Source organism: Maribacter cobaltidurans (assembly GCF_002269385.1).
Lineage (GTDB): Bacteria > Bacteroidota > Bacteroidia > Flavobacteriales > Flavobacteriaceae > Maribacter > Maribacter cobaltidurans.
In genome coordinates this window covers 3,539,386-3,654,728 of the sequence record NZ_CP022957.1, presented here as the reverse complement: position 1 = coordinate 3,654,728, position 115,343 = coordinate 3,539,386, and the positions used below count along the sequence as shown (strand labels likewise).

Below are 115,343 nucleotides of genomic sequence, written 5' to 3'. Positions count from 1 at the left end.
TCTCACCGAGCAGCTTGTCTTGATCGCAGTCGAAGGACAGTCGAGTTTTGTCCGGTCGAGCTGTCACATCGAGCGCAGTCGAGATGCGAGACCTCACTTAGGTCTAAAATCATAATGGCTTGCATTTCTGCATTCCGCCAATATCCTAAGCATCTTTTCATCTCCATTTACTAAGGCATGTTTTTTGGCTTTACTCCATTTTTTTATTTTCTTCTCAAAGAAAATAGCCTGCTCTATATCATTGAACATTTCATGCCATAGTAACTTAACCGGGCGTCGTTTAAAGATGAAACAGGTATTGTTCAGTCCTTTTTGATGTTCATTAACACGACGTGTTATATCGTTGGTGACTCCGGTATACAGCATCCCATCATTGCATTCAAGAATATAGACATAATAGGCTTTCATTTTGTTCTTGAGGTCTCGACTGCGCTCGACCTGACATACATTGAATTTTTATTTTTTTTTGAGGTCTCGACTGCGCTCGACCTGACATTTATTTACCCTAGTTTATTTTTAGGTCTCGACTGCGCTCGACCGGACAATAATTTTACTTTTTATTTAATCCTAACATTTCAATAGCGTTTTCCTTTAAAATCAAGGGTTTAACCTCATCCTTGAATCCTGCTTCCTCAAAGTCCTTCAACCAGCGTTCCGGAGTAATCAGTGGGAAGTCCGTACCAAATAACATTCTCTTTTTGAGCAAGGTATTGGCATATTGCACCAATTGTTTTGGAAAATATTTGGGCGACCATCCGCTTAAATCGATATACACATTGGGTTTGTGCATGGCCACCGATAACGCTTCGTCCTGCCAAGGCCAACTGGGGTGGGCAATAATAATCGGGGCATCGGGAAAATCGATGGCCACCTGATCTAAATGCATGGGGTTGGAATACTCCAAACGCAGTCCGCCACCACCCCGCACCCCGGAACCATAACCGGAATGTCCGGAATGGAACAGCATGGGCAAATTGTATTCCGCAATCACCTCATATAAAGGGTAGGCCATTCTATCATAGGGGTAGAACCCTTGTACGGTCGGATGAAACTTAAATCCTTTTACGCCATAATTTTCGATAAGGTTTCTGGCCTCCCTCGCCCCCATACGCCCTTTATGCGGGTCGATACTGGCAAAGGCAATCATGACATCCGGATTGGCCATGGCACCCTCGGCGACTTCCTCATTGGGAATCCGTTTTTTTCCTACCTCATGCTCCGAATCGATACAGAACATCACAAATGCCATATTGAGGGACCGGTAGTAATCCGCCGTTTCCTGAATGGTGGGACGCTCGTCCGATTTAAAATACTTGGCAAAGGCTTCATCAAACTCCGGCCTATACGCATCATGGGGTTGGGTACAGGAACGCTCCGCATGCGTGTGTACGTCTATGGCCCTTATGTTTTCTATGTCTATCATGTATAGTTTTTAGTGCTTAGTTTTTAGTAATTATAGTTGGAAATTTGCTTTGCGCAAAGAACTTTCCCTTTTTAACTCCTTACGTATTACTATTTGCGGCATACAGTTCGCTTCAATATTCATTTTAAACTTTAATCTTTTAACTCTTAACTCTTAACTACTAACTATGAACTCTCAAGATATCCTTTTGGAAGAAAGATAAAAAGTGACAATACCGGCCAAAAATATCGGCACGGCAAATATCATAAAGGTGGAAGCCATCATAAAACCCATACCGATCAACACTCCACCTACCGCAGGTCCTATTACGCCTCCCAAACGTCCCATACCAATGGCCCAGCCGAGTCCCGTTGTCCTGAAGTTGGTGGGATACATTCTCGCAGCTACCGCATATAGACCTACAAATCCACCTTGCAGGGTAAATCCTAAAAGGCCAAAGACAAAGAGCAGCCAATCCGAACCTATAAACCACCGAAACACCATCATAAGCACCGCTGTCAAAATAAGGTACACCGCAATGGTTTTCTTTAACCCGAATTTGGAGGAAAAGTAGCCTTGAAGGATAATTCCACCCCAGGCCCCGACATTAAATACCGTACCCGCGTAAATGGCCAGAGAGAGGGAAAGCCCGGTAGTCTCCGCCATTTTTGGAATCCAACTCGTCAAAAAATACAAACATCCAAAAGCCAAAAACAGCGCAATCCACAATTGGATGGTCGGTATTCTGAATTCATCGTTCAGCAATTTTTTCACCGGAATACCACTGCTTTTGGTTTCTGGTTGTGGATACGCATCGATAGGTTCAAAACCCATTTTTATAATGGTTTTGTTCGCCTTGGCTAGTCCATTTTTAGGTTGTTTGTTGAAATAAAAATCAATGGATTCCGATAGGAAAATAAGAATTAAGGGAATGGTCACGAAGGAGGCCAGACCCGCCAATTTAAACATGGCCTGCCATCCACTCGCGGGAACTAGCGAAGCCGCCACCAAACCCGATAAAACAGCCCCTACCGGATACCCGGATATGACAAAACTGACCCAAAAATCCCGGGATTTGTTCGGCGTGTATTCGGCCGTAAGTGCCGCCGTACTGGCCAGCATACTTCCAATACCGATACCACTGATAAAACGTAGGGCAATAAGTTGGGTGACGTCGTTGGTCCAAGCCGTTAACATGATACTTGTCCCCATGAGCAGGGCACTTAGGACAATCATTTTTTTACGTCCCATCTGGTCGGCAAAAGGTGCCAAAAACAAAGCCCCCAAGGTCATCCCGGCCAGTCCGGCACTAAAAACGATACCCAAGGCCTCCGGACCCACGTTCCATGATTTGGCAATGGCCGGGGCACAATAGGAAATGACCAGGACATCCATGCCATCCAAAATATTCATTAAGAAGCAGACCAAAATAGTACCGTACTGCAATTTGGACATGGATGATGAATCTATAAGCTGCTGTATATTCTGCTTCATAATCTAGTGTTTGGTTTCGAGTATTCCCGGGTATAAAGTTTGATCATAGATTCTTTCCACAATCTCGTTTCTGTGTTTTAGGAAGGAACGTTGGTTGATGGATCCTTTGTCGGTTATTTCCCCTTTGTCGATGCTCAATTCAAAATCGGCAAACATGGCCCGTTTCACTTTGGTGGAGCTGCCGGTAGCCTTTTTTGCCATGGCATCCAATAGATTTTGAAGAAACTCCTTCAACTCGGCACACTGCATCATTTCAGGTAGTTTCATGGCATTCGTTTTCGCATTTGGTATCAATTCCTTACAGCGGTTGACATCGGGAATCAGTATCGCGCCCAAATAATCACGATCATGCCCAGTGATTACGACATCGCGCACAACCCCATCGGCATGGGCAATCAACTTGGCCCTTAAAACGCCAACACTCACCCAAGTACCGGAACTGAGCTTAAAGTCCTCTGCAATCCGTCCATCGAACACCATTCCGGCGTTGGGATCCTCTTCGTCTATAAATTTTAAGGCATCCCCTGTTTTGTAGAAACCTTCTTCATCAAAGGCAGTTGAAGTTGCTTTTGGATTTTTCCAATAGCCCGGAGTAAGGTTATTGCCCTTGAACCGAGCTTCCAATTTATCGCCATCGGGAATCAACTTGACCTCTAGTCCGGGTACCGGCACCCCCAAAACCCCTGAGGTACTTCCATACCGGGTATTGAACATGGCGGACGGACTTGCCTCGGTCATGCCCAATCCAGAAGCAATTAAAATTTTCTTTCCGATGGTTTCCAAGGCCAGATTCTCCAATCCGTTCCAAACATGTTGCGACATACTGGCCCCTGCATAGAAAAACATCTTTAGGCGCGAGAAAAACAATTCCCGCAGTTCATCGTCCTTTTTTAGAAATGGAATCAATTCCTCGAAGCCTTTGGGCACGTTAAAGTAAACCGTTGGGGCCAAGTCCTTTAGATTTTTAACGGTTTTTAGAATACCGTCTGGGGTGGGATTTCCTTCATCGATATACAGCGTACCGCCATTATATAGGGCTAAACCAAAATTGTGGTTCCCGCCAAAGGTATGGTTCCAGGGCAGCCAATCCATCAATTTTAAACCTCCATCCTTAAAAAAGGGAAAGGTCTGCGTAATCTGTTGCCAGTTGGTGGTCATATTGCAATGCGTGTTGATCACCCCTTTGGGCAATCCCGTAGACCCAGAAGTAAACAATATTTTAGCGATGGTTTTTGAACCGACTTGTTTATTCCGATTTTGAACCGCTTCGGTTACCGGAGTCTTCAACGCATCTTCAAAGGAATAGTCGGAAGTACTACCATTCGTTACTGTCAACACAGGAATATTTGGAGCAGTGACAGCCAAGGCCTTTTGAAAAACCGACTTATCGTCAACAAATACCAAACCCGGTGTCAATAAGGAGATACAATGGATCAGTTTTTCATATTTATCCGACCTTAAGCTATATGCAGGACTGATGGGTGCATAGGGAATTCCCACATGCATGGCGGCCAGCGCCAAAAGCCCATGTTCCAGACCATTTCCTGAAAGTATGGCAATAGGTTTTTCTACGGATGCGTCACTTTCCAGTAAAAACTGAGCCAGGTGCTGTACCTTTTCCCACACTTGGGCGTAGGTCAATTTTATCCATTCGTCCAGTGGACCTCGCTGTGCCAAAAAAACCGTATCGGGCGTATGCTTTGCCCAATACCCTAACCGTTCTGTTATGGTCTCCGGACAGGGTTCCAGGGGGATATTCGATTTTAAGTAGATGACCCCTTGATTATCTACGCTTTTTTGAATGTCTATTGGAAGCGTCGGCACTTCCAGATACGCTATTTCCTCCACTGACGCTGTGTTTTTCGACATATCCCTAGTTAACTTGATAAAAACGTATGATGACCTCGTCCGCCAAACGGGCACCGCTGGCTACGGCGATAATCTTATTGAGCCATTTATATTTTTCATGGGAGGTTTCAAAAGTGGCGGCCGTGCGCATATAATACTCACTTGGGTCCACATCTTCACCGTTTTTCATGCGTTGCAAAACTTCCGGAGAGGCATGTCTTACCCCCTTGTTTACAATATAAATCAGTGCGCCATCATCGGTTTGAAGGGTATATTGTGCTACAAGGTCCGCCGTACCGTCTTCCCTTACGGTTTGCCAATCGGCTCCACCCCTTAAAATCTTTCCTTTTAATTTGGGACCTTCAAAGGTACCTCCCACGATATTGATGATACGTCGGTTACCATAGGTGGTCACACCCAATTCCTGGGCCGGCTCCAAAAGGACATTTTCCTCAAAAAGGAATTCCAAAGTGGGTTCAGGAATTTTGGATTGTGCATTTACTTCAGTAAAAAAGCCTATTACCAAACACACCCAAAAAAACAATATTCTCGTTCTCATCTTTGTATGCTAAATTCTTAGTTTTCTCCTACTTTTTTTGCCCTGCCTTCCAAAAAGTCCCTCAACCGTTGTTTGGCCTCCGGGGCATCTTGGGCTATGGCACCGGCCATAGATTCCATCATCAAACCAACATCATGACCGCCATCCACTATCCGTGGCAGAATATTGGTAAGCGCAAAATTGGTCATGGGAGCGTTTTCACTAATTTTTTCCGCCAGTTCCTCCGCTTTTTCCATGCCTTTTCCTGTTTTTTCAATGTATTGGGACAAACCTATTTGATAGCCTTCATCCGCCTTGTACACGCGACCTGTCAGCATCATATCCGTCATTCTTGAAACACCGATAAGTTTGGGAAGTCGAACAGAGCCCCCTCCCCCAACAAAAATACCGCGCTGGCCTTCTGGAAGGGCGTAGAAGGTGGATTCATCGGCCACCCGAATATGGCAGGCACTTGCAAGTTCCAGACCACCGCCTACACAGGCACCGTGCAACAACGCAACCACCGGAACGGTACTGAATTGAATTTTATCCATGGCACTGTGCCATTTGCGGGAATGCAACATGCCCTCGATGGCGGAACTTTCCTTTAAATCCGATAGGTCAAGCCCCGCACAAAAATGCTTGCCCTCTCCATAGATTAAAATACATTTGGCCTCTTTGGGAACATTGGAAAACACATGTTCAATCTCCACAATCGTATCCGTATTTACGGCATTCCGTTTCTCCGGTCGGTTCAGTCCGACTAGGAAAACCTTACCCTTGAGTTCCGTTTTAATATTTTTATAGTCTGTACCCATATTCCATTTATTTAGCCGTCATGCGTATGGCCCCGTCCAAACGAATTACCTCGCCATTAAGCATTTGATTTTCAATGATATGTTTTGCCAATGCCGCGTATTCCTCCGGCTTACCCAATCGGGAAGGAAAGGGTATTTGTTGCCCCAGGGATATCTTGGCATCCTCTGGCAACCCTTGGAGCATCGGAGTTTCGAATATACCCGGGGCAATCGTCATTACCCGAATCCCAAACCGGGCAAACTCCCTGGCAATGGGCAAGGTCATTGAAACGATACCTCCCTTGGAAGCCGAATAAGCTGCCTGCCCTATTTGACCATCAAAGGCAGCGACGGAAGCCGTATTTATGATAACCCCACGCTCACCGCTTTCACCCACTTCATTCTGTTGGATTACCTCAGCGGCCAACCGCAGCACATTAAAGGTCCCTATTAGATTGACCTGTATCACTTTGGAAAAATCTTCCAGTTCGTGCAGACCCTCCTTGCCCAATACCCTCCAGGCCGGACCAATTCCTGCACAACTGATGGCCCCGTGAAGGACCCCAAACTTCTGAACCCCATCATTTATCGCACTACGGACACTTTCCTCATCCGTAACATCCGCTTTTTTAAACAATGCGGACGTTCCCAAATTTTTGGCCAAACTGCTTCCCTCCGCTTCTTTTAGGTCGATAAGAAGGACATGTCCACCATGGTCTACAATCGTATTGGCAACGGCAGCTCCCAATCCGGAAGCCCCGCCTGTGATTAAAAATGTTTTATCCTTAATGTTCATTCGTTTATTTATTCAATTTCTAACTAAAAAAGCACTTTTTTATATGAACTTAAAAATGCTTATATCCTCAAAATTTTTAAGAGAAATCTATCTATTTCACGAGAATAAAGCCCGATATTTAAATTATTTACAAATTTTTACATCTAAAATTATTGTAAAATAAGGTAAAGTCAGTGATTTATTTTAGCTAAAACTTATGGTTTTTTATGCAAAATCAATCATTTTAAAATACTCCTGTATTCACGGGGCGTCATTCCAGTCTGCGTTTTGAAAAATCGTGTAAAATCGCTCTGATCCACTTTGCCCACGTTGAAGGCAACCTCGGCAATGGATAAATCGGTCTGACGTAATAATACTTTGGATTCCAAAATCCTCATATTGGCCAGCAAGGAATGTGCGGATTTCCCGGTGACCGACTTCACACATTTGTGCAAATGGTTTTTGGAAACGGATAAATAATCGGCATACTCGGCCACAGTTTTCTTCTCCCGAATAAAGCGCTGTAACGCGTCCTTATATTGTTCCGTAATCTTGAGGGCCGCCAAGTGAGGTTTTGATTCCATTGACGAAATATCGACCTGCTTGTTTACTTCCTTTAACAAAGTGGCCAAGTACATGGGAATTAAATCGAATCGATTTGTGTCCCCCTTCCTATATTCATCTTCCAATATTTTTAAGATATCAGGGATAGTCCCCAATTCCTTAATCTTTACCAAAGGACTGGCGTTGAACCTGAAAAAGGCAAAATCCTTTTCCAAATTTATCTTCAGTAGGGTTTCCTGAAATATCTCGGAACTAAAATGACAATAAAACCCAGCAATATCCTTACTGACATATTCCAGGGAGGTAATCTGATCGGCCGGAAGAAAGTAAAAATGGCCCGGCAAAATTTCGTAGCTATTTAAACCTTTGCTCCGTACGGCCTTGCCTTGGGTCAAGAAAATGAAAAAATTCACCGTTCGCCGATGGGGCAAAACGGGTACCTTCAAGTGTTGGGCATATTCCTCTATTCTAGTAATATGAAATTTATGATAGGAAGGATAATTGGGTGGTTTCCACCCCGGAAACAAAAACTCATCGAATTGGGAGGTGGTGAGGCTGGGTATTTTGGAATAGTCCTTTGAATCGGCCATTGTTCTACATCAAAATTTCATCATCATCCGTCTTCACCGTAGTTCGTTCCAAACTTAACAAGCGTTCTTTTAGACCTTTCAAATTGGGAATTTCATAGGTAAAGAAAAACTCCATGGTCTTAACTTTAGATTTCAAGAAAACAGCATCGGGTCTTTCCTGCATTTTTTCATAGGCCACGATAGCTTGTTTTATCCATTGCCAACCTACGTTCAACGTACCGAAAAACTCCATATACAAATTGGCATCGGCAAGGTAGATGTCGGCCGTGTTCTTTTTTGTGAGTTCCGCCAGATGTTGGGTGATCTCGAAAAAATGTTCAATTTCCAAGGACAACCTAGACGCAGATGCCTCAATTTCCTTAATTTCAAGAGCTTGATGGACATCCTTCATCACCTCATCTCGCCAAATAGCCAAAGCCTTGCCTTGATCTCGTAGTACCTGTCTGCCCAATAATCCCAAAGCATGAATACCTGTAGTGCCCTCATATATCGGAAGGATTCGGACATCCCGTGCCAATTGCTCCAAGGGGAAATCAGCCGTATATCCGTATCCGCCAAAAACCTGTAGTGCCTGGTTTACGGAGCTTACCCCATGTTCCGCACCATAGGTCTTGGCCACCGGGGTCAACAAATTCAACAAACGGGTATATTTTTCCACTTCATCCTCATTAGGACTATGTTTTTGAAGGTCCAAGTAACTATAGCATTGTAAAATGAAACCCAAGGTTCCTTCCAAAAATGCCTTTTGCGATAACAACATGCGCCTAACATCCGGATGATTGATAATGGCCACGGATTCCGACGCATCCTTGGATTCATCCAAATGTTTGCCCTGTTTGCGCTCCTTGGCATACCTAAGTGCATGGTAATAGGCGGCCGAAGCGATACCCGCTCCCATGGAACCTACACTTAACCTAGCATTGTCCATCATTAAAAACATGTGCGACAGCCCTTTATGGGCTTCACCCACAAGATATCCCACACACGTATCGTTGGCCCCAAATTCCAAATGCATGGCGGGCGTAGCTTTCTGTCCCATTTTATGATAGATACCGATGGAGCCTACGTCATTATCCTCCCCATTTTCCAAGCGGGTGGGAACCAAGAACAGGGAAATTCCCTTAGTGCCCTGGGGAGCACCCTCTATTCTTGCCAAAACGAGGTGAATTATATTTTCCGTGATATCATGATCCCCCGCCGAGATGAATATTTTTTGCCCTTTTATTTGGTAACTACCGTCGGATTGGGGAATAGCTTTCGTTGTGATGTTCGCCAAGGAACTGCCCGATTCCGTTTCTGTTAGGCACATAGTTCCCAGCCATTTCCCGGATAACAGATTGGGCAAAAAGCGCTGTTTTTGTGCTTCTGTTCCAAAGGTGGCAATGACATTGGCCACTCCTTTTGCCAAATCGGTATACATGATAAAGCTGTTGGACTTTGAACAGAGTATGAAATCGATCGCCGCGACAATCGTTTTGGGAATCTGAAAGCCGCCTAAGGCCTCCGGTAATGCAGCTCCCACAAAACCGGCCTCGGCATAGCTCTTCACAAATTCATGAACGGCGGAATGCACCTGGACCCTGCCATTCTTTAGTTCGGGCTCGTTTCTATCGGATTCTGCAATATGCTCGGGTTTTATTTTATCGGCCAACTCGGAAGCCGTATCCAATATCATTCCTAGGTTTTCCTTATCATACTCCCCAAAAAATGTTAGTTTGTTCAATTCTTGAACGGACAAGACATCGAACAAAATAAAATCCAAGTTTTCCCTTGAGTACAATTTCATGGCCTAAGTGTTGTTTTCAAGTTTTGGATTCGGGTAATTATCCGATTGGTCTTCTGCCCTATTGTCCATACACACAAAATCCTTTTCCAACAAAAGCGACAAGGTGGTGTCCTTTGAGGTCTTTATTTCCGAGTTGAAACCTACCATATCATTGTTTCCCCATGCCACAGCTTTATGCTTGTTCAGGTACATGGTAATGGTATCGTTTACAAAGTCCACATTCAATTCCGGTGTGGCTGGATCCGCCTTAATTGCATATATAAAGGTCTTTCCGCCAAAGGGGGTCTCCTCTTGGTAATATCCCGTTTGCGCCAAAGTTTCGACTTCACTTTTTGTGAGTCGGTATCGCACCGTATTCCCTTTGATTCTAATTTTCATTCCTCTTTTTTCTTACTCACCAATCCTTTGGTGAATTCATTTAAGGTCTCCACTTTTTCTTCAAAATCGCCCTTTATAGTCTTCCTAAATTCATTGAGGTTTTTGACCAAATCGTCAATATTCTCGGGGATGACATCCTCAAAAAACTGTCGTAATCTTTTGGCGGTCGTGGGGGATTTTCCATTGGTGGAAATGGCCACTTTTACATTACCCTTAGTGACGATACCTCCCATGTAAAAATCACAAAATGGAGGGTTGTCCGCCACATTCACTAAAATACTGCGTTCCCTACAATCATGATACACTTGCTCGTTCACGGCAACATTATCCGTTGTGGCCACGACTATGTGTTTCCCATCCAAATAGAAAGTATTATACTTATCCTCATGCATTATGATGTTTGAACTTTTGGCCAATTGAACAGTTTCCTCCCGAAACATTGGGGAAACCATTTCTACCATTGCATTGGGACTCGATTTTAAAAGAAAGGTCAATTTCTCCAAGGCCACGTTACCCCCTCCCACGATTAATATTTTTAGGTTGGAAACTTTTAAAAAAATGGGGTATAGTTCATTTCGCTCCATTTACTCTATGTTGTTCGGTTTTCTATATACATTTTTAATGTTGACTTCAATCCAACTTTTCTGTCTCCTCGAGCTGAGTCAAGAGGTTTTAGAATTGATAAAACAAATTAGGTCTCGCATCTCGACTGCGCTCGATATGACAGCTCGACCTGACATTCTTTTAAACAAAGATTAAAATTCCTTTTTACGATAATGCCCTTTCCACTAGCCTCTTGGATTTTTGGGACAATGGAAGTCTTAAGGCAGCCTCCTGACCTTTTTCGGACATTTTACGCCATGTTTTTTGCAAAATATCCACCACTTTTTCCTCCTGATGTTCCTTGGCGAACGGCTCAAAGTAAAATTCCAGAAAAACCAAACAAATGACATCCTCCAAAATTTGGGTTTCCTCGTTTCGTTTCAGTTGCTTTTTTTCCAGCAGAAATTTTACCTTGTCTATCGTTTCCGAATCATATCCAATATCCTGTAAAATCTTTGAGGCTTTTTCGGCATGAAACTTTTTAAGGTCCTGTCGCCATTTTAAATATCCAACACGATTCATTTCGTATGAATCCCTAGGAATTTCCCATCTACAAATATGTTGTGCCCTGGCCGTTAATTTTAAGGCTTCAGAGGCGTCAGGTTCGAATTCATTGAGCTTTTCGGTCATCCGAATCGCATACAAAACCTCCTTGGGATAATCCTTACCAAGATAGGTTTCCCTATTAGGGTCTTTTTTGTTCGCTTCATCAAAAAGTTCAAAAGCCTTATACATTTTATCCGAAGTAGGCATGGTTCAATTTTTTAAACTAAGATACAATAATGGATACAGCTATGTCTTCGTACCGTTGATTTATTGATTCCTCTTATAGGATTACCTTTATAAAAATACTACCGTAGAATTACCTACAACAGCTAAAAAGGAAAATCAGTACCATCTCATTATGGATTGAAGATACCGATACGGGTTTACCTGCAATGACAAGGTATCAAAGAGTCATTATTACTGTAAATTAATATCCTAAATAAGGAAGACTCGTATTCTAAACAGATCCCTTTTTTATGCTAATAGGCATCTGGGAAAATTGATTTTTATTGAATATGAACCGTTTCAAATGTTAAATTCATTATCCCAATATACTGGAATTGAGTAGTATAAAAATTCCAGAGAAGGAAGCCCGAACAAACAAGGAATGAACTTGTACTAAATTACCCTCAATATCGTTTTTATATATAATTTCCTACAAATCCCCCGGAAGTATGCATATTTCAATTATTGGTAGAAAACCATTGAAGACCATATGTTTTTTTGTCATTGTTCTTATGAATTTCTACTTGACAAACGCACAGAATGTTCAGGAACTTGAATTTTTACTTTCTCAACCGGAGTTAACAAAAAGGGAACGGATAGATATTTTATATACCCTAAGCCGTGAATTGACCTATGTCAACAACCTAAAGTCCCTTGAGTATGCCGAAGAAGCATTACATCTTGCCACGGAGATTCAAGACATTGATGGCATCGCATACAGTTATAGAATACTTTCCAGCATCTATGCCATTAACGATAATTATTTCATGAGCATGGAGTATATCCACAAAGCCCTGGATATTTTTGAAAAACGTAACGATGAGGAAGGAATAGCGAACTGTTACATTTCCTTGGGCCATATTTATCGCGGTTTGAACAATCGTTCACAGGAAATAAATTTTCATAAAAAATCCTTCGAAATCTTTAATCGTCTTGAAAGAACAGAGCGTATTGGGGTTTCGGCACACAATCTTGGCGAAAGCTATTATAATAATAAGGAATTCACAAAAGCCGAAAACCTTACCCGTTTCGCCATTCGCATAAATGATTCAATACTCAATCTACCTGTGCTTTCAAGTTGCTACAAAGTAATAGGTCTAATCAAGGAACATGAAAAACAAATAGATTCGGCGAATTACTATTTTAATAAAGTACTTCAAATTTCCGATGAACTAGGAGATAATGCACAAAAGGTGGCCACGGTTGAAGCTTTAATGCACTTGGCTAAAATCGCAGAAACAAATAAAAACTATAATCTTCAATATCAATATCTTGAGCAAACGGAAGCCTTTTGTGAAAAATTTAATTTAAACCGGTCGCTGCTCAGGGTTTATCACGAGTTACAAAAATTCTATTTAGATAAGAATAATACAGAGAAGGCTTTGTACTATCTCAACGCATACAATGAGCTTTCCAATGCTATACATAGGATTCAATTAGAAGATCGAAATAGACTTACGGAAAGTATGGCTTCCATTCACCAATTAAATACAACAACCGAAGCCCTTGAAAAAGAAAATGCGGCCCAGGCATCAACTATTTTTTATCGCAACATCAGTTTATGCATCACGGCCCTCTTTTTAATAGGACTATTTGTGGTGATGAGAAAACTGAGACGTATTAATAAGGAATTAATCGCCCAAAATAAAACCATAAATCATCAAAAAAATGAATTGCAAGAACTCAACGCTACAAAAAATAAATTCTTTAGTATCGTTGCCCACGATTTGCGAAGTCCTTTAACCTCTTTGAAATCTTTTAGTTCCGTATTGGTTGATCATATCGATTTGTTGAGCAAGGAAGAAATCCTGTCCATGGGAAAAAAACTAGACATATCGGTTGACAACACATTGAAAATGGCCGACAATTTAATTGTTTGGGCCAAAAGTCAAATGAACGTTATCGAGGATAAAAAGGAACTAATACATTTAAAGCAAGTGGTTAACGATGTTGTTCTAATTTTCAAAGAAATTGCGGGCAACAAAGAGGTAAGACTCGTCACTTCCATAATGGGTTCCCCTAAATTTATGGGGGATAAAGATCAGGTGGAGTTTATCATTCGAAATTTGATCAATAATGCCATAAAGTTTACCCCACGAAAGGGAATTGTAAGCGTATCAGTCACACAAACTTCCAAACACATTAAAATAGTTGTTGCCGATACAGGGGTAGGTATGTCTTCCGAGTTTAGGGATAATCTTTTTTCCATTCAAAAATCCAAAGGAATCCTAGGTACCGAAGGTGAAAAAGGGAGTGGTCTTGGACTCGTACTTAGCTCCGAATTTGTTAAACGAAACGATGGAGAAATACAAGTGGAGAGCTTAGAGGAAAAGGGTACTACCATTACTGTAACACTCACGAGAGAAAAAAATGTGGCATGATAAAAAGCACGATATGACTTTCCATATAATAAGATGACCTATATTATAATAAAGGATTTGGGAATATCGCGGAAATTCACTTCTAATTAGTCTCAACTGCTATTATCAATACAAAAAGCCCGAACATATAACAATGTTCGGGCTTTAAAGTCGGGGTGGCAGACTTAGCCGAGCACCCACAATTTACTGTTATTCAGCATTTTATAGTTAATTCTTAAATTTTGCACACCTGATTGCACAACAAAACCATCAAAAGAACTTCAGAGATATAATTTGCTCTCTTTTCGTTCCGTCAAGATACAAAAAATTGCAAAAAAATTAATGAAAGCCCCTCAAAGGTCGAATCTTTCAGTGATGTTATTTAGAATCTCCAAAATTTAGCAAAGCATTCATCCTTCACAAGTTAAGACTCCTTAATTTGAATTGATTTTGTAATTTGAAACATATTATTTACAGTAATTGGCCCAGAATACACTAAAGAATCTAAAAAATTTGGATGAAAACTGTAAAACTGATTCAAGGAAAACAAAATGGGGATGATGTTATTATCATTAGCTTCTATGCCAATGAAACATTGGAAAACCATCTTATCCAACTAAAGGAGTTGAATAGAGATAATTCAAACGGTAAATTCTATATCAAGAACACAGGCCAGAACTTAAGTCTTGTATTCAATCATATGCGCAAGATAAATTGCTATGTGGACTATACCGAATTAAAGCAAAAGCAAACTGTTAAAACTAAAAAGAAAGTAAAACTTTATTTGCCGCCCATTGATTCACCGAACAAACAAGACTTGGATAGGTTCAGGAAGTGGTTGGAGGAGAAAAGATTGAGTCCCAACACTATAAACACCTACGTTGAGGTTACCAATTTTTTTCTCAGGTACAACATCTTGAAAAATTCTAGAAGCCACTCAAAAAGGTTGGTCGAATCCTTTAATTATGAATTCATCGTCCGGGAAGGAAAATCGATATCCTATCAAAATCAATGCATCAACGGCATAAAGAAGTATTTTTTGTTCAAGGGCATAGATATTGGTGCGTTAAACCTAACCAGACCAAAGAAAGAGAGAAAACTTCCCGTTGTCCTGAGCAAGGAAGAGGTAAGGTCCATCATCGATGCCACCCACAATCTAAAACATAAAACACTATTGTCTCTTATCTACTCCGGTGGGCTAAGAATAGGTGAAGCTATCAATCTTCGAATCGACGATATAGACAGTGGAAGAATGTTGATACACATAAAAGGCGCAAAAGGAAAAAAAGATAGATATACATTATTATCAGCCAGTTTTTTAAGAATGCTTCGGGAGTACTATAAACAGTTTAGGCCAAAAGAATATTTATTTGAAGGTCAAAAAGAATTAAAATATAGTGCCGGTAGTGCACAAAGTGTTTTAAAAAAAGCTGTTATGAATTCGGGAATACGGAAAAAGGTTACTCTTCACACGCTAAGGCATAGTTTTGCAACACATTTATTGGAAAGTGGGACCGATATCCGTTATATCCAAGAGCTTTTGGGGCACAATAGTCCAAAGACCACAATGATCTATACACATGTGACCGAGAATAGTATCAAAAACATCAACAACCCATTCGATAACCTTTGATTATCTTTATATTGCATACTGAGTAAATAAATGGAAACTATACAAAACAATAATTTACAAAACATGGGCATAGCCAACCAAATTGGCGGTATATGCCTAACAAAGTTCAGCATATAAACAAGTTGTAGTGCATTTGAGAAAAGCATTTAGGATGATAAGAAACTATTGGAATGAAGAATGGAAAGAGGTCGAATTTGACGATGGAATTGCCGAAAATGAAAAGTTCAAAATCTCAAATTACGGCAGAATTATAAACTGCAAAACCGATAAGGAATTTTTGGTTAAAGAATACTTTATAAACGGATATCAGAATTTATCAGTCAAACAAAAACAGAACGGAAAATCGACCAGCAGATACGTGCACAAACTTGTGGCAGAACATTTTCTTGAACAGAACGACGGAATTTATGTCATTCATCTGAATTATGATAAAACCGACAATCGAGTGGAAAACTTAAAATGGGCAACCAAAAGAGAAAAGGAAATTCATCAATTCAACAATCCGAATTGGGAAAAAGTTGTGCAAAAAAGAGGTAAAAAAATCGGAAAACTAAACGAGGGAAAAGTGAAAATCATTAAACGCCAGTTGAAAAACGAAAAGAACAGAATCAATATGATTGCAAAACGCTTCGGAGTTTCGGACACACAAATCCATAGGATAAAAAAAGGAGAGAATTGGAGTTCTGTAACCGAATATTAACGAAAAAAAACGCACTACAACAATGGCTATAATTCATTGCGGTTGAATTCCTAATCGGAATTCAACGCTTTTTTGCTATCTTTCGGCTACGGCGGAAAGAATCCTGCGGATTTTTCCGCAACGAAATCATAGCCGAGACCGTTGTAGTGCATTTGAGAAAAGCATTTAGGATGATAAGAAACTATTGGAATGAAGAATGGAAAGAGGTCGAATTTGACGATGGAATTGCCGAAAATGAAAAGTTCAAAATCTCAAATTACGGCAGAATTATAAACTGCAAAACCGATAAGGAATTTTTGGTTAAAGAATACTTTATAAACGGATATCAGAATTTATCAGTCAAACAAAAACAGAACGGAAAATCGACCAGCAGATACGTGCACAAACTTGTGGCAGAACATTTTCTTGAACAGAACGACGGAATTTATGTCATTCATCTGAATTATGATAAAACCGACAATCGAGTGGAAAACTTAAAATGGGCAACCAAAAGAGAAAAGGAAATTCATCAATTCAACAATCCGAATTGGGAAAAAGTTGTGCAAAAAAGAGGTAAAAAAATCGGAAAACTAAACGAGGGAAAAGTGAAAATCATTAAACGCCAGTTGAAAAACGAAAAGAACAGAATCAATATGATTGCAAAACGCTTCGGAGTTTCGGACACACAAATCCATAGGATAAAAAAAGGAGAGAATTGGAGTTCTGTAACCGAATATTAACGAAAAAAAACGCACTACAACAATGGCTATAATTCATTGCGGTTGAATTCCTAATCGGAATTCAACGCTTTTTTGCTATCTTTCGGCTACGGCGGAAAGAATCCTGCGGATTTTTCCGCAACGAAATCATAGCCGAGACCGTTGTAGTGCATTTGAACGCAACCAATTGAATGTTAAAGCATCTGAATAGAAAGTTGAATTATGAAAAAATTACTTATTCTTTTTTTAATTGGTATTTTATTTACAAGTTGTTCTAGTGACGATGACAACGGAATTGACTGTTCACTTTTTGACCCAGCATTTCCTGAATTGTATATTAGATTAGTTGATGAAACTGGCACCAATTTAATTGAAAATGGAACAATAGACCCTGAAAATATAACTGTTGAGGGCGACTTTTCAAATCCAGGTTTTCAATATATTCCGCCCAACGAATTTGCAGAACCCGATGCAGATATAAGAAAATATGATAAAACTCTTTATCTATTTATTCCTAATGAATCAAATTTTAAGTACACAATTAATTTGGACGACTCGACATCAATCATTTTGAACTTTGAAGCAAGGTTTGCTGAACTTCCTTGTGAAGTATCTTACTATATACCGACCAAACTGACTTTTAATAATCAAAACGTGGAATCGGAAAATGCAGAAACTGATGAACTGATATTCTTAGCGGAAATTAAAATATAAAAACGCACTACAACAATGGCTATAAGTAATTGCTTGTTCTCGTCTACTTCTGAAAATCCTCGCGGATTTTCAGTTTGGTGTGTACTTGCAAAATTAAGTGCTAACCCACGCAACTACTCATAGCCGGACCGTTGTAGTGCATTTGAGAAAAGCATTTAGGATGATAAGAAACTATTGGAATGAAGAATGGAAAGAGGTCGAATTTGACGATGGAATTGCCGAAAATGAAAAGTTCAAAATCTCAAATTACGGCAGAATTATAAACTGCAAAACCGATAAGGAATTTTTGGTTAAAGAATACTTTATAAACGGATATCAGAATTTATCAGTCAAACAAAAACAGAACGGAAAATCGACCAGCAGATACGTGCACAAACTTGTGGCAGAACATTTTCTTGAACAGAACGACGGAATTTATGTCATTCATCTGAATTATGATAAAACCGACAATCGAGTGGAAAACTTAAAATGGGCAACCAAAAGAGAAAAGGAAATTCATCAATTCAACAATCCGAATTGGGAAAAAGTTGTGCAAAAAAGAGGTAAAAAAATCGGAAAACTAAACGAGGGAAAAGTGAAAATCATTAAACGCCAGTTGAAAAACGAAAAGAACAGAATCAATATGATTGCAAAACGCTTCGGAGTTTCGGACACACAAATCCATAGGATAAAAAAAGGAGAGAATTGGAGTTCTGTAACCGAATATTAACGAAAAAAAACGCACTACAACAATGGTAACCGTTGCGCAAGCCCTTGAACAGCAAAAAAGAGACCTCTTTTAAGCCCTTTTTAGGGGCTTTTTATTTTTAGGACGACCGGGCAATCTAGATTTTTGGGCAACCCTACAAGTGTTCTTTCAAGTTCTTGGCACCCGTTTTTTATAAAAAATAACAAAGCAAGTTTCCCCGCCCCGCTCCCGATAGCTATCGGGATGGAACGTTTTTGGTCGAATTTCAGGTATTTTTTCAGGTTGTACGCGATTGCCGAGAGGTGCATCGCCTTGTTGGCCTGTTTCAATCCTATGGTATTTATCTTCCTGAGCCCCATAAACTGGGTAAGGGTGCCGAAAACGGGCTCGACCGTGCTCTGCCGTTTGCCCTTCATATACCTGCCCTGTGGGCCCTCGACCCGGGCAATGTTCCTTTCGTACTCGGCCCGGTAATAGGTAACGGTGAACTTCTTTTCCTGTGCGCTTTTGCCCAGGCACCGTGCCCGTAAGGGACAGCCAAGGCAGACATGCTTTCTTGCGCGGTACTCCTTCTTCTTTGTCTTGGTGCGGTAATCCAAAAACACTTTGGTAAATGGTATCACCTTGCCCTGTGGACAGATATAATGATCTTCCGTATTGTTATAGGTGAACCCGTCCGGACCACCCTTGTACGTGCCATGGGGCGGGATGAAGCTCTTCAGTCCCCGGGCTTCCAGAAAGGCGTAGTTCTCCCCACTGCTGTAACCGGTGTCCGCTACGCAGTTCTCCCATACCAGGCCTTCTTTCCAGAGCCTGCGTTTTACGCGCTTTACGATGTCCGGGAGGTGTTGGTTGTCCTTCCCGTCCGCATGGTAGGCCCTGATGTCCGTAATGACGTGGTGGGCCGTATCAACGCTCAGTTGGCCCAGGTAGTTCAGCTTTCTCGCCTTGCCCGGTTTTACGCTTATACGCGCATCGGGGTCCGTGGGGCTGTAATGTGTTTTGTTACTGGTATACTTGGCCCCCTTGTTACCGGCCCCCGGCCGTTGGTCCTGGTCCTTCGCCCACTTCTTGTTGCGGCCCTTTATGGCGGAGAGCTCATTGGCGTTGGCGGTAACACTTCGTTGTCCTTTATCGGACCTGTCGCCCTTGCTCTTGCGGTGGGGCACTTCTTTATCCATCGAACTAAGGACCCGCACCTTCCGCAGGTGTTCTTGCAGCTCTTCCTCCGGTACCTTCAGTTCCAAGGTATCCATGCTCGCGTTCGCCTTTACCGGCGCACTGTCGATCGCCTGGGTATGCCCGCTGACCATACCCTTGTCCGCGCACATACTCAAAACCTTGGTGAAGACTTCCTCGAACACACTTTCCGGGAACAGTTGGCGCGTACGGCTTATCGTAGAATGCCATGGCAGCTCCTCGTCGATATCGTAGCCGATAAAGTAAAGGACGTCCAAGCGCATCGAACAATGGTCGATCAGCTTGCGGTCGCTGATAATGTTCTCCAGATAGCCCACAAGGCACAGTTTGAAGAAGACCACCGGGTCGATGCTCTTCTGGCCGCTTTCGCCATAATACCCCTTGGTCAAAGGGTAGAGAAAGTCAAGGTCCAAAGCCCCTTTCAAACGCCTGTAGAAATTGTTCTCGGGTATACGCTCGCTCAACTGGAAATGTGCGAACAGTTTTTCCTGGTAATCCTTTTTTCCCTGCATACCTAAAGTTACGATCGATCTACCGAACGGCAATGATCAAGACCGTTTTTTTCTTAACTTGTGCAACAGGCACAATGGCTATAATTCATTGCGGTTGAATTCCTAATCGGAATTCAACGCTTTTTTGCTATCTTTCGGCTACGGCGGAAAGAATCCTGCGGATTTTTCCGCAACGAAATCATAGCCGAGACCGTTGTGGGTAATACAAAATAAAAATTAAGAAACAATTAATTACATTATGAACTAATAAATACAATAATTATGGACAGACGCGATTTCATTGCAACAGGTGCATTAAGCACAGCAGGGATGATATTTTTCCCGGGTAATCTGCTCGCTAAGGAGAGCAAAGAATTATTAAAGACAAAATTTCCACAACCCTTACCATTCAAACAAGATGGAGAATGGAAAGAGTTTGAACTTTATGTTGATGTCAAAATACAAGAACCGGCACCAGGTTTCTCATTTCACACATTGGCATTTAACGATATGGTGCCTGGGCCAGAAATCAGAGTGAATTATGGTGATAAAGTCAGGGTTAAATTTAAGAATAAGTCAAAATTAAATCACACCATTCATTGGCATGGAATGCATGTGCCTTGGCGTATGGACGGAGTACCAATGGTAACACAACTAAGTGTAATGCCCAATAATGAATTTATTTATGAATTTGAAGCAAAACCTATAGGGACCCATTTTTATCATTGTCATTGGGGAACCGTTTTACATATGCAAGCTGGCATGTTCGGTAGTTTAATAGTTGAAGACCCTAATGATACAATTAAAAAGCAATTCCCTTACGAGAGAGAATATACATTAATTTATTCTGCCCACGATGTAAATTTTATCAGGCAAGAAATGAATAGAATGTTGGAGCGCATGGATGAACGTTCTTATTTAATGAGTAAAGGAAGATTTGACCATGAACGTTGGGCAGTCTTTAATAATCATGACCAATTAAATGAATCTATTAAAAATGGATGGGAACCACCATACGCTTTAAACAGACGTGCACCTGCAGGAATTCCACAGGCTGATTGGTTTACAGTAAATGGAAAATCTTATCCTGATACACCATATCTTTTCATTAAATCTGGTGAAAACATCCGTGTTCGACTCATAAATGCTGGTGCTGAAATACATAATTTACACTTACATGGTCATGATTTTTGGATGGTAGCTGATGATGGTATTCCTATACCACAACCTTGGAAAAGAAACACAGTACCCCTTACACCAGGAAAGACTTACGATATTATAATCGAAGGAAACAATAGAGGTATATGGACATTTCATGACCATGACACCCGTAAAGTGACTAATAATGGTCTGTACCCAGGTGGAAATTTGTTAGCTCTGGTTTATGAAGATTTACCTGAAGATGAATTGATTATCTCTAAGTATTCTGGAAACCCAATGTATAAAAATACAGGGATGAATATGAATTCAAATATGAAGAGTATGCTAATGGGCGATGACAAGCTACCCAAAATTGCTTTAGACGAATAATAACCAATAAATAAAGAAGAAATGAAAAAATATCAATTAACAATAGTATTCCTTGGGTTAATATTTATGCAAGGATATGGTCAAGGAAGAGGTGAAGATTTATTACCTGAAATAGAAATTGGCTTTAAAACCATTACAACAGGCAATTATTATTCAAACAAAGGCATTCCATCCTTAAACATTCCAGTGTTGAATGAAGGAGAGAGAACGATTTCCGATTTTTCGGATAGTTATTTTATGATTGGTGCTAGACAGAAACTATATAAGGGATGGAGAGGTCAAATGGTTTTGGGATTTTCTTTTCCTGATGCCAATACCGGACTGGGTCAGGTTTTCTACAATCAAATAATGGCGAGAGTTGAAAATAAAAAGAATATAATCACAATTGGGCGCACAACTACCCAAACAACATTGGGTTCGTTTACTACTTTTCGTGATGATGATGTAATGCAGTTTAATTATATTTTAAATCCATTCTCAAGTGGCATTAACACAGAAGACAACCAATATGCAAATGTTCTGGAGTACACCCATATATTTAAGGATCGGTTATATGTAACCTTACATGGCGAAAATTATCAATCTTTCAGTAACCCGAATGACTATTCTTTAAATGGAATTGGAGGTTCAATAGTTTACAGAGTACCTGAAAGTCAGGTTTGGAAAAGGGAAATTATAAAAGAAATTGGGGTAAGTTCGGTAAACTTCGATATTGAAAACCCGAATTCACCGGGTTCTAACACTTATTTAAGTAATCTGGCCAGCTATGTCGCTTTAAATATTCATCCGGACCCTGTTCATTTTGTCGATTTCAAAGTATTGAATATCACAAATTTTGGGATTGATGGTATTTCAGATATAACGAGTTATGATGATTATACAAGGAGCAAAAGCCAATCATTTTTTGGAATGGTTCGTTATTTAAACAGGAAACTTGAACGACCTAATTATCAGATATCATTAGGTGGTGGTTACAAGTCATTACCTGAGATCAATGGTGGAGCCAATCAGTATGTTCTTATTTCAAATATGTTTTACAGAATAGGCAACAATTTTGATTTATTGGTTCAATACAGATATCACGAAAACAGAGGTGAGTTAACTCCTTTGTTAGGCAAAAGCCAACATAGATTTCAAGTAGGATTATCCTTCTCTTTCAATAAAATATTCAATAATCAGTTTGATGACAGAAACTCAATTTTGAACTTAGAACATGGGTATATAAAGTAAGTACTACCCACAACATTGTATAAAAGCAATAGCGGGTAAAGTGGTAAATTCAAGGTCTGTACATCTAACAAACTTTTGTGATGTCGGAAAGGTAAATGCCTTGAAATCCGCTACTGCTTTTATACTTGACCGTTGTAGTGCATTTGAGAAAAGCATTTAGGATGATAAGAAACTATTGGAATGAAGAATGGAAAGAGGTCGAATTTGACGATGGAATTGCCGAAAATGAAAAGTTCAAAATCTCAAATTACGGCAGAATTATAAACTGCAAAACCGATAAGGAATTTTTGGTTAAAGAATACTTTATAAACGGATATCAGAATTTATCAGTCAAACAAAAACAGAACGGAAAATCGACCAGCAGATACGTGCACAAACTTGTGGCAGAACATTTTCTTGAACAGAACGACGGAATTTATGTCATTCATCTGAATTATGATAAAACCGACAATCGAGTGGAAAACTTAAAATGGGCAACCAAAAGAGAAAAGGAAATTCATCAATTCAACAATCCGAATTGGGAAAAAGTTGTGCAAAAAAGAGGTAAAAAAATCGGAAAACTAAACGAGGGAAAAGTGAAAATCATTAAACGCCAGTTGAAAAACGAAAAGAACAGAATCAATATGATTGCAAAACGCTTCGGAGTTTCGGACACACAAATCCATAGGATAAAAAAAGGAGAGAATTGGAGTTCTGTAACCGAATATTAACGAAAAAAAACGCACTACAACAATGGTAACCGTTGCGCAAGCCCTTGAACAGCAAAAAAGAGACCTCTTTTAAGCCCTTTTTAGGGGCTTTTTATTTTTAGGACGACCGGGCAATCTAGATTTTTGGGCAACCCTACAAGTGTTCTTTCAAGTTCTTGGCACCCGTTTTTTATAAAAAATAACAAAGCAAGTTTCCCCGCCCCGCTCCCGATAGCTATCGGGATGGAACGTTTTTGGTCGAATTTCAGGTATTTTTTCAGGTTGTACGCGATTGCCGAGAGGTGCATCGCCTTGTTGGCCTGTTTCAATCCTATGGTATTTATCTTCCTGAGCCCCATAAACTGGGTAAGGGTGCCGAAAACGGGCTCGACCGTGCTCTGCCGTTTGCCCTTCATATACCTGCCCTGTGGGCCCTCGACCCGGGCAATGTTCCTTTCGTACTCGGCCCGGTAATAGGTAACGGTGAACTTCTTTTCCTGTGCGCTTTTGCCCAGGCACCGTGCCCGTAAGGGACAGCCAAGGCAGACATGCTTTCTTGCGCGGTACTCCTTCTTCTTTGTCTTGGTGCGGTAATCCAAAAACACTTTGGTAAATGGTATCACCTTGCCCTGTGGACAGATATAATGATCTTCCGTATTGTTATAGGTGAACCCGTCCGGACCACCCTTGTACGTGCCATGGGGCGGGATGAAGCTCTTCAGTCCCCGGGCTTCCAGAAAGGCGTAGTTCTCCCCACTGCTGTAACCGGTGTCCGCTACGCAGTTCTCCCATACCAGGCCTTCTTTCCAGAGCCTGCGTTTTACGCGCTTTACGATGTCCGGGAGGTGTTGGTTGTCCTTCCCGTCCGCATGGTAGGCCCTGATGTCCGTAATGACGTGGTGGGCCGTATCAACGCTCAGTTGGCCCAGGTAGTTCAGCTTTCTCGCCTTGCCCGGTTTTACGCTTATACGCGCATCGGGGTCCGTGGGGCTGTAATGTGTTTTGTTACTGGTATACTTGGCCCCCTTGTTACCGGCCCCCGGCCGTTGGTCCTGGTCCTTCGCCCACTTCTTGTTGCGGCCCTTTATGGCGGAGAGCTCATTGGCGTTGGCGGTAACACTTCGTTGTCCTTTATCGGACCTGTCGCCCTTGCTCTTGCGGTGGGGCACTTCTTTATCCATCGAACTAAGGACCCGCACCTTCCGCAGGTGTTCTTGCAGCTCTTCCTCCGGTACCTTCAGTTCCAAGGTATCCATGCTCGCGTTCGCCTTTACCGGCGCACTGTCGATCGCCTGGGTATGCCCGCTGACCATACCCTTGTCCGCGCACATACTCAAAACCTTGGTGAAGACTTCCTCGAACACACTTTCCGGGAACAGTTGGCGCGTACGGCTTATCGTAGAATGCCATGGCAGCTCCTCGTCGATATCGTAGCCGATAAAGTAAAGGACGTCCAAGCGCATCGAACAATGGTCGATCAGCTTGCGGTCGCTGATAATGTTCTCCAGATAGCCCACAAGGCACAGTTTGAAGAAGACCACCGGGTCGATGCTCTTCTGGCCGCTTTCGCCATAATACCCCTTGGTCAAAGGGTAGAGAAAGTCAAGGTCCAAAGCCCCTTTCAAACGCCTGTAGAAATTGTTCTCGGGTATACGCTCGCTCAACTGGAAATGTGCGAACAGTTTTTCCTGGTAATCCTTTTTTCCCTGCATACCTAAAGTTACGATCGATCTACCGAACGGCAATGATCAAGACCGTTTTTTTCTTAACTTGTGCAACAGGCACAATGGCTATAATTCATTGCGGTTGAATTCCTAATCGGAATTCAACGCTTTTTTGCTATCTTTCGGCTACGGCGGAAAGAATCCTGCGGATTTTTCCGCAACGAAATCATAGCCGAGACCGTTGTGCGTCACCCTAAAAACCCACCGCACATTTAGCACATTTGGTTTTTCCGACACTCAAAGCCAACGCTAAAAAACCAAAAGAGCTAAATCACCCACCGCTGACAAAGAAGAATTGTTAAAAACTATAATTAAGTATTTGCTTAAATAAGAAAACTATTTGTATTTTTGCTGCGTTATTAAATCCTAAACAAGGAAATTATGGAAAACAATCAATCGTGTATCCGTGTGTTTGCCGACAAGGTTCAAATAGACAATTGTAGAGAAATACTTCAAACCAACGACAAGGCATTCAGTCAACTGAGTGGACTTTTAGCATTGGCAGGAAACGAAGTAAGGTTAAAAATCTTATTTCTCTTAGAAGAAGAAAACGAACTTTGTCCTTGCGACCTTTCAGACATTCTCGGAATGAGCATCCCTGCCGTTTCGCAACACCTCAGAAAACTAAAAGACGGAAACGTCATTGAAGGTAGAAGAGAAGGACAAACCATTTTCTACTCTTTGAAACAGGAGCAACTTACTTTACTTCGTCCATTTTTTAAACACATCATAAACAATTCAAAAAAGGAAACAGTATGAACAAGAAAAACAACAGACTTGTCGGAGCGGGTGTGCTTTCGGCAGTAGCAGCATCACTTTGCTGCATTACACCTGTATTGGCTCTTATTTCAGGAGCTTCAGGAGTGGCATCTACCTTTTCATGGATGGAACCAGCAAGACCTTATCTAATCGGTATCACCGTTTTGGTATTGGGCTTTGCTTGGTATCAGAAACTCAAACCACGAACAGCCGAAGAAATCCAATGTGATTGCGAAGAAGACGAAAAAAAACCCTTTATGCAGACCAAAACATTCTTGGGAATTGTAACCGTGTTTGCAGCCTTGATGCTCGCTTTTCCAAACTATGCACACATTTTCTATCCTTCAAACGACAACAAGGAAGTTGTAATCGTCAATGCTTCTGACATCCAAACGGTAACTTTTGATGTAAAAGGAATGACTTGCAATGGTTGTGCTTCACACGTAGAAAATGATGTGAACAAATTGCCAGGCATTGTTAAGGTAGATGCGATTTATGAAGAAGCGACTGCCAAAGTAGAATTTGACCAAACCAAAGTGAGTCTTGCTCAAATTGAAGAAGCCATCAACGGTACAGGTTACAAAGTGGTTGGCAAGAAATAGTATTTTTTTGCCCCTCGTATTTAAGAACTTAATTAAATAATTATACTATGAAAAAGAATTTAATTCTATTGAGTGCTTTGTTCCTAATTGGAATTGCTCAGCTTAATGCTCAATGTTGCAAACCGACTGACAATAAAGCACAAACAGCAAATACAACACAGCAAGAAGGTAAGACCCTGCAACTGAAAATCACGGGAATGACTTGTGCAGGTTGTTCCAACCATATTTCAAATGCCCTCAAAGAAGTGGACGGCATTATTGAACACAAAGTGGAATATCCGGGCGATTTGGCAACTATCCAGTACGACCCAAGCAAAACAAATCCTGAAGCTATCATAAAAGTAATTGAAAAAACAGGTTATAAAGCCGAAATCATTAAAGAAAATTCTAAATAATATGAAAACTGTAAAATTAATTTTAGGCATTGTTACTATCGGGATGATAGTAGCTAGTTGTAATAAAGAAGTACAGGAACCGGAAGTAAAACCAACAAATTCTTCAACTCCCGGTACTAATTCTTCCACCCCAACAGGTACTTCGACCATTTCTTACACAGATTTGAGTGCGGAACAAAGCACCATTGCGATTGGGGCAACCACAAAAGTAACAGCTACAGCAACAGGAGATGGTCTTTCTTATATCTGGAGTGCATCAGATGGCGATATTATAGGAAGTAAAGCATGTTTGCAGTAAAACCCCAAATAGAAAACTTATGAAAAATCAACGAAAATATATTGACGGTCAATTAAACGACATTCTTTTTTCTGAATTTAAGATAAAGAATAGCGATTTTATTTTACGAATATTTCAAGAATTGATGCAAGGCAGTTCTATATCTAAAAACAGATTTTATAAACTAATAAAAGTGTCCAAAGATAAAGCGGACGCTATTTTGAATAAACTGGGCGAAACCGATGTACAAGGAAATATTATTGCATTTTCTGGTCTATCTACAGTTCCTACCAAACATCGCTTTATTGTAAATGGTAAGATGTTATACACATGGTGTGTAGTAGATGCCATTCTGTTTGCTGAATGGTTAGATGTGGAAGTCAATGTTCATTCGTCCGACCCAATTGATAGTTCTCTCATAGAATTACAAATAAACGGAGGTCAGCTATTATGGACAACTCCTTATCCTTTATTTATTTCTTGGGTAGAATCTGTTGACACCTGCAATATTAAAGGGTCGCTATGTAATCACGTTTCATTTTTTGCAAGCGAAAGAACAGCAAAACAATGGTTAAAAAATAATCCTGATGGAAAAATATTGACGCTTGAGGATTTCTTTGAGCCTAAAAACATAGGAATGAAATGTTGTTAAGTATAGTCCTAAATAAATTAAAAAAATAAGATGAAAGAAGAAAAAATAAAATTGGAAATTGCAGGTATGACCTGCGACCATTGTGCCACAGGAATAAAAAAAATGCTTTCACAAAATGAGGGTGTTAAAGAAGCCAATGTGAGCTACCCAAAAGCTACTTGTGAATGTTCTTTTGACCCTACCAAAACAAGTAAAGAAGAAATCATCAATACCATTAACGGCACAAAAAACTATCGTGTAAAAAGTGAAATTTCTGAAAATGGAAATAGTAGGAATAATCAATTTGATTTAATCATTATCGGTGGCGGTTCGGCTGCATTTTCGGCAGCTATAAAAGCCGAAAGTTTAGGTTTAACGACCTTAATGGTAAACGGTGGTTTGGACTTTGGCGGTACTTGTGTCAACGTGGGTTGTGTGCCTTCTAAAAATCTTATTCGTGCAGGCGAGTCGGCTTATCACGCTACACATTCCAACTTTGAAGGCATCCGACCAAAAGGCGTTGATATTGATTTTGCTCAAATCATCAAAGACAAGAAAAAATTAGTAGCCACACTTCAAGAGAAAAAATATATGGATGTGGTAAGCGATTTTGAAAACCTGACTATGCTAAAAGGTTGGGCAAAATTCAAAGACAACAAAACCATTTTGGTTGATGGCAAGGAATACAAAGCCTTCAAATTTTTAATTGCTGCGGGAGCTACGACCAACATTCCGACTATTGAAGGATTGGACAAAATTGACTACTTGACCAACGTTTCCCTTTTCGACTTGGAAGAAAAACCCGAAAGCTTGACCATTATGGGAGCAGGTTACATAGGTTTGGAAATTGCAATGGCGTACAATCGTTTAGGCGTTAAAGTCCGAATCATTGAATTTACCGACCGTGTTCTACGGACACAAACCCCAGACATCAGTGAAGCATTGGAAACCCAAATGCGAAAAGAAGGCATTGAAATCTTACCTAATTTCAGAGCCGTGAAATTCGAGAAACAAGCGAATGAAACCATCATTCACTGTAAATGTCCTGACGGTTCATTTACGCAAATTATAGAAAAAGGTAAGGTAGTAATTGCCACAGGCACAAAAGCCAATACAAGCCAATTAGGGTTAGATAACATTGGTTTGGAACTCACCAAAAGCGGACATATCGCTGTGAATGAAAAAATGGAAACCAATCTACCTAACATTTACGCAGCAGGTGACGTAACCAACACCCCTGCATTTGTTTATACAGCCGCTTTTGAAGGTAAAATTGCCGTTGAAAATGCGTTCTCAGGAACAGATAATAAAGCCGATTATTCTTCTTTACCTTGGGTGGTGTTTACTGACCCACAAATTGCAGGGGCAGGTTTAGATGAAGCACAGGCAGAATCAAAAGGCATTCCGTTTGAAGTGTCAAAATTGGAATTGAAAGACGTACCGAGAGCCATAGCAGCCAACGACACAAGGGGTTTCATCAAACTCATTCGTAACTCGGAAACTGACAAACTTATAGGTGCAAGAGTAGTCGCACCCGAAGGTGGAGAACTCATACAACAATTAAGTATGGCAATCAAATACGGAATAATGGTGAAAGACTTAGCAGACAGTTTCTACCCTTATTTGACTTTGGGAGAAGGTATAAAATTAGCAGCAATAACTTTCGGAAAAGACGTATCAAAATTAAGTTGCTGTGCCAGTTAATCCGCCCCAAAGGCACACACTCTTGCAAGTCGCACCAGCCAACGCTTGACCAAAACTTGCAAGAGAGAGTGCCTTCCCTACCCCAAAAAATCCTACCTTTGAAAATTGACTAAACCGACTGAAAATAAAGGGCGAACGCACAACAAAGAACTGAGCTAAAAAACAACTCTTTTCCGCATTAAATTTGAAACATAGTTATCCTCTACCACAACCCATAGGTAAGGATTATGGTCAAAAAAATCATTTACTTTCATTCTACCTTCTAGTCAGAACAGAGACAAAACCCTCATCATAGGGCAATCCGGATCTGGCGATTGCAAAACTCTGTTTAAGAAGCTTGTTGGCTACAGCTATCAATGCCAGTTTCTTGCTCTTCCCCTTGTTCACGATTCGCTCATATACCTCCTTACATGCCTTGTTGTGCTTGCAGGCGGTAAAGGAACATAGGAACAAAAGATTACGTAGCTTTCTATTGCCCACTTTGCTTATCCGTGCACGACCTCTAACGCTGCTCCCCGATTCTCTGATCGTTGGGGTAATTCCGACATAACTACAGAGCTGTGATGCATTCTCGAACTTGGAAAAACCATCCGTCACAACTATCAAGAACAATGCGGTCTTTTGACCTATTCCCGGTATACTGGTGATTAAGGTCAATTGCTCTTGTTGGTCTTCTTTTACCAAGGAAAGGATTTTTGATTCGATGGCTATCACCTCCTTATCAAGCTGCTTCTTGTTACGCACCAAGGAACGATGGACAAACTTTGAGGGAATACCCAGAACAGCTTCTCCATGTATCTTGTTCTTAGTTGCGGTACGTTGTTTTAAATAGGTGTCCAATAACCGGAACAACTGTAAACATTCACTCTGGGTATCCGTCAAGGAATTGTAGAGTGGAACATCATTGGACAAAGCGTATTCACAAATAGCCTTTGCATCACTTTTGTCCGTCTTTACCTTGGCCAGTTTCATTTGTATGAAACGCTTTATGGACAATGGATTTACAACAGAAACGATTACTCCGTTTTTGTAAAGAAACTGTGCAAGTCTATAATGATAATAACCGGTAGCTTCCATAACCACCAATGAACCTTGGGGCAATTCCTTAAGGTATTTCCTGAATCCCGTTTCATCGTTCTTATACTGGCTGTGACCAATGTTACTACCATGTACATCAAAGACATCCTTACTGATGTCGACTCCAAAAGTTTCTTTATATTTATTCATAACGAATGTTTTATGAAAGAACTGGCTACTTCTGCTCACAACAACTTGAAAACGAGATCTAGGTCTCACAGAACTGAACGTGATTTAAGTAGTAAAAGAGAGAGGATTATCAATGTTGTCGAAGTCTAAAGCTTCACCGTGTATAGTAACCTTAATTCTCTCTTTTGTTCTTTCTGATTTATACAATCAATTTATAGAGAATCAAACTTAAGTTGTGTATAAGCAATAGCGGGTGAAGTGGTAAAATCAAGGTCTGTGCTTTTAATAAGCTTTGTGCTAAACTGAAAGGTTTGTACTTTCAAATCCGCTACTGCTCATACACGAAACCGTTGTAAGCAAGCTGAAACCAGCCGCACAAACAGCACATTTGGTTTTTGCCAACACGAAAGCCAACGCTGAAAAACCAAAAGAGCTGTTTTTTGCCAACGCTCGAAAAAAACAAGTAAAATACGGAAAACCGTAATAAAAGAAAAAGATGAATTGTATTTTTAGGAATTTAAAACCAACCGAAAAAATATGGAGCTAATCCAAAATAACCCTTTTAGAATTGCAGGAATTCTATCTAATGCTACTGAAAGAGAATTGCAAAGAAACAAAAGCAGATTTCTAAAATTTGCTGAAGTTGGAAAAGAAATTGAATCTGATTATGATTTTAATAATTGCCTGCAATTATTAAATCGAAATAAAGATAATTTAACTCAAGCTTTTTCTCACATTCAGCAAAACCAAGACAAAGTAAACTTCGCTCTGTTTTGGTTTTTAAATGGAAGTCCTTTTGACAAAACCGCAATTGAATACCTGAAAAATGGAGACGAAGAAAAAGCGGTTGAAATTTGGGAAAAAGTAACACAAAATAAAGAAGTGAATTCAAAAAACTTCTCGGCTTTCAATAATTTGGGAACTTACAAACTTTTAAGCCAAACCCAAGATGAAATAAAAGAAGGAATTGAAGCCAAAATAAAACTTATAGAATCCGAGTACTTCCAGAATTTCGTTCATTCTGTTGCTGATGAAACCTTTACGATTGACAATGAAAAACAAATAGAAAAATTGGTTGATGAATTGCTGACGCAATTCAAAAACCAATATTCTAGCTCTGAAACATTACAATTGTTCAGTAATTGCAATGGTTCAACACAGAAATATCTTTCAAAAAAGTTTACAGAAGAACCAATACACAATATTGAAAGCCAAATTGAAAGCACAAAAAACAAAAGAAACAAGAACAAAAGTAAAGCCTATCAATTCGGATTAAATTTAGCTACAAAATGTAAAAGCGATTTAGTACTTCTACAATCTTTACTTGGAACAACTGACTTGAAATATAAAACAATAGCAGACCAGCTTGCAAATGAAATAATGCAATGTGGAATTGATTATTTCAATGAAAGTCAAGAAAATGATTCAAGTGATAATTATCTTGAATCTGCACAGAAGCTAACAAAAATTGCAGATAGAATAGCTGTTGGTAAACTAACTAAAGACCGAGCAAAAGATAGTCTTGCTTCGCTCGAAGAAATGAAAGACAAAAGTCTTTTGCAAACAGTTGAATTATTACAATCAGTAAAAGACGCTTATGAAACAAATGAAGCAACTATAAGAAGACAGGTTAAAGAATTAGAAGAAACAGACGTTGAAATAAGATTAGGAATGAAATCTATAAATCAATCTGCTGTTGAGGACAACATTAAGAATTCAATAAATTGGAAAGAGGTAAATAATTTACTAAATGCAGTTTTGGATGACAATAGTTTAGAGAAGATTAAAGACAGTTCTAATCATCAACTTAAAGCAGAATTTATTGAATTGACAAATTGGTTAAAAGAACATTCTTCAAGTAATTCAACAATAAATAACATAATTTCTAAATACAAAAAGATACCACCAAAATTATCTTTTGAGATTTTATCATCCGAGATTACTAATACAGATAACAATCCATTGTACACTAAATTTGTGAGGTATATTGGATTAAACCTCAATATAAAAGTGGAAAGTCCTACTTCTGTAAACTTCTACCTAAAGTATATAAATCCTGATGGTAGTATCAAACGAAACTCAAAAATTTCACCAATTGGATATTCTCAATCAACTACAAAAGAAATAAAGAATGATTCAAAAACAATTGAGTTACCAGGTTGGGGTAATGCAGATAAATGCACATACAAGATAGGAGAACATCGTATTGAAGTATATGTTGATGAATATTTAGTTCACAGCAAAAAATATATTATTGAGTTAGCACCTTCTGAAAGAATAGCAAAGGAAATATCAAGTGCTGAAAAGGAGTTAAGACGAATAAACCAAACGAATTACCTCGAAAATGAAATTAGATTTGCTCGCAATGAAATGAGCGAAATTCAAAAATTCAAACTGTTTAGAGGTAGCTCTGAAAAGCAAGAACAAATTCAATCCCAACAAAAGAAAATTGACCAGCTCACAGAAAAATCAAAAATAGAAAAGAGAAGAAACATCAAATCTCAAGAAGAAAAGATTTATAAATTAAAAATGGAGCTTTCAGCAGCAAAATACTAACAATGAGAAAAACACTACTAATAATTGCTTTTTTAGGAGCAGCCAATCTTTTTGCTCAAGAGCAACCAAATACTGAATTAATTGAGACAATTAAAAATTTACAAACTCAAGTAAACCAACAGCAAAGCGATATTCAAAAACTTTATTCCGAATTGAATAAAGAATACAGAACATATCGCATTGTTAAAGAAGATTTGAACCAAACAATTATTGACAATCAAGTAAAAGTTGTGGATAGCTTGAACACTCTAATTAACAAAAGCAAGCAAGCATTATCTTCTATCAACAAGCAACTAAACACAAAAATTCAGCAAGCAGATGAAAATGCTAACATCAAAATTTCAGAACTAGATAGCAATTTAGATAAAAACCGTTTGTATTGGATTATTGCCACTTTGGCAACTCTTTTATTAGGTGGTTTGGTTTATTGGTTATTGGGCAAACGTATCAAATCAAGCAAGAATGATGTGGAAACCCAAATCAGAAATACCAAAGCTTCATTAGAAGAAGAAAGTGTGAAATTGGATAACAAATTAGTAGAAGTTTTAGAAACACAACTAAAACTAAAGCAAGAAGAAACCAAATCACAACCTAGTATTTCCAATGATAAAGAAGACCATTCTTTGGCTTTAAAAGTAGCTGACGAAATTGTGAGAATGCAAAAGAATATATCAAAGATGGATGAAGGTACAAAAGGACTAAAACCTCTTACAAAGGGCATCGAACGTATTCAAAACAATTTTGCTGCAAATGGTTACGAAATGATTAATCTGTTGAATACTGAATATGATGAAAGAAATAACATTGATGTTATCAATTTTATTACAGATGAAAATTTAGCAGATAACAAACGAATTATATCAGCAGTAATAAAACCACAAGTTAACTATAATGGCGTCCTTATTCAGAGAGCACAAGTTGACGTATCACAAAATTAAAAGTATAAAATGGCAAGAACAAAAATTGACTACGGAATTGATTTAGGAACTACTAATTCCGCAATTTCCAGAATGGAAAATGGAGAACCAACGATAAAAAAACTACCTCAAAAGGACACAATGGCTTCTTGTGTAGCATTCAATAAAAAGGGGATTTTAGTTGGAGATAAAGCATATGCCGCTTATCGAAGTGAAAAGGAAGCAGCATTATCTAAAAAAACCGAAAACAATGCGTTTATTGAGTTTAAACGAACAATGGGTACTGATAAAAAATATTTTAGTCCTCATTTCGGAAGCGAATTAAGTTCAGAGGAATTATCGGCAGAGATTCTAAAGAATTTAAAATCTTTTATTACTGATGAAAACTTCTCTTCCATAGTGATAACTGTTCCAGCTGCTTTTAAGACTAATCAAATTGATGCGACAAGACGAGCAGGAAAATTGGCAGGGTTTGACCACGTTGAAGTTCTGCAAGAACCTGTAGCTGCTTCAATGGCTTATGGATTAGAATCCAACAAAAAAGATGGCTTTTGGTTAGTGTTTGATTTTGGTGGTGGAACTTTTGATGCTGCACTTTTAAAGGTTGAAGAAGGAATAATGAAAGTGCTTGATACAGAGGGAGACAATTATTTAGGCGGTAAAAACTTGGATTTTGCTATCGTTGATGAGATATTATTACCTCATATCAAAGAGAACTTTTCAATTGATAATATTCTGAATAATGAAGATACTAAAACACAATACAGAGAAGCATTAAAATCATTTGCGGAAGAACTAAAAAACGAACTTTCTTTTAAAGATACATACAATTTATATAAAGAAGACAGATGCGGAATAGATGATGATGGTGAAGAAATAGAAATTGATATAACGGTTTCGCAATCTGAAATTGAAAAGGCTCTAGCACCTATTTTTCAAAAATCTATTGATATTAGCCAAAAATTATTAGCTAGAAAAAACATTAATGGTTCAAACCTTGAATCACTAATACTTGTTGGTGGACCAACATTTTCACCAGTATTACGAAAAATGTTAGAAGCACAAATATGCAAACCAGATACAAGTGCTGACCCAATGACAGTAGTTTCAAAAGGTGCTGCATTATATGCGTCAACAGTTGATGTTTCGGAAGAAGTAAAAGAACAAACAAGAGATAAAACGAAGATTCAGCTCGAAATTGCTAATGAATCTTCTACTGTAGAAACTGAAGAATTTGTTCCAATAAAAATTTTAGCTGACAAAACAGAAGGTGAAATCCCTGAAAAAGTGTTTGCAGAAGTTACAAGAAGCGATAAAGCTTGGTCAAGTGGAAAAGTAGAAATAAATACTATTGGTGATGTTGTTGAAATTCAATTGAACGAAGGCAAAACAAATATTTTTGAAGTTGTCCTTTTTGATGATAAAGGAAATACTTTAGAAAGTGAACCTTCAAGTTTTAGTGTAATTCAAGGGATTAGTGGTATAGGTTCAATGCAAACGCTTCCTTATAACTTTGGTATTGAGATAAAACAAAAATCGACAGGAAAAATTGTGTTTTCACAAGTAAAAGGATTGGAAAAAAATAAATCTTTTCCCGTTGTTGGTATTAGAAACGGATTAAAAACTCAAAACCAAATTCGCCCAGGAATGGATTCTGATTTTATCAAAATCCCGCTTTATCAAGGAGAACACGCTTCTGATGGTACAAGGGCAATTTATAATGAACACGTTTATGATGTAATCATTACAGGTAATGATTTACCTGCTCTTTTACCTGAAAATAGTGAAGTTGAATTAACTGTCAATATTAATAAATCCCAAGAAATAGATGTACAAGTTTACTTTCCATATTTAGACCATACATCTGAAATTAAGGTAGATAAAGACAAAGTTCAATCTGTTGAAACAAGTTGGTTAGCAAATGAAATAAGAAAAGCTAAAGGAAGTGTTGTAGAATTAAAACAGGATGGAAATTCTGATAATACAAAACTTCAAAAAATTGAAGTTGAATTAGAACAGCTAGAAAAATCATTTGAAAACAACAAAAATGACGTAGATGGAAAACAAGAGGTTTTAACCAATTTGAGAAAATCTTTAAAATCAATTGACGAATTAAGCGAAACAACCGAATGGCCAAAATTAGAAGAAGCTTTAAAAGAAGAATTTTACCGATTAGAAGAAGCCAATCGTGATTTAGGAAATGGTAAAACCACACAAGTAGTGAATCAATTCCGTTCACAATTAGAAGAAGTTATAAAAACTAAAGATGTGAAAATTGGCAATGTTCTTTTAGAAGAAATTAGTATGTTTTTCTTCAAATTAACAGAGATATATCAGTTTATTGGTATGATAAAAGGTTTTAACGAAAATTTTGAAGATTATAGTTGGAATGATTCCAATAGAGCAAGACAATTGGTAAATAACGGGATTAGAAATATTTCAGAAAATCCAGATAAAGAAGAATTAAGACAAATACTCATTTCACTTTATGATATGATACCAGATACAGAAAGACCTAGTGATGATGGTGGACTTGTAACAGGATAAAAATAATTTGATAACAAATGGCAAAAACAAAACAAATAGAAGTTCAAGGTTCAGTAATAAATCTATCACTTGCAAAAGATTCTTATTATATCTGCATTAGAGATATGGCAAATGAAGTAACTTTTAGAGAATGTATCGTTTAAAAAATTGGACAATTAATGAATAAAACCAATTACATCTTATCCAAAGGTCAAACGATTGGCGAGAATTATAAAGTAACATTCTTTCTCAAAAAAGGAAGTTACGCAGAAACATATCGTGTAAAAGACCAAGAAGGAAAAACAAAATTATTAAAACTGTTTGCCTATTCTAAATTAGACAGAACTCAATTTAATAACAATGGTGACATTTTAGAAATTGAAATACTAAAGCAAATCAAACATCCAAATTTGGTAAAGTATTGTGATAATGGAGAATTGCTCGTAGAAAATCAAAAATATGCTTTTGTAATTCTTGATTTTATTAGTGGTGAAACATTGGCAGATAAATTAAAACGTGAGCAGTCGCTAAATATTTATGAAGCTAAAGACATTATTTTAGGTGTATTAAATGGATTGAAGTATTTACATTCTTTAAACAATCCAATCATCCATAACGATATTACCAACTTAAATGTAATGTTGGATTTGTCAGGTAAAATTTCCATTCCCAAAATTATTGATTTTGGCTATGCTCGTTTTTTAAGTCAATCCAACAAAGACTTTTTGAAAGAAGGATTAAATCCATTTTACCAAGCGAATGAAGCATTTAATAAAATCTTCTCTGTTCAAAGTGATGTGTTTTCTGTTGGTGCTTTGTATTATCATTTGTTAGAAGGTCTACCACCTTGGTTCGTAGAAATTTCTAAATACAAGGCAGATAACGTAAAATTAGAAGATGCTGTTATTGGCAAACGAAAAAAACCTTTAAGATTCTCGAATATTACTGATGAACAAACCCAAAATATCATCAGCAATGCTTTACAACCAAATGCAGATAATCGTTTTAAAAATGTTAGTGATTTTGTCAAAGCTATTAACGGTGAATTGGAAGTACAACAATTGTCTTCGCCACAACAGACCTCAAAACCTAAACTAAAAGAAATCAAGAAAGGAAAAGGTTTTTCAGCTATTGCAGGAATGCAAGAATTGAAAGACACTATCAAACTTGATGTTATTGATGCTTTAAATGAAAAAGAACGTTATGCAGAATACGGTTTAACAATTCCTAACGGAATGTTACTTTATGGACCACCAGGCTGTGGAAAGACATTTTTTGCAGAACGAATGGCTGAAGAAATTGGGTTTAATTTCTATCAATTAAAGCCATCTGATATTCAAAGTAAGTTTGTAAATCAAACACAGGAACAAATCAAAAACATTTTTGATGAAGCTCGTGAAAATGCACCGAGCATAATTTTCATTGATGAATTAGATGCAGTTGTCCCAAATCGTGATAATTCGAGTGTTAATCATATGAACACAAGTGCTGTTAATGAGTTTTTAGCACAAATGAATAATTGCGGTGAAGATGGAATTTTCATTATTGGTGCAACTAATAGACCAAATTCGATTGACCCAGCTATTTTAAGAGCAGGAAGATTAGACAAGGTGATTTATTTGCCACCACCAGACCTCGAAGCTCGTGAGTTAATGTTTAAATTATACTTGGAGAAAAGACCAAGAGAAATAGGTTTGGATTATTCTGAATTTGCAAAAGCAACAAAACACTATGTTTCTAGCGATATTAAATTCCTTTGTGATGAAGCATCAAGAAAAGCATTAAACCTAAAATCAAGAATTTCAAAAGAGATTTTACTTGAAACAATCAAGATAAACAAACCTTCCATTTCTCTAAAAGAATTAAATAATTACATCGCTATCAGAGCAAAAATGGAAGGGTTAGCAGAAAACACTAACGACCGGCCAAGAATCGGTTTTAAAAACAATTAAATATGGAAGCATTACAATTCAATAAACTATTGCTTAAAACAGCTTTTTCGTGTATGGCTTGTGATGGCGATATTGACAAGCGAGAAATTAAACTGATTAAACGATTGCATAAAGAGAAAAAGACTTTTGGAGATTTAGATGTCAATGCAGAAATGGACAATCTTTTAATTACTATCAATAAAGATGGACATCAATTTATGAGAGATTATTTTGATGAACTAACATCTTCTGAATTGTCAGAAGTAAATGAATTAAACTTGATTGAAGTTGCAATTGACACAATAAAAGCAGACGAAAAAGTAGAGTACAGCGAAATTAAATTCTTTAAGGTTATACGCTCAAAATTGAAAATAGGTAATGAACTAATTCTTGACAAGCATCCTGATTTTGAAGACTATTTAGAACAAGATATTATAAGCGAATCTTATTTATCAAGACTTCAAGAAGACTTTTTTGACACGCATATCTCAAATGAATTTGAACTTATTAGTGAAATTGATTCTGCAACACTCGACAGCTTTAAACAAAATAATGAAGAATAGCGAAACAATTATAAAGGTTGGTTTAGCATTATTGTTGTTTTTGTGCTTGTTGGATATGCCTTATGGATTTTATCAATTTGTTCGCTTTGTCGCATTAATTGGATTTGGAATTTTGGCTTATAACACAAACCAACAGGATAAGAATACTGAAATGATTATTTACGGAGGACTTGCACTACTCTTTCAACCTTTTTTTAAAATAGCACTTGGAAGGGAAATGTGGAACATTGTAGACGTAATTGTCGGAATTGGACTTATTGCAAGTTTGTTTATGAATAGAACAAAAAGCCAACGCTAAAAGCCACACACATTTGCAATTCGCATCAGCCAACGCTAGTCCAAAAATTGCAAAAGAGTATGTCTTGCCGAAGCTCACTTCCGAACCAACATTAAAACCTCGGAAAACCAAGCAGGACGTGGAAAGCCAGCTTACAACAATGTATAAAAATAATAGCGGTTTAATCGCTAAAACGAAAGTATGTAAATATAAAAAAGGTCAATGTTTAACCGAAAAGTTAGTGAGTAAAAATCCGCTACTATTCTTATACTAGACCGTTGTAAACAATTATGAAATCGAGATTCGTAATAATAATTTCTCTAATATTTCCAATTTTTGGTATCGCTCAAAATTTTGAGTTGATAAAACCAAATGTTGCGGAACTAAATGCGGAACTGAAAAAAACGAACTACTCACAAGATGTGACTTACTTATATCTAAATCGGAATTACAAAACGGAATCTGAAAAATTGGATGTTAAAAAATATGATTATCCTGATTACAGTATTTGTGCATTTAAACAAAAATTTGAACACGGAATTGTTTACTCGGAAGAACAATGCAGAGAAGCAGGCGGAATAACAACTAAACTGACTTTACCCAAAACGGACAAAAAAAGCATTATCCAATGGGTTGAGCTGATTTTTAAAAGTTCGTCAATGGACATAGAACACGGATGGAACTCGGAGAAAACTAAATTTGGACCGACTGACGATGGTGCTGGATGCTACTTTGAAATTAAGGAAACTGAAAACAATACTGAAATAGATATGTATTGCGGATGTTAAAAATAACTGTTTACAACAATGGTAACCGTTGCGCAAGCCCTTGAACAGCAAAAAAGAGACCTCTTTTAAGCCCTTTTTAGGGGCTTTTTATTTTTAGGACGACCGGGCAATCTAGATTTTTGGGCAACCCTACAAGTGTTCTTTCAAGTTCTTGGCACCCGTTTTTTATAAAAAATAACAAAGCAAGTTTCCCCGCCCCGCTCCCGATAGCTATCGGGATGGAACGTTTTTGGTCGAATTTCAGGTATTTTTTCAGGTTGTACGCGATTGCCGAGAGGTGCATCGCCTTGTTGGCCTGTTTCAATCCTATGGTATTTATCTTCCTGAGCCCCATAAACTGGGTAAGGGTGCCGAAAACGGGCTCGACCGTGCTCTGCCGTTTGCCCTTCATATACCTGCCCTGTGGGCCCTCGACCCGGGCAATGTTCCTTTCGTACTCGGCCCGGTAATAGGTAACGGTGAACTTCTTTTCCTGTGCGCTTTTGCCCAGGCACCGTGCCCGTAAGGGACAGCCAAGGCAGACATGCTTTCTTGCGCGGTACTCCTTCTTCTTTGTCTTGGTGCGGTAATCCAAAAACACTTTGGTAAATGGTATCACCTTGCCCTGTGGACAGATATAATGATCTTCCGTATTGTTATAGGTGAACCCGTCCGGACCACCCTTGTACGTGCCATGGGGCGGGATGAAGCTCTTCAGTCCCCGGGCTTCCAGAAAGGCGTAGTTCTCCCCACTGCTGTAACCGGTGTCCGCTACGCAGTTCTCCCATACCAGGCCTTCTTTCCAGAGCCTGCGTTTTACGCGCTTTACGATGTCCGGGAGGTGTTGGTTGTCCTTCCCGTCCGCATGGTAGGCCCTGATGTCCGTAATGACGTGGTGGGCCGTATCAACGCTCAGTTGGCCCAGGTAGTTCAGCTTTCTCGCCTTGCCCGGTTTTACGCTTATACGCGCATCGGGGTCCGTGGGGCTGTAATGTGTTTTGTTACTGGTATACTTGGCCCCCTTGTTACCGGCCCCCGGCCGTTGGTCCTGGTCCTTCGCCCACTTCTTGTTGCGGCCCTTTATGGCGGAGAGCTCATTGGCGTTGGCGGTAACACTTCGTTGTCCTTTATCGGACCTGTCGCCCTTGCTCTTGCGGTGGGGCACTTCTTTATCCATCGAACTAAGGACCCGCACCTTCCGCAGGTGTTCTTGCAGCTCTTCCTCCGGTACCTTCAGTTCCAAGGTATCCATGCTCGCGTTCGCCTTTACCGGCGCACTGTCGATCGCCTGGGTATGCCCGCTGACCATACCCTTGTCCGCGCACATACTCAAAACCTTGGTGAAGACTTCCTCGAACACACTTTCCGGGAACAGTTGGCGCGTACGGCTTATCGTAGAATGCCATGGCAGCTCCTCGTCGATATCGTAGCCGATAAAGTAAAGGACGTCCAAGCGCATCGAACAATGGTCGATCAGCTTGCGGTCGCTGATAATGTTCTCCAGATAGCCCACAAGGCACAGTTTGAAGAAGACCACCGGGTCGATGCTCTTCTGGCCGCTTTCGCCATAATACCCCTTGGTCAAAGGGTAGAGAAAGTCAAGGTCCAAAGCCCCTTTCAAACGCCTGTAGAAATTGTTCTCGGGTATACGCTCGCTCAACTGGAAATGTGCGAACAGTTTTTCCTGGTAATCCTTTTTTCCCTGCATACCTAAAGTTACGATCGATCTACCGAACGGCAATGATCAAGACCGTTTTTTTCTTAACTTGTGCAACAGGCACAATGTATAACCGCAATTACGGCGGATTCGACTGCGTCCGAATCCACTCGGAATTGCTAACGCCAGTTATAAACCGAAAATTAACGCATATTAACCCGTAACTGACGGTTATACGAGACCGTTACCACACATTTGAGAAATGAGCGATAATCGAGATAAAATATTAAAATTCTTAATAGAAAATAAAGACCGTTCCTTTGACCAAAACGAACTTAAAAAACAATTATTTCCTGAACTAAACAAAGACCAAGTAAAAGAATTTTTATATAAAATTATTAAGCATAAGCCTAATTTAATGAAAGTATATAAAGAGTCTTCTATTGGAATTTTATCTGTAGAATACAGCGGACTAATAGATGATTTTTTAAAAAATGGCGGATTTGAAAAAATCGAACAGGATATAGAATACGAACTTGTTAAAAAAGCTGAACGAGAAGCTAAATCGGACAAATTAATGGACTTGGACTTAAAACTTAAACAGTTTGAATCTAAGATTGGAAAAAAAATTGTTGTAGCTGGCATAATAATTACGGTTTTAAATCTTCTAGTGTCTTTTCTAACATCTGAATTTCATGTTTTTGATGATAAGCAATCGACACAAATGCCCCAAGTAAAGAAGCAAGAACAGACGAAATTACAATCCAAGCTAAAAGATAGTTTAAACTAATTCTGACTTTCATAATATTTCAATTTTTAAATTAATAATCTGACTAAAACCTATGGAAAATATTAAAAATGTTAATGACATTGAACCAACTGAATTTGAGAAATACAGCAAATACAAAAAGCTATCTGAATTACGAGCAATGGACGAAAAAGAATTGTTGATTTTAAACAATCTAAACCAATTCCGACTTTTAAAAACACAGAATATATCGAAAAACATTTTTATATTCTTTTTAGTAGTTGCGATTTTGTCCATTTTATTGCAAATTGTAATTGCTTTTATAATATAAAAAACGTGTGGTAACAAAGAACTGAGCTAAAAAACAACTCTTTTCCGCATTAAATTTGAAACATAGTTATCCTCTACCACAACCCATAGGTAAGGATTATGGTCAAAAAAATCATTTACTTTCATTCTACCTTCTAGTCAGAACAGAGACAAAACCCTCATCATAGGGCAATCCGGATCTGGCGATTGCAAAACTCTGTTTAAGAAGCTTGTTGGCTACAGCTATCAATGCCAGTTTCTTGCTCTTCCCCTTGTTCACGATTCGCTCATATACCTCCTTACATGCCTTGTTGTGCTTGCAGGCGGTAAAGGAACATAGGAACAAAAGATTACGTAGCTTTCTATTGCCCACTTTGCTTATCCGTGCACGACCTCTAACGCTGCTCCCCGATTCTCTGATCGTTGGGGTAATTCCGACATAACTACAGAGCTGTGATGCATTCTCGAACTTGGAAAAACCATCCGTCACAACTATCAAGAACAATGCGGTCTTTTGACCTATTCCCGGTATACTGGTGATTAAGGTCAATTGCTCTTGTTGGTCTTCTTTTACCAAGGAAAGGATTTTTGATTCGATGGCTATCACCTCCTTATCAAGCTGCTTCTTGTTACGCACCAAGGAACGATGGACAAACTTTGAGGGAATACCCAGAACAGCTTCTCCATGTATCTTGTTCTTAGTTGCGGTACGTTGTTTTAAATAGGTGTCCAATAACCGGAACAACTGTAAACATTCACTCTGGGTATCCGTCAAGGAATTGTAGAGTGGAACATCATTGGACAAAGCGTATTCACAAATAGCCTTTGCATCACTTTTGTCCGTCTTTACCTTGGCCAGTTTCATTTGTATGAAACGCTTTATGGACAATGGATTTACAACAGAAACGATTACTCCGTTTTTGTAAAGAAACTGTGCAAGTCTATAATGATAATAACCGGTAGCTTCCATAACCACCAATGAACCTTGGGGCAATTCCTTAAGGTATTTCCTGAATCCCGTTTCATCGTTCTTATACTGGCTGTGACCAATGTTACTACCATGTACATCAAAGACATCCTTACTGATGTCGACTCCAAAAGTTTCTTTATATTTATTCATAACGAATGTTTTATGAAAGAACTGGCTACTTCTGCTCACAACAACTTGAAAACGAGATCTAGGTCTCACAGAACTGAACGTGATTTAAGTAGTAAAAGAGAGAGGATTATCAATGTTGTCGAAGTCTAAAGCTTCACCGTGTATAGTAACCTTAATTCTCTCTTTTGTTCTTTCTGATTTATACAATCAATTTATAGAGAATCAAACTTAAGCCGTGTATAATTCATTGCTAGTTATAGCTTACTTACGAAAGTCCTCGCGGACTTTCTATCTGTGATTTATTTGCTAACTTTAGTGCTTAAACACGCAACGAAATCATACACAATCACGTTAGGCAAAATTTAAATGGAACACTTTAAACACATAAAAGTAACGACAACTTCTTCACTTCAAAATGTTGAAATTGAAGAATATATTGAACCGATTTCGGTCAGTATTGTCATCGGTATGAATTTTTTTAAAGATTTTTTATCGGGTTTTCGAGATATTTTTGGCGGAAAATCAAATACTTACACAAAGTCATTAGAAAAAATAAATCAACAAGCCATTTACGAATTAAAAAAACGTGCTCATTATTTAAAAGCAAACTACGTTATCGGACTGACCATTGAAAACGACGAAATTGCTGCTCAAGGAAAATCAATGTTAATGGTTACAGCAATGGGAACTGCTGTTCGAGTTGCCGGAAAAAATAAAGAAATAATAAATAACTCAACGTCAATAGATTTAGAAGCTTTTGAACAACTTGAACTGAAAACTAAACTTCTAAAAAGTGCAGAAAACGACAATCTAAATTTAAGCGAAAACAATTGGAAATTAATAATAGAAAATCAAATTTCAGAATTAAGCCCTTTTCTCTTAAACAAACTGACCGAAAACCCAAACTCAATCGAGTTTAAAGATAATTTAAACGCATTTTTTGAAAATATAGATAGAGAATTAGCAACTAAAGAAATATTTACATTTATAGAAAATAATGGAGAAAAAGATTTCAAACCAGTTTTGAGCATTATCAAAGAATTAAACTTGGTTGACTTTGACAAAAACCTTTCGTTACTATCGAGCGACAATGAAAATCTTAATAATATTGGAGCTTTAATATCTGGAGTTCATAAAAGGACTTATTTCAAATCGGACATAAAAACAATTAAAGAAACTATTGATAAATTGGAAAATAAGTTTCCTGTTAAAGTTGAGTTTTACCAAACTTTAGACAATTTGACAAGAAAAGACATTGAGGTTTGGAAATGCGAATGTGGAAAAGAAAACAGTTTAGAACGAGAAATTTGCAGAGGCTGTAATAAAGATATTCACGGACTTAAAAACTCTAACATTAATTTGAAAGAAATAAAAGAAAATTTAAAACACCGATTAGAAATTTTAGAAAAAAACTTTGCCTAATAACTAGCGTTCGTGTGGTCGGTACGACCCAGCATGAACGTCGTGTTGACTGAACCGGTTCTCTGTCGGTCAGCCTTCTATGGGTATTGGTCTGTTTTAGGATGGGTTATTTAAGGTCTGCACTTGAACCGTATAGTGATTTGGAGGTCTTGTTTTTCTCCCGAGTATGTCCATCACTTCTTAAATTCTATTGAACCTCCTGTTTTTGGGGTATTTTGGCCGCTTTTGCTTGGTTTCGGACATAGGCTTCCCTATCCCGTTCAAAGGGCGTTTATTTTCTTACTGTGCTTTAGTGTATTTTTTAAGTTTTGTGATCCAGTGTGCCGGTGGTCCCCGTGCGGTAAACGTATGCAGGGTCACCAGTTCTCCCTTTTTACAAGATGGGCAGATTCGGTGTTGCAGGGGCGGTTTTTCTTGGAGCTGTACCTTCCCCAGGGTTTTACCCAAGTGGTCAAGACTTTTGCGTTTATGGTAAGCACTTAATATCCCATAATGGCGGATGCGCACAAACCCCTTAGGGAGTATGTGCAGGGCAAAGCGCCTGATGAATTCAGTATCGCTCAGGTACATCAGGGATTTGTTTCCCCCGTGGCGGTAATCTTTTACCGAAAACACCACGCCGCTGTCATCCAGGTTTTTGATTCGGTGGTTGCTGATCGCAATTTTATGGGTATAGCGACCAAGGTATTCCACTACCTGAGGTGGCCCTAAAAACGGACGCTTGCAATAGACGACCCACTCTTTTTTGAACAGGCTTTGGTAAAGGGCCTCTGGTTGTTCTGTTTTAATTTTTTTACGTAACCCTGCAACAAAGCGGGCACGGAATACCTTGCTCATGGCCTTGACCGGGAACAGGTATTTCCCCTTGTTCCGGGCAGGTTTCCACTTACCACTTTTGGTTGCCCCACCACCGGGCACGATACAATGCAAGTGCGGATGCAGGGACAGGTTCTGTCCCCAGGTATGCAGGATGGCGATCATCCCGGGACCGGCACCTAAAAACTTAGGATTGGAAGCAAACCCCGCTATGACTTCCCATGAAGTTTTGAACAGCAGGCCATACAGCAGTTTGGGTTCGTACAGGCACAGGCGGTTGAGTTCTGAAGGCAGGGTAAATACCACGTGGAAGTAAGGAACGTTCAAGAGCTCTTCTTCCCGTGCCCTGATCCATTGTTCCCTTTTGTGCCCCTGACACTTTGGGCAATGCCGGTTGCGGCAACTGTTGTAGCTCAGGTGCAAGGTATTACAGGATGGATTCGTGCAGTGGTCAATGTGACCGCCCAGGGCAGCCGTACGACATTTGCGCAGGGCGTGCAGGGTCCTTAGTTGCCAGCTGGTGGCACAACAGTCTGCTAAAGACTCCCTGTTGCGATTTAATACCTGGGCCACTTCGTGAGCAGCGGATGCCATTACTCTTTGTAGAGCCGATCCAGTGGACTGAAAGGCTTTTGCCTGCCCAGTTGTGCCACGTGAAGGTAGGTCAGTGTGGTCTGTATATCTGCGTGCCCCAAAAGGTCCTTTACACTCATAATATCCAAGCCCATTTCCAGAAGGTGGGTAGCATAACTGTGGCGCAGGCTGTGGGTGGTCACTTCCTTTTGAATACCACTATGTTTACGGGCTTCCCGTACAATCCAGCGAACCCCTTGGGTAGAAAGCGGGACTGGACGCCCTTCGGTATTGTTCCCAGTGAAGCACCAGGTGCAAGGATTTTCTGCCGCAAGATATGTTTTAAGTCCGCGGATCTGCATCCTCGACAAGGGTACATACCGATCTTTCCTGCCTTTGCCTTGGCGGACGTGAAGCATCATACGATCAAAATCCAGATCTTTTAACTGTAGGTTGCACAGTTCAAAACAGCGCAGTCCGCAGCCATAAAGCAGCGCCAATACCAGACGGTGCTTCAGTAGTTTTGGGGCTTTTAAGAGTTGCTTTACTTCCCTACAACTTAAAACTACAGGGAGTTTTTTGGGACGCTCAATAGCGGGGAGCATTACCTGCATCTCTTTACGATTTGATATCCGGTAGGCATACCTCAGACCATAAACGGTATGCTTGAAGAAGCTGCTCGACGGGGTCTTGTGCCGGGACTTTAAAACATGTAGATAATCCAGCACCTGTTCTTCATCCAGATCGAGTGGACTGCACTTAAAATGCAGGGCTATGTGTGAAAGACAGCGGGCATAGTTGGTCAGGGTGCTTTGGCTTTTGCCCGATAGTTCAACAGAACGTTTTAGTTTGAGATACAATTCCTGGAATTCTGGAACACGTTCACAGGCTCGTTCGATCAGGGTACTACTTTTTTTTCATAATTTGCTAAATATTAGTTTTATACATCTTAAAGGTAGTGAATGGAGATTTAGATAACTCCTGAAGCTACCTTTAGGTTTAGTTCAACACCGTATAAAAAAAATTGCTATTTTTAGCTAAACCAAAGTTAGTTGCTCGTTTGCTAGCTTCTGATTTTCCTTCGGAAAATCCTCGCACACAAACACGCAACTTTCCTTATACATAAACGTTGGCAATAATTAGAATGAATATCGAGAATTTCATCACAAATAGAAAATCAATTGCAAAATTGACAGCTGAAATGACCCAAATCGAAAGTGATGGATGGGAAACTAAATATATTGACCAAAGAGACCAATCTAAATGGATAAAAACTCAACTTGATTCGGAATATCACGGTGGCGGAAATCCAATATTATTTAGATTACCGAAACCAACTCAAACGGAATTGATTAAAATTTTGACTCAATCAACGGATTTGAATCAAATATCTGCTATCTCTTGCCTATTAAAGGAATCTGAATTTGACGAATCCGACAGTCACCACGAATATCGAGAGGAATTGATAATTGAGTTGGAAAGAATAATCAATGACAAAGATTTTAAATGGAATAGATTTGAAAAAGAGCGATTCACAACAATCATTTACGATAGTGACTTGAATTTTCCTCATAACCAAAGAGAAACTTTAGGAAAAAAATATAGTGAAGTGGAAAGCGACTATCAGTATTATAAAAACATAGCTGAAAGGGCTGAAAAAATAATAACTATTGCCAATAACTAGCGTTCGTGTGGTCGGTACGACCCAGCATGAACGTCGTGTTGACTGAACCGGTTCTCTGTCGGTCAGCCTTCTATGGGTATTGGTCTGTTTTAGGATGGGTTATTTAAGGTCTGCACTTGAACCGTATAGTGATTTGGAGGTCTTGTTTTTCTCCCGAGTATGTCCATCACTTCTTAAATTCTATTGAACCTCCTGTTTTTGGGGTATTTTGGCCGCTTTTGCTTGGTTTCGGACATAGGCTTCCCTATCCCGTTCAAAGGGCGTTTATTTTCTTACTGTGCTTTAGTGTATTTTTTAAGTTTTGTGATCCAGTGTGCCGGTGGTCCCCGTGCGGTAAACGTATGCAGGGTCACCAGTTCTCCCTTTTTACAAGATGGGCAGATTCGGTGTTGCAGGGGCGGTTTTTCTTGGAGCTGTACCTTCCCCAGGGTTTTACCCAAGTGGTCAAGACTTTTGCGTTTATGGTAAGCACTTAATATCCCATAATGGCGGATGCGCACAAACCCCTTAGGGAGTATGTGCAGGGCAAAGCGCCTGATGAATTCAGTATCGCTCAGGTACATCAGGGATTTGTTTCCCCCGTGGCGGTAATCTTTTACCGAAAACACCACGCCGCTGTCATCCAGGTTTTTGATTCGGTGGTTGCTGATCGCAATTTTATGGGTATAGCGACCAAGGTATTCCACTACCTGAGGTGGCCCTAAAAACGGACGCTTGCAATAGACGACCCACTCTTTTTTGAACAGGCTTTGGTAAAGGGCCTCTGGTTGTTCTGTTTTAATTTTTTTACGTAACCCTGCAACAAAGCGGGCACGGAATACCTTGCTCATGGCCTTGACCGGGAACAGGTATTTCCCCTTGTTCCGGGCAGGTTTCCACTTACCACTTTTGGTTGCCCCACCACCGGGCACGATACAATGCAAGTGCGGATGCAGGGACAGGTTCTGTCCCCAGGTATGCAGGATGGCGATCATCCCGGGACCGGCACCTAAAAACTTAGGATTGGAAGCAAACCCCGCTATGACTTCCCATGAAGTTTTGAACAGCAGGCCATACAGCAGTTTGGGTTCGTACAGGCACAGGCGGTTGAGTTCTGAAGGCAGGGTAAATACCACGTGGAAGTAAGGAACGTTCAAGAGCTCTTCTTCCCGTGCCCTGATCCATTGTTCCCTTTTGTGCCCCTGACACTTTGGGCAATGCCGGTTGCGGCAACTGTTGTAGCTCAGGTGCAAGGTATTACAGGATGGATTCGTGCAGTGGTCAATGTGACCGCCCAGGGCAGCCGTACGACATTTGCGCAGGGCGTGCAGGGTCCTTAGTTGCCAGCTGGTGGCACAACAGTCTGCTAAAGACTCCCTGTTGCGATTTAATACCTGGGCCACTTCGTGAGCAGCGGATGCCATTACTCTTTGTAGAGCCGATCCAGTGGACTGAAAGGCTTTTGCCTGCCCAGTTGTGCCACGTGAAGGTAGGTCAGTGTGGTCTGTATATCTGCGTGCCCCAAAAGGTCCTTTACACTCATAATATCCAAGCCCATTTCCAGAAGGTGGGTAGCATAACTGTGGCGCAGGCTGTGGGTGGTCACTTCCTTTTGAATACCACTATGTTTACGGGCTTCCCGTACAATCCAGCGAACCCCTTGGGTAGAAAGCGGGACTGGACGCCCTTCGGTATTGTTCCCAGTGAAGCACCAGGTGCAAGGATTTTCTGCCGCAAGATATGTTTTAAGTCCGCGGATCTGCATCCTCGACAAGGGTACATACCGATCTTTCCTGCCTTTGCCTTGGCGGACGTGAAGCATCATACGATCAAAATCCAGATCTTTTAACTGTAGGTTGCACAGTTCAAAACAGCGCAGTCCGCAGCCATAAAGCAGCGCCAATACCAGACGGTGCTTCAGTAGTTTTGGGGCTTTTAAGAGTTGCTTTACTTCCCTACAACTTAAAACTACAGGGAGTTTTTTGGGACGCTCAATAGCGGGGAGCATTACCTGCATCTCTTTACGATTTGATATCCGGTAGGCATACCTCAGACCATAAACGGTATGCTTGAAGAAGCTGCTCGACGGGGTCTTGTGCCGGGACTTTAAAACATGTAGATAATCCAGCACCTGTTCTTCATCCAGATCGAGTGGACTGCACTTAAAATGCAGGGCTATGTGTGAAAGACAGCGGGCATAGTTGGTCAGGGTGCTTTGGCTTTTGCCCGATAGTTCAACAGAACGTTTTAGTTTGAGATACAATTCCTGGAATTCTGGAACACGTTCACAGGCTCGTTCGATCAGGGTACTACTTTTTTTTCATAATTTGCTAAATATTAGTTTTATACATCTTAAAGGTAGTGAATGGAGATTTAGATAACTCCTGAAGCTACCTTTAGGTTTAGTTCAACACTGGCTATAATTCATTGTTTCCTCCTGCCTTGAACTAAATTCCCTATTTTTAAGAGAACAAATAACAACTGGAATGCTTTCGTAATGCGGCTCTGGCTCGCTGGAAAATCGCACCGGCCACCGCCGTCGCTCACCAGCCGCCAGCCACAACGAAATCATAGCCGAGACCGTTGTAAAACATTTTGAACCAAGCTTTATGAAGAAAATAATTTTAATCGGAATTCTTTTGCCTTTTATGGCATTTTCTCAAACCGAAAACAAAATCGAAGGACTAACAATTGACACACCTTGTGAGTTAGAATATACTCGGAATTTAGGAAACCAAAACAATTATAGCTGTGTTTTCCAAGATAATAACGAAAATATATTCCAATATTCCGCAACAGTTCAAAATCTCTTTGAGGATATGAAAGGTTTAACCGATAATTCTCTACAAGTTTTTAAAGACCAATTTTTTAAAACAGCGAGAGAAAACGCTCAATCGAATGGAGAAAAGACAGAAAATATTGTTTTAGCAAACGGACAAAAAGCATTGAAAATAGAATCCTATCTCACATATGCTGACCAAAAGTTTGCTAATACTTCGATTTTATTTCTTTATAAACAAAAAAGTTTCATTGTCAACCTTACTACCAACGAATTAAAAAAATCATATAATTTAACTGACCGAATAAAAATTAAGTAATGAAATATTATTCAGAATTTACCACAGAATATGTAAATGACATTTGCAGAGAATTAAGTGCAAAAGGAGTCATAGCCGACAAATTTGAAAATAAACCATTTGAACCAGAAAGTTTTGAAACACTAACTAATTTTCTACAAAATCATATCGTTAGGTCACTTGACATTTTTACATATTTAGACAATTTAGGTTTGGTCAACAGAGGAAAATGTCCATATACTGGACAAAGAATTGACGAATCCTTTCCAAGTTGGTCTTTTATGAATAATCGAAGAGTTTATGTTTCTCACGAAGGTTATGCAATAATGCAAAAAGAAGACGAAGAGGAATATGAAAAAATTATGGGACATCCTAAACCTCAAAAAAGTGCATCAAGCGGAAAAGGTGGATGTTACATTGCAACTGCTTGCTATGGAAATGAGTTTGCACCTGAAGTTTTACATTTAAAACTATTCCGAGATAATATTTTAGCTAAAAACTATTTTGGCAGACTTTTTATAAAAACCTATTATTTGGTTTCACCACCAATTGCAGAAAAACTAAAAAACAAAGAGAAATTAAATGCTTTTATCCGAAATCAGATTTTAAACAAAATCGTAAAACGCATTCAATAATGGTTTGGTTTATTTTAATTTTAATCATAGTTGGCTATGTAATTTGGAAATTTAATGACGATTCCAAAAAAGTTGCTAGAAGAAATGAATCATTCGGAGGAATGAAAAAAATGTTTCCCGAATTTGTTGAGTACTTTGAAAATAACGGATTTGAACTTGTCGAAAATTCTGGAGCGAAATTAGTTTATAAAAAAGCATTGACTAATAATCCACCTTTTAACAAATATTTGTTTTTAGGCGTGGAAAGTAAATTTACGAATATTGCATTTGGTTATGTAATAAATGGAAATGGAGAAAAAATAAACGGACTGAATGTGGAGTTTGCCAAAAATTACAGACTTGAAGAAGTGGAAATGATTGTCCGAAAAATAACTGGGAATTTACAAATTACAGGAGCAATCTGAATAAAAAAACGTTTTACAACAAAGAACTGAGCTAAAAAACAACTCTTTTCCGCATTAAATTTGAAACATAGTTATCCTCTACCACAACCCATAGGTAAGGATTATGGTCAAAAAAATCATTTACTTTCATTCTACCTTCTAGTCAGAACAGAGACAAAACCCTCATCATAGGGCAATCCGGATCTGGCGATTGCAAAACTCTGTTTAAGAAGCTTGTTGGCTACAGCTATCAATGCCAGTTTCTTGCTCTTCCCCTTGTTCACGATTCGCTCATATACCTCCTTACATGCCTTGTTGTGCTTGCAGGCGGTAAAGGAACATAGGAACAAAAGATTACGTAGCTTTCTATTGCCCACTTTGCTTATCCGTGCACGACCTCTAACGCTGCTCCCCGATTCTCTGATCGTTGGGGTAATTCCGACATAACTACAGAGCTGTGATGCATTCTCGAACTTGGAAAAACCATCCGTCACAACTATCAAGAACAATGCGGTCTTTTGACCTATTCCCGGTATACTGGTGATTAAGGTCAATTGCTCTTGTTGGTCTTCTTTTACCAAGGAAAGGATTTTTGATTCGATGGCTATCACCTCCTTATCAAGCTGCTTCTTGTTACGCACCAAGGAACGATGGACAAACTTTGAGGGAATACCCAGAACAGCTTCTCCATGTATCTTGTTCTTAGTTGCGGTACGTTGTTTTAAATAGGTGTCCAATAACCGGAACAACTGTAAACATTCACTCTGGGTATCCGTCAAGGAATTGTAGAGTGGAACATCATTGGACAAAGCGTATTCACAAATAGCCTTTGCATCACTTTTGTCCGTCTTTACCTTGGCCAGTTTCATTTGTATGAAACGCTTTATGGACAATGGATTTACAACAGAAACGATTACTCCGTTTTTGTAAAGAAACTGTGCAAGTCTATAATGATAATAACCGGTAGCTTCCATAACCACCAATGAACCTTGGGGCAATTCCTTAAGGTATTTCCTGAATCCCGTTTCATCGTTCTTATACTGGCTGTGACCAATGTTACTACCATGTACATCAAAGACATCCTTACTGATGTCGACTCCAAAAGTTTCTTTATATTTATTCATAACGAATGTTTTATGAAAGAACTGGCTACTTCTGCTCACAACAACTTGAAAACGAGATCTAGGTCTCACAGAACTGAACGTGATTTAAGTAGTAAAAGAGAGAGGATTATCAATGTTGTCGAAGTCTAAAGCTTCACCGTGTATAGTAACCTTAATTCTCTCTTTTGTTCTTTCTGATTTATACAATCAATTTATAGAGAATCAAACTTAAGCCGTATATAAGCCATTGCTTGGTCAGTATTTCTTTGGAAAATCCTCGCGGATTTTCCAACTTGAATTTGTACTTGCAAAGGTTTTTGCCAACCCACGCAACGGCTCATATACAAACACGTTGGCATTCATTATAACCAAACCCGAAATTTGAGAGACAGAATTAAAAAATATACTGTTTTGATGGAGAACACATCAAAATCAATTGCAGAGGATTTAAAAGACTACTTTAAAAATTATGACTATTCCAAACCTAATAGTGATATTCAAATTATAAAGGTCGAAACAGAAAATGACCTCAAAAAGATTTATTACGGAACTGGTTTTTACATCATACTAACCAACAAAATATTTGAGAAAAACCCGTGTCAATTTGACTATCAAAACTTGAAAGCTATTTACAGAGGACATTCATACTTTACCAAAAAAAGAATTTTAAGTCATCTGTCCAACGAATATTACAACTCGACAAGAAAAAGCAACGAACCAAATTACAAAGTTTGCTTAAAAATTGAAGACAAAATCAATGGAATAAATATAAATCAAGAACCTTACAAAGATTGGAAATGGACTGTAATAGTTCACAAAATGAAAAATAGCTCAAAATTAATCCGAGAACAAATGGAAATAGCTTTCGATAACGTATTTCAAAAACCTTGCAAATCAATAAAATGAAAAAAATTACTTTATTATTCTTATTCGTCTCAAATTTTATCTTTTCTCAAACATTGGTAAAAACATATTACGACCCCTATTCTAAAACCAAAATAAAAGAAGTTTATCAGGTAAAACCAAATACACCAACAATAAACGGTTATTATAAACTTTACGATGAATATGGAAATTTATTGGAACATCGAAACTATACGAATAACAAGCTGAATGGCAAATCAACAACTTATGTTGGAGCAAATGAGGCGTCTGTAACTTATGGAGGTGTTCAGAGTTTAGGTAAAATATCTGATGTAGCTAATTACAAAAATGGTCGATTAAATGGCGAAAGATTAAGATACAATTTTAGCGAAAATGGTAAACGATATTTAGAATTCAGACAGACTTATAAAAATGATATTCTCGTTAGCAATACAATTTACTTTCCAAATGGTCAAGAGAAAAAAATATTAAAGATTGGGAAAAGCTTTGAGTACTATGAAAATGGGAACAAATTTGCTGAATACACAATAAATGAAAACGAACAGATTGATGGCGAATATTTAGGTTGGAGCAAATCTGGCTATTTAGAGGTAAAAGGTTTTTTAGTAAATGGCGAAAAAGATGGTGCTTGGATTGAATACAACGAAGATGGTACAATAAAATCAAAAGACTTATACGAATTGGGCAAGCTAATGCCAACACAAGAAGAACAAGAAATAGCTCGCCAAAAGGAAATAGAAAAAGCAAAAAAAGAAGAAGAAAGAAGGAAACTACTTGAAGAAAAACGATTGGCGGAACAAAAAGAGACCGAACGAATAAAAAAAATTGAAGAAGAAAGACTTGCTTTGACCAAAAAGGTCAATGAGCTATCAAAAGAGTTCGAGCTACAAATCAAAAACATTGAGAAATTATATGTAGTGGAGGATAAAGCTGGGTCAATGCTTTTTGACGAAACAGTTTATAAGACCAAAAAGAAACATTTGTATAACGCCTATGCAATTGCAACAAATTATGTCAAGGCTGAATTGAGAAAGACAGACGATTTGCAACAGAAAGTCGATTTGTTAACTTTAGGTATTGGGTTATCTGAAAAAATGAACGAATTAAGAAATACAAAAAGTAGAGATTTAGAGAAGAAACTAAAAAGGATTGACAAACCTTTGGAAATAATAGAAACACTCGGAGTGAAAAAATAACGAAATGCCAACAAAGAACTGAGCTAAAAAACAACTCTTTTCCGCATTAAATTTGAAACATAGTTATCCTCTACCACAACCCATAGGTAAGGATTATGGTCAAAAAAATCATTTACTTTCATTCTACCTTCTAGTCAGAACAGAGACAAAACCCTCATCATAGGGCAATCCGGATCTGGCGATTGCAAAACTCTGTTTAAGAAGCTTGTTGGCTACAGCTATCAATGCCAGTTTCTTGCTCTTCCCCTTGTTCACGATTCGCTCATATACCTCCTTACATGCCTTGTTGTGCTTGCAGGCGGTAAAGGAACATAGGAACAAAAGATTACGTAGCTTTCTATTGCCCACTTTGCTTATCCGTGCACGACCTCTAACGCTGCTCCCCGATTCTCTGATCGTTGGGGTAATTCCGACATAACTACAGAGCTGTGATGCATTCTCGAACTTGGAAAAACCATCCGTCACAACTATCAAGAACAATGCGGTCTTTTGACCTATTCCCGGTATACTGGTGATTAAGGTCAATTGCTCTTGTTGGTCTTCTTTTACCAAGGAAAGGATTTTTGATTCGATGGCTATCACCTCCTTATCAAGCTGCTTCTTGTTACGCACCAAGGAACGATGGACAAACTTTGAGGGAATACCCAGAACAGCTTCTCCATGTATCTTGTTCTTAGTTGCGGTACGTTGTTTTAAATAGGTGTCCAATAACCGGAACAACTGTAAACATTCACTCTGGGTATCCGTCAAGGAATTGTAGAGTGGAACATCATTGGACAAAGCGTATTCACAAATAGCCTTTGCATCACTTTTGTCCGTCTTTACCTTGGCCAGTTTCATTTGTATGAAACGCTTTATGGACAATGGATTTACAACAGAAACGATTACTCCGTTTTTGTAAAGAAACTGTGCAAGTCTATAATGATAATAACCGGTAGCTTCCATAACCACCAATGAACCTTGGGGCAATTCCTTAAGGTATTTCCTGAATCCCGTTTCATCGTTCTTATACTGGCTGTGACCAATGTTACTACCATGTACATCAAAGACATCCTTACTGATGTCGACTCCAAAAGTTTCTTTATATTTATTCATAACGAATGTTTTATGAAAGAACTGGCTACTTCTGCTCACAACAACTTGAAAACGAGATCTAGGTCTCACAGAACTGAACGTGATTTAAGTAGTAAAAGAGAGAGGATTATCAATGTTGTCGAAGTCTAAAGCTTCACCGTGTATAGTAACCTTAATTCTCTCTTTTGTTCTTTCTGATTTATACAATCAATTTATAGAGAATCAAACTTAAGAAGTGTATAATTAATTGCGGTTGGATTCCTAAAACGGAATCCTTTGCAATCAATTATCTTTAGAACCAGGCGGACATTTTCCGTTGGAAAAGTCCGCAACTAATCATACACGAACCGTTGGGACGGATTTTGAAAGCCTCCGGCCTCAACCAAGTCGCTACATTGCTGCGCAATTCCCGCCCCTTGGGCATCACCTCCCAACGCCCCGCTAAACCAAATTGCCAATGCGGTCGGGACCCGAGACCTACGGCCCCACGATCGAAAACACCAAAAACCCGACCCAACAGCACCTAAAGGCAATTCGGCAACGTTCTTCTTGTCTTTTAAATTATTTGCGAATAAATTCACATAATTCAAAACCCAGAACGTCACTGCGTTTAGCAGGGCGTTGCCAGTAATTTTGACCTTAAATGAATAAAAATATTATTTTCAAAGTTTGTCTACTAACACTCTTTATTCTAGGATGTAATTCTAAAAATCGCTCGACATCTAAAATTGAAGGGATGGGGCTGGAAAAAACAACTACTAAAAAAGAACCTAAATTATTCGAATCGGATTTTTTTGTGTTTGATTTGTCGTTTACTGATTTTAATCACGCTAAAACACAATTTGGTACAGTAACTTTTAATGAAGATGGAGATTTTGAATCAGTAAACAACCTGTCGAATACGATAGAAATCGGAAGACTTCCCAAAATGTCCGAGCCTGAAAGAAATGAATTAATAAAAAATCTATACGTAGAAAATCATCCTTACGAGGAGATAAAATCTAAACAAATCCAAAACATAGTTATTGGAAATTATAATGCTACTATTTTGGAATCACCATATGTATTTGATGACGTTGAGGGAATTATGTATTTCGCAATATTAAACGGAAACGAATGGAGTTTAGCTTTTAATGGCCGTGCATTTGGAGATGGAAAACTGGACTTACTTGAAAAGTATAAAAAAACAGTAGAATCAGTACGGCTTAAATAAAAACTACTGGCAATAACTAGCGTTCGTGTGGTCGGTACGACCCAGCATGAACGTCGTGTTGACTGAACCGGTTCTCTGTCGGTCAGCCTTCTATGGGTATTGGTCTGTTTTAGGATGGGTTATTTAAGGTCTGCACTTGAACCGTATAGTGATTTGGAGGTCTTGTTTTTCTCCCGAGTATGTCCATCACTTCTTAAATTCTATTGAACCTCCTGTTTTTGGGGTATTTTGGCCGCTTTTGCTTGGTTTCGGACATAGGCTTCCCTATCCCGTTCAAAGGGCGTTTATTTTCTTACTGTGCTTTAGTGTATTTTTTAAGTTTTGTGATCCAGTGTGCCGGTGGTCCCCGTGCGGTAAACGTATGCAGGGTCACCAGTTCTCCCTTTTTACAAGATGGGCAGATTCGGTGTTGCAGGGGCGGTTTTTCTTGGAGCTGTACCTTCCCCAGGGTTTTACCCAAGTGGTCAAGACTTTTGCGTTTATGGTAAGCACTTAATATCCCATAATGGCGGATGCGCACAAACCCCTTAGGGAGTATGTGCAGGGCAAAGCGCCTGATGAATTCAGTATCGCTCAGGTACATCAGGGATTTGTTTCCCCCGTGGCGGTAATCTTTTACCGAAAACACCACGCCGCTGTCATCCAGGTTTTTGATTCGGTGGTTGCTGATCGCAATTTTATGGGTATAGCGACCAAGGTATTCCACTACCTGAGGTGGCCCTAAAAACGGACGCTTGCAATAGACGACCCACTCTTTTTTGAACAGGCTTTGGTAAAGGGCCTCTGGTTGTTCTGTTTTAATTTTTTTACGTAACCCTGCAACAAAGCGGGCACGGAATACCTTGCTCATGGCCTTGACCGGGAACAGGTATTTCCCCTTGTTCCGGGCAGGTTTCCACTTACCACTTTTGGTTGCCCCACCACCGGGCACGATACAATGCAAGTGCGGATGCAGGGACAGGTTCTGTCCCCAGGTATGCAGGATGGCGATCATCCCGGGACCGGCACCTAAAAACTTAGGATTGGAAGCAAACCCCGCTATGACTTCCCATGAAGTTTTGAACAGCAGGCCATACAGCAGTTTGGGTTCGTACAGGCACAGGCGGTTGAGTTCTGAAGGCAGGGTAAATACCACGTGGAAGTAAGGAACGTTCAAGAGCTCTTCTTCCCGTGCCCTGATCCATTGTTCCCTTTTGTGCCCCTGACACTTTGGGCAATGCCGGTTGCGGCAACTGTTGTAGCTCAGGTGCAAGGTATTACAGGATGGATTCGTGCAGTGGTCAATGTGACCGCCCAGGGCAGCCGTACGACATTTGCGCAGGGCGTGCAGGGTCCTTAGTTGCCAGCTGGTGGCACAACAGTCTGCTAAAGACTCCCTGTTGCGATTTAATACCTGGGCCACTTCGTGAGCAGCGGATGCCATTACTCTTTGTAGAGCCGATCCAGTGGACTGAAAGGCTTTTGCCTGCCCAGTTGTGCCACGTGAAGGTAGGTCAGTGTGGTCTGTATATCTGCGTGCCCCAAAAGGTCCTTTACACTCATAATATCCAAGCCCATTTCCAGAAGGTGGGTAGCATAACTGTGGCGCAGGCTGTGGGTGGTCACTTCCTTTTGAATACCACTATGTTTACGGGCTTCCCGTACAATCCAGCGAACCCCTTGGGTAGAAAGCGGGACTGGACGCCCTTCGGTATTGTTCCCAGTGAAGCACCAGGTGCAAGGATTTTCTGCCGCAAGATATGTTTTAAGTCCGCGGATCTGCATCCTCGACAAGGGTACATACCGATCTTTCCTGCCTTTGCCTTGGCGGACGTGAAGCATCATACGATCAAAATCCAGATCTTTTAACTGTAGGTTGCACAGTTCAAAACAGCGCAGTCCGCAGCCATAAAGCAGCGCCAATACCAGACGGTGCTTCAGTAGTTTTGGGGCTTTTAAGAGTTGCTTTACTTCCCTACAACTTAAAACTACAGGGAGTTTTTTGGGACGCTCAATAGCGGGGAGCATTACCTGCATCTCTTTACGATTTGATATCCGGTAGGCATACCTCAGACCATAAACGGTATGCTTGAAGAAGCTGCTCGACGGGGTCTTGTGCCGGGACTTTAAAACATGTAGATAATCCAGCACCTGTTCTTCATCCAGATCGAGTGGACTGCACTTAAAATGCAGGGCTATGTGTGAAAGACAGCGGGCATAGTTGGTCAGGGTGCTTTGGCTTTTGCCCGATAGTTCAACAGAACGTTTTAGTTTGAGATACAATTCCTGGAATTCTGGAACACGTTCACAGGCTCGTTCGATCAGGGTACTACTTTTTTTTCATAATTTGCTAAATATTAGTTTTATACATCTTAAAGGTAGTGAATGGAGATTTAGATAACTCCTGAAGCTACCTTTAGGTTTAGTTCAACACGGTGTATAATTAATTGCGGTCGGATTCCTTAAACGGAATCCTCTGCAATTAACTATCTTCGGTACAGGCGGACATTTTCCGTTGGAAAAGTCCGCAACTAATCATACACGAACCGTTGTAAACAATTTGAGAAAACGCATAATCAAATACGGAATTATAAGTTTAATTGGAATCTATTTGATTTTCCAATTTCTTCCAGTTGGTGATTATTGTTCAGGTCTTGGAAACTTTTTGAGCTCTCTTTTCATAATCGGACTTTTAATTTTAATAGTATTCGTATTAGCAATTCGGAACTTAATTCGAATTAAAAAAAGAAAAGAGAAATTTGATTTTATTCCTTTAATAATAACTCTATTCTTTGGACTTATATGGTATTTTTTAGTGGATATGACTGACAAAAAATTCTGGACTGAAAAATCACTGATTGGATTTGTTGAGGAGGAAGGAACGCCTAAAAGCGGAACATTAGTGCTTTTTAAAAATGGCTCATTCGGAGCTTCATATCATCGTGCTGATTATAGCTGTACATATCAAGGAGATTATGAAATAATTGACAATCGATTAACTCTAAAACGAACTGATTTAACAGAAGTAACTGATAGTATTTTTACGACAAAATATATGATTGTTAGAAAAGACAGTATTTTAAAACCTATAGAAAACGGATTTGTGGAAATCGGAATCTCAAAAATGGCGGAATGAAAAAACTGTTTACAACAATGTATAACCGCAATTACGGCGGATTCGACTACGTCCGAATCCACTCGGAATTGCTAAAGCCTGTGCTAAACTGAAAATAATCGTTAATTTAACCCATAACTGACGGTTATACGAGAACGTTGGGACGGATTTTGAAAGCCTCCGGCCTCAACCAAGTCGCTACATTGCTGCGCAATTCCCGCCCCTTGGGCATCACCTCCCAACGCCCCGCTAAACCAAATTGCCAATGCGGTCGGGACCCGAGACCTACGGCCCCACGATCGAAAACACCAAAAACCCGACCCAACAGCACCTAAAGGCAATTCGGCAACGTTCTTCTTGTCTTTTAAATTATTTGCGAATAAATTCACATAATTCAAAACCCAGAACGTCACTGCGTTTAGCAGGGCGTTGTGTGTAATTTGAAGAATTATGAAGAATACAATTAAAATACTTTTACTTCTACTAATATTTCAATCTTGCAAAGAGAAGGTTGAGATAAGCTCAATCAATCCTGTTGATTGGGAAATAAGGACTATAGAATTTAACCTTCCTGACTCTTTGCCACATGGAACAACTTATCTATCAGTCTATTCACAGATTTATAGTCAGACAGAACATAAAACTCATGATTTGACCGCAACTGTAAGCATAAAAAATGTAAATAAAGCCGACTCGGTTTATATTAACAAAGCTGAATATTATAATACAAAAGGTAATTCTATTAGAACCTATTTTGATAAACCCATATTCATTGCTCCAATGGAAACAGTAGAAATCGTAATTGATGAGCGAGACCAAGAAGGCGGAACTGGTGCAAACTTCCTTTTTGATTGGACAATAAAGCCAAATTCCAATGACCCTATCTTTGAAGCGATAATGATTTCAACTTCTGGTCAACAGGGACTTTCATTTACTACTCAAGGCAAAAAGATAAATTAATATGGCTACTGAAATATTAACTAAAATATTATTCCTTATTGCTGTAATTGACCCTCTAGGTTCCGTACCAGTTTATCTGGAAGCTACTAAACATTTTGACCAAAAACACAAACTCAAAATTGCAATTAGAGCTTCATTAATTGCATATTTAATTCTACTGTTTTTCATTTTAGTTGGTCAAATCATTCTTGAAGGAATGGATGTTTCTCTGGACGCATTCCAAATTTCTGGTGGAGTGATTCTATTCTTGTTCGCGTTAACAATGATTTTTGGCGAAGGGAAACCTGAGTCAGAAAAACATCTTATCAAAGACTATAAGCACGTTACAATTTTCCCAGTTGCAATTCCTTCAATTGCTTCTCCAGGCGCAATTATGGCTGTCGTGCTAATGACAGATAATCATCTTTACACCATTCAAGAACAAGCTATTACGACATTACTGGTATTATTAGTAGTCTCCATGACTATGCTATTGCTTTTAGCTGCAAATGTTGTGCAAAACAGAATTGGGGAATATGGAATAACAGTTATAAGTAAAATAATGGGACTTATTCTAGCTTCTTATGCTGTTCAAAGTGTTCTAAGCGGTTTGAGAGATTTTTTCACTGTATTGAATTGAATAAAAAACTACACACAACAGCACCTAAAGGCAATTTGGCAGATTACTGCAGCCGTAGGATAATGGACATTCTTGCCAGGACCGCCGCTACGGCTTTTTTACTCGACATATCGGCAAGCTATATGTAATCTGGTTCGTCCAGTTGCCCGTCTTTCCTTATGATATTGAAAAATGCCCTAAGCAAAGGGAATACTGAAACTATACACTTATTTTTGATTTATCCACTATATCCTTATCAAGTTCTTATAAATCCATAATGGTTTGGTCAATAAGTTAATATTTATGGTAATAGACCTTAATCAATCCCGTTCAATTTTTTAATTAAATCAACCTCATCCTGACGATAAGGGGTTCCATCTTTCCGGAAGATATCATGAAACCATTCCACAGGTTCCTCCCCACTATCAATTGGTGTGTCCCATTGGTATATGGTATTGGTCTTTCCTTTCACCAATCCCCAATTTATGGCTCCTACATTTTCCTCTTTCAACATCGGCATGATGTTGGAAAATCGGCTATTTCGAGTTCGGGCCATATATTCGGTACAGATCATAGGTCTTCCATGGGTCCTTAAAAGCTCTATGATCAGTTTGTGGTCTTGTGGGTTTCCGTAATGATGGTAGGTAATGATATCGGAATGTAGCGCCTGAAAGGCATTAAGGTCCCCCAATCCCCAGGACCAGATTCCTGCCGATATGGGCTGGGAAGGATTAACCTCCCTTGCCCATGAAAAAACTGCCTCCAACAAAGGCATGGAATCGTTAATCTTCCCCGAGTTTCCAGGTTCGTTGTACAAATCCCAAAGCAAAACCCTTTTATCATCCTTGAAGGTTGTCAGAATATCTTTTACATATGTTTCCAAAAAAGGAAAATTTGCTTTATCCTTGGAAGCCGGATCACCTGGATCCTGCATCCAACCTGAGTTGTGTGTACCAGTCGTAGGTTCCGGTTGCTTTCCGATTTTTGGCTCTTTCCCCCATACGTCATCAAAGATGACGAACATGGTCTTGATTCCCTTACTATTTGAGATATCCAAATATTGGTCCATTCTTTTCTTGAAACCCTTTGAATCTTGTTTGTATGCCAAACTATGGAGGTATACCCGCATCACATTCATGCCAATATCTTGTGCATATCCCAACTCCTTCTCAATGGTTTCAGGGTCAAAAGTATCCTCTTGCCACATCTCCAATTGATTGATTGCCGTACTCGGGATAAAATCAGCACCATTAAGCCATTTATATTGGTCATACCATTTTTCCGCCTTTTCTATGGACCATCTTTGAGATGTGCCAGATTGTGCAACAACTAAGGCCGAGGCCATAAAAAGAGCCCTGGTCAATAATCTTTTGATTTTCATTTTGTTTTTCTTTTAATCTTATATGTTATTTAACAATTTCTAAAGGTAAATAATTATGTATTGACCTCCTCCTATTAAAACCGAACTGTTTGAAAGTAGAACGATAAGAACCCCAAATCTTACCCCCAACTTTTGCGCATGGATCCTATTGGGTTTTTGTAGTGTTCCGCTAGATAAGCGTAAAGCAAAAACCCGAAAGGGCGCAACCTAGTTTTTGGATTTCAGTAGCCCATGTCATCACCCGTGCCCCTTGCTTTATCAATACCCCTTCCAAGTGCCTTGATGATCTTGGCAGCCATCTGCACTTTATTGGTCGGTATACTGGGAGCCTTTACACCCATCGTTTTAAGTAGTTTAAAGGCCATGTCCTTTTCCTTGGTGGGCAGTCCCATCACCTTTGCAAAGAACTTTCCCGGTTCCTTGGCATGGGCCTTTCTCCCAACATAGGATTCCACATAGTTCCGTTTGAACCCAGTTGTCCTGTCAAAGGTCTTTTCGGCCGCTTGGTAAAAGCTGTCCCTATCAAAGCCTCTCTTGACCGTCTTTCCGTTCAGTTCTACTTCGGACGCCCTATGTTTGGCCATTGGGGAAAGCGTATAAGTGTTTGTTACGTCCCTTCTACTGACGATGATATGGATATGGGTCTGAGGCCCCTCTTTTTGCATCCCTGCGGCCACCAGTTGCCCGTTCTGTTTGTGCGGGGCCATTCTTTCTTGCTCTTTGATTCTTTTTTCGAGTTCTTTGACATTGCCGATGGACTCGCCCCGTTCCACTTTCCGTATCTCGTTCCTGAGCCTTGCTATCTCCCTACGATAGGATGCATTCTCCTGTACCTTTCTGTCAAGGCCCCGATAGGTGCGTTCATGTTCTATCCTGGCATAGTCCTCCATGAGCTTCGTTGTATATTCCCTAAGCAAGTTTTGGTCATTGCCTATGGCCTTCAGTTCCCTTTGGTTCGGGCTGACCACTATGGAGTAGAATTTCGGGTCCTTCTGTCTCAGTTTGGCCGTATTGGCATCTATTTCATCGATGACCGTTTGAGGGCTTACGCTGTCGTTGTCCCGGTCAAAGAATTTCTCCCTGAGTTCGGGCATCCTTTCTTGGTTCTCCTTTTCCAGATAGTCCACATAGTTCCCTACACTGGAGTTGTAGGTACTGCCCATTTTCTGTGCCGAGATGGTTAGGTACATAAGCGTTATCTTGATCGGTGTTTCAGGCTTTCAAAATCCCCCGATGCCCATATTGATCTTTAGATACGGCTTTCCCATCATAGGTTCCACCTTTTCCACCTTGTTGAGGATTTCATTGCAACGTTTTTTATATTCTTTGAATTCTTTCAGCATTCTTTCATGTTCCGTTTTCGGAACGGTGTTTCTTGGCTCCAAAAAATCCTTTCGCTCTTCCTGTATCTTGACGGGTTTAGGCTTGGGCTTCCTACCATCTTTTACATAGGCCTCATAAAAGATGAGCACCATTTCATAGGTGGGCCTGATACTGGTCTTTTCCATGTTCTTGATTATGGCGATGATCCTATCGAATTTCTTCATCATCTTTGTTTCCAGCTTTTTGATATTATCGACCACGATCTTTGTTCCTTCTCCAAAAGGGTCAAGGTCGTTCTCCTTGAAATAGCCCAAAATTCTGTCCAATACCTCGCTATGGCATTTGTTGAACTTTTTGGAATAGGTTCGAAAGCGTACGGCCGTTTCCTTCTTTACGGTGATGTTGGAATAACCACCGGTTCCCTTCTTTGTTTTATTATTTGTTGATTGCTTTTCCATAGGACGAATTTTGTTTTTTAGTGAAATTGCGACAACTTTTCCGCCAAAAATTTCCAGTGTTTACAGGGTCTCCCAAAGGGTTTACTGTAGATTTCGGAAAAGTCTACTGTAGCCCCTGTTTTTTCAGGGTATTCCAAAATCTATTCAATTGACTGGTTTTCAACGTGTTGAATACCCAAAAACAAACGTGATGGCGCAATCTGCGCATCACCCTCTTGCTATTCCTTCGTCCCGCAAGCGGGACCGAATAAATACAAGCTGATCTTAAATCAGCTACCATTGTAATTTTATGTTGTTTGGTACGGACTTTAGGAAAGTCAAATCAAATTTGCCCTACAAAAACTAAGAAAATAGGTACTACCATTTAAATATATGGATTTATCTAAAATCAAGTATCTGGATTTGTTTTTAAAATGTATTTTCTTAGCCTCGAAGAAATTCGCCGGTTATAAAGAAAAGAACAGAGTCTTATTTAAAACTTTACCTATTAAGCTATGTCTACAGCAAAAAGAGTAGTCATTAAAACAATGTGCTTTTACTTAAAATAAAATTTTAAATGATTATAATCTGGTCTCAGGGCAAATAGAATTATATTTTTGTAAATCGAGAACAAGTTAAGGGTCAACCCCAACTTTTTCTGAGGACAATCGCTAAAAAGTCTTGACCAAATTGTTACAATGAAAAAGAAGTTTTCCGCATTTTGTTTGTTATCATTGATAATCATTGGCCTTGTTTCATGTAATCCAAATCAAAAAGAGAAGAAGAAATTGGATGACCGTACAATTGTCCATAAAATTCCTTTTGGTCATGGAAAGAATATTTCGCTTCCCCATCTGGTTTCAAACAATGGCACAACATTGATATCATGGGTGGAAAAAGTAAACGACTCCACAACCCAGTTCAATTATGCCACACTTGAAGATGATAAATGGAGCAGCCCAAATGAAATCATCAAAGGACACAATTGGTTCGTCAATTGGGCAGATTATCCAATGATCACCGAAAACAATGGTACTCTTCTGGCTCATTTCCTTAAGAAATCATCAAATGAGACCTTTGCTTATGACATTAAGCTCAACCTGTTGAAAAAAAATGACACCTTATGGAAAACCGAATTGCCACTTCATATGGATGGCACCAAGACCGAGCATGGTTTTGTGACACTTCTTCCCTACAAGGAAGATTCCTTCTTTATTACTTGGTTGGATGGAAGAAACATGGCAGTCGGCTCCAAAATGGATTCAGGACATATGAACCATCAGGGAACCATGAGCATAAGGGCGGCCGAAATCGATAAGAACGGAACTGTTGTAGAGGACATACTTTTGGACGGTAAGACCTGTAGTTGCTGCCAAACTACTGCGGCCATGACAAGCAATGGTCCCATAGTGGTTTATAGGGACAGGACAGATGAAGAAATAAGGGATATTGCCATTACCAGATTGGTGGATGGCAATTGGACCACGCCTAAGTTCATCCATAATGATGGTTGGGTAATAAATGGATGTCCCGTGAACGGGCCAAAAGTCGATGCAGAAGGAAATGATGTGGCCGTGGCATGGTTTACGGCGGCAAATGATGAAGCAAAAGTGATGGTGACCTTTTCCGAAAATGCAGGAGCGGACTTTCTAAATCCTATTTTAATCAGTAACCAAGGTGCGCTTGGAAGGGTCGACATTGTATTGACCGACCAAGAAAACGCCATAGTGAGTTGGATGGAGACCGCAGATGACACCACCTACCTAAAGGCAATGAAAGTAAACAAATTCGGAAACAAATTTGAGCCGGTCCTTATCAGTGAAATGGATTTGTCCAGAAGTTCTGGGTTCCCTCAAATGGAACTTTTGGGAAACAAGTTATTGTTTGCTTGGACAAACGTCGGGGACGGCACTTCCGAAATCGAAACCGCTTATGTGGATCTTGAAGCGTTTTCGAACCAACCCCTGAGTCCTTTTTAGGGCAATGAAATCAAAAACAGCGGGGATATGGACACCGCTGTTCTTTTTTATTGACTTAAGCCAAGTTTAATCATACCCAATGGTCTGTTCCATACCTGAGGCCTCAACTTCACTGGCCGGTATTGGATATATGGTTTTGGGGGATGTGGCCGATATATCCAAATTGCTCACGTTGACACCGGTATTCACATGGTCGCTTTCAGGCCTAACGATATCCTTCCCTGTTCTGATGTAGTCATATACCCCATTACCTTCCAAGGCCAGTTCTCGCCTTCGCTCCTCGGCAATCCTGGTTTTTAACGCTTCCCCATATATTCAAAAAAGCCTCCTAGCATTGGTTTTTTGGACATTATAAAAAACAAACAAAACAACTATATAAAAAAGTTCGCTTTTCATAAATCAAAAAGGTGGGAATATGAGCAAGAACATCGAATTGTAACTAGTAAAATTGGACTTAATTCCTATTATCATAAAGCCCTGAAATCAATCTATTTTGGTTTAAAAATCAATGAATCAGATAAAAGTAAAATTATAAACCTTTTTAAATCAAGAGGAATTCAATTCTATCAAATTGAACTAGAAAAGAACAGCTATTCTTTTAAAGCAGTAAAACTTGAGTCAGATAATTCTCATGAATCTAAGTATTTACAGCAATTACCAATTACTATTTCTAATGGGAAGATTATCGAATTTGAAATCTTGAAAAGTAAAATGTTCAACTATGGTGGAATAGGAGAGTTTAAAGTATTATTGAAACAAGAATTAAATAAGTCGGAATTAGAAACTTTAATTAATTATCTGAAAGAGAATTTATTTAATGAAGGTAAAGTGTTGTTTTTCGAATTCTTTACCGAACAAAACATAGCTGAGGGTGTGCCTTGGGCTTATGTAAATATCCGCAAAGGGCAGACGGATATACAATTTAATCGTAAAAAAAACTGTACACAATAGCACAAGTAACCGTTGTAAAAGTATAGATTTCTAAGAAAAAAGAAAATCAATAAAATATGGCAGGAGAAAAGCAAAACAATAATGATATTTTTATGAATTTAGCGATGTCCTAAGAAGGGTAAGGCTACAGTCAAACCTACTTTCATGGTACAAAAGCAGATAAAGTAGAGACATCCTGCCTCGCTCAGTAAATTTGTTTCGGTAAGATTTGGGGCTTGCAGCACTTTGCTCTGCTTCGTTCGCTTTTTTTAAAGTTTGATTTCAGTTATATAAATAAGGAAAGGGAGCGAAAAATACGCTCCCTTCTTAGTTAAGTAGCTGCACTTTTTTTGGTTGCCTTTTCCTTGAACCTGATCAAAAGATTTCCAATGTCCTCACTTATCTTGGATTCCACGACCCTGGCATAAATCTGTGTGGTAGACAGTTTGGTATGCCCAAGAAGCTTGGATACCGTTTCGATGGGCACACCGTTGGAGAGCATTACTGTAGTGGCAAAGGTATGTCGTGCCACATGAAAGGTCAGGTTTTTATAGATTTCACAGGAGTCCGCTATTTCCTTTAAATAGGCATTGGTCTTTTGATTGGAACTAATGGGCAACAGGTTTTCTTTATTTTCCATTTCCGGACATTGCATATATTTTTCCAATATTTCCCGTGCCTTTGGGAGCAATGGTACCTTAACGGGCTTGTCCGTTTTTTCACGCCTGGTACTTATCCAAAGGTTCCCGTCGATTCCCTTTACGATATTGTCACCGTTCAGCTCCTTGACATCCACATAGGAAAGGCCTGTATAGCATGAAAATATAAAACAGTCCCTTATCCGATCCAAACGTTCGTTCCCCAGTTCAGTGCTTTCCAATTGCTCCAGTTCCTCTTCGTCCAGAAACTGCCTGTCATATTTGTTATATTTCAACTGGAACTGGTTGAACGGGTTCTTGTCCATCCATTCCAATTTAACGGCAAGGTTGAGCATCTTCTTGAACCTTTCAAGATGTTTCATCACACCATTGTTGCCCAATGATAAATTCTTCTTAGAATCTCTGTAATTGCGCAAAAAATGTTCAAAATCCGTTACAAAGACATAGTTCAACTGTTTTAGGCGGATATCGTTGACCTTTCTTTTCTTGGCTAAAAACCTGTTCAGATACTTTTCCGTCGTATAATAGTTCTTCATCGTCCCTTCTTTTAGGACAACTGACATATTCTCATTATGGTACTTGATAAGTTCTCTTAAGGTCTTGCTGTTGTCATCCTCTCCAAGATAACGGGACTTAATGGCATCTGATGAAACGACCCTGTTCCCTTCCAAAAGCTCTTTATGGCAGTCCAACAGTCCACTATAAGCACTCTCCAAATAGGCGTTCAATACCCTTATTCTCTGTGAACCTCCCCTGCCCCGGTTCCGTGAACTGTCCCACTCCTTGGAGGGAATGCTTCTTTTTAGGCTTATCTCAGACCTTTGACCATCCACAGTAATTCGAACATAGATGGATAATTGGTTTGGGACGCTTCTTGATTTTCTGGTAAAGAAAATTACGGTGAAAGTGTGTTTTGATTTCATTGTACATGACTTTGGTTAAACAATAAATTGTAAAGACGAAAGTCAAATCGTACCCTAAAGTCCTTTAAAGTTAGTACATTCCGGATTAATCGTTGTACACCGAATTGCACACCTTTTATTTGGTTTTAAATGAAATCAATTGAATGCATAAAAAACAAAAAACACTGAAAATCAAATGATTAACAGTGTTTTATTGTGACCTATTTCTAGGTTCGTCGGGGTGGCAGAACTAACTTGCCACTAGACAATATTTTAATAACCAGACACTTATATTAATTCAATAAAATTAGGTAACCGAATAGGTAACCTTTGCACCAATTTTATTCGTGAAAACAAAGATATATGAATATCTTAAACTAAAAAAACAATAAATAGGATCAAATTCTATTTGGCATCCCCTTTGTGCAGGATTCCATAAGTATTTAGAACAGTCTCAATGTATTATGAAAAAATTAAAAGTCTGGGCAAAAAAAACTAAAGCAGCAACTGGTGATGTTGCATTTGGCCTACAAAGACAGAAGAACTCTTTGGTCCGCCAAAGTTTTAATTTTTTTCGATATTGGGTATACGCTAAGTCCCATTGATCTGATTCCCGACTTTTTCCCGATAGATACTTATTTCGCCGTAAGTCTAATTCCCAAAGGTGTAAAAACAGAGTGTTTGTTAATAGTAAAGGGGTATAAATGGAACAAAAAAAAATAACTGGATAATTGGGGGTATGATCATTCTATTACGGGTGTTGATTGGTTTTTTGGATCTTTCATAATTTTTTTCAAATATTGAAATAGTTGAATATGCTTAATTTATTTATAGCGGTATCAACGATGCCCCCGTTTTGGCCACGAGTGATGTAGGTATGGCTATGGGCGGTTTGGGCAGCGATGTAGCCATTGAGACCGCCGATGTCATCATCCAGACCGACCAACCCTCCAAAATCGCAAGGGCAATAAAAATAGGCCGTTCGACCAGACAAATAGTTTGGCAGAATATCGGTTTGGCATTCGGGGTTAAAATCGCCGTTATGGTCTTAGGTGCCTTTGGGATGGCAACAATGTGGGAGGCCGTTTTTGCCGATGTTGGCGCAGCCTTTCTTGCCATACTGAATGCGATACTTTTACAGAAAATGAATTGGAAATAAATAAAAAATGTCTCAAAGCCTCAGAAACGGATGAAAGAAAAAAGTTCAAAAACCAACTAAGGACGAAATCACAAATAGTGATAGGGTAAAAGGCATAATTGCCTTAGTCCTTCTGATAATCGTAGCCTTTATTGTTCTACTTTTTTGTGCTGAAAGGTAATATTCATAAGCATTGAAGCTTTCATCGGAATTGGCTCAATTGATTGTTTTATCTATTGACGCTTTATTTAATCAATGCTTTCCTTGAACTGATATGCTGTTTTGCCATAAGCCCTTTTGAAAATTTTGTTAAGATGACTACCGTCTGTAAAATTCAGCTCATCAGCAATTTCTGAAATACTTAAATTGCTGTACTTTAACCTTGTTTTTATAAGCTCGGTTTTATAATCGTTTATATAATTCTTAATTGTTCTGCCGGTCTCTCGTTTAAAATACCTTCCCAAATGATCAGGCGATTTATTGAAATGAGTTGCTAAGGGTTTTATCTTAATAAGATCTTTTTCATAGATGTTTTGTTGGATATAAGTAATGATTTCATAAACCTTGTTTTTTGGATTCTCTAATTGAGAGTGGACGATAATATTTTCTTGAATATTTCTTGCTACAAGATTAAGTAGTAAAAAAACGATATTTTGAACTATAATATGCTTGTATTGTCGGTTATTTTGTTCTTCATCAATTAGCTTATTAATGAGTACTTCATAGATCAATTCATCATTTCCCGTAATAATATTTCCATTTGTGTTATGGTGATTATGAAAAACATACTCCAGTTTCTTAAAAAACCCGCTTAATTCTGCTTTACCACTTTTCTTCTTTGGGTTCTCGACAAAAAAACTTTCGGTAAAATCTATGAAACAGAAGGTAGTTGTTTCCTTAACATCGAAATTATGTATATCCTCTGGTGTTAATAAAAACAGATTTCCTTTTGAGAAATCATAGTGATTTTTATTGATTATGTGAACACCTTTTCCTTCCAATACATAAATCAATTCAAAATAATTATGCTTATGCGATCTTGACGCATTCGAATGGATTGTCTTAGTGGAAATTTTTATATCTGTATAAATATGATTGGAATTCATTGCGCTAAGGTACTTAAAAAAGTCGTTTTTTTACCTAATAATTTCGGGATTAATAAAATATTTTTGTGGAATCAATTCATTTATATCAAAATCGATGATCACGAAAAGTAATCATAAGCCCAATAAGGGTTTTTCATTTGGTTTATGGGAAAGTCACGGGGCGGCAATCGTTACTTCATTTTGTCTTCTATTTATTGTCCTGGCATACTTGGCGCGAATAAATGATTATACATTTGTTGAAATTATCCTCTTCCTGTTTGCATATATTGTTGGTGGTTACCAAAAAGCGGTTGAAGGCATCAGTACTCTATTCAAAGAAAAAGACCTTGATGTTGACTTGCTAATGGTAATTGCTGCAATAGGAGCTGCTGCAATTGGGTATTGGATGGATGGGGCTATTTTAATTTTTATTTTTTCCTTGAGTGGCACGCTTGAAGGATATACAATGGAACGGACGAACAAAGATATTCGGTCCATTCTGGACCTTCGTCCGGAAAAGGCGGTTCTATTAAGGAATGGGAAACAAGTAGAGGTCAAAGCAGAAGAGTTAAAGAAAGGGGATACCATTCTAATTAAACCCGGGGAGCGTATTGCTGCCGACGGTATTATTACCCAAGGATATTCCGCAATTTATCAAGCTACCATAACCGGGGAATCCGTTCCCGTGGATAAAACGGTTAATGATGAAGTTTTCTCTGGGACTGTGAACGGTTACGGTGGCATAGAGGTTAAAGTGACCAAGCAAGCAGAAGAAACGATGCTTTCAAAAATAATCCACTTGGTGCAGGAAGCTAAAAACGAAAAACCACCCAACCAGCTTTTCGTTGAAAAATTTGAAAGTATCTATGCAAAAATCGTTGTCATTACGGCAATAATCCTAATGATCGCCCCTCCTTTTATAATACATTGGTCGTGGAAGGAAACAATTTATAGGGCAATGATCTTTTTGGTGGTGGCTTCGCCCTGTGCATTGGTATCCTCTATTATGCCGGCCATATTGTCTGCAATTTCCAATGCATCCAGGAAAAGGGTTTTGTTCAAAGGTGGTGCGCACCTTGAAAATATTGCAGGGGTCAAGGCGGTAATATTCGACAAAACGGGAACCCTCACCTATGGAGAACCCGTTGTGCAGGACATAATTTCATTCGAAAATTATTCTGAAATGGAATTGTTGAAAACAACGGCTTCCATAGAAGCTTTATCCGAACATCCCATTGCAAAGTCCATCGTGCAACACGCCCTAAATAAGAATATTGAACTGGAGCATTCCATAAACTTACGGTCTTTTAAGGGTATGGGGGTGCAGGGCACTTTAAATGGAATCAGTTATAAGGTTGGTAAAAGGGATATGTTAAACAATATAGTCCTTACCAAAGAACAGGAAGATTTGGCCCTTAAGCTTGAACAACAAGGAAGAACAATCATATTTGTATCTAACGGTCATAATCTTATTGGAATGGTTTCAATTTTCGACCAAGTACGGCTTGAAGCGAGAAGGGTAATCGAGGAATTAAAAAATATGAATATCCGTGTAGCGCTCTTAACGGGCGATAATGAGAGAACTGCAAAGAACATTGGGGAAAGCACTGGAATAGAAGAAATTTATTCAGGTCTTTTACCCGAAGACAAGGTTGATTTTATCAAAAAAATGACCGCCAAATATGGCAAGGTCGCAATGGTCGGGGATGGGGTCAATGATGCACCCGCCTTGGCGGCCGCATCCGTAGGTATCGCTATGGGGGCCGCGGGCACAGATATAGCAATAGAAACTGCCGATGTTATTTTAATGGCCGATGATATTGAGAGAATTCCATTTGCCATTTCTTTAGGCAAAAGAACAAACAGGATTATCAAACAGAATGTGATTTTTGCCATTGGCGTGGCACTTACCCTTATTACTTTAAATTTTATTGGTGGTATTATAAATTTGCCGGAAGGTGTAATCGGGCACGAGGGAAGTACGGTATTGGTGATACTTAGCGGTTTGAGGTTATTAAGGTAAAAAGAAAAACTTTATAGGGTTTTGTAAATGTTGATTTTTAAAAAAAAAAATTACATAAAGTTTAGTTGTTTTCAAAATACGACGCTTTTGTTTATATTTAGTCTAAATAATAATTGTTTTTAAAATTTCTTAATGAAATTGTATTTGTATTCCATACCATCATACGTCCTATATATTTTTATATTCTTTTCTTCTCTTCAAATTTCTGCAAAGGAAAAGGATAGTAATATCCAAAGTGTAATCCATCTTTTGGATTATCTTTCAAAAGATTATCCAATGGCCGTGAGGGAAGGAAAAGTAATCGACAAGGCAGAATATGCCGAAATGCAGGAGTTTAGCGCAAAGATTTTTAACTTAACACAAAAAATAAAATTACCATCCAGATCAGGGCAATCTATCCTTTCTGATTTAAATGATTTAAAAATCCTTGTTCGGGATAAAGCTTCCAGTAAAAAAATTAAGGACTTAGCAGAAAAAGTAAAATGGGCGATCATTAAAACGACCGGCTATGAAGTTGCCCCCTTAAATTGGCCGGACGCGGCAAATGGTCAAAAACTATATACGCAGAACTGTGTTCAATGCCACGGACCAAAAGGCGGTGGAAACGGAACTTTGGCCAATGGGTTAAAACCAGCCCCCGCAAATTTTTTGAATGATTCCCTTATGGCAGGCCTGTCCCCATTTGAAGCCTATAATACGGTCAAACTGGGCGTGGAAGGAACAGCGATGCAGGCGTTTACGGAACTATCCGATAAAGAAGCCTGGGATTTGGCCTTTTATGTCAAATCATTACGGTTTCAAAAACAAGAAATAGATTCTGTATCCCTGAAAAAAATATTCAATCAGCAATATGGGAAAACTTCACTAAAGGATGTTGCCACGCTATCGGATAATCAATTAATCAAAAAACTCGGTTCGAATATACAGGGACAAAAAAAGCTAAAGGCATTGAGGTTTTTTTCCCCTTCAGGAGAACTATCGCAATCCAGTTTGACTGTTGCGAGGGATTATCTTCATCAAGCATTTTCCAATTATAAAAATGGCAATAAAGATGAGGCCCGTCAAAAAGCGTTGGCAGCCTATTTAGAAGGGATTGAACCCGTCGAGATACGCCTAAAAGCCAATGATCCTAAATTTACTTCCCAATTGGAGCAAAAAATGATGGATGTTAGGCAGGTCATTGAACAAGGCAAAAATTCAAGTGAGGTCGAATATAAAATAAATAGTGCCCTCTCAACTATTGACCGCGCCGAAAAAATGATGAAAGATGAAAAGCTCAACTATTGGCTTTCTTTCTTTTTGGCGGCATCCATAATGCTGCGTGAGGGACTGGAAGCTTTTTTGATCATTGCACTTATCTTGGCACTGATACGTAGAACACCAAAGGCTAAAAAAGCCCTGCCCTATATTCACCGTGGATGGATTACCGCTATTTTAATGGGTGTAGCAGGATGGTTCCTTTCAGATTGGATTATTGGCATAAGTGGTCAGAATAGGGAAATAATGGAGGGAATGATTTCATTGGTAGCGGTTATTGTCCTCGCCTTTGTCGGTTTTTGGCTTCACAACTATTCCCATTCCAAAAAATGGAAAGAGTTTATTGAAAAAAAGGTCGGGGCACAATTGAAGGGTGAAAAAATGATCGGGCTGGCATTCTTTTCATTTATGGTCGTTTTCCGGGAAGCTTTTGAATCGATCCTTTTTTTACAGGCCATTGGTTTGGAAACCCAATCTGGCGATCAATCATCCATCGGGTTTGGGGTGCTGGCGGCTTTTGCCTTGATAGGCCTGCTCGCGTTTCTTTTTCTAAAATATTCAAAAAAAATACCGGTCCGGCAACTTTTTAGATATTCCTCGTGGGTAATTACCCTATTGGCGGTAATTCTAATAGGTAAAGGTATTCACGCCATTCAAGAAGCTGGCTGGCTTTCTGTAACAGGTCTCCCTGTTTCCCCTAAAATAGATTGGTTGGGTGTCTATCCTACATTGGAAAGTTTAATATCTCAATTGGTCTTACTTGGGATTCTTATGATGCTATATTATTTGAGCAATTATAGAAATAAAATTCAGATAAACTAAAAAGCGATGTTTATGCTAATATTTCTCACTTATGGTTTTTTATATTTTTTTAAGAAAAAACTTATCGCTATTTTCGCAAAATAATTTAGAAGCAATTTTTGAAATTATTTAGAAATATACTGTTCTTTACCGCAGCCTTCATTATGATAGGTCATGATATCGTGCCTCATACCGACATATCACCGGATGGCGAACAGATTTCTTTTTCTATTGCTCCGGACAGAAGTTTCTCAGCAAATAGCCATAGAACATTCAGAGTTAAACCATATATTTGAGCACTTTCAGCATTCTTCAAATGAAAGGACTCTAAAATATGTGACAAGTGCGACCAAGCACCTTGATTTTAAAACAAAGATCCTTCAAAATAGCGCTTTGATAGTTGATATAGACCATCAATTTATTTGGCACGCAAATTTTGAAAAACAACGCTTTCGGTATTATCCTTTAATTCCATACTTTTCAACATTATCCTCCTATACCTTTCGGGGACCTCCTTCTTGTTAATTCCTTAAGGTGATAACTGTCATTCAAGCTTTAATCGAGTTTGACATTGATGCTTGCTATACCTTAGCTATGCAACAATCTTTTGCCATAGCATTTTCCCTTTTTCATCTTTACGTTAGAAATTACTTATATATCAATATTTATGTCAGAAAACCGCAAAAATAGGCGCAAACAAGAAAGAAATAAAAAATATTCAGAAACAGAAATCAGAAAAAAGTATAAAGCTTTAAAAACTTTCTTTATTGTGGCAATTGTTATTTTCGTGCTACTATTATTTTTATTACTGTTATATAGCCATATGTTCATTACTAATCATACCCATTAAAAATTTGTCACACGAAACAAAATAACTATATTTGTCCCTAATTTTTATTATTATTTTTTGAAGCTATTTAGAAATATACTGTTCTTTACCGCAGCCTTCATTATGATAGGTCACGATATCGTACCTCATACTGACGTATCACCAGATGGCGAACAGATTTCTTTTTCTATTGCTTTAACAGCAGATTCTCAACAAATAGCTCAAGAACATTCAGAGCTAAGCCATATATTTGAACACTTTCAGCATTCTTCAAATGAAAGGACTTTAAAATATGTAACAGGTGCTACCAAGCACCTTAATTTTAAAACAAAGATTCTCCAAAATGCCGCTTTGATAATTGATATCGACAATCAATTTATCTGGCACGCAAATTTTGAAAAACAACGCTTTCGGGATTATCCTTTAATTCCATATTTTTCAACATTATCCTCCCACACCCTTCGGGGACCTCCTTCTTGTTAATTCCTTAAGGTCGCAACTGTTATTCAGGCTTTTAATCGAGTTTGATATTAACGCTTGTTACACCATAGCTATGCAATAATCTTTTGTTGTAGCATTTCTCGTATTCATCTTAAGTTCTAAATATTACACTTCCTCCTAACAAGTGTATAAAATTGGTGCTTAGTGAATCCCATTTTCTTTTTTTCATTTTTAACTTGTTCAATTATAATGTTAGATAAAATCATTCGATTTTCCATTAACAATAAACTTGTTATTGGAATATTAACCCTATTCCTAATAGGCTGGGGAACCTATTCTCTTACAAAACTCCCCATAGATGCTGTACCTGATATTACTGATAACCAGGTAATGGTAATAACCGTTTCCCCAACACTAGCTGCTCAAGAAGTGGAACAACTTGTGACATTTCCTGTCGAGCAAACTATGGTAAGTATTCCTGACATAAAGGATATGCGCTCCTTTTCCCGTTTTGGACTTTCCATTGTAACCATTGTATTTGAGGAAAAAACCGATCTCTATTGGGCACGACAACAAGTTCAAGAGCGTTTATCATCTGCAGCAGATGAAATTCCTGAAGGTGTTGGAAAACCTGAAATGGCTCCGGTCACAACGGGACTAGGTGAAATTTACCAATATGTGGTTCATCCAGAAAAAGGCTACGAAGATCAATATGATGCAACCGAACTCCGAACAATACAAGACTGGATTATTAAACGTCAGTTATTAGGAACACCAGGAGTTGCGGAAGTTAGTGGTTTTGGAGGATTTGTGAAACAATATGAAATAGCCATTGATCCCAACAAACTTCAAAGTATGGATATAACCATTCAAGATATATTTGCCGCACTTGAAAAAAACAACCAAAATACAGGTGGTGCATACATAGATAAAGGTCCCAATGCTTATTTTATACGTAGTGAAGGACTCGTAAACAATCTTCAAGAGCTCGAAAAAATTGTAGTTAAAGAAAATAATGGGACTCCTATACTTATACGTGATGTTGCTAAAGTACAGTTTGGACACGGTATTCGCTATGGTGCTGCAACACGTAATGGAGAAGGTGAAGTAGTTACAGGAATCGTGATGATGTTAAAGGGCGCAAACTCTTCAGCGGTCATCAATAGAGTTAAAGATAAAATTGAGCAAATAAAGGAAACCCTACCTGAGGGGGTAACTATCGAGCCATATTTAGATAGAAAAAATCTTGTAGATAGAGCCATAGGAACAGTAACTAAAAACCTTACAGAGGGTGCTCTTATAGTAATTTTCGTTTTAATTCTCTTTTTAGGAAATCTGAGAGGTGGACTAATCGTAGCATCGGTAATACCACTTTCAATGCTCTTTGCAATCGTAATGATGAATTTATTTGGAGTTTCGGGCAATCTTATGAGTTTGGGAGCCATTGACTTTGGGTTAATAGTAGATGGGGCAGTAATTATAGTAGAATCCGTAATGTTTGGAATACATTCGAGCAAAAAGAAATATAAAGGAGTAACCAAGTTATCATCAAACCAGATGGATATAGAAGTTAAAGAATCTGCTGGTAAAATGATGAATTCTGCCGCATTTGGACAGATTATAATCCTTATTGTTTATTTACCCATTTTAGCATTGACTGGTGTTTCGGGAAAAATGTTCCACCCAATGGCACAAACGGTAATGTTTGCAATTTTGGGGGCTTTAATATTATCACTCACATATGTACCTATGATGTCTGCTCTTGCTTTAGGGAGGAAAACGGAACATAAAAGAAATTTTTCTGACAAATTAATGGATTTCTTTCAACGTGTATATAAACCTATAATAGAAGCAGCTCTTCGTACAAAACTCCTAGTAATCGGATTGGCCATAGGGTTATTTATTGTGACAATAATTGTTTTTTCTAATATGGGCAGTGAGTTTATTCCTCAACTTGATGAAGGGGATTTCGCAGTTGAAACTAGAGTGCCCGTTGGGAGTTCTATTAATCAGATGTTGGATGTTTCTCAAAAAGCGCAGACAATTTTGCTTAATGAATATCCAGACGAGGTCACACAAGTAGTCAATAAGATCGGTTCAGGTGAAATACCAACTGATCCTATGCCCATCGAAGCTGGAGATATGATGGTAATTCTTACTCCAAAAGACCAATGGACCGCTGCTGAAGACCGAGAAGGACTAATAGCCGAAATGCAAGAATCCCTATCAGTAATTCCGAACGCTACTTTTAGTTTTCAGCAACCTATACAAATGCGTTTTAATGAATTATTGACTGGTGCAAAACAAGATGTGGTGTTAAAGATATATGGGGAAGATTTGTCAACATTATCAGACTTAGCAAATGAAGTTGGACAGAAAATAAGACCTGTTGAAGGGGTTAATGATTTATATGTTGAAGAGATTACAGGATTACCTCAAATCAACATTCAACTGAACAGAGATAAAATCGCCCAATATGGACTGAACGTAGAAACTATAAACAACGCGATAGAAACCGGGTTTGCAGGAAAAGCAGCGGGAATGGTGTTTGAGGGAGAAAGGCGCTTTGATCTTGTCGTGCGCTTGCAGGAAGAAAGTCGCAGCGACATAACTGATGTTGAGAATCTGTACATAGGTACTCCTGAAGGCCAACAGATTCCTCTTAGTGAAGTAGCCAAAATATCTTTTGAACCCGGCCCAGTTCAAATACAACGCGACAATGCTAAGCGACGCGTTACTATTGGTTTTAATGTACGTGAAAGGGATGTGCAAAGTATTATAGACGACATAAAACAGATTATGTCTAAAAATGTAAATATGCCTTCTGGCTATTATGTTACTTATGGAGGTCAATTTCAAAACTTAAAAGAAGCAAATCAAAGATTAATGATTGCGTTGCCTGTAGCTTTATTACTAATCTTAATTCTATTGTATTTTGCTTTTGGTTCACTAAAACAAAGCTTACTCATCTTTACAGCCATTCCGCTATCTGCTATTGGAGGTGTTTTTGCACTACTTATTCGTGGAATGCCATTTAGTATTTCTGCTGGTGTTGGTTTTATCGCTTTGTTCGGAATTGCAGTTTTGAACGGAATAGTTCTTATCGCAGAATTTAATAGGCTCAAAAGTCAGGGGATAACAGATACTTATGAACGTGTCCTTAAAGGGACTAGTGTTAGACTAAGACCAGTATTGATGACAGCAACAGTTGCTGCCCTAGGTTTCTTACCTATGGCATTGGCTACATCTTCAGGTGCGGAAGTTCAACGACCGCTTGCTACAGTTGTTATAGGTGGATTGATAACTGCTACTGCACTGACCCTTATCGTACTCCCTGTACTGTACATATATTTTACTGAAGGTAAGGTTAAATTCAGTTTTAAAAGAAAAAAAGTAGCCACTACTTTAATATTAATTGGCGGGCTTTTCTTTCCGGCGACGCAGCTTCAGGCGCAAGAAATAAATCGAGCTCAAGAACGCACACTTACCTTGGAGCAGGCCATTGAAATTGCACTTCAAAACAACAATCGTATCAAAATTGCACAATATGAGATAGATGTTGAGAAAACCGGAAAGTATGGTGCAATTACCATTCCCAAAACAGAATTCACCTATTCAAATGGAGAGTTTAATACACCTAATATAAAGGATAACCTATATGGAGTTTCACAGCGGATTAATTTCCCTACGGTTTATAGCAGTCAATTCAAATTAGCTAAGGCCAAGGTAAAAAGTAGTGAACAACTTAAGGCTATAGAAAAAAATGATCTGATTGCCGATGTAAAATCGGCTTATTTGAGGTACGTATTCTTAGTGGAGAACGAACGCTTGTTGCAACGCCAAGACAGTTTGTTTAGCAATCTTGAAAGATCCAGTTCGAGACGTTATGAAACGGGCGAATCCACAAAACTGGAAAGCGTTACCTCTGCGACAAAATCAATGCAGATAAAAAACAAGCTTCAACAAAACGAGGCCGATTTGAAAATCGCCAAAAAGCGATTACAAGTGATTTTAAATACTGAAGATAACATTAGTGTCTCCGATGAGGAACTGTTACCCCGTGACATAGAATTGGATATTGAAAGTCAATCTATTAAGAAAAGTCCATTATATGTCTACTTAAAACAACAGTTAGAAGTAAGGAAACGGGAGACCAATGTGGAAAGGAATAAAATGCTACCGGATTTAATGTTCGGTTATAATAGCCAAACCTTTAACGGAATTCAAACTATGAGTGGAACAAACGAAAGTTTGAATTCAGATGACCGGTTCTCCTTCTTTCAAGTTGGACTCGCCATCCCTATATTTCCAAGTGGGCACCGTTCAAAAATAAAAGCCGCCAAAATTGAAGAGGATATTGCTCAGTCCAAAATTGAACTCAACCAGACTCAATTGGAAGGGGAATTGCAAAATTTACTACAGGAATACTATAAACTTCAGGGCACTTTAAATTATTATCAAAATGAAGCATTGCCACAAGCCGAACTTATTATTGATAATTCGGAAAAGAGCTTTAAAAGTGGAAATGTTTCCTATGCACAATACTTGCAAAACCTCACTTTGGCCAATGATATTCGCACAGACTATCTAAACACCCTTTATCAATATAATCAGTCCATCATAGTAATAGAAGCTTTACTGGGCCTTTAAATAAATGTCATCATACTAAATATAAAAAAATGAAAATTCAATTCAATACAAAAAATGCGCTACTCATTTTAAGTACCCTAATTATGGTGGCGTGCGGAAACAACGATTCTGAAAAGATGGATTCTTCCTCAGCTTCTACTAAAGAAGAGCAATCAATTCCCAACGGTTCGAAGCAAATCACTTTTACCAAAGACCAATACAATTTAGCAGGGATAGAGACCGGGGAGATTGAGATGAGAAATCTTAGCAACATTGTTAAACTTAATGGTGTTGTTGATGTGGAGCCAAAAAGTATGGCTTCTGTATCTGCACCTTTAGGAGGGTATTTAAAAACCGCAGGAAGATTACCCGGGGAAGAGATTAAAAAAGGACAGGTGTTGGCCACCATTGAAAATCCTGAATTTATCCAAATCCAACAGGACTACTTGGAAAGTTTGGGCAAACTCGAATTTCTTGAAGAAGAATTCAACCGTCAAAAGCAATTAAGGGAAGAAGATATCAATTCAGCAAAAACCTTTCAGGAAGTTTCCTCTGATTATAAAGTGATGCAAGGCCGTGTCAATGCTTACGAACAACAGCTCGCCTTGATAGGAATCAGTAAAAATTCAGTACAAAACGGGAATATAACACGAACTGCCAACCTGTATGCACCCATTAGCGGCTATGTAAAAGAGAGCTATGTAAATATTGGCGATTATGTTTCACCGCAAGATGTACTTTTTGAACTGGTTAATTTGGACGACATCCATTTAGCCTTGAATGCCTTTGAAAAAGATTTGGAAAAAATAGAAATGGGGCAAACCGTTAAATTTTCACTTGCCAATGAAAATGAGTTCGATCGTACCGCAGAGGTCTTTTTAATTGGAAAGGCTACAGGCAACGACCGGATAACACCGGTACACTGTCATATCATAAAGGGGGACGAAAATGGGATTTTACCGGGTATGTATGTAAAAGCCTGGGTTGAAAGCGGCACCAATAAACAAAATGCCGTTCCTTCAGAAGCAATAGTCCAGTATGAAGGAAAGGATTATGTAATCTTCCAGACCGAAACCTCTGATAGCGGTTATACATTTAGACTGGAACAGGTTAAAAAAGGAATCGAGCAGGAAGGCTACACGGCCATAACGTTTGCCGAAAGTGCTGATGTCGATAATTTAAAGCCTGTAACAAAGAACGCTTATTCCATCTTGTCGGCATTGCGCAATTCTGAGGAAGAATAATTTCATTTTAAAAGGCAATTCAAAAATTTTAAAAATAAAAATGAACAAGGCTTTATCCAACTTAACAGAACCTTTTCAGGCCCTGCACAATAAATTATTCGCCAAGTTATACTTGGCACAAACCATTAGCTTATTGGGGGACGCCATTACCTGGGTAGGTTTGGCCTTGTTGGCATATCAATTTGGGGAAGAAAGGGCTGCGGTAATTTTAGCCACGGCCCTCACCTTGCGGGTAACAGCCTTTATCATATTCTCTCCTTTTGCAGGTGTTCTTGCAGACCGGATTGACCGAAAAAAGATTTTGTACGTTACCCACTTTATTAGAATGGGTCTTGTGGCCTTACTGCCATTCGTTACCGCAGAATGGCAAATTTATGCCTTGGTATTTTTGATGAATGTGTTCAATGCTTTTTTCAGTCCTACTTACCGCTCGGTAATACCGCAAGTTGTAGACAAAAAGTTATATCGGGAAGCAATTGGATTGTCGGCTGCCACTTATCAGATTTTGGGTATTTTGGGGCCTGGATTAGCAGGGATACTGGCCGTATGGCTGGGTGCCAGGGAAATATTTCTGGTCGATGCGGCTACATTTATAATAGCAGGTATTTTGCTCTTGACCCTCCCAAAAGAGTTTCTAAATGCTCCAGAAGAACATATTTCAAAAAAACACCCGACAACCTGGCAGGAGGTTACCAAAGGCATTAAACTTTTATTTGGTAACAGATACATTCGATTTGCTCTTTTCATAGAACTAGTTTCGGCAATGGCTGGTGCCTTTATACTGGTCAATACCATTGTTTTAATAAAGGGTGAGTTGAACCTAACTGATAAGGAATACGGTTGGACTATGGCCGCATTCGGGATTGGTGCTGCGGTGGCTGCATTTGTTTCAGGAGCTGTGGATAAGACCAAATCCAGACAGGTTTCCCTAATAGTTGGAGCTTTGGTACTAGGCCTCGCCATCAGTGCTGCCAATTACTTGAATTTTTCCCTACTTCTTGTGTTTTGGGTCCTTGCCGGATTGGGTCAAAGTTTGGCAGAGATACCTTCGGAAACCCTTATTGGCGAAAACATTTCTGGAGAGGAACAGGGAAAAGTCTATGGTTCCCATTTTGCCTTTTCACATTTGTGGTGGGCGATTTCTTATCCTATTGCAGGATTTCTCGGGACCAAAGTGCCTGAAAAGGATTTTCTCTATGGTGGGATGCTTACACTTTCACTGTTACTGATTGTGTTCCTGTTTCTTAGACCAAGAAAGAAGCCTAAAATTTCAAATCAATACAAATTAAAAGCATAGAATAATAATTCATAAACACTAATATCTAAATCAATACATTATGAAAAGAGTACTTTTTATCACAGCAGTTGCAATGACACTTTTAGTATCCTGCAAGGAAACAAAAAAGGAAGAGACTTCTCCAGCGGTCCAAAAAAACACTCCGAAGGACAACAATGCAGAAATGATAAGAATTCAGGACAGCATTCAATTGGCAAGAAAAAAAACAATGGATAGCTTAGAACAGGTTAAATCCCACGGGCACGCACATTAATATTCACATCTCATTACATCATAATTTGTATTGAGATTTAATCGAGTTTACTATGAAAATAAAAAAGATAATATCCTTCTTGGTATTGACTCTCGTTTGCACACTTTGTACAAGTGCATTTGCCCACGGAGTAGATGAAAACACCCAAACATTTTTGTTGGGAAATAATGGTGTTGCCTTTGGGCCATTCTTATATATAGGGGCGAAACATATGATTACTGGCTATGACCATCTACTATTTTTGGTAGGTGTCATCTTCTTCCTCTACAAGCCTAAGGAGGTATTGTTATATGTTAGTTTTTTTACTATCGGGCACAGTACCACCTTACTGTTTGGTGTTTTAAGTGACATCACAATTAACGCCTACCTTATCGATGCCATAATTGCCCTTTCTATCGTGTATAAAGGATTCGATAATTTAGGTGGTTTCAAAAGATTCTTCGGCAAACAACCCAATACCAAAGCCGCAGTTTTGATATTCGGATTGTTTCACGGTTTTGGCCTTGCAAGTAAACTACAAGAATTCAAGTTTGACCGGGAAGGCCTTTTTACCAATCTAATTGGTTTTAATATCGGTGTAGAAATAGGTCAGTTTATAGCATTGGCAATTGTATTGATTCTTATAACCGTTTGGCGAAGGCAACGCAGTTTTATGAAATTTTCAACAATTACAAATACAGCTCTTATGGCTGCTGGGTTTTTACTTCTCGGCTTCCAGTTAACCGGCTACTTTACATCATAAACAAATAACTATGTCAGAAATGAATCATCCAATATTGGAAAAAAATAAAATCATAAAAGCAACCATTATATCACTTCTTATAGGTGCAGCATTATTGGTAATAGCAGTATTACCGGCAGAATATGGGATTGACCCGACTGGAGCAGGAAAATTAATTGGCTTTAGCAAACTTTACGTCCCTGAGGACCCCCAAGCAAACAATTTGGCGGCTATTGCATCAAACACTTCAGCCCAAACAATCAAACTTGAAAAAGCAGGTTCAGGCCCTAATGTAGAAAGGCCTTTAGAGGCTGATAATCCACCTCCAACCACTCAATTAAATCTGCGTGAAGATGAAACCAAAGTGATTGTTCCTGCTGGGAAAGGTATCGAGTTCAAACTAAATATGCTCAAGTATGGAAAAATGAAATACGAATGGACAACCTCTAATAATGAAATTCTCTATTTCGATTTTCACGGTGAGGTAAAACAAGAAGGGGAAGTCAAAGAAGTTTACTTTGAAAGCTACACCATTGCCAATTCCAATAATATGGTGGGTACTTTTTATGCCCCTTATGAAGGAAAACACGGTTGGTTTTTTAGGAATAACAGCAATGAGGACGTGACCGTGTATTTTAGGCTTAAAGGTCAATACACTTTATAATATTAAGTCCTGCAATGGAAGGTGAATTTCTGAGCCCAATGGGAATAGCCTTCCATTTGGCAGGCACAAATTTGTTATGCGTAAATTTTGTATAGCCACAATTTAGATGAGAGTATGTACTATGTTGAATCTTTCCATTCTCAATACGAGACAGTTAGAAAATAAGTTGAAAACACTATAATACCGTGTCTCAAAGTAGAAGAAATAGACGAAAGAAAAAAGTTCAAAAACCAATTAAGGACAAAATCACGAAAAAAGATAAGATAAAAGGTATTATTGCTCTTTTTCTCCTAGTCATATCTGCTTTTCTGCTTTACTTTTTTGTGCTGAAAGGTAACATTCATAAGCACTGAGTTGAATAGGGAATTGACAAACCGAAAAAATTAAAAATGATACACATTCTTACAACAGGAGGCACAATTGAGGACTTGGATTATGAAAATCCAGAAAATAACAATACACAAAGCAAAATAACGATTAAAGAATTTCTTGATTATGCTAATGTGTCTACCCCATACCTTATTGAAAAGGCATTTGCAAAGGATAGCCGTTCAATTACCGCTGAAGACAGAAATATTTTACTTCAAAAAATAAATGGTTCCAGTGTGGAAAAGATTTTAATAACACACGGCACTTTCACTATGGAAGATACTGCAGTTTACCTGGGAAAACAAGAAATCAAGAAAACCATTGTTCTTGTAGGCTCATTTATAATGGGGTCTTCTAAAAATACAGATGCGACCTTTAATTTGGGTTTTGCAATTTGTGCTTTGCAATTCTTAAAACAGGGTGTTTATATCGCTATGAACGGGAGAATTTTTCTATGGGATAATGTTACTAAAAATAAGGAAACTAATAAATATGTTTTAAAAAATGGATAACCTGAATGTTTGGCACATCAATACATTGGACAACTTTCTTCTATCTTTTAATAGATATGGTCATTGTATTGCTCACTTTTTACTTTTCAAGACGAAATACACGAAGTAGCCTTCGACGGTTTTTATATCTCGGCATCCTTTTCATTGCGTACAATGCCACGGGCGGATTTTTACCCGTAGACAACTTTCCAGGACCATTGATCCTTCAATATATCATTACGTATGGCGTGGCCATTGCGTTATGCGTATATATCGTTTACTACCTATATAAAGAGTACGACATTGTTGTGCTGAAATTCAACTCATCCATTAAAAATCTCGCATTTTTAGCAAGTGGCAGCTATGTTGTTCTTTTTTTGATGCCCTATTTTTTGACAGACTCTTTGGATGCGGCTCGCTTTCTTTTTACTATTCCAATTTCCTTAATAGCATTTATATTTCTCATCATCTTTTACAGGCGTATTTCGAATCCGAGCAATCCGAATGCCTTTATTTTAAGGAGAAACAAATTGTCTATGGTCAGCGTAGCGAGTATAGCCCTGTTGCCCATTTGCACCGTCATAGGCGATTATCAATGGATAACCTTTACCGTAATGAACTTGGCCTTTTTTGCCATTACAGCCATCGAAGTAGATAGGTATCTGTACTTTTTGGAAAACAATACTCGAATGTATGAAGTATTTGCCCTTAAGAAAAAACAGCGCGAGGAATCCGTAGAGCGAAAAATTATATATGAGGATTTGACACGGCGGGAAATTGAAGTTGCGCTATCCATTCTTAGCAATCTTAGTTATAAGAAAATTGCCGTGGAACTTTTCATTGCCGAAAGCACCGTATCAAAACACGCCTCAAATATCTTTAAAAAAACCGGTGTAAAGAACCGTCGTGAATTCTTAAAGCGATTTCGCAAAAAAAGATAAATAAATTACCTCTGAAATAACCTAAGTAAATTCAGTGTCTCACAGAGTTTCCGTAGAAAAATACGGCTCGTTCCGTAATTAAATACGGCAAGTTTTCCTTGTACGTTTACGAAGTAAAATTATTTTAGTGAGAGTTCCTTAAAATACACCTATGAGCCACAAATTAAATGAACTGTGGCGTTCATTTATTTCATTTTGCAGGACTATAATATCATCTAACCAACCGCATCAACTAAATCCCATTTCTATGGTTTCATATCAAAATACACCTGCTTATGGACTTTCAATTATTAACACAGCGACTAAAAAATGATCTCGATGATATAAAACTTCAAAATAAGAGCATCCTTAAAAGGGCACAGCATTCCATTGGGCTCTGCCGTGATTCATTAAGCACGCTGAAAAAAGAGGTTCAGTCGGAAGGCTTCAAATCCATCCAAGACGAAATATACTTTTTTAAAGTAACTAAACAAGCCCCTCTCGTTGAGTTAATCTATTATTCCGAAATCCATTCGTTTGAAATCCAGTTCCCGAAAATCGACCTAAAAAGCCAGCTCAAGTCCATCAAAAAGAAAAGCAACAAACTCAATCGATTTTTTCTCTACAATCTCGATTTTGGCAGGTATATCGAATCAGGACAGACACATTTTGATAAAGAATATTATACTCGTGATTACCTAAACGGGTATCACATTACGCTTTCCAAATTCTATTTTCAAGACCCGGAATTTTGCACAGCACGAGATATGTTGCTCGGCAAGTACAATGCCTACAAGTCCCTGACCAAATACTTAGTGGATAAGCAAAATAAATTGAAGAACGGGTTGACTGGAAATGATATTTCCTTATCTAAAATCGAAAAAATGCACTGGCCGTTCAGTAATACAGACTATGTGGAACTCATTTATGCGCTTTACGCTAAAGGGCTTGGCGCTAAAAACAATCTGAGTATCGTTAAAATTTCAGATTATTTAAGCCAGATTTTCGATGTTGAGCCGAAAGACATCTATAAAACCTATCAAGACATCAAATACAGGAAAAAAAGCCGAACCCTTTTCCTCGATGAGCTGTCCGCATCCCTTATTTCTGAAATGGATAAAAGCGAGAAATAGTGTTATCTGCGAGCCGTTTATCCATCAAATCAAAATGTTAAAAAAAGACCGTAGTACGGTTGACCTACGGTGTTTTGGTTTTCAGCCTATTGCTCATATAATATGAATCATTTTATAGATAGAATTTCGCAGTTGCACTTTCAAATACTGTCAAAACACCCCAAATTTCAAGATGTTAAATTTTGACCGTACTACGGTCGTACTGGGGAAGAAAATCGATTAATCCGTATCAAATTTGTAGAACGAAAGTCAAATCGGGTTAAGGGCTATCATCAAAAATTTAAAACCTATGATAGTCCTTTTCTTTTAAAATCGTTCTATTATGCCGACAAGTATCATCACCACAGACGACCTTCGGGAATTCAAGATGGAATTGCTCGATGACATCAAAAGTCTTTTAGCCAAACAGGCTTCTGGAAAAATCAAGAAGTATCTAAAATCTGCCGAAGTAATGGATTTGCTTCAAGTAAGTCCTGGCACACTGCAAAATCTTCGCATCAATGGCACCTTGCCATACACTAAGGTAGGCGGAATCATCTATTATGATGCTGAGGAAATTCAAAAGGTAATGGATGCCAACCGTGTGCATCACGGAATAAATTCCTGAGAATATGAACTACATAAAGCTACTCAACGCGGCTTTTGAAACGTTCTATTTTGATGACCGCCTAAATCCTACCCATATCAGTCTGTATATGGCGCTGTTCCAGGAATGGAACAGCTGTCGCTTTATGGACGAGTTCTATGTAAACCGAAGGGAATTGATGCGCGTGGCCAAGATTGGGTCAAAATCAACTTACCACAGGTGTATAACAGAGCTTCATTCTTGGGAATACCTATCCTACTTTCCTTCCAACAATCCATACAAGGGCAGTAAAATCAAGATGTCCATTTTAGGGACAAGTGATGAACCAGCTACGGGACAGTACAATCCCATATTGGAACAGCTTGCGGAACAGTACTACCCCAGAGGTGTACCGCTTGAGGGACACCACCATCCCAAAAATGGACAGGCCGTGTACCAACACCGTCCCACCAATGGACAAGCACTGGTATCTAATACAAACAATATCAAACAAGAAAACTATATAAAACAGCCAAAGGGCAGGCAGGCCGCTATTTTATTTTTTGAAGAAAAAGGTTTTGATGCTGATGAAGGAAAAAAATTCTACGAGCATTATGCAGACCGAGAATGGAAAACGAGCGACGGAAAACCGATACGGGATTGGCGCTCATTGGCTACAAACTGGATGGATAGAACCGAGCTTTTCGAAGAAGAAAACAAACCAAACAAAAAAGAAGTGTCCCAAATCAAGGACAACTTGCGAACCACTAAAAACAAAGACTATGGACAACCCCTCTAAAATTACTGAAGGTGGCGTGGAATATTCGCTGGGAAAATTCGATGGTAAAAGCGTTCTCTACGATTTCCCTAAAATTCTGATTTACCTGAATGCCAAGGGCAAACTGTTGTTCGGAAAGAAATTCAGGATTTATGATGAGGACAAAGATATTTTACTGAAGCTTTGTTCCTACTTTATCAAGGATAAAGAAAACTGTACAACCTACGGCATAGATATAGACAAAGGCATTTTACTTTCTGGACCGGTAGGTTGTGGGAAAACCAGTTTGATGAAATTATTACGCCATTTGGTTCCCTTGCAACGCCCTTATGAAATGATTCCCTGCCGTAACGTAACATTTAGCTTTAACCATTTAGGATTTAAAACAGTTGAGGAATATGGTAACACCAAATTCTATTGTTTTGATGATTTAGGGGTAGAACCTTCCGGTAGGTTCTACGGAAAGGATCTGAATGTGATGGGCGAGGTACTGCTATCCCGATATGAACTCTATCTTGACACGAAACGCAAAATTAAAACCCACGCCACTACCAACCTCAATGCCGAAGAATTGGAAGTGCGTTATGGTAACCGTGTCCGAAGTAGAATGCGAGAGTTCTTTAATCTGATTGCTTTTGACACAAAGGCTGTGGACAAAAGGAAGTAGCTCAATTTATGAAGGACTTATATAGCAGAATAACTTCTGAGATGAATTGTAATACAATATCCTTTAAGCTCTTTGTTAACTCTAAAAATAGTTCTTTCATAATTCTAATGTTTTTGAAGGGATTGTAATATGGTCAATGCAATAGGTTGGATGTTATTGGAATCAGAAATAAACTTGCCTTCATCCTCATTACTCAAAAATCCCAATTCCAAAAGAAGCGAGGGACAATGATTAATAGTTTCCCGAAGCACTTGGAAGTCGGCAAACTTTACACCTCTACTTTCATATCCTAATTGTTTATTGAGTACAGCTTGTAGCTGAAATGCAAGCCAAGTGACATCATCAGAATATTTGGATGTTGCACCTGCCACATAAATTTCAATGCCTCTTGCACTCGAATTATCCGAATGATTACAATGCAAGGACACAAACAAATCAGCTTTAAGGGCTTTAGCCAACTTCGTTCTATCAAATAAAGAAATGAGTGTATCGGTGTACCTGGTCAAATAAATATCCAATGGGGTATCCGATTTATCATTCAATTTCAGAATGGTATTCGCAATATTGAGCGCAACATCCTTTTCTTGGATGCCATTTATACCAATTGCACCCGAATCTTTTCCACCGTGTCCAACATCAATTACAATTCGTTTTTGAGTACTCGTTTCCTGTCCGAAAACGATGCACATTTTCAAAAGCAAAAAGACAAAACTGACGTTTTTGAGCACTTTTTTCATTTTCAATTTTCGGGTTATCAACAACTTCACTTCAAAAATTCATAGCATTTGATGCCAAATAATAGCAACGGAATTCAAACAAAACCAAATAATATTTTATTCACAAATATTTGATTTTCAGTTATTTATATTCAAATATATTTAAATTTCCCATAACGAAAACAACACAAAAATTTAAACTGTTACGTTATGAAAAAATCACCCTATTTAGCATCCTTTCTTTCGCTCTTATCCACTTCGCTATTTGCTCAAATTGGTGGCATTGAAGATTCAGTTAACGATGTGGGCGATACCATCAGGACCGTATTTCCCATTTTACTCGGTGTCATTTTCCTTGTTGGTTTCCTCTTTAATGCAGGCCATTTCTTTGGCGAAAATGCTGACCTTAAAAAGGGGATTACCCGAGTTCTCGTCTTTGTTTTGATTGCCGGTGCGGTAGTCGGCATATTCACGTATCTCATAGGAATCGTGGTATAATGAAGCAGTTCGAACCGTATAAAAACATAAGGAAAAGGGCAGTCATTTTTGGCTTGCCCATTTCCCTTTTTGCATTGATGATGGTTTCCATTCTTGCTTCCCTTTTGGTCATTATTTTCTCTTTCAGATTTGGGATAATTATAGGCGTACTGGTTTTTAACGCTGCGCTCTATGTAGCATTGACAAGAATTACCCACAACCCTCAGCTATTTCAAACTGCCAACGCATTCCCGAAAATTATAAGCAACAAAAGAAATTCAGGCTTCAACTATGAATAAGATTAACCTTTCTAAATATCAACCGATTGCAGATATTCAGGACAATATCGTGTTTGTCAATAATGGCAATGTGGTTTTGTGCTATAAAGGGAATCTACCCGAAATTTATTCGTTGTCCGAAAAGGATTTTGAGGATATGCACGGTGCTTGGTTTCAGGCTCTGAAATCATTGCCTGTTGGGACTGTGGTTCATAAACAGGATATCTACCTCAAAAAATCCTATTCTTCAGAACAGCTTCCGAATAAAACTTTTTTAGAGAAAGTAACACACGAGCATTTTAAAGGTCGTGGATACATAAAACATAAGTGTTATCTGTTCTTCATTTTGACCAAGAACAAGGCACTTAATAATTCAAAATATGTTAATCCTTTCAGAAAAGTTTCAAAGGGAATCGTGCAAGAACTGGATGACAACGTTAAGAGCTTTGTCAACTCGGTAAGTGATTCTGTATCCTTTATCAATAATAGCCGAAAGATGGAATTCATTTCGCTTAAAGCGAAAGAGATTCAGCAACTCACAAATGACTATTTCAATGGTTTCAATGAAGGCTTTGATACCGACATCATATTAGAAAAGAAAAGCGTCAATATTGGCAAAAACCATTTTGATGCCCTGGCCATCAATAGCGAACTGTGCTTTGGCGAAAGTGTACAGAGTAGCAAGACCAATGAGAAATTCACTTCTGACGATTTTGTGTTTCATCAAGGGTTTATTGATGGTTTAGGGCTTACGCTAAACGAGAACCACATCGTCAACCAAATCCTGTATCTGGATGACAAACAGAAATGGCGAAAACTGCTGGATAAGAAAATCGAGGAACTGAACAAAAGTTCAAATTTCGGTTCGCAGAACAAAGTGGTGCTTGGGAAGATTCAACGTATCCTTGACCAAATAAATGCAGATGACAATGCACGAATCATTCGTGGTCATTTGAACATCGTGTATTGGTCTAAAGATGCCAAAGAACTCGATAAGATAACCTCAAAAATCAAGACCGAGTTTAAGGAACTGGATATCATCCCATACTATCCACGAGGCGAAGAACGGAAGAATTATATTCTGAACAGCTACTGCTGTTTTTCATCCAATTTCTCGAATAATGATTTATATGTAACAGATTTAAAACACGCACTCTGCCTGTTTATCAATAACACCAATTACAAGTCCGATCCAACCGGAATCATCTTTAACGACCGTGAGCATAACATTCCTGTTTTAAAAGATGTCTGGGACGAGCGCAAGAAACGCATCAAGGCACGGAACTTTGCCATTTTTGCACCAACGGGCGAAGGCAAATCGTTTTTGGCCAATAATATTTTACGCCAATATTTTGAGAGTGGTGTCCGCCTTGTCATTATCGATTTGGGTGGTTCTTACACCAAGTTTGCCAAACTCTATCCTGAAAAATATACCGTGCTTCGCTATGAAAGTGGAAAGAACTTGGGCATAAATCCATTTTACATCAGCAATGCAAATGACCTCACACCGGAACGGTTAGAGGATTTGTCGGTGTTCCTTTTTGAACTGTTTGCTTCGGATCTGAAAGTGACAAAAGCGCAATCGGTTTCCGTCAAAAAGATACTGCGCCATTATTATGACAGCACTTCAGAAAACCACTCTTTGGATGGTTTTTACAGCTTTATAGAAAGGAATCAGAAAGACCTTTTGAGCACCCTTAAAATCCATCCCGACTATTTCAATGTTACGAGCTTCTTGCACGTGATGTCCGAATATGTCGGCGATGGTCTATATAGTTTTCTATTTGAAGTAAGCGAAGACCAGACCTATAAAATCGAGGACAAGCGATTGATCGTTTTTGAACTGGACGAAGTCAAGGATAATAAGGAAATTTTGTCCGTGATGTTGAAACTGATTAAGTCCGCTATTCAAAGAACGATTTGGAAAAACAGGGCAGAAAAAGGTATCATCCTCTTTGATGAGTTTGCCAAGCAACTGAAGTTTGATAACGTACTGGAAAGTGTCGAGTTCTACTATCAAGCCATCCGAAAACAGAATGGTGCGATTGGGATTATTCTTCAGTCTATCAATCAGCTTCCAAATAATTCCACCTCGGCAAGTATTCTTGAAAACACACAGGTCATTTATAGCCTAAACAATGAGAAGGGTTATGACGAATTGGTCAAAAGGCTCAATCTGTCCAGCCACGACCTAAACCAATTAAAATCCATCAAGAATAATCTTACCGGACCACGGAAATACACCGAAATGTTCATCAAAATAGGTAGGGAAAGCAACATTTTCCGTCTCGAAGTTCCGAAGGAAGTATATGCCGCTTACCTAACAGACGGTAAGGAAAATGAGGAAATAATGAATCTCTACAACGAGCATCGGGATATGCAAAAAGCAATCATTCAATTCACATCTAAAACATAATATTATGAAGACAAAAATCTTAATTATCGCAACGGCATTCATCTTTTTACTGCCTGCACGCGCTGCGTGCCAAGGAATGCCTGTTTATGACAATACCAACTTTATCAGTTTGGTAAAGCAACTTTTGGAATCGGGAAAACAGACGGCAGAAATGATAAAGTCCGTCAAATTTTTAAAGGATGCTAAAGAAGCTATTGAGAAAGTATCAAGCGTTGTGCAACAGCTTAGGGCGGTTGAGGAAATCGCACAAAACAATCAGCGCCTTATCAATGTAATGCAAAATGACCTTCAGGATATTCTGAATTCGCCATACATCAAACCCGAGGAAATTGATAGGGTGGTGGCCTCGTTCGAAACCATTGTCCAAAATTCATTGGATACGGTGGATTTTATAGACGAAGTCCTTTCCAGCGATTACCTGAAAATGAGCGATGCCGAACGTGCTGAAATATTGAAAGCAAAAGAACTGGAATCCAAACAAATGGTTTCCAACATCACTACAAAAACGAAACGCTATCGTGACATTATTTCTTTCAGAAAAATGCAGGATAAAGTCAATAACCGAGAAACAGAATATTAAAAATGACCGCGACCATCATTTTAGGGATTGGGTTGGAATACATCGATACGGTGTTTCAGACCATACAGGCCAGCGACTTTTCGCAATATACTATTGCTGGAATGAAAACGCTTGCTGTCCTATTTTTCTTGGTCAATATTCTTAAAAAATACAACGAAGGTATTGCAGACAAAGATGGTTACACTTGGGGATTGAGTCCGGGCGAACTGGCCAAGAACTTCGCAATCGTCCTATTGGTCATATTTTCAACGCAGGTGCTAGGATTCTTTGATGGTATATTGGTAGCCATCGAGGGACAATATAGGGGCACGGCACCTGCGTTGCTTCCATTGCAAATGCAGGATATTCCTATTGAAGAAGACGTTAGCATCATTGAAGTTGCGCAAGCAGCTATGACGCTCTTATACGAAGCCTTGGTAACACCCCTTTACGGCTTCAAAATATTTGCTTTTATTATTAGTCTTTTCCTCTGGATTTTGGATTTGTTTATCTATCCGCTGTTTTTGGCAGAGCGTTTTTTCCTTTTGGGAATAATGCAGGCATTTTTTCCTTTGGTCATTAGTTTGGCAGTATTTGAAAAGTTCCGTTCGCTTGCCTATACATTTTTCAAATTGTATGCTGCGGTTTATATGCTTGTACCAGCTTTTTTTCTTGTCAATGTATTCATAAATACGCTATATACTGAAATCAACACGAACTTTTGGACAAATTTATTCGGTACTGATGTTGGAAGTGGATTCTTTGCACCAGTCGTTCAATTGGGTTCTGTTGGCTTTATCGTCTTCCTGAAATTTAAATTGTACAGACGGGCAACCTCTTTCACATTGAGATTATTTACCAACTAATTCAATTCAAAATGAAAACACCATATAAGAATATTTACAACGTCCTAAAACTGAATCGGTTTATCGTTTTAGCAGTCGTTTTATGTTCGTTATTATCAAGCACTTTTTCGGTTTGGATGGTATTCAACACCAATCAAAAGGCGCTCAATAGTGCATTTGCGATTAATACTGATGGCAGTATTATTCCGCTGAAACTCGTTACACAAAAAGAAAATTTCAGGGTGGAAGCTTTGGCGCATCTGGAATTGTTTCACAACTACTTCTATAACATAGATGCGAGCAATTATGAACGTAACTTGGAAAAGGCGCTGTGGTTGGGCAATAGTTCTGTCGATAACTTATATCGCCAGAAAAAAGCGGATGGTGTCTATAATCGGTTACTACAATATTCGCTCGTTCAAAAAGTATTGAGTATTGATTCAAAAATTTCAGAAAGCAACGGTGCGTACAGTTTCACTACGACTACCATTTTTGAAATCAATAGAGGATCTATCATCGATACCTACGAATTGGTTTCCACCGGAAACCTAATTATGGTGGACCGGAACTTTCCCAATAATCCGCACGGACTTTTGATTACGAATTACTTCGAAAACACTTTAAAAAAACTGAATGATGAAAGTTGAGAAAAACAAAATAGTATTTGCAGCGGTATTGGCCGTGATTTTCATATTCCTCATTTCCTATTCCGTAATGGTAATGGGCGATGATGACAGCGAGAACGAAAGCCTACAACAGACTTTAGTGCCTGATTTGGAAGAAGACCAGAAAGAATACGAGTCCAAGCTCGATGCGATTAACGACCTGAAGGAAGTGCGCGAAACCAATGCACCCAGCATCTATGATGAAAAGTTGATTGATTCCTTGGGCTTTTACGACCCAGATTTAATAGAACGTGAAAAAGAACGCATTGTTGACAGTATCTATGATGCAGGCAAGATTAAGTATTCCGAAAAGCGATATCAAAATTTGGGGCAAAGGCGAGCACCCCAAAAAACTATACCAAAAGTGGATTCAGCTGAAGTTAAAAGAACTCAAAAAATTGAAGCTAAGGAACTGGGCTTGGAACATCAACTGTTCTTTGCCGCTGCGCCAAAACCCAATGAAGTTTCAATTATCGGCAACACGGACGAAACGATTTATGTAGTAGTGGATGGCGACCAAGTTGTTCAAGCAAATACCCGATTACGGATGCGCCTTACCAAATCTGCTACTATCAATGGTAAACTGATGCCAAAGAACACACCCATTTTCGGGTTTATCAGTTTTCAGCCTAATCGTGCATTGATTGAGATTGAGAATATAAAACACCATCCCACCAAACTTAAAGCCTTCGATTTGCAAGACGGTAGCGAGGGTATCTATGTTGAGAACAACTTTAGAGAAGAAGCTACAAGAGAGGTACTCGATGATGTTATTGGTGATATTAATATCCCGAGTGTACCACAAGTTGGCGAACTTACACAAGTTTTCAGGCGTTCTAACCGAAGGGTAAAAGTAACCGTACTGAACAATTACAGATTAATTCTAAAACCTAAATTATGAGAGCAAAAATTATAATATTAGCAATAATGATTTCCACTTTCGTACCTCGACCTTGCTCGGCGCAGGCTACAGCGAATGCACAAAAGACGTACCTACTTGATACCATTTATGCGAACGACACCAAAAACGTTGCACTATTCTTTCCAGAACCTATTCGGCAAGGCATAACCGGTTCAGATAATTTCGTCTTTACCTACAATCGTGAGAAAGAACAGTATTTTGGCCTGTTACAAGCCAAGCCTGGAAAGGAAAGTAATTTACTGGTAGTCAACCGAAATGGCTCGATTTTTTCGTATATTGTAAGGTATAAAAAACAGCTTTCTAAGCTCAATTATTTCATTCCAGCATCCAATAGTATCGGGAATGAAAGGCCGATTGTAACCGATTCAATTCTTGCTGAATCCTCTGAAGAGCGTGTAGATAACAGAACCTATTATTACCAAAAATTCTGCTCGTATTTGCTCAACAGAAAACAGCGCATAGGTAGAATCAAAAAGCGAAGTGAAGGTATAGTTTTGAATGTTGAGAATATCGTTTTTGATAAAGAAGAACTGTACTTCGTTATCCGGATTGAGAATAATTCTACTTTGGATTATGATTTGAATTTCTTGAACCTTTCGATTGAGACACGACAGAAAGGAAAAAGAAAATCGCTACAACGTTTGTATCAAGAGCCAATTTATAAACATAATCTGGCTTCAAAAATTGTAGAAGGTCAAACGGTACGGTTCGTTTATGTGTTGCCCAAATTTTCATTATCCAATGACCGTAGGGCAATTTTAGAACTGAATGAAAAGGATGGCGAACGGAATATTGAAATGAAACTATCACACAGATATATTAATAACCCAAATTAATACTGTTATGAAAAAAAACGTCATTTGCTCACTCGTACTTCTATTCATTTCCTGTTCAGAAAACAAGAATGTGTCGCCTTCAGAAACTGCCAAGATTGTTGCAGAAAGCTTTTTCTCAAAAGATGAATCAGTTCTAAAAAAACATACCACATCAGAAGGGTATGCCAGTTTGATTACGGTTCAAAATATGATGCCTGATTCTGATAAAGACATTGAGGTAGAAATTTTAGATGAAGTTGTAGATGGGGAAACTGGTTGGGTAAAATATACCACCTCTTATGATGGAAAGTCTGGTGTTTTCAAATTGATAAAGGAAAATAGTCAATGGAAAGTCACTAATAAAGGACCAAGAGAAAAAGGGCCTTTTTAATAGACTGTATTATTTTTTTTGCGAGATTAACTTCCCAATAACCCCTTGTTCCCCCTTGACGCTCTATATATCCAGCATCCTTTAAGTTGTTTAGATGCTTCTGAATTGCGGATTCATTTACATTTAGGACTTCTGCTATTCCTGAACGGCTTATGCGGTTATCTGCGGCAATCAATTTTAGTACTTGCTTTTGCCAAAGGGTCAATTCTGAAATAGCATCTATGATTTTTTCGATTTGACCACCTTTTAGACCACCCCTTACACCACCTATTTGGCCACTTTCTTCAACAGCAGTTTCTCTGGCCATAAATGTCATTCTAAGAAAGTTATCTGAAAAACTAAAGCTCTCTTTTCCATAGTGTTTCAAAATACGCGGGATACCAGAGTCCTTTAGGCGCTACTCAAAGAAGTGAAATCAAACATAAAATGTTTTATTAACATATCGTCAGGATGCTCTGATTCGTAATACTTGTCGTGAAAATGATAGGGTTTGAGTTTCAAAAATTCAAGTTCCCTTTCGTCTTTTTTCAAAAGTTTATTAACCCCATTTACGGTTTTGTCTAAATCTCCTTCGAGTACATACCCAAGTAGGCATCCGTTCTCATATTTATTAGTAACAAAACTGTTAATTCCGGTATCAATATATCGTCGTTTTAAACCAGAATCTTTTTCCTTAAGGTTTTTGGCTTCCATATGGTATTCGAATTCTAGGGATGAATTTATAGTTACCAATCTAAGATCTATTCTAGGAAATTTCGCTGCAAAACCTTTTTCCTTTTCTATATCGTCTTTCGGCAAATGCTGCTCAACATTTGTAACGATTCGCCACTTTAATCTTAGTGGATTTTCCTTAATGCATTTGTGCAATTCCCAAGTAATGTCATTTTCATCCCAGTTGAGTTTGATGACTTTTGTTTCCATAGCTGAAACATAAGATTCTGTTATCAGCTGAAAGCATTTTTCTTCAAAGCCTCTTTTAAAGCTGGCAACTATGACTTTGTTTAATCCCATTTACTATACCTCATTAAGAATTTCCAGTATTAATTCCGAAGCGTCTTCAATCGCCATAGATTGAGTCCAGAATCGTCTCTGATTGGGACGAACAATAAAAATCTCGTTGCCTGTTTTATAATTTAATTTTTTTCTGAAATAGATGTTAGTTGCCTTCTTTTGCCATAGTACCTTGTCGAGTTGTCTTAGTTCATTATCTAAATTTTCCTTAGATTTTATTAAACCTCCCTTTTTAGTTCCAAAAGACAATTTAATCATCATCAATGGTGAATAGTATGGCATTCTAAAAGTTGTAGCACCACAAATGATTTCTTGATTATTAAGAAATTCGTTTATTTCCGAAGAGATTCGTTTTGCATAGTTTGTTACATCTGCTATCGGTAATAGAGCTTTGGATTTTTGCTTATTTTCGAATAGGTCAAGACTATATTCCAGACTATCATTTATTATGACCATTTCTCTATCAGTCATTCCCAAAACATCTTTCAAAATTACCTTGTCAATCTTTTCTTCTAACTGGGAATAATCCTTTTTCAGAAAATCTGATTTAATCCCACTCATAATTTTATCAAAATGACCTACAATTTTCGATAAGTTTTCTTGATTGAGCAAATTTATAATTGCTGGCGTATCCATCACTTCATCCATAAAAATTTGCTCTCTTTCTATTCCCCAGGAAGAACTAACCATAAATAAAATATAGGTAGTAATTTTTGAGTTGAAAATAGCTGTCAGCGCTTTCTTTTCATCACTCTCTACATTTCCGTTAAATATGTAACAGGCTGTTGTACAATATGCGAAGTAATCAATATATGATGCGGTTAACTTTCTATTCTTCTGTCCTTTTTTAAATAATACATATGGCGGTTTAAACAGATTTTGGTCTATATTCCTAAAATACTTATCATTCTTTTGCAAGGCATCAGTAGGTGTATAAAATCTTTGGATGTACCTTGAATTAATTACTTGCTCTGGAATAAAATCTTGATGCTCTCTGTCTCCATTTAGTCCTGCCCTAGGCAAGCTCCAACCATTTTTGTTGTTTTTCAAAAAAGCCTCCATTGAGACTGTTTTCTTTGATATTCTCTTGATAATATCGAAGTCGCTCATTCCGCCCCACATAGCAACCTTCCAAATTTTAGTGGATGGTTTTTGACATTCCTCTCTAGGAAGATATTTTAAATCAGTACTATCAATACTTACACCTTCAATAACATTTGATTTTATATATGTTTTTGGGGCGTAATAAATAATTGTGTTAGATTTCTTTTTAGGGGCATTTTTTCTGTAAAATATTACGCTAATCGGTCCAGTTGCTGAACCAAATAATTGACCCCCAAAATCCTCAGGCACTTTCCTTAGAATTGAAAAATTATATATCTTTTCTACATAGCATTCATTAAAAAGCCATTGTCGAAATGATTGATATTTACCATTAGTGTTTGTCAATACCTTAGTATTAAATATTAAGGCAATTTCGCCATTCTCTGCAATTTTGGTTGCCTTGTGTAAAAACGGTAGAACCATTTCCTTCGCGAATCCATATTTATCGCTATAATCTCGAATAGATTGAGATAGATTCTTAGTGCCGAAAGGCGGGTTTCCAACCACCAAATCAAACTCGATTTGTTCTACTTCAGGATTTTGTTGAATAGTATCACTTCGGAATAGATTATTACCTTGTTCAACTAGAGTCTCATCCAAAGGGTCATTTATCAAATATGGTAAGCGATAATCTTTGTTTTGCCAAATCGTCTTAGGATTCAAGTTGTCAACTAAAGCCAGATAAAGACTAAAAGCTGCTACCTTGATGGATTGGGGATGTATTTCTATACCAAATATATTATCCGTTAGTAGCTTCTTCAGCTTATTAAAATCCGTAAGTTTTTCCGAATTGGCATTTTCGTAACGCTTTACCAAACGTTTGAAACTTTCAACCAAAAAAATCCCCGAACCACACGTTGGGTCTAAGACCTTAATGTTAAATTCTTTTTCTGTCCTAGAGATTGGTAATTTCTCATTTAATATGAGTTCAACTAGTGACGGTGGTGTATAATAAGTGCCAGTATCTTGTTTTAAAGTAGGGTTTATTTCAGCCAAGAAATTTTCATAGATTTCACTTAATAATTCTATTTGAATAATGCTAAAATCGAATAGGCGTAGATCTTCAAAAAGATTCTGCTGTAAGGTATTATCATTACCGTTGATAAAACACTTTCGGATAATTTTTAGATGTTCTCTAGAAATTGACTCATTGCTATCTATGGTAAACACATTACCATTAAAATATTCTTCCAGTTTCTTAAATAGTGAGTATGTTTTATCTGCATCGTCTAGAATGTCAAAATAAGACTTCGCTCCTTTTTTGATTTCTGAATAGAACTTTTCATCGGTTGCGCCTCTATCCTCTAAATACAATAGGAATAGAGAACGCATTATTATTTTATGAATTAGGTCTATTTCTAAGCCTTCCGCTTGTAATTGCTTAGCGGTATAGGTAAGGCTCTCTACAAGGTATTTATCAACCCTTCGCTGAAGGCTTATCTTCTTTCTAATCTCATAAGCTTCTTCTAATGTCCATATGATACCTGTATCAATAGCAATAGTGGAAAAAAGATTTTGAAGCTGTGTGAGTTTGGTTTTATCTTTGAGCTTATAAGACTCAATTTCGAGCGTTTTAAGTTCCTTCTTATAGTCAAAATCATCTGATTTGATTATAAGAGGTTTCTCGGCACAATTGTATATACGGATTTCAGTTTCCGAATAAACGTAAAGAAAAATTACCTTTTTGAAGTTCCAGATTTTTTTTTGAGTCTTTGCAATTTGATGAAGAGCACGGTCATCAAATTTTTCAACCTTTTTTAAAAAAACCGCAGGATAACTATTATGATTTTCGTCGGTACTGAAATAAATTTCATCAATACCGAAGTCTTTCACTTGATTAATTACAACTAGCTGACTTTCAGAAATTTGATTAGATTCCGAAGTAACAGAGACGGCCTTGTCCAAGCCTAAATTTTCTATTATATCAAAATCAATCATATCGAAAGTTGTCCAAAATATCTGATAGTTAGTTACATACTAAATTAACTCCAAAGGTACAAATGATTTTGCGATTTTGATAATCGAAGTTTTACTATTATTTGGATATATTCCATAAAATCGGATAGGTAATTGATTATCCAATTAAATGAACTGTAATTAATAAAAGTGTTAATGATTTCAATAAAAATGAAAGCACAGCATATTATTTAAATATCGACCGCACTTCTTCATAAACACGCTCAAAATTAGCATTCATATCAGCAATTGAATATTGCTTGGCTTCTTCTGGTAGTTTCCTGTTTATTTTAGATAGTTTGAACTGCACTTTCTTATCCTTCCCATCAGCATAGGTAATGAATTCGCCTTGTTTCAACCTAAAGAAAACATCAGCCCGTATTTTCGGTATTTCCTTTTCGCCTGTAGTAATTCGGGTGTCAAAATCAAGGTTATGACCACGACTTATACTTTTGGTTGGATCCTTGATGATTTCAAAAAAGCGTTCGTAATATTTAGCGGTGTCCGGGTCGTTGACCTTTCCGAAAAACTGATAGGATAAATTACTGAGAATCGCTTTGCTTGCCTTGTCGCCATACATCATATCGTTCTGAATTTTGTCCTGCATCACGTAGATGGTCGCTATATCATAGCTACGCAACGTTGCAGGAATGCGATGCATATTCAATAGTCGAATGGTCGGTGCTTCTTCCATCAATAAGAATGATGGTCGAGAATTGCGCACACTCATTTGCTTGGTAATGGTGTGGATAATGGTGGCGATTACTGGCGAATAAGACGTTTCAAATTTGGGATTATTTACGATAGAAATTACTGCTGGATTTTCCTCATTATTGATATTGAGCGGTACTTCATCTGCTGACAAAGCCATAAAAATCCGTTGTGTACTAATTCGTTTCAGCGCATTGGCCAGCGTGCTTTTAACGCCTGCGGTCTGCCTATCGGAATCCTTTCCACTAATAAAAGCATCTGCCATCGCCTTCGATGTGGTGTTGGTTTCTAAAAATTGGATAAGGCTGTCCGTGTCCAGATATTGGTAAATGGCAATCAAATGGGGAAGTGTACAGAACTGTGGATAGGTGGTTTTCAGTTTCCAAATCAACCCACCAATCAAACCTTCCGCAGCATCATTAAAGAATTTTGTTGTTCCGGTAGCGCCACTTTCTCTTTGTTCTAAAAGGTTTTCGATTAATACCCTTGACACTTCGTTTACGCTTTCCTCGTTCTCTAAATAGCGTGGCGCAATAGGATTTACCCTGTGGATGATTTTATCAAAAGAAATAACCTTAAATGGGATATCGCTATCCTTAAAAAGTGGGTGCGCCATTTCGGTCAGTTCAAAATCCTTATAGTCGTGGATAATTCCGCAAAATCCTTCTTTACGGAAATGTTTTAAAAAACCATAAACCACGCTTTCGGTCTTGCCACTTCCGGCAGAGCCGATAACAGATGCCCCACGTTTTACGTTTTCCAGTTTAAAACTTCCGTTATCTGTGGCAAAATTAACGCGGTATTTACTATCGTCATTTTTTGGCTTGTCCGTTTTGTGCAAAAAAACGTACAGTCCTGTATTAATTAGCATCATCGGACAACCTAAATAAAGCAGGGTCAATATCAACCGATTTTCTTCGGAAAGATAAAAAATCAGACCTGCGATTAGCAGTATATTCAGTGCGAACGCATACCGACTGATCCTGAAAAACGAATAAAATAGTAAACTGGTCAAGCCAATAACCGAGAGTACTGTAAAAAGATTATCTATTTCCATCATCCTAATTTAAATACCGATTGAACTTGATTTAATTGCCACATCCAAACCCTTGCGCAGCTTGTTGAAAGCTTTTAGGGCAAACTGTGCCTGATTGGTCGGGATGCTTGGCATTATCGGGAGGCCCGTTTCCCGCATCAGCTTGAAAGCGATCACCTTTTCATTGGTGGGCAATTTCATTAGGGAAGCAAAATAGATTTTGGGATTTTTGATAAAATCCTTTCGGGCCTTATAGGTTTCCGCAAAGTTCCGCTGATAGCCAAAAGTTTTGTCAAAGGTTTTTTCCGCTTGCTCAAAAAATCTGTCCCTGTCAAAGCCCCGTTTGACCTTTTTTCCTCTCATCTCAACATTGGAAGCTTTGTATTTGCTCCCGGGCGAAAGGCTGAACGAGTTGCTGGCATCCTTGCGGCTTACGATAATGTGGATATGGCTTTGGCTTCCGGCTTTGGACATTCCCTGCACAATCCGTTTCCCGTCCTGTTGGTGCGGGGCCTGCTTTTCTAATTTTGCGATTTGCCTTTCCCGCTTTCTGACACTTCCTTCCATCGAGCCATTTTCAATATTTCGGATTTCATTCTTTAGCTGAAGTATTTTGGTGGCAAAGGGTTGATTTTCCCTGATCTGTTTGTCTGTCCCCTTAAACATTCGTTGATGCTCTATTTTAGCGTAATACTTCACATCATTTATGTTTACAGGTCGCCCATTGATTTCCCGGTTGAAGAATGCCACATAATCCTTCATCAGTTCACGGGTATACTTTTTGAGATCTTCGCTGCTGTTCTGTAACCTGTTCAATTCGCATTTGGAAGGACTGACGGTAATCGAATAAAATTTCGGTTCTTTCTTTTTCAGTTTGGCACCGTTTCCATCAATTTCCTTTACCACTTCCTCGGCTGAAATTTCATCGTAATATTGATTGAAAAAATGTTCCATATCCTCCTGCTCCAGACCTTGGTTTTCCTTTTCCAGATAGCCCACAAAATCGACGGAACTTTGGGAGTAGTTCCCGCCCAATTTTTGAGGTGTGATCGTGATGTACATAGCTCAAAATTTTACAGTTCGTTATTAGGATTTCGTTTTTCGCGAAAGCGTACCTTCTTCTTTTCTTCCGCAAATCTTTTCTCCAGGATCAACGGTTTTTTCACAGGTTCTTCGGTCTGAAAAAGAGATTCGATCATCGCCACGGTGGGTTTGGTCTGGGTCTTTTCCATATCCCGCATAATGGCGATTACCGCATTGATCCGTTTCTTTAAATTGGCCTCGATCGTCCTTCCGGTCGGGCCCAGTTTTTCCCGTGGCGAGATTTCGTTGTAGAAGAAAAAATCGAGCATCGTGGCCATTGCCTCGGTGTGCGATTTGAAGTGTATTCTTGAAAATTGCTGGAAACGTTTCGCCGTTTCCTTTTTGAATCTGATGCCGATAAATGAATCCATATTTCGCCGATTTGTCGCAAATTCCTATCTAAAAATGGGCGTTCACGTGGCATTTGTCGCAAATTGTAGAAATCTAAATAATCGGATAATTTTTAAGTGTCTAAAAATCAGATGATTAATAAGGAATAGGAATGCTTAACATCGCATCGCGTGTTACCCTCTTGCTACTCCTTTTCGTCCCGCCCGGCGGGACAAAAATTTCGTACAATTTGGCTAAATGCCAATTGCCAATTTCAGGGAAAAGATTTCCCGTTATGTAATTTTTCGATGGGCAGGGTTATCGGCGAAAGTCAAAAATGGGATACCCCTGCGTAAAATTGAATGCTGAATTTCAGCGAAATAAAGATAAGGCTTTTTATTGAATTGATGTCAACAGAATGAAAAAAGACCCTTGAAATTTCAAAGGTCTTTCCGTTCATATTTGGATAATTTCAGATATTAAACACATAGGTATAACTGTATAGATTCCGAAGTGCCTCCTCTTCGATCATCACCTCAAAATTGGTGCAATGCTCCTTTGCATAGTTTCGAATATCATCGCCAAATTTATGCTCAACGTCCTTTTTTGAACTTTCCAAAAGACGTTCTTGGGCTTCCCCGTTCAGGTCTGAAAAATTTAAGTAGATCATAATTTTTAGGTTTTTGAATGGGTTAATATTCGTTCGGTAACATCAACGTATTATCCACAAAAAATAACCGCAGTTCATCAAGTGGAAAATCCGTTATTCGATAGCCGTGTTTTCCAAAAATGTTCCCGTTTCCATCGCTGTACGTTATCTCGGCTTCGTACCCAGAATAATCCTGTCTTTCCTTGGGCAACCTTTGAAAGTCGATGGTTATAAAATAGCTTTTATCCATCAAGGTTTTCGCAAATGCAGAGGTATCGGTTATCAACCAAAAACATTCCGCAGCTTCCGCCAAATATTTCAGTCCGTTGGTGTAACGGGTTCTTAATAATGGGATTTGAAACACGGTTTCCGATCCGTGAAAATGTTGTAATCCGTCTTTGATTTCTTTAACTTGTGCTTTCATTTTAAATTTATTTAAAGTGTTAATAATGAAAAAGAGGGCGCAACTTTCGAGAGGAACGCCCTCTTTAATTTTAGATTACTCGGCAGAATTAGTACCGTTTTTAGCTCCCAACAAAAGGATTTCGTTGGCTTCCACTTCGGTAACGTATCTTTTGATACCGTCCTTGTCCTCGTAGCTTCGGGATTTTAGTTTTCCCGTTACCCCGATTTCCTTGCCCTTTCCGGCATATTTCTCGATGATTTCGGCAGTTTTGCCCCAGGCCACAATCGTGTGCCATTCGGTACTTTGGACTTTCTCGCCTTTGGCATCTTTGTAATACTCGTTCGTGGCGAGTGAAAGACGGGCTACCTTTTTACCGCTTTCAAGGTTCGTGATCTGTGGCTCTTGGCCAACGTTTCCGATCAACTGTACGTGATTTTTTAAAGTGCTCATAATAAAAAATTTAAAGATTAATTAAAATGCTACCCGAACCCTTCGGATAGTTTGCGTTTATGTTTTTTTGAAGTGATTTACTTATTATATCCAGAGCGTTTTCCTTTTTTTGTTTTTTTAGTCCCGCTTCCTTTTTGATGTTTTTGTAAGATTTCATAATTTTCGATTTAGATTTACTTCCCATAGAGCCGTCCGCTGTTACCTTTTTTTGTTGCTGATACATTTTCAATATTTGGAATTAATAAGGAGTTATAAAAGGGAGGCACGACCGGTTATGCACTCCGTTTAACTTCCAAATGTTGGTATTTTGCTTACAAAAAAACGGTAGGGACAGCGGTGGCTCGGGAGTATTTCTAAATGACTTTTGTGAAGTACCAAAACATAGGAAGTGGGACTAAATGATAAATGGAATTCCTATCAGGCGGACTTAACTTTAAAGATGTAGATTGGGAATGAAGTGTCCCTGCCATTTTTCAGGCAGGGTTAACGCAATGGAAATCGGAATCTTTAGAGTTGTGTCCAAGACCATTGTAGGAAAGCGCTTTGCCCGGAATGCAGCTTTTTGCGGAATGAAGAGGCAATGTGCTGACCGTCCTATGAAAACGGATTATCCCCTTGAAGTAGGATGTAAAGCGGACTTGACTTCAAAAGTGTAGATAGGAATGGAGTTTGACCGCTTCCCGAATTTTCTTGGGAACAAGCGGGCAAGGGAAATGGGAACCGGAGGCTTTGGAGTTGGGTCCAAGACCTTTGTAATGAAGCGCTTTTCCCGGAAGGGAGCATTTCGCAAAATGCAGGGGAATGGGCTGAGTGGGATGAAACTGCCATTTAATGGTGCCAATAACCTCGGATTAAAAGGGAAGTTGACTCATAACTTTTTTTGGAATTTGGGCTTATAAATTTGTATCTTGTAGGGATTCAAACGACTTGAAGGGAATATGAAAACAGTAAGACAAGATGGTCCCAAGCCATTAAATTTCAATGAATGAAAACCAAAGTAATTCTAAATTTTTCCTTTTTGTTCCTTCTCTTGTTTAATGGATGTAAGGCACAGGATCAAAGCAATTCACTTAAATTAATTGCAACAGTTACTTTATCTGAAGTGAGAGGTCGAATAAGTTATACAACAATCAACAAATAATTTATATCGCTGCATTGGGGAACAATACCGCAGTAATTTTTACCGGCCATTTCGGGTTTTTCCGAATTATTGCACGGAAGAAGTCTGATCTAATGCAGCCTTAAATCCTTTTGCAAGTTCTTCCGGGTTTCCCTTGGCCCAAAAATGCATATAAAACAATCGGGGCTTCTCAAAAAGCATATGGTTATGGAGTGCTGCAACTTCAATATTGTTTTTTGCCAATTCTGTAATGACCGCATTTACTTCTTCAGCCTTCATTACAAAATCGCCCGTGATAACAGCCTCGTTTTTATTGATGGCCTGAAAGCCAATTGCGGTGGCAATCCCAAATGTTGAAGGCATAGTGTTGCCGTTCATAGTAATAGCCCCTTTCCTGGGGAAACCATATTTCAATAAATTTCCACCTTCTTTGCCATTCTCCCCCAGGATCTTCTTAACCGGAGCCCAATCCATTCCCTTGTTTTCGTTTTTATTTGATGTTTCGGTCAATGGCGTGGCGGTAAGCGCGTAGGCACCTTTCATAATTTTAGATAGCTCCAAAGCATCACCATTTCCCGCGATGTGCATATAAATCAGCCGTGGTTGTTCCCGTAACAAATGGTTATGAACGGCGGTTATTAAAATGCCGTTTTCTTTTAAATAAGGTATGACCTTGGGAATTTCGTTGTCCAACAAAACCATATCCCCCATAATTTGCGTATTCTTCCCCATTGGGCGGTAGGCTATCCAGGAAGTATAAGCCAAGCCCGCCTCCACAGACACCCCATCAATTTTTAGGTGAATATCGGTACGGGGAAAGGTAACTTTGTAAAATTCTTTATTGTCCGCAAGTTTTTTGTTCCAGAAACCGTCTATTTCATTAACATTAAATGAATTTTGCTGAACCAAATTCATTGAATCCCGAGAAACAGATTTTTCAATTTTTGGGTTTTTATCTTCTTTGGGTTTTTCATTGCGATTATTGCAGGCAACTAATAATCCCAAAATACTTAATACAATCAGTAGCTTTTTCATCTTGAAAATGATTTTTTTAAAGTTAAGAAAAGTTATGATTAAATCATAAAAACAGTTCTGCCAATGCAGAAATTCCGCTCTGAAATATGAAAACGCATTATCCTCTTGAAGTAGGGTTTAAAGCGGACTTGACTTCAAAGGTGTAGATGGGAATGGAGTTTGGCCGCTTCCCGACTTTTCTCGGGAACAAGCGGGCAAGTGGAATGGGAATCGGAAGCTTTGGGGTTGTGTCCAAGATCTTGTTAGGAAAGTTCTTTGCCCGGAATGTAGCATTTCGCGAAATGCAGGGGAATATGCTGAATGGGATTGCAAAACCAACTTTCCAAATAAACTCTTTCGCTCAGAATAAAAAAAATCCAGTTTAAGGTACTGGATAAACCTTTATCGGCATTAAGCCATTTCATAAACGGCATCGAACAGTTTTTTGTCCAAGCGTTCCTGTTGTGAAAAGCTTTTCTTCAATGTATTGTGAAGCATTTGATTAAAAGCATTATAGCCTATCCACAAATTTGGAGCTTCATTGAGCAACAACGCTTCATTATCCAAAATTTCAAGGACTTCACGGGATTTCTTTGAAGGATCGTTGTTCTTATCGCTACATTCATACCGGAACAATTTAGTGCTTTCCAGAATTTTCCTTACAAATTCTTTGGTGTCGATGATTTGAAATTCCCTCATTCTGTCGAACTTCTCAGTAATCGTGTAGAATTCATTATCTACGAACTTATCGAACAGATTATTCAACCTTGGCATTATCAGGTCGGTATTGTTCTTACTATGCTTGATGGCGAACTCGATTTCGGCCTGTGAAACGTGCAGGCCATTGGAGCAAACCTCCCTATAAAAGCCAAAATGTCCCGATGTCTTTTCGCTACCATCATAGGAATTCTTGAACCGCAGCATTGGCAATATCAGGTCTTTTTCATTCTTGACCGAGAATTGGCTGTTGTCATCGATGATAAAATCGGTTATAAATGACCTGTCATCCCTGTTGATCGTTCGTTTCTGATAATTCAGCTTGGCATCGGTCAACATTTCTTCGGCTTTCTTGAAGAAGAGCTCATTGGGTACGTGGCCGTAGCTGTTTGATATTACGTTGACAATTTTACCATTGGAAATTATGGCATTTTCAAGTCCCCGTCGGGATTCCATCTGGGTCAGGCTTTTCAAGGATTTCATTTCTGATGGAACGAAGATGTCATCCTGCTGTAAATTTGATAAATACATAACATTTGATTTTAGTTAAACAATAAATATTTAAGCTAGAACCAAACGGAAGATAAAATCTCGGCTCAAAAGGAAACGGATATCGTTACTTAGCCGATAGAAATAATATTGTTAGAACAGATACAGTTCTATCTTGAAATTAATAGTTCCACTTACTGCAATAGCTTTAGAAACGGAATAGAGGAAATCTACTATTTATATTAAGTACGGTAAGTTATTTGAGCCTAAGCCAGAGAGTATTACGGGCATAACCCACTAACGATTTAAGCCGCTCAAAAGGAACATCAAAAACACTTATTATGAAAATATATGGAATCGACCTGTCCAAAGAGAAATTTGACGTAAGCTATGTTATTACAGGTGAGGAGAAAAAAAGGATTGTAAAAAATGACTTTAAGGGTATCTGCAGCTTTTTGAAACAAGTTGAAGATAACTGTATCCTGGTAGCTGAACATACGGGAACTTATGGAGACCTGTTAGTTCATCTCTGTTACCAGTTCCAAGTCAAAATAGCATTGGTCTCCGGCTATAACATTAAGCATAGCTTGGGGTTGCAACGGGGAAAGAGTGATTCGAAGGATGCTTATCGTATCAGGAAATACGGTGAGAGGTTCACTGAAGAATTGCACTTAACAGAGCCAAAGCCCGAGTCGGTCAAAGAGCTCAAGGAACTTTATAGTTTGCGGGAACAGTTGTCAAAGAACAGAACATCCCTTTTATTGGGAATGAAAACAAGAAAGCATGGTCCTTCACAGAGTATTGTGGCTCATAGAAGCTATCAGAGAGCCATTATGAATGTGGAAATTGAAATTGGGTCCATCGAAAAGGAAATCGAAAAAATCGTTCAGAGCGATTCCGATTTAAAGGATAACTACAAGCTTATTACAAGTATCAAAGGCATTGGCCCGGTAATCGCAAACAATCTGATCATCAAAACTGAAAACTTCAAACGTATTACAACGGCCAAAAAGGCTGCGGCCTTTGCCGGGGTATGCCCATATCCAAATTCCTCCGGAAAAACGTCCATGAAGTCCAAGACCAGTCATCTAGCCGACAAAAAACTAAAATCATTGTTGTTCCTAGCCGCCAAGACTGCCGTGGCGCACAATAAGGAGTATAGTCTGTATGCACAACGTAAAAAACTTGAGGGAAAACCTTATTTCCTGATAATGAACAATGTGTCCAATAAAATTTTAAGAACCGTTTATGGAGTGGTCCAAAATAGGAAACCATACGATATCAACCATATTTGCATGGACCCTAGAAATATAGCCAGGCCATACTTGTCGTTCAAGGACAACTAACAGAATTATTTCAAACTTATTTAAGTATTTGCTTAAATAATTATATCTTAGCATAAAATTCGTCCCATGAAACTTGAAATCAGCTGTACCAGAGCAGAGGCAGACCATCAACAAATTCTTCGTTGTAAAGAAGATTTGAACAGAACAGCTGATTCCATAGAGGATGTAAGCAGATTGATGGCACTTGCAGGCAATGAAGTTCGCTTTAAAATATTGTTCCTGTTGCAAAAGGAGATTGAGTTATGCCCCTGCGACTTTGCAGATATTTTGGAAATGAGTGTTCCCGCTATTTCACAACATTTACGTAAAATGAAAGATGCTAAAATCATTGGTGCCCGCAGGCAGGGTCAGACCATTTTCTATCACATATCAAAGAAGAATGAAGCTTTTTTTGCCGCTATTTTAAGTAATATTCAATCTAAAAGAAAAATTGCGTAAAATGAAAAAGACGATAACCTCCAATCAAGGTACTTTTGCTGGCCTTTTCTCCGCGATTGTGGCCTCTCTATGCTGTATTACACCTGTATTGGCATTGTTTTCAGGTGCCACAGGTGTTGCCTCCACTTTTTCCTGGATAGAGCCTTACAGGCCAGTTTTAATAGGCCTCACCCTTTTGACCCTAGGTTTTGCCTGGTACCAAAAAATAAAATCACTCCCACAAGATATTGATTGTGTCTGCGGGGATGACAAGCCTAAATTCATCCAATCAAAAACATTTCTGTTTTTGGTGACCATTTTTGCGGGTATTATGTTGGCATTTCCCTATTACTCACATTTGTTTTATCCCAATTCAAATATCGAGAAACAGGTCGTTTACGTATCCGAAAGCAATTTAGGTGAATTGAACTATTCCATTCAGGGAATGACGTGTGCGGGTTGCGAAGCCCATATCGAGCACGAAGTCAATCAATTGAACGGTATTTTGGAAGTGGATGCGAACTACGAAACATCCAGTGCTATTGTAAAGTATGATATGGGTAAGGTAACACCTGAAGAAATAGAATCCGCCATTGCAAAAACAGGTTACAAAATCGTAGACTAATGGAAGTGATTCTAAAATCCACTGTTACCTGTCCACACTGTGGTCACCAAAAAGAGGAGGAAATGCCAACAACTTCCTGCCAATTCTTCTACGACTGTGAGAATTGCAATAAAGTATTAAAACCAAAACAGGGTGATTGTTGCGTTTTTTGTTCATATGGCTCCGTGGCTTGCCCGCCCATTCAATCCGGTACTAGTTGCTGTAATTGATGATTTTAACAAAACCCATATCAAGTCAAATAATCTACAGTTCTATATAATCATGGAAATTTTGGGAAAATAATAGGGCTCAATTCTTTTAAAAAATTTGGTTTTTAATAGAGTATATAAAAGGAGCGAGAAACGAGCCCGATTATGCCGTAGTCTTTTGATGGGAGTATTTTACGGGTTTACCTTTGCGCATATATTGATTGAATACTCTCTCTCTCTCTCTTTTAAGAAAAAAAAACCTACTCTTGTGAAGTAGGCTTTCCTCTTTTAAGGATTTGAAAGTAGCTTAGAGCTCAAATTGTAAAATCTGTTCCTCAATTTCAGACTTTCTTTCCTCCAAAGTGGATTGCAAGTGTGTTGTGACCAATTTGATAAGGTTCGTATTGGTCGTTTTAAACTCCAAATTGTGGGAATCCCTGATGTAAAATGAAGCTGAATCCCCTTGGTTGTAGTTGAATTTCGTCAATTCGTTCAAGGTCTGGGTTAACCGTTCCCGTTGGGTGGCCAATCCTCTCAGTTTTTCAAAATTTTGGATCCTGTCATCCAAACTGATGGTAGCTTTTTTGGATGCTACCGTTTTTTCTGTCGAAGCAGCTTTTCCGATAGCTTCATCTGTCAGCTTTTTCTGTACTTCCTTTTTAACGGATGCAGTATCCTTTTTTGAAGTTCCGTTTTGTTTTACTGTTGTTGCCATAATTAAAAATTTTAAGTTAAACATTATTTTAAATCGTTTTGGCAGCTTGTTAGGCAACTAGCAATACCAAAACAGGGCATCAACAGCCACGGGGAGGAAGGGGCAAGGTATGAGCGGTTATTTTTCGCAGAAAAATGTTCGGCATCCCGAAGGGCTT

110 protein-coding genes and 4 pseudogenes are annotated in these 115,343 nt (G+C 38.8%); 68 read left to right on the top strand and 46 right to left on the bottom strand.

Features of this window, described 5'->3' with window-relative positions:
• Positions 1 to 93: 93 nt before the first annotated feature.
• The 12 genes from CJ263_RS16365 to CJ263_RS16310 all read right to left on the bottom strand — a co-directional run bounded on the left by CJ263_RS16365 (position 94) and on the right by CJ263_RS16310 (position 11,528).
• Positions 94 to 408, bottom strand: coding sequence for a GIY-YIG nuclease family protein (locus CJ263_RS16365; protein ID WP_094998249.1), 315 nt, complete (start codon positions 406 to 408; stop codon positions 94 to 96).
• A gap of 142 nt (positions 409 to 550) precedes the next feature.
• A complete protein-coding gene (locus CJ263_RS16360) occupies positions 551 to 1,423 on the bottom strand; it encodes an amidohydrolase family protein (protein ID WP_094998248.1) in 873 nt (290 codons plus the stop codon).
• Positions 1,424 to 1,597: 174 nt separating this feature from the next.
• Positions 1,598 to 2,896, bottom strand: coding sequence for an MFS transporter (locus tag CJ263_RS16355; RefSeq protein WP_094998247.1), 1,299 nt, complete (start codon positions 2,894 to 2,896; stop codon positions 1,598 to 1,600).
• 3 nt (positions 2,897 to 2,899) lie between these two features.
• Positions 2,900 to 4,765 (bottom strand): feruloyl-CoA synthase, encoded by a 1,866-nt coding sequence (locus tag CJ263_RS16350; protein ID WP_094998246.1) that lies wholly within the window; start codon positions 4,763 to 4,765, stop codon positions 2,900 to 2,902.
• A gap of 4 nt (positions 4,766 to 4,769) precedes the next feature.
• Entirely contained in the window at positions 4,770 to 5,303 is a 534-nt protein-coding gene (locus tag CJ263_RS16345) for a DUF3237 domain-containing protein (RefSeq protein ID WP_094998245.1), read from the bottom strand.
• A gap of 17 nt (positions 5,304 to 5,320) precedes the next feature.
• Positions 5,321 to 6,100 (bottom strand): crotonase/enoyl-CoA hydratase family protein, encoded by a 780-nt coding sequence (locus CJ263_RS16340; protein WP_094998244.1) that lies wholly within the window; start codon positions 6,098 to 6,100, stop codon positions 5,321 to 5,323.
• Between the two features lie 7 nt (positions 6,101 to 6,107).
• On the bottom strand, positions 6,108 to 6,875 hold the full coding sequence (locus tag CJ263_RS16335; protein ID WP_094998243.1) for a 3-hydroxyacyl-CoA dehydrogenase: 768 nt from the start codon (positions 6,873 to 6,875) through the stop codon (positions 6,108 to 6,110).
• A 218-nt stretch (positions 6,876 to 7,093) separates the two neighbouring features.
• Positions 7,094 to 8,008, bottom strand: a complete 915-nt coding sequence (locus CJ263_RS16330) for a helix-turn-helix domain-containing protein (RefSeq protein ID WP_094998242.1) — start codon at positions 8,006 to 8,008, stop codon at positions 7,094 to 7,096.
• Positions 8,009 to 8,012: 4 nt separating this feature from the next.
• The gene (locus CJ263_RS16325; RefSeq protein WP_094998241.1) at positions 8,013 to 9,794 is read right to left on the bottom strand and encodes an acyl-CoA dehydrogenase; all 1,782 of its coding nucleotides are present in this window, start codon (positions 9,792 to 9,794) and stop codon (positions 8,013 to 8,015) included.
• 3 nt (positions 9,795 to 9,797) lie between these two features.
• Positions 9,798 to 10,172, bottom strand: coding sequence for a DUF7009 family protein (locus CJ263_RS16320; protein ID WP_094998240.1), 375 nt, complete (start codon positions 10,170 to 10,172; stop codon positions 9,798 to 9,800).
• Positions 10,169 to 10,756, bottom strand: coding sequence for a precorrin-2 dehydrogenase/sirohydrochlorin ferrochelatase family protein (locus CJ263_RS16315; protein ID WP_094998239.1), 588 nt, complete (start codon positions 10,754 to 10,756; stop codon positions 10,169 to 10,171). Before CJ263_RS16315 ends, CJ263_RS16320 begins: the two co-directional genes overlap by 4 nt.
• Positions 10,757 to 10,940: 184 nt before the next feature.
• A complete protein-coding gene (locus tag CJ263_RS16310; RefSeq protein ID WP_094998238.1) occupies positions 10,941 to 11,528 on the bottom strand; it encodes a DUF4202 domain-containing protein in 588 nt (195 codons plus the stop codon).
• Between the two features lie 467 nt (positions 11,529 to 11,995).
• Between CJ263_RS16310 and CJ263_RS16305 the strand changes: the two genes are divergently transcribed.
• The 6 genes from CJ263_RS16305 to CJ263_RS16280 all read left to right on the top strand — a co-directional run bounded on the left by CJ263_RS16305 (position 11,996) and on the right by CJ263_RS16280 (position 18,360).
• The gene (locus CJ263_RS16305) at positions 11,996 to 13,927 is read left to right on the top strand and encodes a tetratricopeptide repeat-containing sensor histidine kinase (RefSeq protein ID WP_094998237.1); all 1,932 of its coding nucleotides are present in this window, start codon (positions 11,996 to 11,998) and stop codon (positions 13,925 to 13,927) included.
• Positions 13,928 to 14,423: 496 nt separating this feature from the next.
• Positions 14,424 to 15,539: a tyrosine-type recombinase/integrase gene (locus tag CJ263_RS16300; RefSeq protein ID WP_094998236.1), complete on the top strand. Its 1,116-nt coding sequence runs from the start codon at positions 14,424 to 14,426 to the stop codon at positions 15,537 to 15,539.
• A 151-nt stretch (positions 15,540 to 15,690) separates the two neighbouring features.
• Entirely contained in the window at positions 15,691 to 16,239 is a 549-nt protein-coding gene (locus CJ263_RS16295) for an HNH endonuclease (protein ID WP_094998232.1), read from the top strand.
• Positions 16,240 to 16,409: 170 nt separating this feature from the next.
• Positions 16,410 to 16,958 carry an HNH endonuclease gene (locus tag CJ263_RS16290; protein WP_094998232.1) on the top strand — a complete coding sequence of 183 codons (549 nt, stop codon included), beginning with the start codon at positions 16,410 to 16,412 and terminating at the stop codon, positions 16,956 to 16,958.
• Between the two features lie 201 nt (positions 16,959 to 17,159).
• Complete coding sequence (locus tag CJ263_RS21015; RefSeq protein WP_158657183.1) at positions 17,160 to 17,651, top strand: hypothetical protein; 492 nt, start codon at positions 17,160 to 17,162, stop codon at positions 17,649 to 17,651.
• 160 nt (positions 17,652 to 17,811) lie between these two features.
• A complete protein-coding gene (locus CJ263_RS16280) occupies positions 17,812 to 18,360 on the top strand; it encodes an HNH endonuclease (RefSeq protein WP_094998232.1) in 549 nt (182 codons plus the stop codon).
• 230 nt (positions 18,361 to 18,590) lie between these two features.
• Here CJ263_RS16280 and CJ263_RS16275 read toward each other — a convergent pair.
• Positions 18,591 to 20,051, bottom strand: a pseudogene (locus CJ263_RS16275) (IS1182 family transposase); the annotation flags it as partial.
• A 261-nt stretch (positions 20,052 to 20,312) separates the two neighbouring features.
• Between CJ263_RS16275 and CJ263_RS16270 the strand changes: the two are divergent.
• The 3 genes from CJ263_RS16270 to CJ263_RS16260 all read left to right on the top strand — a co-directional run bounded on the left by CJ263_RS16270 (position 20,313) and on the right by CJ263_RS16260 (position 23,500).
• Positions 20,313 to 21,560 (top strand): multicopper oxidase family protein, encoded by a 1,248-nt coding sequence (locus tag CJ263_RS16270; protein WP_094998234.1) that lies wholly within the window; start codon positions 20,313 to 20,315, stop codon positions 21,558 to 21,560.
• Positions 21,561 to 21,581: 21 nt separating this feature from the next.
• Positions 21,582 to 22,790, top strand: a complete 1,209-nt coding sequence (locus tag CJ263_RS16265; protein WP_094998233.1) for a hypothetical protein — start codon at positions 21,582 to 21,584, stop codon at positions 22,788 to 22,790.
• Positions 22,791 to 22,951: 161 nt separating this feature from the next.
• On the top strand, positions 22,952 to 23,500 hold the full coding sequence (locus tag CJ263_RS16260; protein ID WP_094998232.1) for an HNH endonuclease: 549 nt from the start codon (positions 22,952 to 22,954) through the stop codon (positions 23,498 to 23,500).
• 230 nt (positions 23,501 to 23,730) lie between these two features.
• Here CJ263_RS16260 and CJ263_RS16255 read toward each other — a convergent pair.
• A pseudogene (locus tag CJ263_RS16255) lies at positions 23,731 to 25,191 on the bottom strand (IS1182 family transposase); the annotation flags it as partial.
• Positions 25,192 to 25,584: 393 nt separating this feature from the next.
• Here CJ263_RS16255 and CJ263_RS16250 point away from each other — a divergent pair.
• Genes CJ263_RS16250 through merA form a run of 6 tightly spaced genes read left to right on the top strand, consistent with a single transcriptional unit; the run spans position 25,585 to position 29,571 of the window.
• Positions 25,585 to 25,962, top strand: coding sequence for an ArsR/SmtB family transcription factor (locus CJ263_RS16250; RefSeq protein ID WP_027375684.1), 378 nt, complete (start codon positions 25,585 to 25,587; stop codon positions 25,960 to 25,962).
• Entirely contained in the window at positions 25,959 to 26,564 is a 606-nt protein-coding gene (gene merTP / locus CJ263_RS16245; RefSeq protein ID WP_034736775.1) for a mercuric transport protein MerTP, read from the top strand. Before CJ263_RS16250 ends, merTP (CJ263_RS16245) begins: the two co-directional genes overlap by 4 nt.
• 47 nt (positions 26,565 to 26,611) lie before the next feature.
• On the top strand, positions 26,612 to 26,959 hold the full coding sequence (locus CJ263_RS16240; protein ID WP_094998231.1) for a heavy-metal-associated domain-containing protein: 348 nt from the start codon (positions 26,612 to 26,614) through the stop codon (positions 26,957 to 26,959).
• Position 26,960: 1 nt separating this feature from the next.
• Positions 26,961 to 27,257 (top strand): hypothetical protein, encoded by a 297-nt coding sequence (locus CJ263_RS16235; protein WP_002978236.1) that lies wholly within the window; start codon positions 26,961 to 26,963, stop codon positions 27,255 to 27,257.
• 19 nt (positions 27,258 to 27,276) lie between these two features.
• Entirely contained in the window at positions 27,277 to 27,888 is a 612-nt protein-coding gene (gene merB / locus CJ263_RS16230; RefSeq protein WP_002978232.1) for an organomercurial lyase, read from the top strand.
• 30 nt (positions 27,889 to 27,918) lie between these two features.
• On the top strand, positions 27,919 to 29,571 hold the full coding sequence (gene merA, locus CJ263_RS16225; protein ID WP_094998230.1) for a mercury(II) reductase: 1,653 nt from the start codon (positions 27,919 to 27,921) through the stop codon (positions 29,569 to 29,571).
• 255 nt (positions 29,572 to 29,826) lie between these two features.
• Here the strand turns inward: merA and CJ263_RS16220 are convergent, their stop codons facing one another.
• Positions 29,827 to 30,798: an IS110 family RNA-guided transposase gene (locus CJ263_RS16220; RefSeq protein ID WP_094996355.1), complete on the bottom strand. Its 972-nt coding sequence runs from the start codon at positions 30,796 to 30,798 to the stop codon at positions 29,827 to 29,829.
• Positions 30,799 to 31,314: 516 nt separating this feature from the next.
• On the opposite strand from CJ263_RS16220, the gene CJ263_RS16215 reads away from it, so the two are divergent.
• The 7 genes from CJ263_RS16215 (at position 31,315) to CJ263_RS16185 (ending at position 40,335) form a co-directional block, all read left to right on the top strand.
• Positions 31,315 to 33,333, top strand: coding sequence for a hypothetical protein (locus CJ263_RS16215; RefSeq protein WP_094998229.1), 2,019 nt, complete (start codon positions 31,315 to 31,317; stop codon positions 33,331 to 33,333).
• A gap of 2 nt (positions 33,334 to 33,335) precedes the next feature.
• On the top strand, positions 33,336 to 34,271 hold the full coding sequence (locus CJ263_RS16210; RefSeq protein WP_094998228.1) for a hypothetical protein: 936 nt from the start codon (positions 33,336 to 33,338) through the stop codon (positions 34,269 to 34,271).
• 9 nt (positions 34,272 to 34,280) lie between these two features.
• Positions 34,281 to 36,797 carry an Hsp70 family protein gene (locus CJ263_RS16205; RefSeq protein WP_094998227.1) on the top strand — a complete coding sequence of 839 codons (2,517 nt, stop codon included), beginning with the start codon at positions 34,281 to 34,283 and terminating at the stop codon, positions 36,795 to 36,797.
• A 158-nt stretch (positions 36,798 to 36,955) separates the two neighbouring features.
• A complete protein-coding gene (locus tag CJ263_RS16200; RefSeq protein WP_094998226.1) occupies positions 36,956 to 38,728 on the top strand; it encodes an AAA family ATPase in 1,773 nt (590 codons plus the stop codon).
• Between the two features lie 2 nt (positions 38,729 to 38,730).
• Positions 38,731 to 39,270 (top strand): hypothetical protein, encoded by a 540-nt coding sequence (locus tag CJ263_RS16195; protein WP_094998225.1) that lies wholly within the window; start codon positions 38,731 to 38,733, stop codon positions 39,268 to 39,270.
• Entirely contained in the window at positions 39,260 to 39,568 is a 309-nt protein-coding gene (locus tag CJ263_RS16190; RefSeq protein WP_094998224.1) for a DUF6804 family protein, read from the top strand. The genes CJ263_RS16195 and CJ263_RS16190 overlap by 11 nt, the downstream gene beginning before the upstream one ends.
• Positions 39,569 to 39,906: 338 nt before the next feature.
• The gene (locus tag CJ263_RS16185; protein WP_188669486.1) at positions 39,907 to 40,335 is read left to right on the top strand and encodes a hypothetical protein; all 429 of its coding nucleotides are present in this window, start codon (positions 39,907 to 39,909) and stop codon (positions 40,333 to 40,335) included.
• Positions 40,336 to 40,561: 226 nt separating this feature from the next.
• Here the strand turns inward: CJ263_RS16185 and CJ263_RS16180 are convergent.
• Positions 40,562 to 42,022, bottom strand: a pseudogene (locus CJ263_RS16180) (IS1182 family transposase); the annotation flags it as partial.
• Between the two features lie 211 nt (positions 42,023 to 42,233).
• On the opposite strand from CJ263_RS16180, the gene CJ263_RS16175 reads away from it, so the two are divergent.
• Both CJ263_RS16175 and CJ263_RS16170 read left to right on the top strand, forming a co-directional pair.
• Entirely contained in the window at positions 42,234 to 42,761 is a 528-nt protein-coding gene (locus CJ263_RS16175) for a hypothetical protein (RefSeq protein WP_094998222.1), read from the top strand.
• Between the two features lie 52 nt (positions 42,762 to 42,813).
• Positions 42,814 to 43,050: a hypothetical protein gene (locus CJ263_RS16170; protein WP_094998221.1), complete on the top strand. Its 237-nt coding sequence runs from the start codon at positions 42,814 to 42,816 to the stop codon at positions 43,048 to 43,050.
• Positions 43,051 to 43,176: 126 nt separating this feature from the next.
• On the opposite strand, the gene CJ263_RS16165 is transcribed toward CJ263_RS16170, so the two are convergent.
• Complete coding sequence (locus tag CJ263_RS16165; RefSeq protein WP_094996355.1) at positions 43,177 to 44,148, bottom strand: IS110 family RNA-guided transposase; 972 nt, start codon at positions 44,146 to 44,148, stop codon at positions 43,177 to 43,179.
• A gap of 345 nt (positions 44,149 to 44,493) precedes the next feature.
• Between CJ263_RS16165 and CJ263_RS16160 the strand changes: the two genes are divergently transcribed.
• A complete protein-coding gene (locus CJ263_RS16160) occupies positions 44,494 to 45,549 on the top strand; it encodes a YbjQ family protein (protein WP_094998220.1) in 1,056 nt (351 codons plus the stop codon).
• 279 nt (positions 45,550 to 45,828) lie between these two features.
• Here CJ263_RS16160 and CJ263_RS16155 read toward each other — a convergent pair whose 3' ends face one another.
• Together CJ263_RS16155 and CJ263_RS16150 are read right to left on the bottom strand one after the other, a co-directional pair.
• Entirely contained in the window at positions 45,829 to 46,959 is a 1,131-nt protein-coding gene (locus tag CJ263_RS16155) for an IS91 family transposase (RefSeq protein WP_094996498.1), read from the bottom strand.
• On the bottom strand, positions 46,959 to 47,798 hold the full coding sequence (locus CJ263_RS16150) for a tyrosine-type recombinase/integrase (RefSeq protein WP_308423278.1): 840 nt from the start codon (positions 47,796 to 47,798) through the stop codon (positions 46,959 to 46,961). Before CJ263_RS16150 ends, CJ263_RS16155 begins: the two co-directional genes overlap by 1 nt.
• A gap of 284 nt (positions 47,799 to 48,082) precedes the next feature.
• On the opposite strand from CJ263_RS16150, the gene CJ263_RS16145 reads away from it, so the two are divergent.
• Complete coding sequence (locus tag CJ263_RS16145; RefSeq protein WP_094998219.1) at positions 48,083 to 48,622, top strand: hypothetical protein; 540 nt, start codon at positions 48,083 to 48,085, stop codon at positions 48,620 to 48,622.
• Positions 48,623 to 48,894: 272 nt separating this feature from the next.
• Here the strand turns inward: CJ263_RS16145 and CJ263_RS16140 are convergent, their stop codons facing one another.
• Together CJ263_RS16140 and CJ263_RS16135 are read right to left on the bottom strand one after the other, a co-directional pair.
• The gene (locus tag CJ263_RS16140; RefSeq protein WP_094996498.1) at positions 48,895 to 50,025 is read right to left on the bottom strand and encodes an IS91 family transposase; all 1,131 of its coding nucleotides are present in this window, start codon (positions 50,023 to 50,025) and stop codon (positions 48,895 to 48,897) included.
• Positions 50,025 to 50,864 carry a tyrosine-type recombinase/integrase gene (locus CJ263_RS16135; RefSeq protein WP_308423278.1) on the bottom strand — a complete coding sequence of 280 codons (840 nt, stop codon included), beginning with the start codon at positions 50,862 to 50,864 and terminating at the stop codon, positions 50,025 to 50,027. The genes CJ263_RS16140 and CJ263_RS16135 overlap by 1 nt, the downstream gene beginning before the upstream one ends.
• Before the next feature lie 346 nt (positions 50,865 to 51,210).
• Between CJ263_RS16135 and CJ263_RS16130 the strand changes: the two genes are divergently transcribed.
• From CJ263_RS16130 to CJ263_RS16120, 3 genes are read left to right on the top strand one after another with little or no spacing between them, the layout of a single operon-like run.
• Positions 51,211 to 51,699, top strand: a complete 489-nt coding sequence (locus CJ263_RS16130; protein ID WP_094998218.1) for a hypothetical protein — start codon at positions 51,211 to 51,213, stop codon at positions 51,697 to 51,699.
• A complete protein-coding gene (locus CJ263_RS16125) occupies positions 51,699 to 52,313 on the top strand; it encodes a CFI-box-CTERM domain-containing protein (protein WP_094998217.1) in 615 nt (204 codons plus the stop codon). The genes CJ263_RS16130 and CJ263_RS16125 overlap by 1 nt, the downstream gene beginning before the upstream one ends.
• Entirely contained in the window at positions 52,313 to 52,717 is a 405-nt protein-coding gene (locus tag CJ263_RS16120) for a hypothetical protein (protein ID WP_094998216.1), read from the top strand. The genes CJ263_RS16125 and CJ263_RS16120 overlap by 1 nt, the downstream gene beginning before the upstream one ends.
• Before the next feature lie 131 nt (positions 52,718 to 52,848).
• Here the strand turns inward: CJ263_RS16120 and CJ263_RS16115 are convergent, their stop codons facing one another.
• Positions 52,849 to 53,820: an IS110 family RNA-guided transposase gene (locus tag CJ263_RS16115; protein ID WP_094996355.1), complete on the bottom strand. Its 972-nt coding sequence runs from the start codon at positions 53,818 to 53,820 to the stop codon at positions 52,849 to 52,851.
• A gap of 360 nt (positions 53,821 to 54,180) precedes the next feature.
• On the opposite strand from CJ263_RS16115, the gene CJ263_RS16110 reads away from it, so the two are divergent.
• Both CJ263_RS16110 and CJ263_RS16105 read left to right on the top strand, forming a co-directional pair.
• Positions 54,181 to 54,705 (top strand): hypothetical protein, encoded by a 525-nt coding sequence (locus tag CJ263_RS16110; RefSeq protein ID WP_127137563.1) that lies wholly within the window; start codon positions 54,181 to 54,183, stop codon positions 54,703 to 54,705.
• Positions 54,702 to 55,880 carry a toxin-antitoxin system YwqK family antitoxin gene (locus CJ263_RS16105; RefSeq protein ID WP_094998214.1) on the top strand — a complete coding sequence of 393 codons (1,179 nt, stop codon included), beginning with the start codon at positions 54,702 to 54,704 and terminating at the stop codon, positions 55,878 to 55,880. Before CJ263_RS16110 ends, CJ263_RS16105 begins: the two co-directional genes overlap by 4 nt.
• A 123-nt stretch (positions 55,881 to 56,003) precedes the next feature.
• Here CJ263_RS16105 and CJ263_RS16100 read toward each other — a convergent pair whose 3' ends face one another.
• Together CJ263_RS16100 and CJ263_RS16095 are read right to left on the bottom strand one after the other, a co-directional pair.
• Positions 56,004 to 56,975: an IS110 family RNA-guided transposase gene (locus CJ263_RS16100; RefSeq protein WP_094996355.1), complete on the bottom strand. Its 972-nt coding sequence runs from the start codon at positions 56,973 to 56,975 to the stop codon at positions 56,004 to 56,006.
• 311 nt (positions 56,976 to 57,286) lie between these two features.
• Positions 57,287 to 57,535 carry a hypothetical protein gene (locus CJ263_RS16095; protein WP_094998213.1) on the bottom strand — a complete coding sequence of 83 codons (249 nt, stop codon included), beginning with the start codon at positions 57,533 to 57,535 and terminating at the stop codon, positions 57,287 to 57,289.
• A 62-nt stretch (positions 57,536 to 57,597) separates the two neighbouring features.
• On the opposite strand from CJ263_RS16095, the gene CJ263_RS16090 reads away from it, so the two are divergent.
• The gene (locus CJ263_RS16090; RefSeq protein WP_094998212.1) at positions 57,598 to 58,167 is read left to right on the top strand and encodes a hypothetical protein; all 570 of its coding nucleotides are present in this window, start codon (positions 57,598 to 57,600) and stop codon (positions 58,165 to 58,167) included.
• A gap of 292 nt (positions 58,168 to 58,459) precedes the next feature.
• Here the strand turns inward: CJ263_RS16090 and CJ263_RS16085 are convergent, their stop codons facing one another.
• The gene (locus CJ263_RS16085) at positions 58,460 to 59,590 is read right to left on the bottom strand and encodes an IS91 family transposase (protein WP_094996498.1); all 1,131 of its coding nucleotides are present in this window, start codon (positions 59,588 to 59,590) and stop codon (positions 58,460 to 58,462) included.
• Positions 59,590 to 60,429: a tyrosine-type recombinase/integrase gene (locus CJ263_RS16080; RefSeq protein ID WP_308423278.1), complete on the bottom strand. Its 840-nt coding sequence runs from the start codon at positions 60,427 to 60,429 to the stop codon at positions 59,590 to 59,592. Before CJ263_RS16080 ends, CJ263_RS16085 begins: the two co-directional genes overlap by 1 nt.
• Before the next feature lie 277 nt (positions 60,430 to 60,706).
• Here CJ263_RS16080 and CJ263_RS16075 point away from each other — a divergent pair, with 277 nt between their 5' ends.
• Positions 60,707 to 61,282: a hypothetical protein gene (locus CJ263_RS16075; protein WP_158657182.1), complete on the top strand. Its 576-nt coding sequence runs from the start codon at positions 60,707 to 60,709 to the stop codon at positions 61,280 to 61,282.
• 101 nt (positions 61,283 to 61,383) lie between these two features.
• Here the strand turns inward: CJ263_RS16075 and CJ263_RS16070 are convergent, their stop codons facing one another.
• Positions 61,384 to 61,650: a hypothetical protein gene (locus CJ263_RS16070; protein ID WP_094998210.1), complete on the bottom strand. Its 267-nt coding sequence runs from the start codon at positions 61,648 to 61,650 to the stop codon at positions 61,384 to 61,386.
• 61 nt (positions 61,651 to 61,711) lie between these two features.
• Between CJ263_RS16070 and CJ263_RS16065 the strand changes: the two genes are divergently transcribed.
• Both CJ263_RS16065 and CJ263_RS16060 read left to right on the top strand, forming a co-directional pair.
• Positions 61,712 to 62,221, top strand: coding sequence for a DUF3124 domain-containing protein (locus CJ263_RS16065; protein WP_094998209.1), 510 nt, complete (start codon positions 61,712 to 61,714; stop codon positions 62,219 to 62,221).
• 1 nt (position 62,222) lies between these two features.
• Positions 62,223 to 62,840 carry a MarC family protein gene (locus CJ263_RS16060; protein WP_094998208.1) on the top strand — a complete coding sequence of 206 codons (618 nt, stop codon included), beginning with the start codon at positions 62,223 to 62,225 and terminating at the stop codon, positions 62,838 to 62,840.
• A 295-nt stretch (positions 62,841 to 63,135) separates the two neighbouring features.
• Here the strand turns inward: CJ263_RS16060 and CJ263_RS16055 are convergent, their stop codons facing one another.
• From CJ263_RS16055 to CJ263_RS16045, 3 genes are all read right to left on the bottom strand, one after another.
• Positions 63,136 to 64,200, bottom strand: coding sequence for a cellulase family glycosylhydrolase (locus CJ263_RS16055; RefSeq protein ID WP_094998207.1), 1,065 nt, complete (start codon positions 64,198 to 64,200; stop codon positions 63,136 to 63,138).
• A 221-nt stretch (positions 64,201 to 64,421) separates the two neighbouring features.
• Positions 64,422 to 65,390, bottom strand: a complete 969-nt coding sequence (locus tag CJ263_RS16050; protein WP_094998206.1) for a DUF5712 family protein — start codon at positions 65,388 to 65,390, stop codon at positions 64,422 to 64,424.
• A 30-nt stretch (positions 65,391 to 65,420) separates the two neighbouring features.
• Positions 65,421 to 65,981, bottom strand: a complete 561-nt coding sequence (locus tag CJ263_RS16045; RefSeq protein ID WP_094998205.1) for a BfmA/BtgA family mobilization protein — start codon at positions 65,979 to 65,981, stop codon at positions 65,421 to 65,423.
• Between the two features lie 677 nt (positions 65,982 to 66,658).
• Here CJ263_RS16045 and CJ263_RS16040 point away from each other — a divergent pair.
• Positions 66,659 to 67,939 carry a hypothetical protein gene (locus CJ263_RS16040; protein WP_094998204.1) on the top strand — a complete coding sequence of 427 codons (1,281 nt, stop codon included), beginning with the start codon at positions 66,659 to 66,661 and terminating at the stop codon, positions 67,937 to 67,939.
• 66 nt (positions 67,940 to 68,005) lie between these two features.
• On the opposite strand, the gene CJ263_RS16035 is transcribed toward CJ263_RS16040, so the two are convergent.
• Entirely contained in the window at positions 68,006 to 68,197 is a 192-nt protein-coding gene (locus CJ263_RS16035) for a hypothetical protein (protein ID WP_094998203.1), read from the bottom strand.
• Between the two features lie 84 nt (positions 68,198 to 68,281).
• Here CJ263_RS16035 and CJ263_RS16030 point away from each other — a divergent pair, with 84 nt between their 5' ends.
• Complete coding sequence (locus CJ263_RS16030) at positions 68,282 to 68,890, top strand: hypothetical protein (protein ID WP_094998202.1); 609 nt, start codon at positions 68,282 to 68,284, stop codon at positions 68,888 to 68,890.
• A gap of 310 nt (positions 68,891 to 69,200) precedes the next feature.
• On the opposite strand, the gene CJ263_RS16025 is transcribed toward CJ263_RS16030, so the two are convergent.
• The gene (locus CJ263_RS16025) at positions 69,201 to 70,451 is read right to left on the bottom strand and encodes a site-specific integrase (RefSeq protein WP_094998201.1); all 1,251 of its coding nucleotides are present in this window, start codon (positions 70,449 to 70,451) and stop codon (positions 69,201 to 69,203) included.
• A 492-nt stretch (positions 70,452 to 70,943) separates the two neighbouring features.
• Between CJ263_RS16025 and CJ263_RS21480 the strand changes: the two genes are divergently transcribed.
• Together CJ263_RS21480 and CJ263_RS16015 are read left to right on the top strand one after the other, a co-directional pair.
• Positions 70,944 to 71,153 (top strand): YkvA family protein, encoded by a 210-nt coding sequence (locus CJ263_RS21480; protein ID WP_094998200.1) that lies wholly within the window; start codon positions 70,944 to 70,946, stop codon positions 71,151 to 71,153.
• A 100-nt stretch (positions 71,154 to 71,253) separates the two neighbouring features.
• A pseudogene (locus tag CJ263_RS16015) lies at positions 71,254 to 71,589 on the top strand (heavy metal translocating P-type ATPase); the annotation flags it as partial.
• Between the two features lie 227 nt (positions 71,590 to 71,816).
• Here the strand turns inward: CJ263_RS16015 and CJ263_RS16010 are convergent.
• Positions 71,817 to 72,674: an AraC family transcriptional regulator gene (locus CJ263_RS16010; RefSeq protein WP_094998199.1), complete on the bottom strand. Its 858-nt coding sequence runs from the start codon at positions 72,672 to 72,674 to the stop codon at positions 71,817 to 71,819.
• 94 nt (positions 72,675 to 72,768) lie between these two features.
• On the opposite strand from CJ263_RS16010, the gene CJ263_RS16005 reads away from it, so the two are divergent.
• From CJ263_RS16005 to CJ263_RS15925, 15 genes are all read left to right on the top strand, one after another.
• Complete coding sequence (locus CJ263_RS16005; RefSeq protein WP_094998198.1) at positions 72,769 to 74,676, top strand: heavy metal translocating P-type ATPase; 1,908 nt, start codon at positions 72,769 to 72,771, stop codon at positions 74,674 to 74,676.
• Between the two features lie 132 nt (positions 74,677 to 74,808).
• The gene (locus CJ263_RS16000) at positions 74,809 to 76,755 is read left to right on the top strand and encodes an FTR1 family protein (RefSeq protein ID WP_094998197.1); all 1,947 of its coding nucleotides are present in this window, start codon (positions 74,809 to 74,811) and stop codon (positions 76,753 to 76,755) included.
• Positions 76,756 to 77,641: 886 nt separating this feature from the next.
• Positions 77,642 to 78,046 (top strand): hypothetical protein, encoded by a 405-nt coding sequence (locus CJ263_RS15985; protein ID WP_229702474.1) that lies wholly within the window; start codon positions 77,642 to 77,644, stop codon positions 78,044 to 78,046.
• 207 nt (positions 78,047 to 78,253) lie between these two features.
• The gene (locus CJ263_RS15980) at positions 78,254 to 82,654 is read left to right on the top strand and encodes a CusA/CzcA family heavy metal efflux RND transporter (protein WP_094998194.1); all 4,401 of its coding nucleotides are present in this window, start codon (positions 78,254 to 78,256) and stop codon (positions 82,652 to 82,654) included.
• Between the two features lie 29 nt (positions 82,655 to 82,683).
• On the top strand, positions 82,684 to 83,877 hold the full coding sequence (locus CJ263_RS15975) for an efflux RND transporter periplasmic adaptor subunit (protein ID WP_094998193.1): 1,194 nt from the start codon (positions 82,684 to 82,686) through the stop codon (positions 83,875 to 83,877).
• A gap of 40 nt (positions 83,878 to 83,917) precedes the next feature.
• Positions 83,918 to 85,174 (top strand): MFS transporter, encoded by a 1,257-nt coding sequence (locus CJ263_RS15970; RefSeq protein ID WP_094998192.1) that lies wholly within the window; start codon positions 83,918 to 83,920, stop codon positions 85,172 to 85,174.
• Positions 85,175 to 85,214: 40 nt separating this feature from the next.
• Positions 85,215 to 85,427, top strand: a complete 213-nt coding sequence (locus CJ263_RS15965) for a hypothetical protein (protein ID WP_094998191.1) — start codon at positions 85,215 to 85,217, stop codon at positions 85,425 to 85,427.
• A 52-nt stretch (positions 85,428 to 85,479) separates the two neighbouring features.
• Positions 85,480 to 86,169 carry a HupE/UreJ family protein gene (locus CJ263_RS15960; RefSeq protein ID WP_094998190.1) on the top strand — a complete coding sequence of 230 codons (690 nt, stop codon included), beginning with the start codon at positions 85,480 to 85,482 and terminating at the stop codon, positions 86,167 to 86,169.
• Between the two features lie 10 nt (positions 86,170 to 86,179).
• Positions 86,180 to 86,812 carry a hypothetical protein gene (locus CJ263_RS15955; RefSeq protein ID WP_094998189.1) on the top strand — a complete coding sequence of 211 codons (633 nt, stop codon included), beginning with the start codon at positions 86,180 to 86,182 and terminating at the stop codon, positions 86,810 to 86,812.
• 389 nt (positions 86,813 to 87,201) lie between these two features.
• Positions 87,202 to 87,693: an asparaginase domain-containing protein gene (locus tag CJ263_RS15950; RefSeq protein ID WP_094998188.1), complete on the top strand. Its 492-nt coding sequence runs from the start codon at positions 87,202 to 87,204 to the stop codon at positions 87,691 to 87,693.
• 5 nt (positions 87,694 to 87,698) lie between these two features.
• The gene (locus CJ263_RS15945) at positions 87,699 to 88,613 is read left to right on the top strand and encodes a helix-turn-helix domain-containing protein (RefSeq protein WP_229702473.1); all 915 of its coding nucleotides are present in this window, start codon (positions 87,699 to 87,701) and stop codon (positions 88,611 to 88,613) included.
• A 275-nt stretch (positions 88,614 to 88,888) separates the two neighbouring features.
• Positions 88,889 to 89,725 (top strand): RteC domain-containing protein, encoded by an 837-nt coding sequence (locus CJ263_RS15940; RefSeq protein ID WP_094998187.1) that lies wholly within the window; start codon positions 88,889 to 88,891, stop codon positions 89,723 to 89,725.
• 322 nt (positions 89,726 to 90,047) lie between these two features.
• Positions 90,048 to 90,332 (top strand): helix-turn-helix domain-containing protein, encoded by a 285-nt coding sequence (locus tag CJ263_RS15935; RefSeq protein ID WP_094998186.1) that lies wholly within the window; start codon positions 90,048 to 90,050, stop codon positions 90,330 to 90,332.
• A 4-nt stretch (positions 90,333 to 90,336) separates the two neighbouring features.
• On the top strand, positions 90,337 to 91,089 hold the full coding sequence (locus CJ263_RS15930; protein ID WP_094998185.1) for a hypothetical protein: 753 nt from the start codon (positions 90,337 to 90,339) through the stop codon (positions 91,087 to 91,089).
• Positions 91,073 to 91,735 carry an ATPase gene (locus tag CJ263_RS15925; RefSeq protein WP_094998184.1) on the top strand — a complete coding sequence of 221 codons (663 nt, stop codon included), beginning with the start codon at positions 91,073 to 91,075 and terminating at the stop codon, positions 91,733 to 91,735. The genes CJ263_RS15930 and CJ263_RS15925 overlap by 17 nt, the downstream gene beginning before the upstream one ends.
• Before the next feature lie 104 nt (positions 91,736 to 91,839).
• On the opposite strand, the gene CJ263_RS15920 is transcribed toward CJ263_RS15925, so the two are convergent.
• A complete protein-coding gene (locus tag CJ263_RS15920; protein WP_094998183.1) occupies positions 91,840 to 92,472 on the bottom strand; it encodes an N-acetylmuramoyl-L-alanine amidase family protein in 633 nt (210 codons plus the stop codon).
• Positions 92,473 to 92,661: 189 nt separating this feature from the next.
• On the opposite strand from CJ263_RS15920, the gene CJ263_RS15915 reads away from it, so the two are divergent.
• From CJ263_RS15915 to CJ263_RS15875, 9 genes are read left to right on the top strand one after another with little or no spacing between them, the layout of a single operon-like run.
• On the top strand, positions 92,662 to 92,949 hold the full coding sequence (locus tag CJ263_RS15915) for a hypothetical protein (RefSeq protein WP_094998182.1): 288 nt from the start codon (positions 92,662 to 92,664) through the stop codon (positions 92,947 to 92,949).
• Positions 92,949 to 93,227 carry a hypothetical protein gene (locus CJ263_RS15910; protein ID WP_094998181.1) on the top strand — a complete coding sequence of 93 codons (279 nt, stop codon included), beginning with the start codon at positions 92,949 to 92,951 and terminating at the stop codon, positions 93,225 to 93,227. Before CJ263_RS15915 ends, CJ263_RS15910 begins: the two co-directional genes overlap by 1 nt.
• On the top strand, positions 93,220 to 95,622 hold the full coding sequence (locus CJ263_RS15905; protein WP_094998180.1) for a TraG family conjugative transposon ATPase: 2,403 nt from the start codon (positions 93,220 to 93,222) through the stop codon (positions 95,620 to 95,622). Before CJ263_RS15910 ends, CJ263_RS15905 begins: the two co-directional genes overlap by 8 nt.
• 4 nt (positions 95,623 to 95,626) lie before the next feature.
• On the top strand, positions 95,627 to 96,202 hold the full coding sequence (locus CJ263_RS15900; RefSeq protein WP_094998179.1) for a conjugal transfer protein: 576 nt from the start codon (positions 95,627 to 95,629) through the stop codon (positions 96,200 to 96,202).
• A 2-nt stretch (positions 96,203 to 96,204) separates the two neighbouring features.
• Entirely contained in the window at positions 96,205 to 97,047 is an 843-nt protein-coding gene (locus CJ263_RS15895) for a hypothetical protein (protein ID WP_094998178.1), read from the top strand.
• Positions 97,048 to 97,058: 11 nt separating this feature from the next.
• On the top strand, positions 97,059 to 97,673 hold the full coding sequence (locus tag CJ263_RS15890; protein ID WP_094998177.1) for a conjugal transfer protein TraK: 615 nt from the start codon (positions 97,059 to 97,061) through the stop codon (positions 97,671 to 97,673).
• Positions 97,663 to 98,592: a conjugative transposon protein TraM gene (traM, locus tag CJ263_RS15885; protein WP_094998176.1), complete on the top strand. Its 930-nt coding sequence runs from the start codon at positions 97,663 to 97,665 to the stop codon at positions 98,590 to 98,592. Before CJ263_RS15890 ends, traM begins: the two co-directional genes overlap by 11 nt.
• Positions 98,589 to 99,449 carry a DUF4138 domain-containing protein gene (locus CJ263_RS15880; protein ID WP_094998175.1) on the top strand — a complete coding sequence of 287 codons (861 nt, stop codon included), beginning with the start codon at positions 98,589 to 98,591 and terminating at the stop codon, positions 99,447 to 99,449. Before traM ends, CJ263_RS15880 begins: the two co-directional genes overlap by 4 nt.
• Before the next feature lie 7 nt (positions 99,450 to 99,456).
• Complete coding sequence (locus CJ263_RS15875) at positions 99,457 to 99,819, top strand: hypothetical protein (protein ID WP_094998174.1); 363 nt, start codon at positions 99,457 to 99,459, stop codon at positions 99,817 to 99,819.
• On the opposite strand, the gene CJ263_RS15870 is transcribed toward CJ263_RS15875, so the two are convergent.
• From CJ263_RS15870 to CJ263_RS15830, 9 genes are all read right to left on the bottom strand, one after another.
• Positions 99,785 to 100,126: a winged helix-turn-helix domain-containing protein gene (locus CJ263_RS15870; protein ID WP_229702472.1), complete on the bottom strand. Its 342-nt coding sequence runs from the start codon at positions 100,124 to 100,126 to the stop codon at positions 99,785 to 99,787. The two genes, CJ263_RS15875 and CJ263_RS15870, sit on opposite strands and share 35 nt — an antisense overlap.
• An 83-nt stretch (positions 100,127 to 100,209) precedes the next feature.
• Entirely contained in the window at positions 100,210 to 100,830 is a 621-nt protein-coding gene (locus CJ263_RS15865) for a hypothetical protein (protein WP_094998172.1), read from the bottom strand.
• A 3-nt stretch (positions 100,831 to 100,833) separates the two neighbouring features.
• The gene (locus CJ263_RS15860) at positions 100,834 to 103,872 is read right to left on the bottom strand and encodes an HsdM family class I SAM-dependent methyltransferase (protein ID WP_094998171.1); all 3,039 of its coding nucleotides are present in this window, start codon (positions 103,870 to 103,872) and stop codon (positions 100,834 to 100,836) included.
• Positions 103,873 to 104,077: 205 nt separating this feature from the next.
• Complete coding sequence (locus tag CJ263_RS15855) at positions 104,078 to 105,658, bottom strand: type IV secretory system conjugative DNA transfer family protein (RefSeq protein WP_094999277.1); 1,581 nt, start codon at positions 105,656 to 105,658, stop codon at positions 104,078 to 104,080.
• 9 nt (positions 105,659 to 105,667) lie between these two features.
• Entirely contained in the window at positions 105,668 to 106,699 is a 1,032-nt protein-coding gene (gene mobB / locus CJ263_RS15850; RefSeq protein WP_094998170.1) for a MobB family relaxase, read from the bottom strand.
• Positions 106,700 to 106,710: 11 nt separating this feature from the next.
• The gene (locus CJ263_RS15845) at positions 106,711 to 107,091 is read right to left on the bottom strand and encodes a BfmA/BtgA family mobilization protein (protein WP_094998169.1); all 381 of its coding nucleotides are present in this window, start codon (positions 107,089 to 107,091) and stop codon (positions 106,711 to 106,713) included.
• 431 nt (positions 107,092 to 107,522) lie between these two features.
• Complete coding sequence (locus tag CJ263_RS15840) at positions 107,523 to 107,720, bottom strand: hypothetical protein (protein WP_094998168.1); 198 nt, start codon at positions 107,718 to 107,720, stop codon at positions 107,523 to 107,525.
• Between the two features lie 22 nt (positions 107,721 to 107,742).
• Positions 107,743 to 108,123, bottom strand: coding sequence for a DUF6876 family protein (locus CJ263_RS15835; RefSeq protein ID WP_094998167.1), 381 nt, complete (start codon positions 108,121 to 108,123; stop codon positions 107,743 to 107,745).
• Positions 108,124 to 108,198: 75 nt separating this feature from the next.
• Positions 108,199 to 108,555: a single-stranded DNA-binding protein gene (locus tag CJ263_RS15830; RefSeq protein WP_094998166.1), complete on the bottom strand. Its 357-nt coding sequence runs from the start codon at positions 108,553 to 108,555 to the stop codon at positions 108,199 to 108,201.
• A gap of 491 nt (positions 108,556 to 109,046) precedes the next feature.
• On the opposite strand from CJ263_RS15830, the gene CJ263_RS21010 reads away from it, so the two are divergent.
• Positions 109,047 to 109,211 carry a hypothetical protein gene (locus CJ263_RS21010; RefSeq protein ID WP_158657181.1) on the top strand — a complete coding sequence of 55 codons (165 nt, stop codon included), beginning with the start codon at positions 109,047 to 109,049 and terminating at the stop codon, positions 109,209 to 109,211.
• A gap of 551 nt (positions 109,212 to 109,762) precedes the next feature.
• On the opposite strand, the gene CJ263_RS15815 is transcribed toward CJ263_RS21010, so the two are convergent.
• Positions 109,763 to 110,710: a DUF1259 domain-containing protein gene (locus CJ263_RS15815; protein ID WP_094998163.1), complete on the bottom strand. Its 948-nt coding sequence runs from the start codon at positions 110,708 to 110,710 to the stop codon at positions 109,763 to 109,765.
• A 390-nt stretch (positions 110,711 to 111,100) separates the two neighbouring features.
• Positions 111,101 to 111,937, bottom strand: coding sequence for a DUF932 domain-containing protein (locus CJ263_RS15805; RefSeq protein ID WP_094998161.1), 837 nt, complete (start codon positions 111,935 to 111,937; stop codon positions 111,101 to 111,103).
• A 299-nt stretch (positions 111,938 to 112,236) separates the two neighbouring features.
• On the opposite strand from CJ263_RS15805, the gene CJ263_RS15800 reads away from it, so the two are divergent.
• The 4 genes from CJ263_RS15800 (at position 112,237) to CJ263_RS21290 (ending at position 114,492) form a co-directional block, all read left to right on the top strand.
• On the top strand, positions 112,237 to 113,241 hold the full coding sequence (locus CJ263_RS15800) for an IS110 family RNA-guided transposase (protein WP_094998160.1): 1,005 nt from the start codon (positions 112,237 to 112,239) through the stop codon (positions 113,239 to 113,241).
• 66 nt (positions 113,242 to 113,307) lie between these two features.
• Positions 113,308 to 113,679, top strand: a complete 372-nt coding sequence (locus CJ263_RS15795; protein WP_094998159.1) for an ArsR/SmtB family transcription factor — start codon at positions 113,308 to 113,310, stop codon at positions 113,677 to 113,679.
• Position 113,680: 1 nt separating this feature from the next.
• The gene (merTP, locus tag CJ263_RS15790; RefSeq protein WP_094998158.1) at positions 113,681 to 114,283 is read left to right on the top strand and encodes a mercuric transport protein MerTP; all 603 of its coding nucleotides are present in this window, start codon (positions 113,681 to 113,683) and stop codon (positions 114,281 to 114,283) included.
• Positions 114,283 to 114,492 (top strand): GDCCVxC domain-containing (seleno)protein, encoded by a 210-nt coding sequence (locus tag CJ263_RS21290; protein WP_094998157.1) that lies wholly within the window; start codon positions 114,283 to 114,285, stop codon positions 114,490 to 114,492. The genes merTP (CJ263_RS15790) and CJ263_RS21290 overlap by 1 nt, the downstream gene beginning before the upstream one ends.
• 286 nt (positions 114,493 to 114,778) lie before the next feature.
• Here the strand turns inward: CJ263_RS21290 and CJ263_RS15780 are convergent, their stop codons facing one another.
• Positions 114,779 to 115,186: a hypothetical protein gene (locus CJ263_RS15780; RefSeq protein WP_094999276.1), complete on the bottom strand. Its 408-nt coding sequence runs from the start codon at positions 115,184 to 115,186 to the stop codon at positions 114,779 to 114,781.
• Positions 115,187 to 115,343 lie beyond the last annotated feature (157 nt).

Bases quoted from the DNA above. Each gene is read 5' to 3' on its own strand.
- CJ263_RS16365 (WP_094998249.1), bottom strand. From the start codon at position 408: ATGAAAGCCTATTATGTCTATATTCTTGAATGCAATGATGGGATGCTG.
- CJ263_RS16360 (WP_094998248.1), bottom strand. From the start codon at position 1,423: ATGATAGACATAGAAAACATAAGGGCCATAGACGTACACACGCATGCG.
- CJ263_RS16355 (WP_094998247.1), bottom strand. From the start codon at position 2,896: ATGAAGCAGAATATACAGCAGCTTATAGATTCATCATCCATGTCCAAA.
- CJ263_RS16350 (WP_094998246.1), bottom strand. From the start codon at position 4,765: ATGTCGAAAAACACAGCGTCAGTGGAGGAAATAGCGTATCTGGAAGTG.
- CJ263_RS16345 (WP_094998245.1), bottom strand. From the start codon at position 5,303: ATGAGAACGAGAATATTGTTTTTTTGGGTGTGTTTGGTAATAGGCTTT.
- CJ263_RS16340 (WP_094998244.1), bottom strand. From the start codon at position 6,100: ATGGGTACAGACTATAAAAATATTAAAACGGAACTCAAGGGTAAGGTT.
- CJ263_RS16335 (WP_094998243.1), bottom strand. From the start codon at position 6,875: ATGAACATTAAGGATAAAACATTTTTAATCACAGGCGGGGCTTCCGGA.
- CJ263_RS16330 (WP_094998242.1), bottom strand. From the start codon at position 8,008: ATGGCCGATTCAAAGGACTATTCCAAAATACCCAGCCTCACCACCTCC.
- CJ263_RS16325 (WP_094998241.1), bottom strand. From the start codon at position 9,794: ATGAAATTGTACTCAAGGGAAAACTTGGATTTTATTTTGTTCGATGTC.
- CJ263_RS16320 (WP_094998240.1), bottom strand. From the start codon at position 10,172: ATGAAAATTAGAATCAAAGGGAATACGGTGCGATACCGACTCACAAAA.
- CJ263_RS16315 (WP_094998239.1), bottom strand. From the start codon at position 10,756: ATGGAGCGAAATGAACTATACCCCATTTTTTTAAAAGTTTCCAACCTA.
- CJ263_RS16310 (WP_094998238.1), bottom strand. From the start codon at position 11,528: ATGCCTACTTCGGATAAAATGTATAAGGCTTTTGAACTTTTTGATGAA.
- CJ263_RS16305 (WP_094998237.1), top strand. From the start codon at position 11,996: ATGCATATTTCAATTATTGGTAGAAAACCATTGAAGACCATATGTTTT.
- CJ263_RS16300 (WP_094998236.1), top strand. From the start codon at position 14,424: ATGAAAACTGTAAAACTGATTCAAGGAAAACAAAATGGGGATGATGTT.
- CJ263_RS16295 (WP_094998232.1), top strand. From the start codon at position 15,691: ATGATAAGAAACTATTGGAATGAAGAATGGAAAGAGGTCGAATTTGAC.
- CJ263_RS16290 (WP_094998232.1), top strand. From the start codon at position 16,410: ATGATAAGAAACTATTGGAATGAAGAATGGAAAGAGGTCGAATTTGAC.
- CJ263_RS21015 (WP_158657183.1), top strand. From the start codon at position 17,160: ATGAAAAAATTACTTATTCTTTTTTTAATTGGTATTTTATTTACAAGT.
- CJ263_RS16280 (WP_094998232.1), top strand. From the start codon at position 17,812: ATGATAAGAAACTATTGGAATGAAGAATGGAAAGAGGTCGAATTTGAC.
- CJ263_RS16270 (WP_094998234.1), top strand. From the start codon at position 20,313: ATGGACAGACGCGATTTCATTGCAACAGGTGCATTAAGCACAGCAGGG.
- CJ263_RS16265 (WP_094998233.1), top strand. From the start codon at position 21,582: ATGAAAAAATATCAATTAACAATAGTATTCCTTGGGTTAATATTTATG.
- CJ263_RS16260 (WP_094998232.1), top strand. From the start codon at position 22,952: ATGATAAGAAACTATTGGAATGAAGAATGGAAAGAGGTCGAATTTGAC.
- CJ263_RS16250 (WP_027375684.1), top strand. From the start codon at position 25,585: ATGGAAAACAATCAATCGTGTATCCGTGTGTTTGCCGACAAGGTTCAA.
- merTP (WP_034736775.1), top strand. From the start codon at position 25,959: ATGAACAAGAAAAACAACAGACTTGTCGGAGCGGGTGTGCTTTCGGCA.
- CJ263_RS16240 (WP_094998231.1), top strand. From the start codon at position 26,612: ATGAAAAAGAATTTAATTCTATTGAGTGCTTTGTTCCTAATTGGAATT.
- CJ263_RS16235 (WP_002978236.1), top strand. From the start codon at position 26,961: ATGAAAACTGTAAAATTAATTTTAGGCATTGTTACTATCGGGATGATA.
- merB (WP_002978232.1), top strand. From the start codon at position 27,277: ATGAAAAATCAACGAAAATATATTGACGGTCAATTAAACGACATTCTT.
- merA (WP_094998230.1), top strand. From the start codon at position 27,919: ATGAAAGAAGAAAAAATAAAATTGGAAATTGCAGGTATGACCTGCGAC.
- CJ263_RS16220 (WP_094996355.1), bottom strand. From the start codon at position 30,798: ATGAATAAATATAAAGAAACTTTTGGAGTCGACATCAGTAAGGATGTC.
- CJ263_RS16215 (WP_094998229.1), top strand. From the start codon at position 31,315: ATGGAGCTAATCCAAAATAACCCTTTTAGAATTGCAGGAATTCTATCT.
- CJ263_RS16210 (WP_094998228.1), top strand. From the start codon at position 33,336: ATGAGAAAAACACTACTAATAATTGCTTTTTTAGGAGCAGCCAATCTT.
- CJ263_RS16205 (WP_094998227.1), top strand. From the start codon at position 34,281: ATGGCAAGAACAAAAATTGACTACGGAATTGATTTAGGAACTACTAAT.
- CJ263_RS16200 (WP_094998226.1), top strand. From the start codon at position 36,956: ATGAATAAAACCAATTACATCTTATCCAAAGGTCAAACGATTGGCGAG.
- CJ263_RS16195 (WP_094998225.1), top strand. From the start codon at position 38,731: ATGGAAGCATTACAATTCAATAAACTATTGCTTAAAACAGCTTTTTCG.
- CJ263_RS16190 (WP_094998224.1), top strand. From the start codon at position 39,260: ATGAAGAATAGCGAAACAATTATAAAGGTTGGTTTAGCATTATTGTTG.
- CJ263_RS16175 (WP_094998222.1), top strand. From the start codon at position 42,234: ATGAGCGATAATCGAGATAAAATATTAAAATTCTTAATAGAAAATAAA.
- CJ263_RS16170 (WP_094998221.1), top strand. From the start codon at position 42,814: ATGGAAAATATTAAAAATGTTAATGACATTGAACCAACTGAATTTGAG.
- CJ263_RS16165 (WP_094996355.1), bottom strand. From the start codon at position 44,148: ATGAATAAATATAAAGAAACTTTTGGAGTCGACATCAGTAAGGATGTC.
- CJ263_RS16160 (WP_094998220.1), top strand. From the start codon at position 44,494: ATGGAACACTTTAAACACATAAAAGTAACGACAACTTCTTCACTTCAA.
- CJ263_RS16155 (WP_094996498.1), bottom strand. From the start codon at position 46,959: ATGGCATCCGCTGCTCACGAAGTGGCCCAGGTATTAAATCGCAACAGG.
- CJ263_RS16145 (WP_094998219.1), top strand. From the start codon at position 48,083: ATGAATATCGAGAATTTCATCACAAATAGAAAATCAATTGCAAAATTG.
- CJ263_RS16140 (WP_094996498.1), bottom strand. From the start codon at position 50,025: ATGGCATCCGCTGCTCACGAAGTGGCCCAGGTATTAAATCGCAACAGG.
- CJ263_RS16130 (WP_094998218.1), top strand. From the start codon at position 51,211: ATGAAGAAAATAATTTTAATCGGAATTCTTTTGCCTTTTATGGCATTT.
- CJ263_RS16125 (WP_094998217.1), top strand. From the start codon at position 51,699: ATGAAATATTATTCAGAATTTACCACAGAATATGTAAATGACATTTGC.
- CJ263_RS16120 (WP_094998216.1), top strand. From the start codon at position 52,313: ATGGTTTGGTTTATTTTAATTTTAATCATAGTTGGCTATGTAATTTGG.
- CJ263_RS16115 (WP_094996355.1), bottom strand. From the start codon at position 53,820: ATGAATAAATATAAAGAAACTTTTGGAGTCGACATCAGTAAGGATGTC.
- CJ263_RS16105 (WP_094998214.1), top strand. From the start codon at position 54,702: ATGAAAAAAATTACTTTATTATTCTTATTCGTCTCAAATTTTATCTTT.
- CJ263_RS16100 (WP_094996355.1), bottom strand. From the start codon at position 56,975: ATGAATAAATATAAAGAAACTTTTGGAGTCGACATCAGTAAGGATGTC.
- CJ263_RS16090 (WP_094998212.1), top strand. From the start codon at position 57,598: ATGAATAAAAATATTATTTTCAAAGTTTGTCTACTAACACTCTTTATT.
- CJ263_RS16085 (WP_094996498.1), bottom strand. From the start codon at position 59,590: ATGGCATCCGCTGCTCACGAAGTGGCCCAGGTATTAAATCGCAACAGG.
- CJ263_RS16065 (WP_094998209.1), top strand. From the start codon at position 61,712: ATGAAGAATACAATTAAAATACTTTTACTTCTACTAATATTTCAATCT.
- CJ263_RS16060 (WP_094998208.1), top strand. From the start codon at position 62,223: ATGGCTACTGAAATATTAACTAAAATATTATTCCTTATTGCTGTAATT.
- CJ263_RS16055 (WP_094998207.1), bottom strand. From the start codon at position 64,200: ATGAAAATCAAAAGATTATTGACCAGGGCTCTTTTTATGGCCTCGGCC.
- CJ263_RS16050 (WP_094998206.1), bottom strand. From the start codon at position 65,390: ATGTACCTAACCATCTCGGCACAGAAAATGGGCAGTACCTACAACTCC.
- CJ263_RS16045 (WP_094998205.1), bottom strand. From the start codon at position 65,981: ATGGAAAAGCAATCAACAAATAATAAAACAAAGAAGGGAACCGGTGGT.
- CJ263_RS16040 (WP_094998204.1), top strand. From the start codon at position 66,659: ATGAAAAAGAAGTTTTCCGCATTTTGTTTGTTATCATTGATAATCATT.
- CJ263_RS16025 (WP_094998201.1), bottom strand. From the start codon at position 70,451: ATGAAATCAAAACACACTTTCACCGTAATTTTCTTTACCAGAAAATCA.
- CJ263_RS21480 (WP_094998200.1), top strand. From the start codon at position 70,944: ATGTTGCATTTGGCCTACAAAGACAGAAGAACTCTTTGGTCCGCCAAA.
- CJ263_RS16010 (WP_094998199.1), bottom strand. From the start codon at position 72,674: ATGAATTCCAATCATATTTATACAGATATAAAAATTTCCACTAAGACA.
- CJ263_RS16005 (WP_094998198.1), top strand. From the start codon at position 72,769: ATGATCACGAAAAGTAATCATAAGCCCAATAAGGGTTTTTCATTTGGT.
- CJ263_RS16000 (WP_094998197.1), top strand. From the start codon at position 74,809: ATGAAATTGTATTTGTATTCCATACCATCATACGTCCTATATATTTTT.
- CJ263_RS15980 (WP_094998194.1), top strand. From the start codon at position 78,254: ATGTTAGATAAAATCATTCGATTTTCCATTAACAATAAACTTGTTATT.
- CJ263_RS15975 (WP_094998193.1), top strand. From the start codon at position 82,684: ATGAAAATTCAATTCAATACAAAAAATGCGCTACTCATTTTAAGTACC.
- CJ263_RS15970 (WP_094998192.1), top strand. From the start codon at position 83,918: ATGAACAAGGCTTTATCCAACTTAACAGAACCTTTTCAGGCCCTGCAC.
- CJ263_RS15965 (WP_094998191.1), top strand. From the start codon at position 85,215: ATGAAAAGAGTACTTTTTATCACAGCAGTTGCAATGACACTTTTAGTA.
- CJ263_RS15960 (WP_094998190.1), top strand. From the start codon at position 85,480: ATGAAAATAAAAAAGATAATATCCTTCTTGGTATTGACTCTCGTTTGC.
- CJ263_RS15955 (WP_094998189.1), top strand. From the start codon at position 86,180: ATGTCAGAAATGAATCATCCAATATTGGAAAAAAATAAAATCATAAAA.
- CJ263_RS15950 (WP_094998188.1), top strand. From the start codon at position 87,202: ATGATACACATTCTTACAACAGGAGGCACAATTGAGGACTTGGATTAT.
- CJ263_RS15945 (WP_229702473.1), top strand. From the start codon at position 87,699: ATGTTTGGCACATCAATACATTGGACAACTTTCTTCTATCTTTTAATA.
- CJ263_RS15940 (WP_094998187.1), top strand. From the start codon at position 88,889: ATGGACTTTCAATTATTAACACAGCGACTAAAAAATGATCTCGATGAT.
- CJ263_RS15935 (WP_094998186.1), top strand. From the start codon at position 90,048: ATGCCGACAAGTATCATCACCACAGACGACCTTCGGGAATTCAAGATG.
- CJ263_RS15930 (WP_094998185.1), top strand. From the start codon at position 90,337: ATGAACTACATAAAGCTACTCAACGCGGCTTTTGAAACGTTCTATTTT.
- CJ263_RS15925 (WP_094998184.1), top strand. From the start codon at position 91,073: ATGGACAACCCCTCTAAAATTACTGAAGGTGGCGTGGAATATTCGCTG.
- CJ263_RS15920 (WP_094998183.1), bottom strand. From the start codon at position 92,472: ATGAAAAAAGTGCTCAAAAACGTCAGTTTTGTCTTTTTGCTTTTGAAA.
- CJ263_RS15915 (WP_094998182.1), top strand. From the start codon at position 92,662: ATGAAAAAATCACCCTATTTAGCATCCTTTCTTTCGCTCTTATCCACT.
- CJ263_RS15910 (WP_094998181.1), top strand. From the start codon at position 92,949: ATGAAGCAGTTCGAACCGTATAAAAACATAAGGAAAAGGGCAGTCATT.
- CJ263_RS15905 (WP_094998180.1), top strand. From the start codon at position 93,220: ATGAATAAGATTAACCTTTCTAAATATCAACCGATTGCAGATATTCAG.
- CJ263_RS15900 (WP_094998179.1), top strand. From the start codon at position 95,627: ATGAAGACAAAAATCTTAATTATCGCAACGGCATTCATCTTTTTACTG.
- CJ263_RS15895 (WP_094998178.1), top strand. From the start codon at position 96,205: ATGACCGCGACCATCATTTTAGGGATTGGGTTGGAATACATCGATACG.
- CJ263_RS15890 (WP_094998177.1), top strand. From the start codon at position 97,059: ATGAAAACACCATATAAGAATATTTACAACGTCCTAAAACTGAATCGG.
- traM (WP_094998176.1), top strand. From the start codon at position 97,663: ATGAAAGTTGAGAAAAACAAAATAGTATTTGCAGCGGTATTGGCCGTG.
- CJ263_RS15880 (WP_094998175.1), top strand. From the start codon at position 98,589: ATGAGAGCAAAAATTATAATATTAGCAATAATGATTTCCACTTTCGTA.
- CJ263_RS15875 (WP_094998174.1), top strand. From the start codon at position 99,457: ATGAAAAAAAACGTCATTTGCTCACTCGTACTTCTATTCATTTCCTGT.
- CJ263_RS15870 (WP_229702472.1), bottom strand. From the start codon at position 100,126: ATGGCCAGAGAAACTGCTGTTGAAGAAAGTGGCCAAATAGGTGGTGTA.
- CJ263_RS15865 (WP_094998172.1), bottom strand. From the start codon at position 100,830: ATGGGATTAAACAAAGTCATAGTTGCCAGCTTTAAAAGAGGCTTTGAA.
- CJ263_RS15860 (WP_094998171.1), bottom strand. From the start codon at position 103,872: ATGATTGATTTTGATATAATAGAAAATTTAGGCTTGGACAAGGCCGTC.
- CJ263_RS15855 (WP_094999277.1), bottom strand. From the start codon at position 105,658: ATGGAAATAGATAATCTTTTTACAGTACTCTCGGTTATTGGCTTGACC.
- mobB (WP_094998170.1), bottom strand. From the start codon at position 106,699: ATGTACATCACGATCACACCTCAAAAATTGGGCGGGAACTACTCCCAA.
- CJ263_RS15845 (WP_094998169.1), bottom strand. From the start codon at position 107,091: ATGGATTCATTTATCGGCATCAGATTCAAAAAGGAAACGGCGAAACGT.
- CJ263_RS15840 (WP_094998168.1), bottom strand. From the start codon at position 107,720: ATGATCTACTTAAATTTTTCAGACCTGAACGGGGAAGCCCAAGAACGT.
- CJ263_RS15835 (WP_094998167.1), bottom strand. From the start codon at position 108,123: ATGAAAGCACAAGTTAAAGAAATCAAAGACGGATTACAACATTTTCAC.
- CJ263_RS15830 (WP_094998166.1), bottom strand. From the start codon at position 108,555: ATGAGCACTTTAAAAAATCACGTACAGTTGATCGGAAACGTTGGCCAA.
- CJ263_RS21010 (WP_158657181.1), top strand. From the start codon at position 109,047: ATGGAAATCGGAATCTTTAGAGTTGTGTCCAAGACCATTGTAGGAAAG.
- CJ263_RS15815 (WP_094998163.1), bottom strand. From the start codon at position 110,710: ATGAAAAAGCTACTGATTGTATTAAGTATTTTGGGATTATTAGTTGCC.
- CJ263_RS15805 (WP_094998161.1), bottom strand. From the start codon at position 111,937: ATGTATTTATCAAATTTACAGCAGGATGACATCTTCGTTCCATCAGAA.
- CJ263_RS15800 (WP_094998160.1), top strand. From the start codon at position 112,237: ATGAAAATATATGGAATCGACCTGTCCAAAGAGAAATTTGACGTAAGC.
- CJ263_RS15795 (WP_094998159.1), top strand. From the start codon at position 113,308: ATGAAACTTGAAATCAGCTGTACCAGAGCAGAGGCAGACCATCAACAA.
- merTP (WP_094998158.1), top strand. From the start codon at position 113,681: ATGAAAAAGACGATAACCTCCAATCAAGGTACTTTTGCTGGCCTTTTC.
- CJ263_RS21290 (WP_094998157.1), top strand. From the start codon at position 114,283: ATGGAAGTGATTCTAAAATCCACTGTTACCTGTCCACACTGTGGTCAC.
- CJ263_RS15780 (WP_094999276.1), bottom strand. From the start codon at position 115,186: ATGGCAACAACAGTAAAACAAAACGGAACTTCAAAAAAGGATACTGCA.